The following is a 114955-nucleotide window of genomic DNA, read 5'->3' as shown; positions in this document are numbered from 1 at the left end:
GTACTGCGCACGCTCCGGCGCCTCGATCCCCATCAGGGTCTCGATCGCGCGCACGTAGGCGTGTTCATTGCACATCATCGACACGTAGTCGAGGCGGTCCATGTAACCGATGGACTGGTTGAACGGCTTGGATTCGGCCAGCTTCTCGGTACCACGGTGCAGCAGGCCCACGTGCGGATCGGCACGCATGATGGTTTCGCCGTCCATTTCCAGGATCAGGCGCAGCACACCGTGCGCGGCCGGATGCTGCGGGCCGAAATTCATCGTGTAATTGCGGATTTCCTGCCGGCTTTCGGCAGCATTGCTCGCGAAGGCTTCGCGCGCTTGATGGAACTGGCTCACTTCACTGCCTCCTGCGAACGCTCACCGGCTGCGGTCTGCAGGCGGGCGTCGTCACGGATCACGCGCGGCACGCCGACACGCGGCTCCACCGAGGTGACCGGCTCATACACCACGCGCTTCTTCTCTTCGTCGTAGCGCACTTCGACGTTGCCGATCAGCGGGAAATCCTTGCGGAACGGATGGCCGACGAATCCATAGTCGGTCAGGATGCGACGCAGGTCCGGATGGCCCTCGAAGATCACGCCGTACAGGTCGAATGCTTCGCGCTCGAACCAGTTCAGGCCCGGCCAGACGTCGGTAAGCGATGCGACCACCGGCAACCCTTCATTGGGCGCGAAGCAGCGCAGGTGCAGCATCAGGTTGTGCTGGTAGGAGCGCAGCTGCGCGACCACGGCAAAACGCTGGGCCGGCACGTGCTGGGGCTGGGCGCCCGCGGCACTTTCCTCGCTGGGGAACTCACCCCAGGCGAAGCGGCCCTGGGCCTTGCCTTCCACGCCACGGCTGAAGCCCTGCGAGGAGACATCAGCGGTGTCCCATTCGTCGGAGCCATAACCGAGGTAATCGACGCCGCACAGGTCGACGGACTGCTCGAAACCAAACTCGTCACGCAGTGCGAGCGCGGTGGCGTGCCAATCGGCGGCAGGCACTTCCAGCGTCACTTCGCCGCGGGGTTCGACCACGATGACCTTCGCGCCAGCGAAACGCGTGGAAAGTCGGTCGATGAAGGATGCTTGCTCTGCCATGGGGGCTTGGCGCGCTCTTGTAAGGTGGAAGGGTCAGCGGGCGATGGTCTGCGTACGCCAGATCTTCTTCTGCAACTGCAGGATCCCGTACACCAGCGCTTCGGCGGTCGGCGGGCAACCCGGGACATAGATGTCCACCGGCACCACGCGGTCGCACCCGCGGACCACTGAATAGGAATAATGGTAATAGCCGCCGCCATTGGCGCAGCTACCCATCGAGATGACCCACTTGGGGTCCGGCATCTGGTCGTAGACCTTGCGCAGCGCCGGGGCCATCTTGTTGACCAGCGTTCCGGCCACGATCATCACGTCGGACTGGCGCGGCGACGGACGGAACACCACGCCGTAGCGGTCCAGGTCCAGGCGCGCCGCACCGGCATGCATCATTTCAACGGCGCAGCAGGCCAGGCCGAAGGTCATCGGCCACATCGAACCGGTACGTGCCCAGTTGAGCAGCGCGTCGACGCTGGTGGTGACATAGCCTTTTTCCAGCAGCGGATTATCGCCGGCCGGTCGCAGGATGTCGTCAACCCGCCCTTCCGGGCTGGGGTTGTTCATCAGGCCGTCGAGAGTCTGAATCACTCCCATTCCAGCGCTCCCTTCTTCCAGACATAAATGAAACCGAGGAACAACATGCCGACGAACAGGCCCATGGTGACCAGCGAACGCGCGCCGAGCTCCATGAAGACCTGGGTCCAGGGCACGATGAAGATGATTTCCAGATCGAAGACGATGAACTGGATCGCGATCAGGTAGTAGCGCACGTCGAACTTCATGCGTGCGTCTTCGAAAGCCTCGAAGCCGCACTCGTACGGCGAGAGTTTTTCCAGATCGGGTCGGCGTGGGCCGAGGAATCGTCCGACGAGCATCAGCGTGATGCCGATACCGGTGGCTACGATCAGAAACAGAAGAGACGGCAAATATTCGGCCAGCACAGCGATTCTCTCTTGCCTCTGCCGCCGCGCCTGCAGGCGCTTTGGCATGGGGGAGTGGACGGATCCCGCTACCTGGCGCCGAGCGCGCCAGACGTACCCGCTTTACTTACTAAATGGTGCCCAAGAGGGGACTCGAACCCCTACGACCTAAGTCGCTACCACCTCAAGGTAGTGCGTCTACCAATTCCGCCACCTGGGCTTACGAACGCGCCGACCGATCATGGATCACCCGGCGCGCTGCGTATTGTAACCGTCTTCAGTCTTTCTGGGAGCCTTCCGGCTGCTTTTCTTCACCAGCAACCGGAGATTCCGCCTGAGCCGGCACAGTCGCGGCCGGGACCGGCTGCGAGGGAACCGGATCGGCGGCCGGCACGGTGGCCGGACGCTCGCCTGCGGGTGCCGCCGGAACGGTCACGGCCGGCGCGGCCATCAGGCCGAGGTCCTGCTGCGCGGCAGGGCGGCTGCCGTGGCCGGCGTACCAGGCCATGAACAGACTGATGCCGAAGAACAGCACCGCCAGCCACTTGGTCGACTTGGACAGGAAATTGGACGCGCCGCGCGCACCGAACACCGTGCCCGAGGCGCCGGCACCAAAGCCCGAACCGGCCGCTGCGCCCGAGCCACGCTGCATCAGGATCAGCGCGACCATGGCCACCGCGACCAGCACGTAAACGATATTGAGGATCAACATCAGCATCTGGAATCCGTCCTCGGACTACTTTCTATCAGGTTGCAGCCGCCGCCCGGGCGATGGCCAGAAAATCGGCGGCGACCAGCGAGGCACCACCTACCAGCCCACCGTCGACGTCGGGCTGTGCGAACAGCTCGGCCGCATTGTCGGGCTTCACACTGCCACCGTAAAGGATGGACAGCGAATCAGCGATTCTAGCATCCACCTTGGCCACTTCGCCACGGATGAAGGCATGTACCTGCTGGGCCTGCTCCTTGCTGGCGGTGCGGCCGGTGCCGATGGCCCAGACCGGCTCATAGGCCACCACGGCGTTGGCGAAGCCCTGCCCGCCCACCTTCTGCAGCACCGGGGCCAGCTGGCTGGCGATCACCGCTTCGGTCTGGCCGGCTTCACGCTGCTCCAGGGTCTCCCCCACGCACAGCACCGGAACCAGGCCCGCATGCAGGGCGGCGGCGAACTTGCGCGCGACCAGTTCGCTGCTCTCGTGATGGTACTGGCGACGCTCGGAGTGACCGACCAGGCCATAGCGCGCACCGACTTCGTGCAGCATCACGGCGGAAACCTCGCCGGTGTAGGCGCCCTTCTCGTTGCAGCTGACGTCCTGGGCGCCGAACTGCAGCCCGGTGTCGGAAAAGTCATCAACCAGCTCGCCCAGGTAGGGCAGTGGCGGCAGGATCACCAGTTCAACCCCCTGCTCCGGCGCCCCGTTGGCGATGTCCGTGACCAGCGAAGTGGCGAATTCGCGGCTGCCGTGCAGCTTCCAGTTTCCGGCGACGATCTTGCGGCGCATGGGCGATGGCTCCGTTTCGTATCAGCCGCCCATGATAACGAATGAAATTATTCCTCGTTGGACCGTAACCGGTTACAGCAGCGAGATGATCGAACGGGTGGAACCCCCTCGCGGCGGGTGGGCCTTCGAGCTGCATCGGGGGGGGCAGACTGGTAGAGCGGGGCCATGCCCCGCTGCCGTTGGCACGATGCCGGAAACAAGGGCAGCGGGGCATGGCCCCGCTCTACCCATCCCCATCACCCCGTTCCGCCGGGCATGGCCCGGCGCTACGCGACGCCGCACGGCCTGTCGAAGCAGCCCGGCGCCCCTTACTTCAGCTTGATCTCGCGCAGGCGCTCTTCAAGGAAACCGTGCGCGGTGATCGCTTCCGGATAGCGGCTCGGATTCTCTTCGGAAATGCACGAAGGCAGCACGTCGATCAGGAAATCCGGGTTCGGGTGCAGGAAGAACGGCACCGAATAGCGCGGCTGGCGCGCCAGGTCACCCGGAGGATTGACCACGCGGTGGATGGTCGACGGATATACGTGGTTGGTCAGGCGCTGCAGCATGTCACCGATATTCACCACGATGGTGTCCGCATCGGATGTGAACGGAACCCAGTCACCCTCATGCGACTGCACTTCCAGGCCGGCCGCGCTTGCACCGACCAGCAGCGTGATGAAGTTGATGTCACCGTGGGCGCCGGCACGCACGTTCGGCACGGCCTCGGTTGTGATCGGCGGGTAATGGATGGGACGCAGGATCGAGTTGCCGTTGTTGGTCTTGTCGGCGAAGAAATCCTGCGCCAGCCCGATGTGCAGCGCCAACGCCGACAGCACCCGCGAACCCAGGTCGTCCAATGCCCGGTACAACGCATAACCACGTTCGCGGAATCCCGGCACTTCGCTCGGCCACAGGTTCGGCGGCATCACCTCGCGGTACTTCGAATCATCCGGAATCTCCCGGCCGATATGCCAGAACTCCTTCAGGTCGAAATGCTTCGAGCCTTTCGCGGTTTCGACGCCGAACGGGGTATAGCCACGCGCACCGCCGCCGCCAGCGACGTGGTACGTGCGCTTGACCTCGTCAGGAAGGGCAAAGAAGGCCTTGAACACATCGTAGGCCGCGTCGATGTCCGCCTGCGGAATGCCATGGTTGCGGATGCCGGCGAACCCCCACTGGCGGTACGCGGCGCCCAGCTCCGCCACGAAGGCGTCGCGGTCGCTGTCAAAGCGGGTGATGTCGAGGGTGGGAATCTGGCTCACAACATGTCCTGGCTGGTCAAATGAACGGTCCGGAGCGCTCGGCGGTCCGGCTGGACATTGTGACAGATCAGGCAGGGTGCGCCAGCAGCCCGCCGGGCATCGCCCGGCACCACCCCGCTCCGCTACCGCCTACGCGGCGGCGGCGGCTTTTACTGCAGTCGACAGCCGGTCCAGCGTGTCCTGCATCAGTCCGGCCTCGTCGGCCTCTACCGTCACCCGCACCACAGGCTCGGTACCCGATGGACGCAGGAACGCGCGTCCGCGCCCGGCCACGGCCTGCTGCGCCTGGCGCAACGCATCCTGCACGCTGCCCGCCTGCACGGTGGCTTTCGCCGACGCCGTGCCCAGGCGCACGTTGACCGTCTTCTGCGGCACCTTGGCCAGCGGCTGCAGTGCCTGGCGCAGGCTGTGGCCGGCATTGCGCAGCGCCACCAGTACCTGCAGGGCGCTGACGATGGCATCACCGGTGGTCGCACGGTCCAGGCACAGCAGGTGGCCGGAGGTTTCCCCACCGAGCACGCCACCGCCTTCGATCAACGCCTGGTGTACATAGCGGTCACCGACGTTGCTGCGCACGAACGGAATCTGCAGGCCAGCCAGGGCCTGTTCCAGGCCGAAATTGGTCATCAGGGTACCCACCACCGGACCGTGCAGCCGCCCTTCCGCCTGCCAGGACCTGGCCAGGATGTAGAGCAGGTCGTCGCCGTCGACCGGGTTCCCCTGGTCATCGGCCATCAGCACGCGGTCGCCGTCGCCATCGAAGGCGATGCCCAGGTCAGCGCCGGTTTCACGCACCTTGGCCGCCAGGTTGTCGATGTGGGTCGAACCGACGCCATCGTTGATGTTGAGCCCGTTCGGGCTGGTGCCGATGTCGATCACCTCCGCGCCCAGCTCGCGGAACAGCAGGGGCGCGATGTGGTAGGTGGCACCGTGCGCGCAGTCCAGCACCAGGCGCATGCCTCGCAGGTCGAAGCTGCGTGGCACGCTGGCCTTGCAGAATTCGATATAGCGGCCGATCGCCTCGCGCGCGCGCATGGCCTTGCCAAGCTTCTCCGATTCAGCGGTGGCGAACGGCGCATCGATCTCCGCTTCCAGCGCCAGTTCGGTGCGGTCATCGAGCTTCTCACCCTGCGCGGAGAAGAACTTGATGCCGTTGTCGTGGTGCGGGTTGTGCGAGGCACTGATGACGATGCCGGCATCCGCGCCCAGCGTGCGGCTCAGGAAAGCGACTGCTGGCGTGGGCATCGGCCCCAGCAACTGCACGTCCACGCCTGCCGCGACCAGGCCGGCCTCCAGCGCCGCCTCGAACATGTAGCCGGAAATACGGGTGTCCTTGCCGATCACCACCACCGGACGCCGGGCATCGCTGCGGCGCTGGGCCACCAGCACGCGGCCGAAGGCATTGCCCAGGCGCAGCACGAAATCGGCCGAGATCACGCCTTCGCCGACGCGGCCACGGATGCCATCGGTACCAAAGTACTTGCGCGTCCCCATCAGGACGCCGCGGACGCAGGTTCGCGACGCAGCATGGCCAGCAGTTCGGACAGGCGGTCGCGCAGTTCGCGGCGGTCACAGATCTGGTCGATGGCGCCGTGTTCGAGCAGGAATTCGGAGCGCTGGAAGCCTTCGGGCAGCTTCTCGCGCACGGTCTGCTCGATCACGCGTGGGCCGGCAAAGCCGATCAGCGCCTGCGGCTCGGCAATGTTGATGTCGCCCAGCATCGCAAAGGACGCCGATACGCCACCGGTAGTCGGATGGGTCAGCACGGAGATGTACGGCAGGCCGGCTTCACGCAGCTTGCCCAGCGCCGCCGAGGTCTTGGCCATCTGCATCAACGAGAACAGGCCTTCCTGCATGCGCGCGCCGCCGCTGGCTGAGAAGCACACATAAGGTGCACCGATCTCCAGCGCGGTTTCTGCCGCCAGCGCGAAACGCTCGCCGACCACCGACCCCATCGAACCGCCCATGAAGGCGAAATCAAACGAGGAGGCGACCAATGGACGGCCCTTGAGCAGGCCGCGCATGGCAATCAGCGCGTCATATTCGCCAGTGTTCTTCTGCGCGATCTTGATCCGCTCGGCGTACTTCTTCTGGTCCTTGAACTTGAGCAGGTCGTTCGGTCCCAGGCGCGCGGCGATCTCCGTGGTGCTGCCGTCATCGAACAGGGCCGCCAGGCGCGCACGTGCGCGGATCGCCATGTGGTGGCCGCACTTGGGGCAGACTTCCAGGTTCGCTTCCAGCTCCGGGCGGTAAAGCGCGCTGCCACAGCTGCTGCACTTCTCCCACAGGCCCTCGGGGACGCTGCGCTTCTTGCTGGGGACATTGTCGGTGCGGATGCCAGACGGCATCAACTTGCTGAGCCAACTCATGCGGGTTGCTACTTCCGTTCAGGGCGGCCCGACGGCCGCAAAGGCGGACAGTCTAGCTCAGGCTTTCCCCGCCCGTGCACCCCCCGCTGCAGCGTACAGGCACGGTGAAAAACCATGCTGGTACGTACGTTCGGGACATCGGGTAGAGCGGGTCCATGAGCCGCTGCCTTCCGTGTGACGGGCATGGCCGGCCGCTACCATCGGTCACCGGACCCAGGGCAACGGGGCCCGGCAACGCGATGTCGTCCAGCCGGCTCAGCGGTCCAGGGCCTGCCGCAGCGGCGCCAGGAATGCCGTTGCAGCCCGTGTGGCCGCTTCCACCGACTCCGCCTCGGCCAGCACCGATACCAGCGCGCTGCCAACCACCACGCCGTCGGCCTGGCGCGCCATCGCCGCCGCGCTGGCGGCATCCTTGATCCCGAACCCCGCCACCACCGGAACCTTGGCGCGTGCACGCAACGCCTGCAGCCGCGCGCTTGCCGCATCACTGTCCAGGCGTTCGGAGGCACCGGTCACGCCAGCAAAGCTGACGTAGTACAGGTAACCGCGGGCCAGCCCGAGCAACGCATCGGCACGCGTGTCACTGGTGGTCGGCGACGCCAGCAGCACCAGCGCCAACCCGGCGGCGTCGAATGCCAGCTTGGCCTCATCGGCTTCTTCCGGCGGCAGGTCCACCAGCAGGATGCCGTCCACGCCGGCGGCCACCGCCTCGCTGGCGAAACGTTCGTAACCGTGGATCTCCACCGGGTTCAGGTATCCCATCAGCACCACCGGCGTGGTGGCATCACGCTCGCGGAACGTCGCTACCGCCTGCAGTACGTAACGCAGGCCTGCGCCACGCGCCAGCGCGCGCTCGGAACTGCGCTGGATGGTGGGCCCATCGGCCATCGGATCAGAGAACGGCACGCCCAGCTCGATCACGTCGGCACCCGCCTCCACCAGTGCCTGCATCACTGGCACGGTAGCTTCCAGCGACGGGTCACCAGCGGTGATGAACGGAATGAGCGCCTTGCGCCCCTGTTCGCGCAGGGCATGGAAACAGGCATCAAGTCGGGACACAGGCATCTCAGGCACTTCCTTCGATCATTTTTACAGGGACAAGCCGGACACGCTGGGCATGGCTCACAGGATCAGGCCTTCGCGTGCGGCAATCGTATGCACGTCCTTGTCACCGCGGCCGGACAGGTTGCACAGCACCAGTTGGTCGCGCGGCCGCTCGCGGGCCAGCTTGATGGCCTGCGCGAGCGCATGGCTGGATTCCAGCGCGGCCAGGATGCCCTCGGTGCGGGCCAGCAGGTGGAATGCCTGCAGTGCTTCATCGTCGGTGATGCCCAGGTAGGTCGCACGACCGCTGTCGGCGAGAAACGCATGTTCCGGACCGACCCCCGGATAATCCAGCCCGGCCGACACCGAATGGGTTTCGATGATCTGGCCATCGTCGTCGCACAGCACATAGGTGCGATTGCCATGCAGCACGCCGGGACGGCCAGCCGCGATGGAGGCGGCATGACGTCCGCTGTCGATGCCGTCGCCCGCCGCTTCGGCGCCGAAAATCTGCACCTGGCGGTCGTTGAGGAATGCATGGAACAGGCCGATGGCGTTGCTGCCGCCACCGACGCATGCGGTCAGCGCGTCAGGCAGGCGCCCGTATTCCTGCAGCATCTGTTCGCGTGCTTCGCGGCCGACGATGGCATTGAAGTCACGCACCATGCGCGGATACGGATCCGGACCGGCGACCGTGCCGATGATGTAGAACGTGTCCTGCACGTTGGTCACCCAGTCACGCATCGCCTCGTTGAGCGCATCCTTCAGCGTGGCCGATCCAGAGGTCACCGGCACCACGGTCGCACCCAGCAGCTTCATCCGGTAGACATTGATCTTCTGCCGTTCGATATCGGTGGCGCCCATGTACACCACGCATTCCAGGCCCAGCCGCGCGGCCACCGTGGCACTGGCCACGCCATGCTGCCCGGCGCCGGTCTCGGCGATAATGCGCTTCTTGCCCATCCGCGCGGCCAGAAGGGCCTGGCCGATGGTGTTGTTGATCTTGTGCGCGCCGGTGTGGTTCAGGTCCTCGCGCTTGAGCAGGATCTGCGCGCCGCCGACATGGTCGCTGAGCCGCCGGGCGTGGTAGATCGGGCTCGGCCGGCCGACATAATGCGCAAGATCGTGGTCGTACTCGGCGATGAAGGCGGGATCCTGGCGGGCCTGGTCGTAGGCGGCGGCCAGTTCCTGCAGCGGCCCGACCAGGGTTTCAGCAACGAAGCTGCCGCCATAGCGGCCGAAATGACCGCGGGCATCGGGATAGGCGTGGAAATCGGCGATGGGGGGCAACGACATGGCAGCAACCGGATCAAGCAGGTGGATGGATACTCTAGCGCACGCTTCCGGTGGCGAATATCGATATTTCCGGCATGACATGTCAGTATTTCTCACATGAAAACGCCTTTTCTTCCGCCCTTGAATGCGCTCCGGGCCTTCGAAGCCACCGCCCGGCTCGGTGGCGTCGGACGCGCTGCACGGGAACTGCATGTCACCCATGGCGCCGTCAGCCGCCAGGTCAAGCAGCTGGAAGCCAGCCTGGAGGTGGTGCTGTTCGAACGCGAGGGGCGCGGGTTGCGACTGAGCACGGCCGGCCAGACCCTGCATGCCGCCTGCAGCGAAGCATTCAGGCGACTCCGCGAAGCGGTGGCGGAGCTGCAACGGCCGCTGCGCCACGACGCGCTGGTGCTTGGCTGCAGCAGCAGCGTGCTGGCGCGCTGGATGATCCCCCGGCTGCCCTTGCTGCAACAGGCGCTGCCGGCACTGACCGTGCACTGGTCCGCATTGGACGGCAGCTTCAGCGCCGAACAGGCACAACTGGACGCGGTGTTGCTGCTGGCCGAGCCGCCGTGGCCGGCTGGCTGGCAGGTGATCGAACTGGCCCCGGAGCGGGTCGGCGCCGTGGTGGCACCACGCCATCCCGGCGCCGCGCTGCTGCAGGACCAGCCGCCACGCGCCCTGCAGCAACAGCCCTTGCTGCACACCACCTCACGGCCACAGGCCTGGCCAGCATGGGCCGCCGCGCATCACCTGGAACCGGATTCACTGCACCCCGGACAGGGCTTCGAGCACCTGTACTACCTGCTCGAGGCAGCGGTGGCCGGGCTGGGCGTGGCGATCGCGCCAGAGCCACTGGTCGCCGAAGACCTGGCCGACGGGCGCCTGCTGGCGCCGTGGGGCTTCGCCGCCACCGGCGGCCAATGGGTGCTGGCGCGGCCCGCAGGGCGTACCGATCCGCGCGTGGACGCTTTGGCCGACTGGTTGACGGCACAGTTGAGGTAACGCCGGGCCATTGGGGCAACGCCGGGCCATGCCCAGCCATTGAGGTACCGCCGGGCCATGCGCCCGGCCATTCGGGTACCGCCGGGCCATACCCGACCATTGGGGTAGCGCCGGGCCATGCCCGGCGAGCGCAGCGGCCGCCCGGATCCAACCGGGCACCCCACCAGCGCCGCCTGGACGTCAGTCCAGCACGGCGCAGTCGGCGCGACGCACTTCCTCGACGAACGTGCGCATCAGGTATCCGTCCTTGATGCCCGGCTCGCTCTCTATGCCACTGGACACATCCACGCCCCACGGCAACGTCGCCAACGCGGCGTCATACACGTTTTCCGGCGTCAGCCCGCCGGCCAGCAGGAAAGGGCGATGCAGCCCCGTAGGTATGCGCGTCCAGTCGAATGCCACGCCGGTGCCGCCGCCACCGCCGGGGGCGTGGCTGTCGAACAGGAAACCTGCGGCACTGGGATAGCGCAGTTGCAGCGTGCGCGCCGTGGCCTCTTCGCGCCCGCCCATGGCAATGGCCTTCAGGTAGGGCATGTTGAAGCTGCGGCAGAACCCTTCGTCTTCATCACCATGGAACTGCAGCAGCGTCGGTCGCACCGTGCGCAGCACCTCACGTACTTCCTCACGGGTGTTGTCACGGAACAGGGCGACCACATCCACCATCGGCGCAATGGCCTGGCGCATCGCGCGCGCTTCAGCCGGTGCCACGCGACGCTTGCTTTCGCGGGCGAAGATGAAACCCACCGCGTCCACGCCCAGTTCGCCGGCCAGGCGCACATCGCCGGCACGGGTCATGCCACAGAACTTGATCCGGGTGCGGTAGTACGAGCGGCTCATAGGGTGACCTCAGCAGGCAGTTGCCAGTTGTCGGGATACAGCGGTCCCAGGAACACCAGGCCCTGCGGCGGTGCGGTAGGGCCGGCGACGGTGCGATCGCGGCCTGCCAGCAGCTCGCCCATCCAGTCGACCGGGCGCTCTCCACTGCCAACCAGGATCAGCGAGCCCACGATATTGCGAACCATGTGATGAAGGAATGCATTGGCCTGCACCGACACCTCGACCACCTCGCCACTGCGGCTGACCTGCAGCGACTGCAGCTCGCGCCGCGCGTGCAACGCCTGGCACTGGATGCTGCGAAAGGCACTGAAGTCGTTCTCTCCCAACAGGGCCTGCCCGGCTGAGTGCATGCGTACCGCATCCAGCTCGCGACGCTCCCAGCTCAATGTCTGCCGGTACAGCGCCGGACGCACCTGGCGGTTGAGCAACCGATAGCGATAGCGCCGGGCCCGCGCCGAAAACCGCGCATGGAAATCATCTGCCACCGGCGTGCACCAGCGCACGGCCACCGATCGTGGCAGGCGTGCAGTGACGCCCAGCGTCCAGCCGCGCGGATCGCGCTCGGCCTCGCTGTCGAAATGCACGACCTGGCATTCGCCATGCACACCGGCATCGGTACGTCCGGCACAGACCACCTTCACCGGCGAATCGGCCACCGATGAAAGCGCTTTTTCCAGGGCGGCCTGCACGCTCGGCCCACCCTCTCCCAGGTGCTGCCAGCCCCTGAAATCGCTACCGTCGTACTCGACGCCCAGCGCATAACGCATGTACTACCTCGATATCTGCAATGAAGGAGGCGCAGCGCACCGCCCAGGGGGGCGGTCGCCATGCCGCCCCGGCTTCAGCCGGCCAGGTCGCGCTCGGACCAGACAGCCAGCTCGTTGCCGCCGGGCTCACGAAACTGGAAGCGACTGCCGCCGGGGAACGGAAATACCGGCTTGAGGATCGCCCCGCCGGCGGCGAGTACGGCCTCCAGCACCGGCTGCAGCCTGTCGGCATACAGCACCAGCAGGGGCGCGCCATCGTCGGCACCGCGTGGTTTGCCACGGAAGAAGCCACCCTGCAGGCGCCCGTCGTCGAACGCGGTGTAGTCCGGGCCATAGTCCTGGAACGTCCAAGCAAACACCGTCTCGAAAAAGGCACGGCTGGCGGCTGGATCCTGCGAAGCGAACTCAACGTAATCGATGCGGTTGTCGTGGTGCATGTGCGCTCCGTGTCAGTCGGCTCGAATCGAGCAGGTCAGCCCAGCCTGGCCAGTAGTTCACGCGCCTGTGCCTGCAGGTGCGGATCGTCGGCACTAACCACTTCCTGCAGCAGGGCACGTGCAGTCTGCGCATCGCCCAGGTCGAGATAGGCGATCGCCAGCTCCAGGCGGTCATGCCCGGCCGGGTTGGACGTGCGTTCGGATACGTCGTCGGCCGACGTCGAGGTCGCCCGGTCCGGGATGCCTCCATCCTCTTCGGCAGGCAGCTCGAACACGCCGCGATAGGCATCCTGCTGTTCGGCCTCACGCGCATAGGACGGCACCGGATCCAGTCCGTGCAGGCCCTCGTCGGCGGCAACCCACGGCGTTTCGATCACCGGCTCCGCCGGAGCCGAGGCCTGCATGGACTCGCCCGCGCGCGAAGTGGGTGGCAACGCCTGCGGCGACGACACGTCCGCGCCTGTGCCTGGACTTCCAATCTCCTGCGGAGCCTCTTCCGGCAGGGCATCGGGGACGACATCATCATTCCAGGGGGCTCGTTCGGCCAGTACGTCCAGCCCCGCGCCCGCAGGCAGGCTGGTCGACAGTGCGCTGTCATCATGGTCGTCGCGTCGCAGCGGGGGCAGCGGCGACGGCCGGCGACGGCGCGACAGCCACCAGCCCAGCGCGGCCAGCAGGATCAGTGGCAGGCCAAGCCAGTACCAGGGCCCGGATGCATCGCGTTCCGCAGGCACCTGGCCCAGCCGCGACTGCACCGCAGCCAGTTCCGTATCTTTCAGCTCCACCAGGGCCTGCTGGCGGGTCTGCAGCGTTTCCAGTTCCGCCACCCGTTGCTTCAATTCGTCGATTTCAGCATCGCGCGTGGCGACGTCTTCCCTTGCCTGACGCAGTTGTTCATTGCCCAGCATGTCACCCTCGCTTCCCTCACCGGTACCGGTGGTTGTGCCGGCCGTTGTGGCCATTGCCGCCACCGCCGGAGCGATCTCCAGGCGTGCGCCATCGGCCGCCTGTGCCTTCGCCGTGGCGGTCGCCGCCATCGGTGCCGCTGGTGCCTGCGCGTTCGCCGGCTGCGGGATGGTGCGTGATTGACGCCATTGCGCCGTGTGTTCGCGCACCATGGCCGCCGCTTCACTGGCCTCCACTGCAGCCAGTTCGGACGCATCCGGCATGCGCAGCACGGCGCCCTCCTTGAGCAGGTTGATGTTGCCGCGGATGAACGCTTCCGGGTTGGCACGCAGCAGCGCGATCATCGCGCGGTCGCGGCCGACCTGCTGGCTGCGCGCCAGGGTCTGTGCAATCTCCGACAAGGTCTGGCCCCTGCGCACGACGGCAGCGCCATCGCCGGCAGGTACCACGGGCGACGCCGCTGCGGCAGGTTGCGCGGCTGCGGCGTCGGTGCGCCCGGCCGGCGGTGCCGTGGCGGTGTCCTGCACAGGCGCTGCATCCGTTGCCTGCGCTTCGCGCACGATGGCGTTGGACATTGCCCCGGCCGGTGCAACTATCTCCGGCTCGTTCACCGCCAGCGCCCGGTTCGGCGCATCGACCAGCGCCGAATACTCGCGCACCAGCCGCCCCTTGCCCCAATCGGCTTCGATCAGGAAGGCCAGTGACGGTGTATCCACCGGCGTCTGCGAGGTCACCCGCACCACGGCCCTGCCCTGCGCATTGCGGGTCAGTTCGAACTGCAGTTCGCTGACCAGGCCGACCGGACGCTGCAGGCCCACGCGTTCGAAGGTAACCGGAGAAGCCAAACCGACACGCAGGTTCTGCAGTTCCGAAGGATCAGCGGAAATGACCGGGATCTCGGCCAGCAACGGCTGCCCAGGCTTGGAAAACACGCGGATGTCGCCCAGGCCCAGTGCCATGGCCGAACTGCTGGCCAGGGCCAGCAGTGCGGTGGACAGATACCTGAGCGGACGCATCACGCCACGGAGCCCTTTATTCATGGCAGCCAATATAACGGTTGGCCGCCACTTGCAGGTAGAGCGGGTCCATGACCCGCTGCTTTTCCCTGGCAACCGTGCGAACGGCAGCGGCCCATGGCCATGGGTCCGCTCCGCCAGTGAATGACACCCGCTGCGTCCAGACAGGTCAGCGCGTTTCAGCAGCGACCAGTTCGGCCAGCTGCACCGCGTTCAGCGCTGCGCCCTTGCGGATGTTGTCCGATACGATCCACAGGTTCAGTCCACGTGGATGCGACAGGTCCTCGCGGATGCGGCCGACGTACACCGCATCGGTGCCCGAGGCATGGGTCACCGGCGTCGGGTACCCGCCCGCTTCGCGCCTGTCCACCACTTCCACGCCCGGCGACTGCGCCAGCAGCTCACGCGCCGCCTCCACCGTGACCTTTTCGCGGGTTTCGATGGTGACCGCTTCGGAATGCCCATAGAACACCGGCACGCGCACGGCGGTGGGATTCACCAGGATGCTGTCGTCGCCAAGGATCTTCTGCGTTTCCCAGACCAGCTTCATTTCTTCCTTGGTGAAACCGTTGTCGAGGAAGTCATCGATATGCGGGATCAGGTTGAAGGCGATCTGCACCGGGAAGCGCTGCGGCTCGATCTCCTGGAAACCGAGCAGCTGGCCGGTCTGCCTGCCCAGTTCCTCCAGTGCCGAACGACCGCCGCCGGATACCGATTGATAGGTCGCAACGTTGATGCGCTCGATGCCATACCGGCGATGCAGCGGGGCCAGCGCCACCAGCATCTGCATGGTCGAGCAGTTCGGGTTGGCGATGATGCCTCGCGGGCGCTTGGCAACCTGTTCCGGGTTGACCTCCGACACCACCAGCGGCACGTCGTCGTCGTAACGGAATGCCGAAGAGTTGTCGATCACCACCGCGCCGGCAGCGGCGAACTTCGGGGCGTATTCCCTGGACACGCCGCCACCGGCCGAAAACAGGGCGATGTCCACCCCGGCCGGGTCGAAGCTGGCCAGGTCCTGCACGATGACCTTCTGGCCGTTGAATTCGATCTCGCCACCCGCGGAACGCTCCGACGCCAGCAGGGTCAGCGTGCCGACCGGGAAATCGCGTTCGGCCAGGATGGCCAGCATGGTCTCGCCGACCGCGCCGGTGGCGCCGACGACGGCGACATGGAAGGAACGTTGTTCGTTACTCATGGGGAAACTCTCGAAAAAGATGGGGGATTCACGCAATGCGGCCGGGTTCGGGGAACCTCCTCGTGCAGGCGCGGAGGTTCCCTATCGTTTTTTATCTTTATCGCCCGCGGTTGCACGCGCAGCGAGCGCGGCATCGGCGTTGACGGCACTGGGCATGCGCGAGGCTTCGCCGACCACGCCCAGCGCGGCCAGCAGATTGTCCGCCGCCAGCTGCACCATCGCCTTGCGGGTGGCCAGCGACGCGCTGCCGATGTGCGGGGTCAGCACCACGTTGCCCAGCGCCAGCAGTTCCTGGCGCACGCGCGGCTCGCCTTCGAATACATCCAGGCCCGCCGCAGCGAGACCGCCGCTGGACAATGCATCAGCCAGCGCCAGCTCGTCGACGATACCGCCACGGGCGATGTTCACCAGCGTGGCGGACGGCCGCATCTTCGCCAGCGCGGCGGCATCGATGATGTGGTGCGAGTCCGGGGTATAGGGGAGCACCAGTACCAGGTGGTCGCTCTGCGCCAGCAGCGCATCGAAATCCACGTAGCTTGCACCGACCTCGGACTCGGTCGCCGCAGGTAGCCGCGACCGGTTGTGGTACAGCACGCGCATGCCGAAACCGTGGGCACCGCGGCGGGCGATGCCCTGGCCGATCCGGCCCATGCCGAGGATGCCCAGGGTACTGCCATGGATGTCTGCGCCGAGCATGGTCTGGAACGACCACTGCCCCCACTGCCCGTCGCGCAGCCAGCGCTCGGATTCGGTGATGCGCCGGGCGGTGGCCATCAACAGCGCAAAACCCAGGTCCGCGGTTGTTTCGGTCAGTACGTCCGGCGTGTTGCTGGCCAGGATGCCGGCGGCGCTGAGCGCCTCGACATCCAGGTTGTTGTAGCCGACGCCAACGTTGGCGATGGCCTGCAGGCGTCCGGCACCTGCCACCTGGGCCGCACCGATGCGCTCGTTGAGGGTGATGATCGCGCCATCCACGTCGGCCAGGCGCTCGGCCAGCTGCTCCGGCGTCCACGCGGTCACCTCATCGGTGGTGACCAGGTCGACCTGCGCGCGCAATGGCTCGATCACCGCATCGATGAGCGGTTGGCTTACCCAGACGACCGGACGCGACTCAACCATCGATCTTCCCCGGGATGCGTGGGGTGACGTGGCCGACGTCGCCGCACTGCGCACGATGGCGCAGCGCCTGGTCCATCAGCACCAGCGCCATCATCGCCTCGGCGATGGGGGTGGCCCGGATGCCGACACAGGGATCATGGCGACCGGTGGTGACCACCTCGATGACCTGGCCTTCGGTATCCAGCGAGGCTCCCGGCAGGCGCAGGCTGGAGGTCGGCTTGAGCACGATGGAAGCCGTGACCGGCTGGCCGGTGGAAATACCGCCGAGGATGCCGCCGGCGTGGTTGCTGGCGAAGCCTCCCGGGGTGAGCAGGTCACGGTGTTCGGTGCCCTTCTGCGCGGCGCTGGCAAAGCCATCGCCGATTTCCACGCCCTTGACCGCATTGATGCTCATCAGCGCCGACGCCAGCTCGCCGTCCAGCTTGCCGTAGATCGGTTCGCCCCAGCCCGGCGGCACGTTGTCGGCCACCACGTGCACGCGCGCGCCGACCGAATCGCCGGACTTGCGCAACGCGTCCATGTAGCTTTCCAGCTCCGGCACCTGGGCCGCATCGGGCCAGAAGAAGGGATTGTCTTCCACCACCGACCAGTCGAAACCGTTCGGGGTGATCCCGCCCAGCTGCGACAGGCAGCCACGCACCGTCACGCCAAAGCGTTCGCGCAACCACTTCTTGGCGACCACGCCAGCAGCCACGCGCATGGTGGTTTCGCGTGCGGACGAACGACCACCACCACGCGGATCACGGATACCGTACTTGTGCCAGTAGCTGTAGTCGGCATGGCCGGGCCGGAACTGCTGGCCGATGCTGGCGTAGTCCTTGCTGCGCTGGTCGGTGTTGCGGATCAGCAGGGCGATCGGCGTGCCGGTGCTGAGTCCTTCGTACACGCCGGACAGGATCTCGACCTCGTCGGCTTCCCGCCGTGCGGAGGTGTGGCGGCTCTTGCCGGTGGCGCGGCGCTGCAGGTCGTGCGCGAATTCGGCTGCGTCCAGGGCCAGCCCCGGCGGGCAGCCATCGATCACGCAGCCGATCGCCGGCCCGTGCGACTCGCCGAAGGTGGTGACGGTGAACAGCTTGCCGAATGCATTGGAACTCACGGCCGCTGGGCCGCCAGTTCGGTGATGCGCGCGCTGTGCGCGATCAGTTCACGGCACTCCACCGCGAAGATGCCCATCTGGCCGACCTTGAACTCGATCCAGGCGAAGTCCACTTCCGGCAGCAGCTTGACCAGGTGCTGTTCGGATTCGCCGACTTCGCAGATCAGCAGGCCGTCTTCGCTGAGGTGCAGCGGCGCGTCGCGCAGGATCTTCAACACCAGGTCCAGGCCGTCGTCGCCAGCACGCAGGCCCATCTCGGGCTCGTACGAATATTCCTGCGGCAGCGCGTCGGTCTCGTCATTGGTGACATAGGGCGGATTGGTGACGATCAGGTCGTAGTGCCGCCCGGTCAGGCCATTGAACAGGTCCGACTTCAGCAGGGCCACGTTGTGTGCCTGCAACCGCTCCTTGTTCTCCCCGGCCAGCGACAGCGCCTCGTCGCTCAGGTCCACGCCATCCACTTCCCAGTTCGGGTAGTAGTGGCCCATCGCGATGGCGATGCAGCCGGAACCGGTGCACAGGTCCAGCGCGCGCTGCACATGGCGGCCAGCCAGCCAGGGCTCGAATCCGGTTTCGATCAGTTCGGCGATCGGCGAGCGGGGCACCAGCGCCCGGTTGTCGCTCTTGAAGCTCAGCCCGGCGAACCAGGCCTCGCCGGTCAGGTAGGCGGCCGGGATGCGCTCGTCGATGCGACGCTGGAACAGGTCCAGCACCTGCAGCTTTTCCGCCTGCAGCAGGCGCGCCTGGCCATAGGCCGGGCCGAGGTCGTGCGGCAGGTGCAGGCTGTGCAGCACCAGTTGGGTCGCCTCGTCCAGCGCATTGTCGTAGCTGTGCCCGAAGGTCAGCCCTGCAGCATTGAAACGGCTGGTGCCGTAGCGGATCAGGTCGATGATCGTGTGGAGTTCGGCGGCCGTTTCGGCGGTCATGGCGGTACGACGGGTAGATTGGTCCCCGATTATAGGCGCTGCAGGCTGCCTCGGCATCCGTTGCAGGGGAAACGACCACCGCGCAGCCGTTATGATGGTGTCCGACCCATCGGCACCGCAGGCTCTCATGTTCAATCGCAATGTCGGCATCATCCTGCTCATCGCCCTGGCAGCCGGCCTGGGCCTGCTGGCCGCGCAGAAGGTATTCACGCCCAAGCCCCCGGCCGGCATGCCCGCCACCGAAACCATCACGTTCTATCCGCAGCCACGGCCGCTGCCGGAGTTCAACCTGGCCCAGGCCGACGGTACCCGGCTGATCCCCGGCGAGCTCAATGGGCATTGGACCCTGGTGTTCCTGGGCTTCACCTTCTGCCCGGACGTCTGCCCGACCACCCTGGCCGAGCTGGCCGGCGCGCAGAAGCAGTGGGAGACGCTGCCCGACAGCCTGCGCCCGCGCGTGCTGTTCGTTTCGGTCGACCCCGAGCGCGACAGTGCGACGCGGCTCGGCGAATACGTCCATGCGTTCCACAAGGACACCCTGGCCGCCACCGGCGATGTGCCGTCGCTGGAGAAGTTCGCCACCTCGCTGGGCTTCGTGTTCCAGAAGGTGCCGGGCGCGCATTTCGACGAAAACCCTGAAGATTATTCGGTGGAGCATTCGGCCAACCTGGCCGTGCTCGACGCCGAAGGCCGCCTGGCCGGCCTGGTCCGCCCCCCTTTCAACGCGCCGGCGATCGCCCGCGACCTGCAGCTGCTGACCGAGAAGTCCACCCCATGAGCCTGATGACCACCCTCAGCTACGCCCTGCCGCATCGCCTGCTTTCTTCGATGGCGCGTGCGCTGGCGTACTCGGACAATCCGCGCGTGTCGCAGTGGCTGATCGATACCGTCACGACGAAATTCGGCGTGGACCTGGATGAGGCAGCGAACCCGGATCGGCGCAGCTACCCGACCTTCAACCAGTTTTTCACCCGTGCGCTGAAGCCCGGTGCACGGGTGGCCGACGCCGATCCCCGCAGCCTGGTGATGCCCGCCGATGGTCGCATCAGCCAGCTCGGCCGGATCGAAAGCGGTCGCATCTTCCAGGCCAAGGGCCAATCGTTCACCGCTGCCGAACTGCTGGGCGGAGTCGAGGATGCCAAGCCGTTCAACGAGGGGCTGTTCGCCACCGTCTACCTGTCACCGAAGGATTATCACCGCGTGCACATGCCGTGGACCGGCACGCTGCGCGAGACGGTGCACGTGCCGGGCCGCTTGTTCAGTGTCGGCCCCGCAGCGGTGAACAAGGTGCCCGGCCTGTTCGCCCGCAACGAACGGCTGGTCTGCCACTTCGACACCAGCTTCGGCCCGATGGTCAGCGTGATGGTCGGTGCGCTGCTGGTGTCCGGCGTGGAAACGGTGTGGAGCGGCGAAGAGATTCCCCATTACGGCGACCGCATCACCCGCAAGGATTACCGTGGCAAGGGCATCGTGCTGGAGCGCTTCGCTGAAATGGCGCGCTTCAACTATGGTTCGACGGTGATCGTGCTGTTGCCGCCGGGTGTTGCCGAGTTTGCACCGCACCTGGATGCAGAGCACCCGGTACAGCTGGGCCAGGCGCTGGCGACCCTGCGCTGACGATGGTGACGGCCGCTTGCCGTCGCGGTGGCGGTAGCGGTAGCGCCGAGCCATGCTCGGCGAGCATGTCCGCCGGGCATGGCCCGGCGCTACGTCGACGTGTGCATGGCCTGTCGACGGCATCTGCCGACGCTAGAATGTCGGCATGACCGAATTCATTCCACCTGGCAGCCGCTTCCACGCCCTCTCTTCGCCTTTCGCGTTCAAGCGCGGCGGCACGTTGCTGGGTGCCCACGTTGCCTATGAAACCTGGGGAACGCTGGATGCCACCGCCAGCAACGCCATCCTGATCGTCACCGGGCTGTCGCCGGATGCGCACGCCGCCAGCAACGCCACCAATCCCGCTGCCGGCTGGTGGGAAGCCATGCTGGGCCCCGGCAAGCCGATCGACAGCGATCGCTGGTACGTCATCTGCGTCAATTCGCTGGGCAGCTGCAAGGGCTCTACCGGTCCGGCAAGCATCAACGCGGCGACCGGCGAGCCCTATCGCCTTACCTTCCCCGAGCTTTCAGTGGAAGACGGCGCGCGCGCGTCTGTCGAGGTCGTGCGTGCGCTTGGCATCACCCAACTCGCCTGCGTGATCGGCAATTCGATGGGGGGCATGACCGCGCTGGCCCTGTTGCTGCTGCATCCCGGCATCGCGCGCAGCCACATCAACATCTCCGGCAGTGCGCAGGCCCTGCCCTTCTCCATTGCCATCCGCTCGCTGCAGCGCGAAGCCATCCGGCTCGACCCGCAGTGGAACGGTGGTCGCTACGATGATGCGCAGTATCCGGAATCGGGCATGCGCATGGCACGCAAGCTGGGCGTGATCACCTACCGTTCGGCACTGGAATGGGACGGCCGTTTCGGACGCGTGCGGCTGGATTCGGACCAGGCCGACGATGATCCGTTCGGACTGGAGTTCCAGGTGGAAAGTTACCTGGAGGGGCATGCACGGCGCTTCGTGCGGTACTTCGACCCCAACTGCTATCTGTACCTCAGCCGATCGATGGACTGGTTCGACTTGGCCGAATATGGCGGCGGTGATGTCATGGCCGGACTGCGCAGGATCCAGGTGGAGAAGGCATTGGCCGTCGGCGCCAACACCGACATCCTGTTCCCGGTGCAGCAACAGCAGCAGATAGCCGATGGCCTGCGCGCCGGCGGTGCGCAGGCCGGATTCATCGGCCTGGATTCACCACAGGGCCACGACGCCTTCCTGGTCGATTTCGAGCGCTTCGGTCCAGCCATACGCGGCTTCCTCGACGCGCTGTGAGCAGACGACCTGCGCCTCGCAGGCGGCATGCACCGCGGCCCCGCGAGCCGCGGCTGCCACCCCGCGCCATGCTGGCGCTGGCCGCTTCGGGCATGCTGCTTGCCTGCGCTGTGGTGGGCTGGATTCCTGCCTGGCTGGCCTGCTGGATACTCGTGGCCAGCGCATGCAGCTTCGCCCTGTACTGGCGTGACAAACGCGCCGCCCAGCACGCAGGCCGGCGCACACCGGAACGTACGCTGCAGTTGCTGTCCTTTGCCGGCGGCTGGCCGGGCGCGCTGCTTGCCCAGGCCCTGCTGCGGCACAAGAACCGGAAGGCCAGCTTCCAGCAGGCCTTCTGGTTATGCGTGGTGGCCAACATCGGCGCGCTGCTGGTGTTGCTGCGGGCTCCGTAACGCCCGGGCCAGCAGGGGGCGCCGAACCCGGCACTCACGGCATCGCATCCAGCTTGGCGATCGCCGCGCGCAGGTTCGGCAGTGGACCGATGTGGCCATTGTTGCCGACCTGTGGCGTACCCGTGCTGGTAAGCAGGTCTCGCAGCTGCAGTGGGCTCAGCGTGAGGCCGCGCGCCTTGGCCACGCCGGATACCGCCGCCACCGCCGAAGCGACGATCGGTCCTGCACTGGACGTTCCCGAGAACGTCTGCGTATACAGCGCATTGCGCCCGCCGTTGTACAACTGCCCGTAACCCGTACTGGCAACACAGTTTCCCCAGCCCTGCAGATTCACCCGACGACCATAGGTGGAGAAGCCTTGCCGGGAGCGTGCCGGTACCCGGTCCCGGCACCACTGTTGCACCGAGGATCCGCCCGCGCCGGCGAGGATGGCTCCGGAGTCGGGACGACCGTACGGAAACCCGCGTCCAAAGCATGGGGCGTCCAGGTTGACGTTGCCATTGCCGGCGGTCTCCACCACATGGATGCCGCGCCTGACCACCGACACGACCGCATCGTAAATCGACGGGATCCATTCAGGTGCGACGAAACCCGTGCAGGGGGATGGACCAGGGAACTGCTGCTCGATGAGGATCACGTCACCAGCGCTCAGTTTCGCACCCGCCAGCAGCACCGCATTGCCGACGTTGTAGCCCGTCTGCGGGCTGGTGACATTGACATAGTGCGGCGTAGCGCCGTTGACCAGACCTCTTACCCCATGTCCATTGTCATCGGCGACCATCTCGCCCAGCACTGCTGTCCCATGCGCGTTGTCATTGAACGGATCTGAAATCACGCCACCCTGTTTGATCCAGGTTCCCGGAACGCGCAGTTTGGTCAGGTCTTCATGCTGCCAGTTCCAGCTGTACTCGATATCCACCACGCGTATGCCCGTGCCATCCCCGCCGGGGACCGTCCGTGCATATACGGCATCGATTCCGTTTGTGGCAGCAGCCGATGCGTAGCCCTGGCGCGCCACGAACAACGGCGACGCAGCAGGCCCGGGCAGCGCCGATGATGACGGCGGCGGCGACGGCAACGGCGCGGGATAGGCGATATCCACCGCGTCCATCGCATTGAGACGTTCGACCACCTGCACGATGTCCTCCCCACTGCGCAGATGCATGCGATACCACTGATGCAGGGCAGGCAGCCCTGCCCGTGCGCGTGCTGCCACCTTGGCGTCAGCTGGCAGCACGTCCGCGCTGAACAAGGGCTCGACGCGGTCGACCGGACCTGCCGTGGCAGTCAGCGCATCCAGCCCGGCCAGTGCACCCCGTTGCCGTGATACCCACCGGCCATCGCGAAGCCGGGTATCGTCATCGTTCCGGAACTTGACTTCGATGATGGTTCGCGAGTCGTTCCACCCAAGCACGGTCATCGCCGGCTTGTCGAACCCTCCCTCCGCAGCGGATGCCGGGGCGGCGTCAAGTAGTGCCAGGGCCAGGCCGACAAGCAGGGGGGTGCATCTACAGGATTTCATCGTGGCAGCTCCTTTACAGAAGGAAGCGCAGCCGGGCGGCCGTGCACGCCAACGCATTGGCGCCACACCAGTCTGTCGAGGACGGCAGACACGCCCCATCAGCGCAGGTCACGACAAAAGGAAGGAAATATCTGCCCGCTGCTGTCAGAACCACACAACGGTGGCCGTCGCCATCGCACGCCGGCCGACCCATCTGCGTCCCCCGGTCAGTCGACGAACAGCTTGCCGTCCTGCAACCGGTACACCACATCCACCACGCCTTCGGGCAGCGCGTCATGGGTGATCATCAACAGGCTGCGGCCCTCCAGCAGCACGGGCAGGTCGCGCAGCAGCGCGTGTGCGGTGTCCACGTCCAGCCCTTCGGTGGGCTCGTCCAGCACCAGGATCGGCGAGCCGCGCAACAATGCGCGCGCCAGCGCCAGGCGACGCGCCTGCCCGGCCGAAAGGGTTGCTCCGTTCTCGCCAACCCAGCCCTGCAAGCCGCCCACGGCTCGCGCCCAATCGCCCAACCGCACGCGTTCAAGCATTGCCCACAGGACCTCGTCGCTTGCACCGGGATCGCCCAGGCGCAGGTTCCCGGCAACGCTGCCGGCAAACACCGGTGCATGCTGCGGCAGCCACGCAATCTGCCGGTGCCAGTCTTCCTGCGCATACGCCCGCAGGTCGACGCCACCATGGGTGATCCGCCCGGAACCCGGGTCATGCAACCGCAACAGCAGGCTCGACAACGTGGTCTTGCCGCTGCCGCTGTCACCACGGATGGCGATGCGCTGGCCCGGCGCCAGGGTCAGGTCGATGCCATCGAGGACGTTGCGGGCATCCGCTGGCCAGGCGAACCGGACCTGCTCCCACTGCAGCGTCGCCGCGACCGTGGGCACGGGTTGCGGCTGCACGGGCTCATCCACCATCGGCGGCTGGTCGACGATCCCATGCAGGCGCGCCACCGCGACGCGCCCGGACTGCAGTGACTGCCACGCCAGGCCAAGGCCCGCCCATAGTTCGATCAGCGCCACGGTGAGGAACACCAACCCCGCAGCCAGCGGCGCATCGATGCGCCCCTGGCCATGCGCCGACAGCGCCAGCAGCAGCATGGACAACAAGGTAGCGCCGGTCAGCAGGCCATGCAGCGCGGTACTGGAAACCAGCCGCCAGCGCCGACGCCGGTCACGGGCACGCAACTGGCGTGCGGCCACGTCGACCCGCCCCTGCCAATGATCCAACGCATCCAGCGCGGCCAGGTCAGCGGCCCCTTCGATGCCTTCAAACGACAGGTTGCGCAGGCGGGTGCGATGCTCGGCACGGTCCCGCTCTTCGGCACCGCGTCCGTGCACACCCAGCCACGGTACCCCCACCCCGACCAGCAGGGCGGCGGCCGCAAGCAGTGCCGCCGCTTCGGGCAGGATCAACCACGCCGACGCGATCGCGACCACGCCCATCGCCCCCAGTGCCATCAAGGGTGCCAGCGCGCGCACCCACAGCCCGTCCACTTCGGCGATATCGCCCAGCAGGCGCGCCAGCAGTTCACCGGTGCGCGTCCCCCCCAGACGGCCAGGCGCCAGCGGCAGCGCGCGGCGGAAGAACCACACGCGCGCATCGCGCGCGATGCGCAACGTCACGTCATGGCCGACCAGCTTCTCGAAATAGCGCGATGCGATGCGGGCCATGGTCAGGCCACGGATGCCGGCCGACGGGGTGAAGAAATTGAAGCCGCTGCCCAGGCCTGCCGCACCCGCCAGCGCGGAGGCAGTGAGGAAGCCGCCGGACAAGCCCAGCAACGCCGTGCCGGCCAGCATGGTGGTCCACAGCAGCAGCACGGTGAGCAGCAGCCCTGCGCGGTGGCGCAGGAATACGGTGCGCAGCCGGTCGGAATGGGGCGCGCTCATGCACGGCCCTCCTGCAGTCCGTGGTGCAGGCGTCCTTCGGGCAACACCAGGGTGCTGTCGGCCCACGCCATCGCTGCCGCGGCATGGGTGGCGATGACCACGCTGCGGCCGCGCGCGAACACCGCCAGCGCATGCAGCAGCGCCGCTTCGGTACCCGGATCGAGGAACGCGGTGGGTTCGTCCAGCAGCATGATGCCCGGGTTGCGCAACAGCAACCGGGCCAGCCCGATACGGCGCGCCTCGCCCCCGGACAGGCCGAAGCCGCGCTCGCCGATGACCGTGTCCAGCCCTGCCGGCAAGCGGTCGGCGAACTGCAGCACCTGGGCAGCCTGCGCCGCCGCACGCAGCGTGGCCAGGCTGGCGGTGGGATCGGCCAGGCGCAGGTTCTCCGCGATCGAGCCATGGAACAGATAGGGCCGCTGTCCCGCATAACCGATCTCCAGCCCGGGACGCACCAGCACGCTGCCCTCGCGGGGCGGCAACCAGCCCGCCAACGCCTCCAGCAACGTGCTCTTGCCGCTGCCGCTGGGACCGACCAGGGCCAGGCGCTGGTTGGGTTCCAGCTCGAAGGTGATGTCGCGCAGCACATCGTGCGCCGCACCCAGCGGGCGCAGCGCCAGGGCGTGCGCCTGCAACGGCGGGGCATGTCGACGCATCGGTTCGGCAGGCGATGCCGGGACATGCGCGGCAACGGGCGGCACCGGGCCGGGCAGCACGCCCAGCAGGCGCTCGATTTCCGCAGCCGCAGCCAGTGCATTGGCACGGTCGTGATAGTGCGCAGCCAGCCGTCGCAGCGGCGCGTAGAACTCCGGCGCCAACAGCAGGCAGAACAATCCTGCTCCCAAGCTCGGCACCTGCGCATGCAGCGACATCATGCCGAGGTAGCTGAGGCCCAGGTACAACGCCACCATGGCCACGCTGACCGAGGCGAAGAATTCCAGCACGGTCGATGACAGGAAGGCGATCCGCAGTACTTTCATCGTACGTTCGCGCACCCCTTCTGCTGCCGTCGCCACGCCTTCCAGCTCGGCCGGCCCGCGTCCATACAGGCGCAGCAGCCCCAGGCCCTTGATGCGGTCGGCGAAGTGCCCGCTCATGCGCGCCAGTTCGCCAAGCTGCGCGCGCCCGGCCGCCTCCGCGCCCCAGCCCACCAGCATCATGAAGAAGGGCACCAGTGGTGCGGTGGCGATGAAGATGATCGCCACCACCCAGTCCACCCATGCCACCGCAACGGCGATGACCAGCGGCACCACCACCACCTCGATGCGTACCGGCTGGAAGCCGCTGTAATAGTTCTCGATGGCATCGGCATGCGCCAGCATCATCTCGCCCAGTTCGCCACTGCGCTGCTGGCGCAGCCACAACGGTCCCTTGCGCAGCAGGCAGGCATAGGCGCGCTCGCGCAGGGCCAACCGCGCCGCGTCGGCCACCTCGCCCGCCGCCAGCTGGGTAACGCTGCCCAGCACGGTTCGCAGCAGCAACGCCGCCCCCAGCGCCACCAGCACGGCGATGCCGTCGGCCAGCGGTGCGCGTTCCACCAGCACGTGCTGCACCAGCCAGGCGATGGCTGCCGCCTGGCCGACCAGCAGGATGCCGGACACGCTGATGGACAGCGCAGCCAGGCGCCGGCGGCCCGTTGCCACCACGGCCAGCCCATCAAGCCAGCGCTGGCGGACTTTCCGCTGCTGCGCTTCGAGACTGTGTCGGTCGATGTCCTGGCTCACGATATCTCGGCTGGGAAGGGAGTGGGGCCCCGGCATTGTAGAGGTTGCCCATCGGCCTCCTGCGGCAGGCGGTCGCACCCGCGCAACAGTTGGCATAGGATTGCCCCGGGGATCCCTTCATACATTGATCTGAATCAAGGCTGTTAGAAGTAGTCGGTCGCATCATCACGCCACGTAGACCTACCCTTCCCGCAACCCAGACGGCACTATCCCACGAGGTAGCCAAGCCATGATCGATTCGACAGTCGTAGAACTGTCGCGGCTGCAGTTCGCCCTGACCGCGATGTATCACTTCCTCTTCGTACCCCTGACCCTTGGCCTGTCCTTCCTGGTGGCCATCATGGAAAGCGTGTACGTGATGACCCGCAAGCAGGTCTGGCGTCAGATGACCCTGTTCTGGGGTGCCCTGTTCGGCATCAACTTCGCCATCGGCGTGGCCACCGGCCTGGTGATGGAATTCCAGTTCGGCATGAACTGGTCCTACTACAGCCATTACGTGGGCGACATCTTCGGCGCGCCACTGGCCATCGAAGGGTTGATGGCCTTCTTCCTGGAGGCGACCTTCATCGGCCTGTTCTTCTTTGGCTGGAAGCGCCTGACCCCGGTCAAGCACCTCACCGTGACCTGGCTGATGGCGCTGGGCACCAACCTGTCGGCGGTATGGATCCTGATCGCCAATGGCTGGATGCAGTATCCGGTGGGTGCCGTCTTCAATCCTGACACCATGCGCATGGAGGTGGTCGACTTCGCCGCGGTGCTGCTCAATCCGGTGGCGCAGGCCAAGTTCGTGCATACCGTCAGTGCCGGCTACGTGACCGGTGCGGTCTTCGTCATGTCGATCAGCGCACTGTACCTGCTGCGCGACAAGCACAAGGACATGGCGCGCCGCTCGTTCGCGGTGGCCGCGGCATTCGGGCTGCTGTCCTCGCTGTCGGTGGTGGTGCTGGGCGATGAGAGCGGCTATGCCGCCAGCGAACACCAGAAGATGAAGCTGGCCGCGATCGAAGCGATGTGGGAAACCGAGCGTGCCCCGGCTGACTTCACCGCCTTCGGCATCCCCAACCAGCAGACCCACCAGAACGACTATGCCATCAAGATCCCGTACCTGATGGGCCTGATCGCCACCCGTTCGCTGGACCAGCCGGTCCCGGGCATCCTGGAACTGGTGGAGCGCGCCGAACATCGCATCCGCGGCGGACAGATCGCCTATGGCGCGCTGCAGCGCGTGCGCGCCGACAAGGACGACATGCAGGCGCGCGAAATGTTCGACCGGCACTGGCAGGACCTGGGCCATGGCCTGCTGTTGAAGCGCTATCGCGAAGACATCGGCAACGCCACGCCGGAAGAGATTTCCAAGGCGGCCATGGATACCGTGCCGCGGGTCGCACCGCTGTTCTGGACCTTCCGCATCATGGCCGGGCTGGGCTTCTACCTGATCGCCTTCTTCCTGCTCGCCTTCTATTTTTCCTGTCGCAACAACTTCCAGCACAAGCGCTGGTTCCTCAAGCTGGCGGTGTGGTCGCTGCCTGCACCGTGGATCGCCATCGAATGCGGCTGGTTCGTCGCCGAGTATGGTCGCCAACCCTGGGCCGTGGATGGGGTGCTGCCCACGTTCTACGCGGCCTCCGGCCTGGCACTGCACCAGATACTGACCACGTTGGCCGTGTTCACCGTGCTGTACACGGTGCTGCTGGTCATCGAAGTCAAGTTGATGCTCAAGGCGATCAGGAAGGGCCCGGAAGAGATCCTGCCCACGCTGCAGCCTTCGACGCCGCTTGTTTCCCACAAAGCCGCCCCGGCCCCCGGCCAGGCATAAGGCAGGAGAACCCAGATGGAATTCATTGGACTCGATTACACGACACTGCGCGTGATCTGGTGGCTGCTGCTCGGCATCCTGCTGATCGGCTGGGCGGTGATGGATGGTTTCGACCTTGGAGTAGGCACCCTGCTGCCCTTCGTGGCCCGCACCGATGACGAGCGACGGCTGGTGATCAACACCGTCGGCCCGGTATGGGAAGGCAACCAGGTCTGGCTGGTGCTGGGGGGCGGCGCGATCTTCGCCGCCTGGCCGCCGCTTTACGCGGTGAGCTTCTCCGGCTTCTACCTGGCCATCTTCGCCATGCTGTTCGCCCTCATCCTGCGCCCGGTGGGCTTCAAGTACCGCAGCAAGATGCCCAGCAAGCGCTGGCGCGACAGCTGGGACTGGGCCCTGTTCGTCGGCGGCCTGGTCCCCGGCCTGATCGCCGGCGTGGCAGTGGGCAACGTACTGCTGGGGGTGCCGTTCCACTTCGACGACAGCATGCGCATCTTCTACACCGGCTCCTTCTTCGGCCTGCTCACCCCGTTCGCACTGCTGGCCGGCCTGGTCAGCGTGGCGATGCTGGTGGCGCATGGCGCGGCCATGCTGGTGATCAAGACCGACGGCCCGGTGGCAGAACGTTCGGCCCGCTATGGCAGCATCGCGGCGCTGGCCAGCTTCGTGCTGTTCGCCGTTGGCGGCGCATGGGTGGCGTTCGGCCTGCCCGGTTACCAGATCACCTCGCAGGTGGTCACCGACGGTCCGACCAATCCGCTGTTGAAGAGCGCTGAAATCGGCAGCATCGCCGGTGGCTGGTTGCGCAACTACAGCAGCATGCCGGCCACCGCACTGGCGCCGGTCGTCGGCCTGCTCGGTGCACTGGCCAGTGCGGTGTTGCTGCGGGCCCGCCGCGGTGGCCTGGCCTTCCTTGCCTCGGGCGCGTCCATCGCGGCCATCATCCTCACGGTCGGCTTCGCGATCTTCCCGTTCCTGCTGCCCTCGTCCAGCCAGCCGGTTTCCAGCCTGACGGTATGGGACAGCTCGTCCAGCCACCTGACCCTGTGGATCATGCTGCTGGCCACGGTGATCTTCCTGCCGATCATCCTCGCCTACACCACGTGGGTCTACCGCGTACTGAAGGGCAAGACCACCGCTGAAGAAATGGGCGACAACCCCAACGCATATTGACCAACAGGCGCATCGGCAGCACGCCGATGCCCTCCTTCCAGCGTGCTGGCCAAGGGCCAGCACCTCCCGATCAGCCCCAACAAGGAGCACACCATGTGGTATTTCGCCTGGATCCTCGGCACCGGCCTGGCCTCGGTCGTGGCCATTCTCAACGGGATGTGGTTCGAAGCCCGCGAGTCGGGCCGGATCGACGGCCGCGAGGGCGGTTGATGCAACAAAAGTGTTGCCGCCTCGGCCTTCACGGGGTATCTTAGGCGGCTCCTTCGGGGTGTAGCTCAGTCTGGTAGAGCGCTACGTTCGGGACGTAGAGGTCGCAGGTTCGAATCCTGTCTCCCCGACCACTCAAGTGGCCGGAATTACCGAAGGTGAAAGGCGATTCCCCTTGCCGCCATATGCGGGAATCGATATGATAGGCGGCTACCCTTCGGGGTGTAGCTCAGTCTGGTAGAGCGCTACGTTCGGGACGTAGAGGTCGCAGGTTCGAATCCTGTCTCCCCGACCACCCAGGTGGTCACAAGCAAGCCTGGAAGACGAGAAGTCCTCCGGGCTTTTTTGTGCCTGCGCGCTTGCAGCGCAAGGCTACGCGGCCCGATGCAACAAGGTCGGGCGCGATGCGCGAGGCGGCGTACAATGGCGCCCTTCCCCCACCTGCCGCACCGGCCCATGCCCGGTGCCGCTGCTGCATCCAGGCGCCGCCACCCAGCGCCTGCAAGGATCCATCATCATGACGCCCGCTGCCTCCCCCGCCACGCCCTCGCTGCTGCACGGCCGCGCACTGGTGTTTGCCGCCATCCTGCTGGCGGCGGTCAACCTGCGCACCGCAGTCACCTCGGTCACCCCACTGCTGGACGTGCTCGGGCAGGACTTTGGCTTCGGCACCACCATGACCGGTGTGCTGGGCATGCTGCCTACTGCTTCGTTCGCCCTGTTTGGCGTATGCACCCCGATGCTGGCGCGCCGGCTGGGACTGGAGCGCACCACCCTGCTGGCCATGGCGCTGGCAACGATCGGGCTGCTGCTGCGTTCCAGCGCCGTCGGCGTGGGCAGCCTGCTGGCGGGCTCGATCATCGCCCTGGCCGGCATGGGCATCGGCAACGTAGTCGTGCCGCCGCTGGTGAAACGCTACTTCGCCAACAAGGTCGGCACCATGAGCACGCTGTACATCAGCGTGCTGCAACTGGGCACCATGCTGCCCGCCCTGCTGGCCGTGCCGGTCGCCAACGCGGCAGGCTGGCGGGTCTCCCTGGGCATGTGGGCGCTGCTGGCGCTGGCCGCCACGCTGCCATGGCTGATGCTGGTGCGCCGTGCGCCGCACCCCGACACCCTGGCCGCCACCCCGGATCCGGCCGCACAGCCGCACGGCAAGGTGTCGCGCACTTCGCTGGGCTGGGGCATGACGCTGATGTTCGGCATGACATCGCTGATGACCTACTCGATGTTCACCTGGCTGCCGCGGATCGTGGTCGAAGCCGGCGCATCGCCCGCGTTCGGCGGCATCATGGTGGCGGTTTTCTCCGCGCTGGGGCTGCTGCCCTCGCTGCTGATCCCGTCGCTGGCCGTGCGCATGCCCAACCCATTCCCGCTGGCACTGGTCGGCTTCGGCTGCTTCACCGTCGCCTTCGCCGGGTTGCTGCTGGCACCGATGAAGGCGCCGCTGCTATGGGCCTGCCTGCTTGGCCTGGGGCCCTCCACGTTCCCGCTGGCACTGACCCTGATCAACCTGCGCACGCGCACCGCCACCGGTTCGGCTGCCTTGTCCGGCTTCATGCAGGGCCTGGGCTACAGCTTCAGCTGCCTGGGACCGTTCCTGGTCGGCTGGCTGCACGCACTCAGCGGCAACTGGGTGCTGCCATTCGGCTTCCTGTTCGTCTGTGCGCTGGTGATGCTGTCCGCGGCGTGGTTCGCCTGCAAGCCGCGCAAGCTGGAAGACCTGTGGTGATGGTTCGCCACGCCTGAATGCAAGCCGCCGCCCCAGGGGGCGGCGGACAAGGTCATTTGACCACGCGCAGCTGTGGGCGCCCGCTGGGCCTGGGCGGAGTGTCATCGGGAGGATTGCCGTCCGGTGGCGTGTCCTCCGGCGGCGTACCGTCGGCAGGTGCATCATCCACGGCCGCAAGGGTGGGACCACTCGGGGCCTCATCCTCGGCCGGCTCCGAGCCGATCACGTCATCCGGTAGCGCCATGCCCTGCCCGGTCTCACGTGCATAGACGGCCAGCACCGCGCTGATCGGCACCTGCACGGCATAGCTCACGCCGGAAAAGCGGGCGGAGAAGGCCACCGATTCATTGTCGATCAACAGGCGGACCACGGCGCGTTCGGCGATGTTCAGCACGACGCGCCCGTCCTTGATCGACGATGGCGGCACCTGCACGCCGGGTACGCCGGCATCCACCAGGATGTGCGGCGTCAGCTGGTTATCGTTGATCCACTCCACCAATGCGCGCAACAGGTACGGGCGGTGGCTGGTCATCCGGAAGAATTCTTCAGTCATGCGTGAAGTGTACGCGTCCGCCCCCACGCTTGGCACGGGGACGGACGCTACGTTCGGCTGCGAGTAGAAAAACGCGGCCTGCCACTCAGACCGGCAGGTCGCGCAGCTTCCTTTCCTGGTCGGTGAGGCTGCGGATGAAACCGGGGTGGCGGAAGATACGGTTGCCGTAATCTTCGATCGCCTTGCCATCCTTGGGAAGCGGAACATCCAGCGCCTTCAGGCGCCAGATGATCGGAGCCACGGCACAATCGGCCAGGCTCATTTCCGGATTGAGGAAGAACTTGCTGGCCTTGAACAAGGGCACCGACGCCGTCAGCAGCTCCTTCAGGCGCTTGCGTCCGGCTTCGGCCTGGCTCTTGTTGCCCAGCTGGATGGCCTGCACCTGCGGCACCCAGTCGTGTTCGATGCGCAGCATCGCCAGCCGGATCCGTGCCCGCGACAACGGGTCGACCGGCATCAATGGCGGATGCGGATAGCGCTCGTCCAGGTACTCGCTCACCACCGAGGCGGCGTACAGCACCAGCTCGCGCTCCACCAGCGTGGGGACCGAGTGGTAGGGATTGAGATCGATCAGGTCTTCGGGCGGATTCTGCGGATCCACCGCTACAAAGTCATAGGTGACGCCCTTGGCCGCGAGGACCAGGCGCACCCGATGACAGAGCACATCGTCGTTCGAGGAAAACAGCGTCAGGGTATTACGCATGCGTACGCTCGCCGCCATCAAAGGCTCTCCAACGACAGGAGTCCGCCTGCCGCATCGGTGCTGCCGGACCACTTCCGACAGTCGACTCGTTCCTGAGTGTGCAACCGGCGATCACAAAAGCCAATAGGCCATGGGTATCATCCAGCCACCTGTCGACGCAATCAGAGCAGGCAGTGGCCCGAACCGTCAATGCACGTCCTTCCAGTACTCTTTCTTCACCAGGTACAACAGGAAGGTCAGGAAGGCCAGGAACAGCACCACCCATACGCCCAGCTTCTGGCGCTTCAGCGCCGCCGGCTCGCCGGCATAGGCCAGGAAGTTGGTGATGTCCCGTACCGACTGGTCGTACTGGGCCGCGTCCACGTTGCCCGGCGCGCGCAGTTCAAGCGCAAGCACCGGCGGATCCAGGCCGGGCGCCTCGGGCTTGCCGAGCACCGCATGCTGCATGCCCTGCATCTGCCATAGCGGGTTGGGCATGGATGCATTCGGGAACACGGTGTTGTTCCAGCCCAGCGGACGGTTGCTGTCCAGGTAGAACGACTTGAGGTAGGTGTAGACCCAGTCCGGGCCGCGCACGCGCGAAATCAGGCTCAGGTCCGGCGGCATCTTGCCGAACCACTTCTCGGCCTCTTCCTTCGGCATCGCCACCGGTACCGGATCGCCCACGGCCGACCCGGTGAAGTTGAGGTTGTTCATCACCTCCTCTTCGGTCAGCCCCAGGTCGGCGGCCATCCGCGAGTAGCGCAGGTATTTCAGCGCGTGGCAGCTGGAGCAGTAGTTCATGTAGAGCTGCGCACCGCGCTGCAGCGAGGCGCGGTCACCCAGGTCGTTGCCTGCCTGCAGCAGCTTGGCGGTGCCTTCTGCAGCCAGTGCGGCGGCACTGCCCAGCAGCATCGTGGCCACCAGGGCCAACCGGATCATCCAGCGCTCAGTCATGCGTGGTCACCCTTTCCGGTACCGGCTTGGTCTTGTCCAGCTGCGTCCACAGCGGCATGGTGATGAAGAAGGCGAAGTACAGGAAGGTCAATGCACGCCCGACCCAGGTTTCCCACACGGCCGTGCCGGGGCCGGAGCCGATCACCCCCAGCCAGACGAAGCACACCACCAGCACGCCCAGCATCACTTTCGAGATCCAGCCGCGGTAGCGCACCGACTTTACCTTCGCGCGGTCCAGCCAGGGCACCAGGAACAGGATGGCGATGGCCGAGAACATCACGATCACGCCGCCCAGCTTGTTCGGGATGACCCGCAGCATTGCGTAGTACGGCGTGTAGTACCAGACCGGCTTGATGTGTTCCGGGGTAACCAGCCGGTTGGCCTCGGTGAAGTTGTCGTGTTCCAGGAACTGCCCACCGAAGGCCGGCGCGAAGAAGATGATGAAGGCCGCGATGATCAGCAGAAAGCCGGCGCCCACCCCATCCTTGAGCGTGTAGTAAGGATGGAACGGGATGCCATCGGTGGGCGCGTTGGGCGACCAGCGGTTGCCCTTCGGCCCCTTCTTGATCTCCACGCCGTCGGGGTTGTTCGAACCCACCTCGTGCAGCGCGCCCAGGTGCAGCACCACCAGCAGCAGCAGCACCAGCGGCAGGGCGATCACGTGCAGCGCGAAGAAGCGGTTGAGGGTGGCATCGCTGGGCAGGTAATCGCCCATGATCCATTCGGTGAGCCCGTTGCCGATCACCGGTATGGCGCCGAACAGCGAGATGATCACCTTAGCGCCCCAGAACGACATCTGGCCCCATGGCAGCACATACCCCATGAAGGCTTCGGCCATCAGCACCAGGTAGATCAGCATGCCCAGTATCCACACCAGCTCGCGCGGCTTCTGGTAGCTGCCGTACAGCAGCCCGCGGAACATGTGCAGGTAGACCACGATGAAGAACAGCGACGCGCCGGTGGAATGCATGTACCGGATCAACCAGCCCCATTCGACGTCGCGCATGATGTATTCGACCGACGCGAAGGCTTCGGCCGCGCTGGTCTTGTAGTGCATCGTCAGGAAGATGCCGGTGACGATCTGGTTGACCAGGATCAGCAGCGCCAGCGAGCCGAAGTAGTACCAGATGTTGAAATTCTTCGGCGCGTAGTACTCGCTGACATGCTTGCGGTAGACCGGCATCAGGCCGGGGGCCCGTGCATTGATCCAGCCGGCGACGCCGTTGGCGGTACGCACAAGGATGTTGGCCATCAGGCAGTCCCCTCCGGATCCACGCCGATGATGATGGTGTTGTCATCCTGGTAATGGTGCGGCGGCACCAGCAGGTTGATCGGTGCCGGGACGTCGTTGAACACACGGCCGGACATGTCGAAACGCGATTTGTGGCAGGGACAGAAGTATCCCCCCTTCCACTGCGGGTCGTAGGGTTCCGGGCGGATCTCGGCGACCATTTCCGGGGAGCAGCCCAGGTGGGTGCACAGGCCCACCAGCACCGATACATCGGGCTTGATCGATCGCAGTTCCGGATTCTGCTGCAGCACATACTCCGGTTGCTGGTCCTTGACCTCCGACTCGGGGTCCTTCAGCCGCCCATCCAGCCCCGGCAGTGCGTCAAGCATCGCCTTGGAGCGTTTGACGATCCAGATCGGCTGGCCGCGCCATTCCAGGATCAGCCGCTGGCCTTCCTGCAACGCACTGATGTCGGCCGTCACCGGTGCACCGGCGAGCTTGGCCCGCGCACTGGGATTCCAGGACTTGATGAAAGGAACAGCGGTGAAACCGACGCCTACCGCACCGACCACCGCAGTGGTGGCGGAAAGAAAACGGCGACGTCCCTGGTTGACTGGATCGTATACCCCATCGTTGGCCATCCGGCACTCCGATATTGATTAGGTAGCTTTAAGGCTGCCAGCAGTCTGGTGGGGGCCAGACCACTATGAATCTGAAGCGAGTGTAGCCGAACGTTGGCGTTGGTCAATGCGTTGGGTCGCAAGTCCGGGACAGGCAGGCCACTGGCCGGCATGGATCTGCCGGTGCCGGCGACGGTCAATGCGTGGTAGCGGTGGCCAGCGCTCCGCGGTAGCGCTCGGCCAACTGCCCTACCCGTTGCACGTAGTAGCGGGTCTCACTGTAAGGCGGCACGCCGCCATGGCGGTCCACCGCGCCCTCGCCGGCGTTGTAACCGGCAGCGGCAAGGGTCAGGTCGCCGTTGAAGCGCTTCAGCAGCCAGGCCAGGTACTGCACCCCGCCGCTGATGTTCTGCGCTGCATCATAGGAGTCCATGACGCCGAACCGCGCCGCCGTGGGCGGCATCAACTGCATCAGGCCCTGCGCTCCAGCGCGGCTGAGCGCGGTCGGGTTGTACGCCGATTCGGCGTGGATGATCGCCCGCACGACAGCTTCTTCCACACCGTACCGGCGCGCGGCGGCGGCGATCTCGCTCTGGAACGCGGTGGTATTGAGGCGGACCGAACCGAAGTTGACGCCCGGACGGGCGCCACAGGCAAAACAGCGCTCGATGAAGCTGTAGCGGATGGTGCGTACCTGGCCCAGGCTGGCCACCTGCGATGGACGTGCACTGGTGTAATGACGCACGCCGTCCTTCATGAAAGAGTAGACCTGTCCACTGACGACACGCCCGTCCTTGTTTGCCGGCGGCGGCGTGGTCGCGGCAACACGGGCGGGCGCCGGCGTGCTGGGCAGGCTGCTGCGCGGCGCCGCCTCGCGGCCGGGCATGGCGGTGGCCTTGGCTGGTGCTGGTGCTGGTGTCGATGCCGGTTGCGCGGGCGCGGTGCGCGCCACCGGACGCGGACGCGCCTGTTCACGCGCATAGCTGATGACGCTGCATGAAGCCCCCGCCACGCGCTTGCTGACATAGCTGGTCGCGCCGTCACCGCCAACGCACTTGTACAGGGTGCCCGCACTGGCCGGCACAGCCGACAGCGCAGCGATGATGACCGCCGTGGTCCCCAGAATCCCCTTCATGGGCGCGAGTTTCCCAGCTTCCCGCTGCCTTGCCAAGCGGGCGAGGCATGCCATGCCCTACCCCGCCGCCAGCAGCGCGCCAAGGCCGGCCACCTCGGCGGAAAGATCGGCATGCAGCCCGGGGGGATCGGTACGTATGGCCAACGCGCGCTGGCCGACGCTCAGTATCTGCGCGGCCAGCATGGCCGGCGTCTCCGCCCCCATCCGCAGCCAGCAGTGCGCGCCCCCGTCTTCCTCCAGCACGCCGCACCATGCTGGAATGGCATGCTCCAGCGTCGCCAGGCTTCCGGCCAGGTACAGCTCGGCACGCAGGGGAAATGGCGAGCGGCTCACCGCCTGGCGGACCATCGCGTCGGCCGGCGCCGGCAACCGCCGCGGCAGGCCCGGGCCCGGCATCCTCTGCACCGTGCCGATGCGGTCCACGCGCAGGGTACGCCAGTCGTTGCGGCCAAGATCCCACGCCAGCAGGTACCACCGCCGGCCATGGTTGACCAGATGCAGGGCCTGCACTTCCCGCTGCGATGCCTGCCCGTGGTGGCTGCAGTAGTCGAAAGCAAGCAGGGCGTTTTCGCGGCAGGCCAGCGCGAGTTGGCCAAGCACGCGCGCATCGGTGGCAGGCGGGTCGGAAAGCGTGGTGGTGATGGCGTGCACCTGCCCTGCCTGGCGTTGCCGCCGCGCCGGCACCAGCGGATCCAGCTTGCCGAGCACGGTGCGTGCGGCGTCCTCCATCCCGGCGATGCTGCTGGCGGCAGCACGCAGGGCGATGGCCACCAGGATGGCTTCATCTTCGTCCAGCAGCAGGGGCAGCACCTGCGCCCCCGCCCCCAGGCGATAGCCACCGCCGACGCCGGACGAGGCCTGCACGGGGTAGCCAAGCGCGCGCAGACGTTCGATATCACGGCGCACGCTACGCCGGTCCACGCCCAGCCGCTCGGCCAGCTCGGCACCGGACCAATGGCGACGGGCCTGCAGCAGGCCGATCAGGGTCAGCAGGCGGTGGGCAGTCGGGTGCATGGTTGATCGAGGACAGAATCTGTCCGCAATACTGCGCCACCATGGCCGCACTTGCCAGACAGGAACCACGCCATGAACACCCGCCACATCACGCTGTACCACGCCTCCCCGTCCCGCTCCAGCGGCGTGCTCACCCTGCTTGAAGCGCTGGGTGCCGATTACGAGCTGAAGCGGATCGACCTCAAGGCAGGCGACAACCTGCGCGCGGACTTCCTTGCCCTGAACCCCATGGGCAAGGTACCGACCATTGTCCACGACGGCGTGCTGGTGACCGAGCAGGTGGCCGTTTACCAGTACCTGGCCGAGCTGTATCCCGAAGCCGGCCTGGCGCCCGCGCCCGGTGACGCGTTGCGCGGGCCGTTCCTGCGCTGGCTGGCCTTCTATGGATCGTGCTTCGAGCCGGCGATGGTCGACAAGGCGATGAAGCGCGACGCCGTGCCGCGTGGCATGTCGCCGTATGTGGATGCCGATACCGTGCTGGACGTGCTGGAGCAGCAGTTGGCACCGGGCCCGTGGCTGCTGGGCGAGCGCCAGAGTGCCGCCGACTTCCTGTGGGGAAGTGCGTTGGGTTGGATGAACCAGTTCGGCCTGTTGCAGCCCGGCCCGGCGACCGCCGCCTACATTGCACGGATGGCGGCGCACCCGGCCGTCCTGCGCGGCCAGCAGGTCGATGCCGGGCTGGCGACCGCCTGACAGCCTGGCGATCCGTGGTAACGCCGGGCCATGGCGAACGATGCGATGCCCCCCCACGGGTAGCGCCGGGCCATGCCCGGCGAACGACGCGATGCCCCCCCACAGGTAGCGCCGGGCCATGCCCGGCGAACGATGCTGGCGCGAACGGGTAGACTAATACGCTTTCCCGCCACCCGCCTGGACTAACCACCATGACCGGGACGCCAGACGTCTTCCCCCCCGTCGCCTTGGGCGACACGCCACTGATTGCCCTGCCCACCACCAGCCCGCGCAAGCCGGACCAGGTTCGCGGCAAGCTGTACATCAAGACCCACGGTTGCCAGATGAACGAGTACGACTCGGCCAAGATGGCCGACGTGCTCGCCGCCAGTGATGGGCTGGAGCTGACCGACAATCCCGAAGATGCCGACGTGGTGCTGGTCAATACCTGTTCCATCCGCGAAAAAGCGCAGGACAAGGTGTTCAGCCAGCTCGGCCGCTGGAAGGCGCTGAAGAACAATGGCCGCGACGTGATCATCGGCGTCGGCGGCTGCGTCGCTTCCCAGGAAGGCGAAGCGATCGTCAAGCGCGCCCCTTACGTGGACCTGGTCTTCGGCCCGCAGACGCTGCATCGGCTGCCGGAACTGATCCGCGCGCGCCGCGAACAGAACCGTCCGCAGGTGGACATCAGCTTCCCGGAGATCGAGAAGTTCGACCGCATGCCGGAACCGCGCGCGGAAGGTGCATCGGCCTTCGTATCGATCATGGAAGGCTGCTCCAAGTACTGTTCTTTCTGCGTGGTGCCGTATACGCGCGGCACCGAAGTCAGCCGTCCGTTCGAGGACGTGCTGGTGGAAGTGGCGCAGCTCGCCGCACAGGGCGTGCGTGAGATCAACCTGCTCGGGCAGAACGTCAACGCCTACCGCGGGCCGTATGGCGACGGTGAAGTCGCCGACCTCGGCCTGCTGATCCGCACCATCGCCGAGATCGAAGGCATCGGCCGGATCCGCTTCACCACCTCGCACCCGCTGGAGTTCAGCGACTCGCTGGTGGATGCCTACCGTGACGTCCCGCAGTTGGCCGACTTCCTGCACCTTCCGGTGCAGGCCGGCAGCGACCGCGTGCTGTCGGCGATGAAGCGCGGCTATACCGCGCTGGAGTTCAAGTCCAAGATCCGCAAGCTGCGCGCGGTGCGCCCAGGCATCTCGATCAGCTCGGATTTCATCGTCGGCTTCCCCGGCGAAACCGACGCCGATTTCGAGAAGACCATGAAGCTGATCGAGGACGTGGGCTTCGACCAGAGTTTCTCCTTCATCTATTCGCGCCGGCCCGGCACGCCCGCTGCAGACCTGGAAGACACGATCAGCGATGCGGAAAAGCACGCACGGCTTTCGCGCCTGCAGGCACGGATCAACCAGCATGCCGCAGGGATTTCGGCGGCGATGGTAGGAACGGTGCAGACCGTGCTGGTCGAAGGACCTTCGCGCAAGGATCCGAACGAGCTGACCGGCAAGACCGAGAACATGCGCTCGGTGAACTTCGCCGCGCACCCACGCCTGGTCGGCCAGTTCGTCGACGTGCTGATCACCGAGGCATTGGCCAACTCGCTGCGCGGACGGGTGCTGACCGACGCCTGACGGCGACACGGCGCGCCCCGGGCCAACCGGGCCTGGGGCCTTTCGCCACCTGGCTGGCCTTTCACCACGCCGTCATCGCCCTTGTGGCACAAGCGCCATGCGGGACCCACCACCGCTTTTTCCTGCTGCGGTCCATGCCCGTGGTGGGAAAGCGCATATCGGCGCGCATGCTGGCTGCCAGCCGGGCACGCGCGCTACCCTTGCCATCCCTGAGTCCATCGCGGTGGCCGGCGTCCCCGCCCCACCCTACGCAATGAAAAGCATCGAGCACCGAGATTTCACCCTGTCGCCGGAAGACAACCGGCGGCTGGCCAACCTGAGTGGGCCGTTCGACGGCCACCTGCGCCAGATCGAGCTCAAGCTCGGTGTGGAGATCGCCAATCGCGGCCACGTGTTCCGCATCAGCGGACCCGCCGAGGCCGCACTGGAAGCCCAGAAACTGGTTGAAGCGCTATATGCCGAAGCCGCCGAGACCACCTTCGACAACCACGCCATCCACCTGCGCCTGACCCAGGCCAACGTGGAGCAGATCGCAGACCGTTCCTACGAAGCGCAGGAAGTGGCGATCCGGGTGAAGCGTGGCACGGTACGCGGCCGTGGTGCCAACCAGGCCCGCTACCTGCACCAGATCGCCCGCCACGACATCAATTTCGGCATCGGTCCTGCCGGCACCGGCAAGACCTTCCTGGCGGTGGCCAGCGCGGTGGAAGCCTTGAATGAATCACGCGTGCAGCGGCTGGTCCTGGTGCGCCCGGCGGTGGAAGCTGGCGAAAAACTCGGCTTCCTGCCGGGTGACCTGAGCCAGAAGGTAGACCCCTACCTGCGCCCGCTGTATGACGCGCTGTATGAAATGCTCGGCGTTGAAAAAGTGGTCAAGCTGCTGGAAAAGAATGTCATCGAGATCGCGCCGCTGGCCTACATGCGCGGGCGAACGCTGAACGATGCGTTCGTGATCCTGGACGAGGCACAGAACACCACCATCGAGCAGATGAAGATGTTCCTGACCCGCCTGGGTTATGGCTCCACCGCAGTGGTGACCGGCGACCTGACCCAGACCGACCTGCCCAAGCACCTGAAGTCCGGCCTGCGCGATGCCATCGACGTGCTGCGCGACGTGGACGGCGTCAGTTTCACCTTCCTCGAGGCACGCGACGTGGTCCGCCATCCGCTGGTGGCGCGTATCGTCACCGCTTACGATCGCCGCGACCTGCATGAGATCCAACCCGGAGCCACGCCATGACCCGCGGTCCTGTACGACTGGACGTTGCTGTCAGCTATGCCCTGCCCCGCACCGGCCTGCCCTCGGCGGTCAGCTTCCGCAAATGGGTGGCCGCCGCATTGAAGAGCCGCATCCGCGAAGCCGACCTGGCCATCCGCGTGGTGGACGCCAAGGAAGGCCAGTCGTTGAACCGGCACTATCGCGGCAAGGACTACGCCACCAACGTGCTGAGCTTCCCGGCCGACATGCCCGAGGGCCTGCCAAAGGGGGTCAAATTCCCGCTGCTCGGCGATCTGGTCATCTGTGCCCCGGTGGTCGCCCGCGAGGCCGACGAACAGGGCAAGGCACTCAATGCCCATTATGCGCACCTGACCGTGCATGGCGTGCTGCACCTGCTGGGCTGGGACCACGAAGACGACAAGGAAGCCGACGCCATGGAGCAGTTGGAACGCGACATCCTGGCCGAACTGGGAATCGCCGATCCATATGCCGGCGAGCGCTGAGCCACGCGTGACGGCTGTCCACGCGTCGTGATTCAATGCACGGATGACTCTCTGGCCAGGATGCCGGTAATGATCGAACAACGCCCCACATGGGTAGCTCCGCTGCTCTTCGCGCTCTGCCTGGGTTTCGCGCTGTGCGCGCATTGGCTGCCCTGGCGTGCCGATTACCGGCTCAGCCTCGCAGGCGTGGGCATGGTCGGCATGCTGTTGGCCGCAGGCCCTGCATGGCGCTGGTTGTCGGCGTGGAGCCAGCGCTCGCCTGCCCGCGTCCGGTTGCTCTATCTCACCGCGCGTTGGATCACCGGCCTTGGCGTCGCGAGCCTGCTGGTATCGGGGGCAGTGGGCTGGCTGTGGCCAGTGATGGCCGCAAATGGCGGACAGCCGCACCTCACCACAACGCAGTTCATGGTCAGCGTGGCCAGCGGCTTGTTGGCTGCCCTGTGCGCGCCGGTCGCGTGGCGGGTGATGGCTACCGAACGTTGGCGCATCACCGGCGCAATGCGCAATCCGGGCTGGCTGTACGCACGCCCATGGCAATTGCTGGTGTTGCTGGCCTGCTCGATGACATACCTGGGCCTGCTGCGTGGCCTGGACGAGGCAACGCGACAACAACTGCTGTTGCACGTGACCGGAACATTGCTGCTGCTGGTTTCCAGTCTGCTGGCCGGCACCTGCGTGTTCGGCTGTGTGTTCCTGCTGCTGCGCTGGCGGCTGCAGGGCTTGTCCAGGCGCGTCGCCATGCGCCCTGCGCCATGATCGCCCCTTCCGTCCGCCGCCGGGTCCCTTGTCCGTGAATCCAAATCTTCTGCTGTCACTCATCCTGCTGGGCAGTGGTGCCTCCGCCGCAACACTGGACGTGGCGGCGTTGGTCGAATGCCGCCAGGACGTGGCCGCCCATGCCGCGCTGACTGCCGCCGTGGCCGATCCGCTCAAGGCCGTCGCCAATGGGCTGCAACCCTTGCCACGGCAGAACCAGTTCATGGACGAATTCCGCCTGGCCACGCCCATCACCGTGTTCGGCCACCGCACCGAACGGGTCGCGCTGGCCGGCGCAAGCATCATGGCGGTGCTGGACGAGCCCGATCCGCGACCGCTGGCGAGTACGCTGGAGCTGGAAACCGGCTACGACGCAGACGGCAAGTTCATGGCCGGGCGGGAACTGGTCAGCCGCGACATGCGCGATCCGGGAACCGGGGAGGCACAGATCGAATCGATCATCCTCAGCATTTCCACCGTCCAGAGCCACCCGGGCAAGACCCTGGCCGGCTGTACCTACAGCCTCGACCTGCCGGCCGAAGACGACGCGCCAGCGTCCCCCGCCACTGCCGCGGACGGCTGAAACCGGCCGCCGGATGGGCGCCGCCAGCACCTTCAGGGGCCCCCTGGCAGGATGCACGACATGCCCTGACATCCTGCTAGACTGCAGCCAACGCCCGGCACGCCGGGTGCCTTTTTTCCCGAGATGTCAGAAGACGACAGTACAAGCTCCGCACAGGAGCACAGTGAAAAGAAACGCAGCTGGCTTGAACGCCTGAGCGCTGCGTTTTCCGGTGAACCCCATACCCGCGACGAGTTGGTCGCCTTGCTGCGTACCGCGCAGGAAGACGGACTGATCGCCGCCGATACCCTGAAGATGATGGAAGGTGCCATTTCGGTCGCCGAACTGACCGTGGGCGACGTGATGATTTCGCGTTCACAGATGGTGTCGCTGCCGGTCGAGGCGCCCTTCCTGGACCTGATGAAGCAGGTGGTCGAATCAGGCCATTCCCGTTTCCCGGTGCACGGCGACAACAAGGACGACATCCTTGGCGTGCTGCTGGCCAAGGACCTGCTGCGTGGCGTGGTGGCCGACCAGGGACCGGGCACCATCCGCGAACTGCTGCGGCCGGCCGTGCTGATTCCCGAAGCAAAGAAGCTCAATGTACTGCTGAAGGAATTCCGCCTGTCGCGCAACCACATGGCCATCGTGGTGGACGAGTACGGCGGTGTCGCCGGCCTGGTCACCATCGAGGATGTGCTGGAGCAGATCGTCGGCGAGATCGATGACGAACACGACGAGGCCGAGGATCCCGCCGCCGGCATCGCCATCCAGGCCGATGGTCGCTACGTGGTGGATGCGCTGACCGCCATCGGTGACTTCAACGAACGTTTCGGTGCTGGTTTCCCCGATGACGATTACGACACCATCGGCGGCCTGGTCACCGAAGCCATCGGTCATCTGCCGGAAATCGGCGACGAACTGGCGCTGGACCGTTTCATGTTCCGTGTCGCCCGGGCTGATGCCCGCCGTGTGCAGGCGTTCCACGTGACCGTGCTGCCACCGGACGACCAGGACGCGGCTTGAACCGTTTCATCTGCACGCTGCTGACCGGCTGGCTGGCCGTGGCCCTGCTGGCCGGGCTGTTGTCCTGCCTGCCGATGCCCGTGCGGGCCCAGCAGGCCGTGCCGACGTCAGCAGGTGCCCAGGCTGCGTCCAGCGTGGCCAATCCGGATGCCGATGTCCCGCGTATCGGCGTGGTCACGATGCAGCCTGGCACGATCTTCTTCGAACGCTTCGGCCACGATGCCATCGTGGTGGTCGATCCGCTGTCCGGCGCGGCCACCTCCTATAACTTCGGCTTCTTCGACCCGGGCGAACCGGACTTCATCAGCCGCTTCGTACGCGGCGAGATGATGTATTACCTGGTGGCGCTGCCGCTGCAGCAGGATCTGTCCTATTACGATGAAACCGGCCGCGGCGCCAGCGTGCAGTGGCTGGACCTTGCCCCGCAGCAGGCGCGTGCGCTGGCCGCCGACCTGGCCGAACGGGCGCAGCCGGAGAACGCGCGCTACCGCTACGACTATTACACCGCCAATTGCGCCACGATGGTCCGCGACACGCTGGACAAGGCGATGGACGGTGGCCTGCACGCCCAGCTCTCCGGCCGTTCGCGCGGCAACACCTACCGCAGCGAATCGGTGCGGCTGGCCTCGCCGGCACCGTGGATGTGGCTGGGTTTCGACCTTGGCCTCGGTCCCTTCGCCGACCAGCCGCTGTCGCGCTGGCAGGAAGCCTTCGTGCCGATGCGGCTGGCCGATGCACTGCGCGAAGCGCGCAACAGCGAGGGGCGCCCGCTGGTGCAGGCCGAACAACAGCTGCTGGCGCACCGGATCGCCGCCGAACCGGCCGAACGGGCACGCGTGTGGTGGCCCTGGTTGCTGGTGGGGCTGGTGCTGGGCGGCGGGGTGATCGCGCTGCGCCAGCGTCCGCGCCTGCTGGCTGCGTTGGCCCTGCCGTTCTGGCTGCTGTCCGCGGTGGCCGGTGGCCTGCTGGTGTTCCTGTGGGGCTTCAGCGACCACCATGCAGCGTGGGCCAACCGCAACCTGCTGCAGCTATCGCCGCTGTGCCTGCTGTTGCTGCCCGGTGCGGTGGCGCTGCTGCGCCGGCGCCGCCCCGGCACGCTGTTCCGCATCGTGCTGTGGGCCGTTGCCGGCCTGTCGCTGGCTGGGCTGGTACTGCACTGGCTGAGCCTGCAGGCACAGTACAACGTGCAGTGGATCGTGCTGCTGCTGCCCCTGCACATGGCCCTGGCGTGGGTGCTGGGGCGCAGGCGGGGCTTGTCCCACCGCCTGCGCTGACGCACGATGGCAGGCATGTCACTGCCTGCTTCAGACCCTTCATCCCCGACACAGCCTGCCTCCACGGAAGCCGTGCCCGGCAATCCCGGCTGCGTGATCAACTGCGTCCATTACGATGACCAGGGCAAGCGCCATGACATCAGCCTGGATGCGATCAGCGAGGTCATCGCCAGCGACGACGGTTTTGTCTGGGTCGGCCTGTACGACCCCGACGAAGCGGTATTGCTGAAGCTGCAGGAGGAATTCTGCCTGCATGACCTGGCCGTCGAGGATGCGCGCAATGCGCACCAGCGGCCGAAGGCGGAAACCTACGGCAACTCGCTGTTCGTGGTGGTGAACACGGCCCAGATGGTCGACCAGCGCATCCAGTACGGCGAGACCCATGCCTTCGTCGGCCCGCGCTTCCTGGTCACCGTGCGGCATGGCGCATCGCTGTCCTATGCGCCGGTGCGCGCTCGTGTCGAACGCGAGCCGGACCTGCTGAAGATGGGCCCGTCGTACTGCCTGTATGCCGTGCTGGATTTCGTGGTCGACAACTACCTGCCCATCACCCTCAGCTTCCGCGACACGCTGGACCTGCTGGAAAAGGACATCTTCGCCGACAGTTACAAGCGGTCCACGGTGGTACACCTGTACGAGCTGAAGCGCGAACTCAACAAGATGCGGATGGCGGTGGCGCCACTGCAGGACGTGCTGTCACAGCTGCGGCGTTATCCGCCGGAAAGTGGACTGGTACCCGACGAAGTGAAGCTGTACATCCGCGACGTGCACGACCACGCGGTGCGCATCAGCGACGTGATCGATACCCTGCGCGAGATGCTGGGCACCGCGCTCAGCGTCAACCTTTCGCTGGTGACGCTGGCTCAGGGCGAAACCGTCAAACGACTGGGTGCATGGGCTGCGCTGCTGGCTGCCCCTACCCTGATCACCAGCTGGTATGGAATGAACTTCACCCACATGCCGGAGCTGGACAAGCCCTGGGCGTATCCGCTGGTGATCATCGGCGTGGGCGCGGTATGCGTGGGGCTGTATCGGCTGTTCAAGCGCGCGAAATGGCTGTGACCCTGCGCACGGGAGCGCCGGGCACGGCGCGGCGCTCCCCGTGCAGCAGGTCAGGCCACGTAGACCGTCTTGATGTTCATGAACTCATGGATGCCATGCTCGGCCAGTTCACGGCCAAAGCCTGACTGCTTGCTGCCACCGAACGGCAGCCGCGCATCGCTCTTGACCACGGAATTGACGAACGCGGCACCGCACTCCATGTGCTGCGCGAAAGATTCCCCACGTGCGGCATCAGCCGTCCAGACACTGCCGCCCAGCCCAAAGCGGGTGTCGTTGGCAACGCGCAGCGCGTCGGCCTCGTCCCTTACCCGGATCACCGCCGCTACCGGCCCGAACAGTTCCTCGTCATAGGCCGGCATGCCCGGCCCGACCCGGTCCAGCACGGTGGCCGGGTAGCCGGCGTAGGTGCCTGCAATGGGCTCTCCGCCCAACAGCACCCGTGCGCCCTTCGCCACGCTGGCCTGCACCTGCCTGTGCAGCTCATCGCGCAGGTCCGCACGGGCCATCGGTGCCAGCGTGGTGCTGGCGTCGGCCGGATCACCATGGCGCCGCTGGCCGGCAGCCTCGACGAAGCGCCGGGTGAATTCCTCGGCGACCGCTTCGACCACGATGAAGCGCTTGGCCGCGATGCAGGTCTGGCCACTGTTGTCGAAGCGCGACTTCACTGCCGCTTCCACGGTCTTGTCCATGTCGGCGTCATCCAGGACCACGAAGGCATCGCTGCCCCCCAGCTCCATCACGCACTTCTTCAGCTGCTCGCCCGCGTTGGCCGCGATGGAACGGCCAGCGCGCTCGCTGCCGGTCAACGTCACCGCCTTCACCCGGCGGTCGCGCAACACCTCGGCCGCCTGGTCGTTGTCGATATGCAGCACATCGAATACGCCGGCCGGCGCGCCGCCGGCACGCACCACCTCCAGGATCAGGTCGGCACACCGGGGCACGTTGCTGGCGTGCTTGAGCAGGGCCACGTTGCCCGCCATGAATGCCGGCGCCAGGAAGCGGAATACCTGCCAGATCGGGAAGTTCCACGGCATCACCGCGAACACGCAACCAATCGGTTCATAGCGGACATAGCTGCGGTGTGCCTCGGTGTCGACCTGCTGCGGCTGCAGGTAATCGGCGGCATGCCCGGCGTAGTACTCGCAGGCCTGTGCGCACTTTTCAATCTCGGCCAGCGCCTCGGCCTTCAGCTTGCCCATTTCCGCAGTCATCGCCTGCTGGATGTCCTGGCGTCGACCGCGCAGTTGCATGGCAATCGCCTCCAGCACGCCGGCGCGGCCCTGCAGGGAGCGGGCCGACCATGCCGGGAATGCATCGGCCGCAGCCTGCAGCCGCACTTCGATGCCACTGCCGTCCAGCAGTTCGTGGCGGTATTCCACCTTGCCGGTGGCCGGATTGACGATTTCAACGGTCATGAGGGGGCTCCTGAAGACAGGCCTCCATTCTGCGCCGCCCCCCGTGAGCCGCATGTTGCCGGGGCGGTCCACACCGGCCGCCCGCATGCGACACAGCACTGCGCCCTCAGCCGTTGTCCTGGCGCGCCAGCTGCAGGTCGGCCTGCCGGCGTTTTTCAGCGCGCGCATTGAAAAACCAGCCGATTACCGCCGCGACCGCCACGGCCGACACCATCAGCGTGGCGAGTGCGTTGATCTTCGGGCTGATGCCCATCCGCACCGAGGCGAACACCTTCATCGGCAACGTGGTCGAGCTGGGGCCGGCCACGAAGCTGGCGATCACCACATCGTCCAGCGACAGGGTGAATGCCAGCAGCCAGCCGGCCAGCAGCGCCGGCGCGATGATCGGCAGGGTGATCTTCAGGAACACGGTAAGGCGGCTTGCCCCCAGGTCCATCGCCGCCTCTTCCAGCGATATGTCCAGCTCCTGCAGCCGCGAAGACACCACCACCGCCACGAAGGACAGGGTGAAGGTAACGTGGGCGATCCAGATGGTCATCGCCCCGCGCGCCGGGAAGCCGGGGATGCTGCCCATCGACACCAGCAGGGTCATCAGCGAGAAACCCAGGATGACATCCGGCATCACCAACGGCGCGGTGATCAGCGCGCTGAACGCGGATTTTCCGCGGAAGTTGCGGAACCGGGTCATCACCATCGCCGCCATGGTGCCCAGTACCGTGGCGGCACAGGCCGTCCAGAAGGCCACCTTCAGGCTCATCCACAGCGCATCCATCAACGCGCGATCATTGAACAGTTCGCCATACCAGCGGGTGGAAAACCCGGCCCAGACCGAGGCCAGTCGCGAGCTGTTGAAGGAAAACAGCATCAGCAACAGGATAGGCAGGTACAGGAAGGCGAAACCCAGCGCCAGCGCACCCCAGCCCAGCCAGCGGTAACCGCGCAGGGTGCTCATGCCTGCTTCCCTTCCAGCAGGCGCTGCTGGGAGCGGTTGAACAGGAAGATCGGCACCAGCAGCAGCAACAGCATCACCACCGCCACCGCCGAGGCCACCGGCCAGTTGCGGTTGTTGAAGAACTCTCCCCACAGCACGCGCCCGATCATCAGCGTATCCGGCCCGCCCAGCATTTCCGGGATCACGAATTCGCCCACGGCCGGGATCATCACCAGCATGCAGCCAGCGATGATGCCCGCCTTCGACAGCGGCAGGGTGATGCGCAGGAACGCTTGCCACGGCCTGGCACCGAGGTCGTAGGCAGCTTCCAGCAGGCGCTGGTCGTGCTTGACCAGGTTGGCGTACAGCGGCAATACCATGAACGGCAGGTAGCAGTACACGATGCCGATGTAGGCGGCGGTGGGCGTGTACAGGATATGCAGCGGCTGGTCGACCAGGCCGATCTTCAGCAGCAACTGGTTCAACAGGCCATTGCGGTCGAGGATGCCGATCCACGCATACACGCGGATCAGGAACGATGTCCACGACGGCAGCACCACCAGCATCATCATGACGTTGCGCGAAGAGGGAGTCATGCGCGCGATGGCATAAGCCATCGGATACCCGATCAGCAGCGTCAGCAGGGTAGAGACCGCGGCAATCTTGAACGAGCTCAGGTAGGCCAGCACATATTGCTGGTCACGCACCAGTTGCAGGTAGTTTTCCAGGTTGAGCTTCAGCGACAGCGCACCATCCATGTACTGCAGCAGCCACGTATACGGCGGCGAGCCGACCCGGGTATGGGTGAACGAGATCATCAGGATGATCGCAAACGGCACCGCGAAGAACAGCAGCAGCCACAGGTACGGCACGCCGATCACCGCATCGCGCAATCCCGGCAGCCGGCGCTTGGGCGCGGCCGCGGTCATGAGGTAAGCACCACGCCGTCGTTGTCGCGCCAATGCATCCAGACCGGGTCGCCCCAGGTCAGCCCATCACTGGCCCAGCGCTGCGAATTGGCGAAATTGGCCAGCACCTTGGCACCACTGGGCAGGCGCACGTGGTAGACCGAATGGCTGCCGAAATAGGCGATGTCCTCGATTACCCCCTGGGCTTTGTTGGTGTCACCTTCCGGCTCGTCCTTGCCGATCATCACCTTCTCCGGGCGCAGCGCGAACGCAACCGGCTGCCCCTCGTAGCAGGTGATGCCGTGGGCGATGTAGATGGGGGCCGGGAACATGGGGGTACGCACCGTGACGTATTCCGGCAGGTCCTCGTCGATCACGCCTTCAAACGTGTTCACCGAGCCGATGAAGCCGGCCACGAAACGGTTGGCTGGCTGTTCGTATACCTCGTCCGGCTTGCCTACCTGCTGGATCCAGCCGGCATCCATCACCGCGATGCGCGTGGCCATGGTCATGGCCTCCTCCTGGTCGTGGGTCACCATCACGCAGGTCACCCCGGAGGTTTCGATGATGTTGACCAGCTCCAGCTGCATCTGTGAGCGCAGTTTCTTGTCCAGCGCGCCCATCGGTTCGTCCAGCAGCAACAGCTTCGGGCCCTTGGCCAGCGAACGTGCCAGTGCCACGCGCTGCTGTTGGCCGCCGGAAAGCTGGTGCGGCCGGCGCTTGGCCAGCTGGCCCATCTGCACCAGTTCCAGCATCTCACCCACGCGGCGCCGGATCGCATCGCCGGCCATGCCGTCCTGCTTCAGGCCAAAGGCGATGTTCTGCTCCACGCTCATATGCGGGAACAGCGCGTAGGACTGGAACATCATGTTGACCGGGCGCTGGTAAGGCGGCAGCGCATCCAGCCGCTGGCCATCGAGCACGATCCGGCCCGTGGTGGGCGTTTCAAAGCCGCCCAGGCAACGCAGCAGGGTCGACTTGCCACTTCCCGAACCGCCCAGCAGCGCGAAGATCTCGCCCTTGCGCACATCCAGGTTGACGTCGTCGACGGCGACGAAACCATCGAACTCCTTGCGCAGGTCGCGGATGGACAGATAGCCGGGCTCACCGTTCGCATCGACGAGGGTGGCTTCCGGCAGGGCTTCAACGGGCATGGGGGGCTCCGGGAGCAGGCGGTGGACAGCGGGCGCCATTCTACCGGCCAGGGGCCGACGGGGATATGACGGCAGGTGGCGATCGCGAATCCGGGCCAGCCGCCGCAGTAGCGCCGAGCCATGCTCGGCGGAACCCGCCCCGCCCAATCGACACAAGCCGCCGAGCATGGCTCGGCGCTACCAGCGTCCCGCACAGGACCACCCGCCGCCGTGCAATCAACGACCGGTTTTGATCTCGGTCCACAGCCGGGTGTAGAGCTTGTCGGTCTCCGGGCTGTTGATCGCATAGGTGAACATCTTCTCGGCCACGTCGGCCGGCGGATAGATGGTCGGGTCGTTGCGGATCGCTTCGTCCACCAGCGGGGTCGCTTCACTTACCGGGTTGGCGTAGTGGATGAAATCGGTATTGGCCGCCGCCACCTTCGGTTCCAGCAGGTAGTTGATGAACTGGTAGGCCGCTTCCGGATGCTGGGCATCCTTCGGAATGGCCAGCATGTCGAACCACTGCGGCGCGCCCTCGCGCGGGATCGAGTACGCCACGTGTACGCCGTTGCCGGCTTCTTCGGCGCGGTCACGGGCCTGGATGATGTCGCCCGACCAGCCGACCACCAGGCAGGTACCGCCGTTGGCCAGCGACCCGACGTACTGCGACGAGTGGAAATTCTGCACATACGGGCGGATCGACTTCAGCAGCTCGGCCGCCTTCTGGATGTCGGCCGGATTGCTGCTGTGCGGATCCAGGCCGAGGTAATGCATCGCCGTGGGGATCATGTCCGATGGCGTGTCCAGGATGGTCACGCCGCAATCCTTCATCCTGGCGATGTTCTCCGGCTTGAACACCAGGTCCCAGCTGTTGGCGATGTCGGCGCTGCCACCGAAACGCTCCTTCAACATGTCCACGTTGTAGCCGATGCCGGTCGTGCCGATCATGTACGGCACGCCGTACTTGTTGTCCGGGTCCTGGGTGGCGATGCGCTGCATCACCTTGGGGTCCAGCTTGGCCAGGTTCGGGATCTTCGACTTGTCCAGCGGCAGGAACACGCCGGCCTGGATCTGCCTGCCGAAGAAATTCAGCGTGGGCACCACCACGTCGTAGCCGCTGTTGCCGGCCAGCAGCTTGGTCTCGACCATCTCATCGCTGTCGAACACATCGTAGGTGACCTTGATCCCGCTCTCCTTCTCGAAGTCCGGGATGGTGGCCTCGGCGATGTAATCGCTGTAGTTGTAGACGTTCAGGACCTTGCTGTCCTGTGCCTGTCCAGCACCATCACCGCCGCCACAGGCAGCAAGCAAGGCAGTGGCAAGGCCGAGCGAAAGGGTGCGCAGCTTCATCGGGGGGCTCCAGTTCCAGGTGGGGCCGGCCTGCAGGGGCCGGCGACGGCTGCCAGCCTAACGCCGGGGCGCCGGATCATCCAGTCACGCTGCGTGTGACGGGTCGGCGATGGGGGCGTGGCCGGAAGAATCGGTAGCGCCGAGCCATGCTCGGCGGCGCGTATCCGAGGCGCAGGACAACGAGCCGCCGGGCATGGCTCGGCGCTACAGAACAATGTCTAGACATTGAGCAGCAGGAACTCGCGTTCCCACGAGCTGATCACCCGGAAGAAGGTCTCGTACTCCTTGCGCTTCACTGAAATATAGGCGCGGCAGAAACGCTCGCCCAGCAGCGCCTGCAGTTCCCTGCACTGCTCCAGCCCGTCCAGCGCCTCACCCAGCGAACGCGGCAGGTTGTAACCCAGTTCCTTGGCACTGCCACTGACCGGCGCGTCGGGGGCCAGCTGGCCGCGCATGCCCAGCAGGCCGCAGGCCAGCGTCGCGGCCATCGCCAGGTACGGGTTGGCATCGGAACCGGCGAAGCGGCTTTCCACCCGCATGTTGTCCGGGGTATCCATCGGTACCCGCAGCCCACAGGTGCGGTTGTCGAACCCCCAATGCACGTTGCTCGGCGACACCTCGCCAAACACCAGCCGGCGGTAGGAATTGACGTTCGGCGCGAAGAAGGCCATCGCCTGCGGCGCGTACTTCTGCAGCCCGCCCAGGTAATGGGCGAACACCGGGCTGAGTTCCCCTTCGCCCTGCCCTTCGCCAGCGAACACGTTGCTGCCGTCGCTGTGCCTCACCAGGCTCTGGTGGATATGCATGGCGCTGCCGGGCTCGTTCTCCATCGGCTTGGCCAGGAAGGTGGCATACACCCCATGGCGCATCGCCGCCTCGCGCATGGTGCGCTTGAACAGGAACACCTGGTCGGCCAGGTCCATCGCACTGGAATGGGAAAAGTTGACCTCCAGCTGCGCCGCACCGGATTCGTGGATCAGCGTGTCCACGTCCAGCTTCATCGCATCGGCGTAGTCATACATCAGGTCCAGGATCGGATCGAACTCGTTCACCGCATCGATGGAGTAGGACTGCCGTGCCGTCTCCGGGCGTCCGGAACGACCGGCCGGCGGCAGCAGGGGAAAGTCCGGGTCGGTGTTCTTCTGCACCAGGAAGAACTCCAGCTCCGGTGCCACCACCGGGCGCAGGCCCAGCTCTTCGTAGGCATCCAGCACGCGGCGCAGCACGTTGCGCGGTGCCAGCTCGTGCGGCTTCCCATCCTTGGTATAGCAGTCGTGGATGATCTGCGCGGTGGGATCGGTGGCCCATGGCACCATGCGCACCGTTTCCGGGTCCGGCCGCAGCACCATGTCCGAATCCGACGGCGACGTCAGTTCGTAATAGTCGTCCGGGTAATCACCGGTGACGGTGGTGGCGAAGATACCCTCGGGTAGCCGGGTGCCATAGTCGTGGGAGAACTTGTCGGCCGGAATGATCTTGCCGCGCGCGATGCCGGTGATGTCCGGTACCAGGCACTCCACTTCGGTGATGCGCCGCTCCTTCAGCCAGTGCAACAGGCTGCTTTCCTGCGCCTCTTCCACCGTTGGTGACTTTCGCGGGCGGGCTTGCGAACTCATGAGCGTTCCTGTCCAGGTGTTGTAGCTGCCGGCAAGCATGACCGAAAGCGCGGAACACAGCGTGACAACAGGGTTCATGACCGAGGCGCCACGCCATGCGCCGGACCATAACGCACATCGAAGGCGGCAACCACCGGGAAGTCACACCCTTGCCGCCCTGTCTGGTCCAGACTATGCCGATGGACCCATCGCATCGCCTGCGCGAAGACCCTGCCCTGCCGCCCAGCTGGTATGCCGCCAGCACGGCACCGCGTGCACCGCTGCCGCCGCTGGACGGCGACACGCAGGTGGACGTGGCCATACTCGGGGCCGGCTATACCGGTCTGTCGGCGGCACTGGAACTGGCTGCGCGCGGCCTGCGCGTGGTGGTGCTGGAGGCATGCCGCATCGGCTGGGGCGCATCCGGCCGCAATGGCGGACAGGTGCTGTCCGGCTATGGCTGCGAAGTGGAGACACTGGAGGCGCTGGTCGGCACGGACGACGCCCGCACCTTGTTCGACTTCTCCCGCCAGGGCGTGCAGCTGGTGCGCGAGCGCATCGACCGCCACCGGATCGACTGCCATTGGGTGCCCGGACACGCCAGCGTTCCGATCCGTCCGCGCCAGGCCCGCACGTTGCGCCAAAGCATGGACGCGCTGGTCGACCGCTATGACTACCCGGTGCAATGGTGGGACCAGCCGACCCTGCGCGCGCAACTGGACAGCCCGCGCTACCTCGGCGCGATGTTCGACCCGCTCGGCGGCCACCTGCATCCACTGGCCTATGCCCACGGGCTGGCCGATGCCGCCCTGCAGGCCGGCGTCGTCATCCATGAGCAGACACCGGTGCTGGAACTGCTGCGGCACCCCCGTCCGTCGCTGCGCACCGCCACTGGCACGGTGCACGCCGCGCACGTCCTGCTGGCCGGCAACGCATGGCTGGACGATATCGCGCCGGAGCTGGAACGCCATGTCATGCCGGTAGGCACCTACATCGGTGCCACCCCGGTGCTGGGTGCCGAGCGCGCGCGGGCATTGATCCGCAACGACATGGCGGTGTCCGATACCGGCCTGGTGCTGGACTACTTCCGCCTCAGCCACGACCATCGCGTGCTGTTCGGCGGCGGCGCCAGCTATTCCTCGTTGCCGCCGCCGGGCCTGGCCAGGGTGATGCAGCGCCGGCTGTGGACGGTGTTTCCGCAGCTGCAGGGCGTGCCGCTGGACTACCTGTGGGGCGGCTACGTGGACATCACCACCCACCGCGCCCCGCACTGGGGCCGGCTCACCCCGGACATCTACTTCGCGCAGGGTTTCTCCGGCCATGGCGTGGCTGCGGCCAACCTGGCCGGCCAGGTCATCGCTGAGGCCATCGCCGGCCAGGCCGGGCGGCTGGATGTGTTCGAGCGCATCCCGCGGCGGCCCTTCCCCGGCGGCCGCCTGATGCGCATGCCGTTGCTGGTGGCCACCATGGCGCTGGTGAGGCTGCGCGATCTGGTTGCATGATGGGGGGCGGCTTGACGGGCATGGCCCGTCACTACCCGGTGCTACCTGTTTGACGGGCGTGGCCCGTCACTACCCGGGTGCTATCTGTTTGACGGGCATGGCCCGTCACTACCGGCGCGCTATCTGCTTGACGGGCATGGCCCGTCACTACCCGGTGCTACCTGTTTGACGGGCATGGCCCGTCACTACCGGGTAGAGCGGGGCCATGCCCCGCTGCTTTTCGTTCCGACGCCCATACCCCGTCCACCGGCATCATTGCGCCCGCCGCTGCAGTGCCAGCAGCGCGCAGATGGTCACCAGCGCGGCCGCGCACAGGTAATACCCCACCGCCACCAGGCCAAAGCGTTCGGCCAGCCACGTGGCCAGGTACGGCGCCGGTGCAGCGCCCAGGATGCCGGCCAGGTTGAACGATAACGACGCGCCGGTATAGCGCACCTGCACCGGGTAGATCTCGGCCAGGAAGGTCCCGCACGGGCCGTACGTAAGCCCCATCAGGAACAGCCCCAGCGACAGGAACGCCAGCACCATCCACGGACTGCCCGCCTGGAACATCGGTGCCAGCAGCACGCCGAACACCACGATCAACCCACTGGCGATGATCATCGTGCGCCGCGTACCCCAACGATCGCCGTAGCGCGCGGAGATGGGAATGCCGGCAGCGAAGAACAGGATGCCGACCATCTGCAGCAGCAGGAACTGTTCGCGGCTGTAACCCAGCGCGGCCGTGCCATGGCCCAGCGCGAACACCGTCATCAGGTAGAACAGCACGAAGGTGGCGAACGCGCCCAGCGTACCCAGCAGCATCGGCGCGGCATGGTCGCGCAGCACGCTCAGCATCGGCAGCTTGACCCGCGCATGCGCGTCCAGTGCCTTCTGGAAATCCGGGGTCTCGTGGATGTTCAGGCGCACCCACAGCCCCAGCCCGACCAGCAGCGCGCTGGCCACGAATGGAATGCGCCAGCCCCACTGCAGGAAGTCGTCGGCCGACAGCAGCCGCCCAAGCAGCAGGAAGATGCCCGCCGACAGCAGGAACCCCAGCGGCGCCCCCAACTGCGGGAACATGCCGTACCACGCACGCTTGCCCGGCGGTGCGTTCTCCGTTGCCAGCAACACCGCCCCGCCCCATTCGCCGCCCAGCCCCAGGCCCTGGCCGAAACGACACAGCGCCAGCAGCGCCGGCGCCCACAGGCCGATCTGCGCATGCGTGGGCAACAGCCCGATCATCACCGTGGACAGGCCCATGGTGAGCAGCGCGGCCACCAGCGTGGCCTTGCGGCCGATGCGGTCACCGAAGTGGCCGAACACCGCCGACCCCACCGGGCGCGCGATGAACGCGACGGCGAAGGTGGCAAGCGACTGCAACAGCGCCGCCTTGTCGCTGCTTTCCGGGAAGAACAGGTGCGGAAACACCAGCACCGCCGCGGTAGCGTAAATGTAGAAATCGAAGAATTCGATGGTGGTGCCGACCAAACTGGCCAGCAGCACGCGCTGTGGTGAATTGGCCGGCGTGGACGAGGTGGAGACAGGTGCAGCGGTGGACGACATGGGCAGATGGGTGGCCAAAGAGCGTTCCGGATTCTGCCATGCGGCTCCCTGCCCCGGGCGCATTGGTTTCATCGGACACCGCCAGCCGACAGCAGGAGGCCGGCAACGAAACTTTTCCAGCACATCGGTAGTCTCAGCGCCCAGGTACCTGCACGGATGCACCGCCGATGCCGACACTGGCCCTGTCCCGCCCCCCATTTTCTCCGCCTGCTGTCCAGCGCCTGCTGGCCTGGCTGGTAGTTATTGCCGTGCATGCGTTGATCGGCTGGTGGCTGATGTCGACCACGCGCGCCGGCAGCCAGCGCACCGACGAATACCGCACCAGCCTGCGCTGGCTGGCGCCTGCGCCTGTACCGGTTTCCATGGCCGCGGCCACATCCCGGCAGCAGCGTGCAATGCCGCCCCCTGCCCGGCAGGGTGCTCCGGTGACGCAGATGCCCGCCGCCACCGGTCCCACCGCTGATGCCATCGTGGAGACGCCGCCAGCACCGCTGGACCTGGGACTGCGCGCCGGTGCGGTGCGCGGCGGCGACGGTATCGATGCGACCACCCTGGCCCCGAAGCTGATCGGCCGCCGCGACCTACATCCCGCGTTCCAGGCCAAACCGCGCTACTTCCGCATGCGGCCGCAGATGAGCCCACAGCAGGTGTTGCAGGGCGTGGCGCAGTTCCTTGGCCTGTGGCCGCCCGGTTATGCGGTGGACCCGTGCGCGCTGGGCCGGCAGGACATGCAGTATTTCCAGGGTGCCGTGGACGACATGGACCGGCAGGCGCTGCACGACGCCATCCACCAGGCCAGCGCGCATTGTCGCTGACGCCGGCGCTGCGCTACCGAACGCGCATGACGACGCATTGATCGCGCAAACCACACATTTCCTCATGGACAGGGGCGGTACTTCCTACGCACGATGATGACGCTGGAGCCACAGGGCGCCAGCCGGGATTGGCATCCTGATTCGCAGTGTTCCTTGCACTCTGTTGCTGCCCTCACGGGCCCGGCGGAGAATGCATCGCCTTGCCGGTCATACGGCGGGCGATGTGTGGGGATTTCCTGATATCCGCCGGTTTTTGGGAACACTGCGACCGGTATGCCAACCCGCATCGTCCGCCACCTCGCGCCCTGCCGCAGGTGGCCTTCCTGCCATGTGAGGTTGACCGATGTCCCAGCATCCCCTGAGCGGCGCGCGCCTGTATTCCCTGATCGGCGACGCCATGCACGATTTACCGGCTGCTTTCATCGACGAACTGGAGCGGGTGCTGATTTCCAGCGGCATGCCGCATCCAGATTCACCGACCGCACGCCATCTGCGGCTGGTCCACCCGGCGGGCGGCGGCACTGACGCGGCCCTGGCGGACCTGGCGGACCAGCAGGGGTCCGGCGGGCCAGACCGGGACGCCCGCGAATTGGCGTGCGGCAGGCAACAGGCACTGGGTGCGATCCTGGAGATCCTGCACGCCGTCCATCAAAACCAGCATGGCGGATCTGGCGAAGTGCTGCTGGATGAGCGGCTGCTTGAGGGATTGATCGTGGCGGGACGGGAGTTGGCGAAAGACTCTGCAGGTACGCCTCGAGGTAACCCACGGGCGGGTTGACGTCGCTTCTACATAGAGCTGGGTCTGATTCTGGCTTTGAGGGTAATCACCTCGCTCACCGCAGTCCAAGTGAAAAAATTGCCAACCTCCGGCCGCAGGCTCAGATGCTAGACCTTGTACAGGAAAAACTAGCAACTCCATTGAGTTCTGCACACGTCTAGGACAGAAATTTGACGCCTCCATCATTTGGTACGCACATAACAGAATTAACTTCCGACACAAGGTGGCCGGCAGGCGCCTCCATCTCCACCTTCCAAACGTAATCTTCCTGCTCTTTGTCCTCTTTTTCTAGTTGCATAGCAATAACTGAGTCCCCGACGGAGATCGATAAAGAACCGTCAAAACTTAAATTTACTTTTGTCACCTCCTTGCCGATGCATGAATATACGCCGGACAAAAATTTTGCCCTTTTTGTGAAGAACCCTCCTACTGAATTCTCCATCACCAAATTATCCCCGCCCCGCATCACAGCGCCGCATGAGAAGTCATTGTCGACATATAAAGAAATTCCAGGAAATGCCCCATCATTAATAAACCTTAAGGAGACCGTGATACTGCTTACGCTAAAGCAATCAAGATGCGCGCCAACCAACATTCTATTTAAAGACTCACCAGCCATTGTCAGGCTTAGTTCGGTTTTTTCTCCAATCGCGATACCCACTATTTCCTCCCTCTATAGTAAATATGACTGCCTGTTCGCTGCTCGCCCTTTGGTATATTTCCAAAATTTTTACCATTCTGGGGATTCACGGGCTGATTCGGATTGCCCTGTCGCGTAGCCACCACCCTCGAAGCATGCTTTGGCCCTCCATCCATCACCCTGACGTCCATCTTCATTTCTGAAACACTGTGAAGTGTTCCAGATTATGTACCAGAATCATTAGATATTCTTACCCCCTTTGTAACCGGCGCCCTCCAGAGCTGCTCTCGTGTCGGACGGTCTATTCCCAACTTTTACTCCTGCCAAGGTAGGACCTTGCGCTTCCCCCACCGCCGTTCTTAGGAAAGGCGCCGCGATTGCTCGCAATAGTCTAGGCACCGTAGCGCCACCATAGGCCGTAAACGCAGTCTTTGCTTCTGCCTTTGCCAAATTCCAAGCAACTTCCTGCTCACAAGAATTGCTGCCACCACATGCCTGTTGTACAGCAGGCCAAGAATTGGCAGTACCCGTATTCGACCAGCTTTGCCTACCATCAGGGTCAGTAAAGCGATACGGATTGCTCTTGGCATACCGATACCGGTTGAGCTGTCCCACCGGGTTCCCATACGCGGTCACCTGATCCACAGACAAGAACAGTCCCACGCCCGGATCGTAGTACCGCTGCTGCATGTAGCTCAGCCTAGTCGTCGCATCGCTCACGTGTCCCGTATACCCCGGGCCATCCCCTACCTCATCGCCCACCACTGCCCCATACGGCTCGAACGTCGTGCGCTCCACCACGTTGCCATTGGCGTCGGTCTTGGCCACCACCGACCCCAGCGCATCAGTGTGCAGGTAGCGCACCGTCGTCTGTGCCTGGGCTGGCAGTGTGTAATGACCCACCGGTTTCTGCTCAGGTCATGCGGTTAATGTAGCGGCATAGGCCGCATCTGGGGTCATCATCTTCAGCGCCTGATGAGGGCGCTGTTGGTTGTAGAAGGTGATCCAGTCAGCAATCACCCGCAATGCATGTGTTTGGCTCTCGAAGCGATGCCGGTGCACGCACCGCTCTTTCAGCGTCCGAATCAGCCGTTCCACCACCGTAGAGCCACAACACAGCGTTGCCATGACACCAGACGAGAAAGCCTTCTTCCGCAAGCTAGGGGCGCGCATGGCCGACCTGCGCCGCGACCAGGGACTGACACAGGTGCAGTTGGGCGAACTGATCGGCGTGAGCCAGCAGCAGATCGCCTCGTTCGAGATCGGGCGCAGGCGCGTTCCAGTGTCGCTGCTGGCGGCGCTGGCGACCGGGCTGGCGGTGACGGTGGAGGAACTGATTGGCGTGCCGGAGCGACGGCCTGCCGGCAAGCGCGGGCCGGCACCGAAACTGCAACAGCAGTTAGAACGGATCAGCCAGCTACCGAAGGCCAAGCAAAAGATGGTGAGCGAGCTGTTGGATTCGCTACTGGCGCAGCCGGGACGATAAGCCTCAACCCCATGAAGCACAAGGCCCGCGATGCGGGCCTTGTGCTTCATGGGCGATCGGGAAGTGAACCTGACACCGTTACTCCGGCATGCCGGCCACGCGGAGCGCCACCAAGCGCGGGCCGCAGCCGAAGATCGCGCAACAGCTCCAACAGATTGAAGCGCTACCCAAGGCCAAGCAGCGCGCCATCGCACAGGTGCTCGACTCAGTGCTCGCCGCGCATTAGTAGAAGCAGCGATCACAAGAGCCAACAACGACAAGGCCCGCGATGCGGGCCTTGTACGTCATGGGCGAGGATTAATTCCCTCCGTCCCGTTTAGCTCGCGGCGGTCGAGAGTGAACCTGGAACCGTTCCTCGCTAAAAGTCAGTCCGCTGAACTACCTCTTCTAGCTTGTTCTGCTCATCTGCCAGCAGCTCAAGTGCGTACTTGATCCCGGTTGGAGATTGGATACTGAAGTCAGAACTGTAAACAATCCTGCCATCAACCTCTCCGCGATCAAATCTGACCCGAAAGTGACTCGATGCCTTCTCCTTGGACGCTTCAATGTCCTCACCAAACAGCATTCCTGCCGGCAATGTCGCTCCGAGCTTGGCATCATGCTTATTCACCGAGATACATGACAACGCACCATCGAAGAACACGTATTGCCTGCCCTGAGAGTCCTTAGCCGTGCAATCCACAAGCTCAGATTTCTCGCAGTCAGAGCTTGCGAACACAGACATGTTCTTCGGGGTATCACCAATAGAAGCAACCGCTCCTTGACCTTGCGCTCCCGCGGAAGCTTGAGTATCGCCATTCTCAGCTGCGTGGCATGAAGTGGTGGCAATAACAGCTGCTAGTAGCACCGTTCTCATGGAAGACCTCATGGCTCTGGCAAGTATGGGAGAGGATCAACAACAGTCCCGCCTGCTGCTCTTGGCGCCGGGCCATTCAATCGGATTTCAAAGTGCAAGTGCGAGTCACCAAGAGAAGGAGTATTGCCTGTCCTCCCCACCTTACCGATATCTTGACCGCCGTTCACGAGCGCACCAGGCTTGACAGCCACCGTGTCCAAATGAGCGGACTGTGAAAAGACACCATTGTCATGATCAAGTACCACTTGATTGCCGTAGGTGCCGCTAGGATTTTGTCTGATATCAACAACAGCCCCGTCTTGCGGAGCAACTACCCGCGCACCCTTCGGTGCTTCGATATCAATTCCCGTATGGGTAGACCTGCCCCGTGATGTGTTCCTCGGCGAACCGAACTCGCCTCTGCCCTCTCTAGGCTTGTCAGCTGCATTGAGCTTTGTATGCCCAGGTACCGGCCAAGATCTTTGTGTTTTGGCCATATCCGTCTTTCCTTGAGCCGGCAGCATAAAACGGGTCACCGTTCCTGTGAGGCTACGCTGGCAGATATTTGACCCGGTAATCTTCTCGCATCGTCCATCGGGGTCGGTGAACTTGTAGGGATTGTTCGCGGCGTACGCGTAGCGATTGAAACCTGCGCCCGTGCTCGCGTTTGCCGCAATCGGATCGACGCTGAGGAACCTTCCGATGAGGGGGTCGTAGTAGCGCTGCTGCATGTAACTCAATCCAGTAGCCGCATCGCTCACATGTCCGGCATAACCAGGGCCATCGGTGACTTCCTCGCCCACGACCGCGCCATACGGTTCGTAGGTGTAACGCTTGATGACATTGCCGGCCTCGTCGGTCTCGGCCACTACCGAGCCCAAGGCATCGGTATGGATATAGGTGACCGTCTGCGCGCTTGCCGATGGCAACAAGGCGAGACCGACCCACAGCACACAGCAGAGCCAGGCGCCCACGGCGCGCAGCTTTCGAAAACCACCCTCGAATCCACTTAAGCGGGTCGACACACCGCCCGCAGTTCCCCCGAATCCGCTCATCCTTCCAATCCCTGAAAGAGCCTTGAAGCAAGGCTCGATATTGATAGCACAGGAATGGACTCCCCGGAATCGGACTTCAGGATTGCGCGTAAAGGTGCGATCCCGGGTTGAAACGAGCGCAACGTCCGTGGTTGCCGGCCGGCGGCGGACTCCCTTCGACCATCCCGCCAATCCGCCAATCCGCCGGCCATGGCCGGCGCTACCAAGCCGCAAACAAAAAGCCCCGACCAAGGCTGGGGCTTTCTGCTGTATCTGGTGCCGGAAATAGGAATCGAACCTACGACCTACGCATTACGAACCCAGCCTAGTGAACCTTGCTAGCGACACAAGCGACTAACAACTGACCGAACGGCCCAACTCCGGCCGAGCGGACCGGCATGGACCGTTACCACCGGCACGCTGTCTGTCGCTTGTCGGGTGAGCGTCCTAGCGCGAACACCCGGAGCCTGGTCCGAGCTGACACGACCGAAGGTAAGTGCCATCTAAGCCTACGGTTGCGGACGGTTGCACCCAACCACTCCTAGGTGCGAACGAGGATCAGGACACACCTCATCTACACAGACAGCGATGGTCGTGCGGCCCCAGCCGATCCAGGTGTCACCGCCGGGCAGCTGATAGTTGGCTGCGACCTTGCCGACCGCCTCACGCTTCTTGGCCTTGGCAGCCTTACGGGGTGCAGCAGGTTGGTCCACGCTGCCACCTATGATGCGGGCCACCTGTCGGCGCTGGGCCGGGGTCAACATCTGGGCGTAAATGTGAAAAATGGTCGGAGCTTTGCGCTCGTCGGTTTACAAATGGCAACCTCTTACTCGTCCCGCCGGTAGCGATTAAAACATGCTTCGCGTTCGTCGTCCGCCCTCTTCTGCTCCACACGCTCGGCGGTATCCATACCGACTCCAACCATGAACGCACCAGCCGAGCCTGCGCCGAACAACATGGGTATGCCGATAGCGAGGTATCGGGCCGCTTTACCACTGCCACATGGGCCGGGTGTCTTTCAGCAGTGTTCCGAAGCCCACCATGAATGCGATGGCAAATATGAGGAATACGATAACGCAAACCGCTTTACGCACGAATGGTCGCTTCTTGGACAGCAAGTCTGCAATAACCTTCGGTTCCTTGAAGATTGCCATCATGTAGAGGAAGGCACAACTTGACTGCTGGGATGTAGTTGAACGCCAAGCGGACGTAGTAGGCCGTCATGGGATGGCCAACCCGTACTTCACTAGCATGACGTCAATGCACTTCTTCACCAAAGCACTGCACTCGCTCGCATCTTCCCGCGACCAAGAAATCCAAGCACCCTCAACCGTGGCGGGAAAATTCCGACAAAGGCAAATCCTTCGAACGCTGCCCCACTCTTGCTGGCTCTATCCGGCCCGAATCAGTACATCGCAGTTCCCACATCTAGGCGCTCCGGTGCGGGAAAAATACACTCCGCGGCCGGAACAGCCTAAGCAGCACGCGCCGGAACGCAAGATACATGCACTCAACCTTGCCTATCCTGAAAAAAGTAAAGCCCAGGTCACGCCCTTCGAATTCAAACATCCTCTCTTCAGCAACTTCCCAAACGTCACGTATGGAGAAATATGTCCTGAAGACCCCCGTCTCAACAGTCGCTACGAAATGTGCGCTCATACGATCCGAAAGCACCCTCCGCATGCGATCAACCGCAGTCGCAACATTCGATGACTTGATGAAGAACGTCGCTTGAAATCCGCCGACATCAGCCCCGAGCCCAGACGCTCGAATAAAGACCCCTTCAACCATGAATTCATAGAATCTCACGAGCCTATCTCCCCTTGCTCAACTCTTGATCCAGCCTTTTTGAATCAAGCCTTCCGTCAACTCGAAAATAGCCCTGAAATCCTCCATCCTGTCCCATCTTTACACCAGGCATAGGCAGGCCAGTCTTCTCGCTGATCGCCCCCATCGTGCCATTCCATCTTGCGATATCAGACTGCTCAGCGGGTCTAGGAACCGGATCAGGGATGTACTCTGCCGCATCAGCAACTTGCTCAAGCGTACCGGCCACAGCTAGTGCGCCGACGCTGTCCTTACCCCAGAAGGAGTGCCCCCTTACGCTATCTGTCTGGTAATGCGGAAGCCCTTTGCCGCCCCCCTCCAGTTCATGGCCCACATGTTTGAGCTGCCCCTCAGCCCCGTGTGCGGATGTCTCAATCTGCCTCGCTACTTGTCTTCTGTCCGCTATCACGTTCTGCTGGGCCCGGCGCGCACTGACGGCCTGCTCCTGAGTCAGTCGTGCAACCTTATGGGCCTGGTTTGCGGTGAGTCTGACGAGCCATGCAACTTTACCGGCTTCTCCATCAGGATCTACGTAGGTGTACGGATTTCCGTTCGCATACCGATACCGATTGAACTGCCCAACCGGCTGGTCATACGCAGTCACCGGATCCACAGACAGAAACATGCCCAACTGCGGATCCATATACCGCTGCTGCATATACGTCAGCCCGGTCCCGGCATCCATCATATGCCCGGTGTACCCCACCCCATCCGTCGCAGCCCCCACCGAAGCACCATACGGCTCGAACTGCTTGCGCTCCACCACCGCACCGCTGCCGTTGGTGCTTGCCACCGGACTCCCCAGCGCATCGGTGTGCTGCCACGTCACCACGCCGTTGTTGCGCGTGGCCAGCAGGCGCGTGCCCAAGTGGACGTAGTCGGTGTTGCCCCGGTCACGGCGCTGCTCGTACAGCAGTGCGCCGTCGTTTCCATATAGCGAGAACAGCCGCTGGCCGCTGCCATCGACGGCACTGACACGCCGCCCATGGGCGTCATAGCGGTACCGCTCGATACCCACCACCTCGCGCAGTCGGTTGCCATAGTCGAACGCGTGCTGTTGGCCGTTGCGGTTGGCCAGGTTGCCCTGCACCTCGTAGGTCAGGCCCATCGTGGTGGCGCCACTTTTGTGTATCCCGTGGTGCTCCCTGCGCCATCAACGGGTGACGGTGGAGGAGTTGATCGGAGCGCCGGGACGGCGACCTGCCAGCAAGCGCGGACCGGCACCGAAGCTGCAACAACAGTTGGAGCGGATCAACCAGCTGCCTAAGGCCAAGCAGAAGATGGTGAGCGAGGTGCTGGACTCGCTGTTGGCACAGGCCGGACGCTGACCGCAGGGAACCCCAACCACAAGGCCCGCAATGCGGGCCTTGTGGTTGGGGTTGGTCATCGGTAATTGAACCCGACCCCTTTATAGTTAGTGCCTTCCGATGACATCGACGCGCTTCGCACCCACACCCGACAGCAGAAAGCCTAGGGCAGCGACCATTTCCGGAAACAGATCGAGGCGCTCACCCAACGCGCCGCAGGACTCAGGCCTCGTGGCCACCCTCGATCTTCAACGGATAAATGAACCTGCCCCCTTTTCGCCCCCCCTTAGTCGTTCTCTCAAATTCGCTATGCCGTCAATTCACCCAAGTATGAAGAAGCTCTTTAATCTGCAGAATTTGCGCTTCTGCATAACGCTGATCTTTTATACGAATATCCGCATCATCCAAGTAATGCCAAAGAGCATGCGGCACTTGAAGGTCTCCCTTGTCAAGCTCCATCAAGGATCTAACTTTCTTTGCTCTGTCATACCAATCCATCATCTCGCCTTTCTACGTTGACTCCATCTCGATTAGATCGGAAATAGACGCAAATATTTTTCTCTTTGTATCTTCGGTATTCATCCCCCCCCTCCTGATCCAACGCGGGTCGAACAAGATCAAATGCGCCGCCTCTCCACGTGCTGCAGGGCCGTAATTGATATGCAGAATTGGTGTCGATCCACTATTGATTGGATGAAGATCAAGTCGAACACCCCATTTCCCACCTTTCCAGCGAACGCCAAGTAACATGGCGTGGACTCTACCGTGCAGTGGGTCGTGGAAGCAGCGCAGGCCCTGCAACGCATGACTTGGGATAAGGATTACCGGCGCGAGGTCGGGCGGAGGATTTCGTAGCCTTCAACAACAAGCTCCGCTTTAGCGGGGCTTGTATGTCATGCGGTCGGATTAATTTCCTCCGTCCCCTATAGGTCACAAGGCCCGCAGTTGCGGGCCTTGTCTTATACGTTCAACTCTCTTCACACGGCGAGAGGCGGCAAGCTTCCTTGCTCGATCTTCGACCATCTGGCTCGCAAATCGATTCCGACCTTGCCTCGCTCTTCATGCGCATCTTTCAGCATTACCAGACTTTCTCGTTGGGTTCGCAACTCGGATTGCATGAGAGGGTGTTCAATGATCCTGCGCTCCAGGTCCGGAGCATTTGGATCAAGCTCTTCTACCTCTTGAACGAATAGATCAATCGTATCCCTAGCGTAAGTAGCCACTTCGATCAGGTTCTTTGCCGCCGCACCTACAAGAGCTTCAAGTGTCGCCGCTGTTGCTGTAGCCGCATCTAATGCAGCTGATGTGTAGATAGACGAGAACTCCGCAGTATCTGGTGCCTGTTGCTCGCATGCGGACGCTAACGCGACCAACTCCAACGGCAAATTATTTGATGCGATCCACTCCCACACAGCATCAAGAGCATTTCTCATCGGAGCCAGATCGCCATAGCCACTATCGATTTGGAAGCTTCGGTAATTTGGCAACATGCGTTCACAGCAATACGCCATGAATGCCACTCTCTTCCAGTCCGGCATCCCTTCCGTCGCCAGCAATAGTCTTGTCTCGTCGAAGCTTTCCATTGATTTCTATCTGTCCTTGATCGGTATATCAACTTTCTTCATAGCTTCCTGGCAATTTGTACACGCAGGACGGCTCGGAGAAACACTCGTAGGCGTAAGCCCTTGTGCCTTTGCTCCGTTCACTGCATTGACTTCGGCATGCGTGCCTCGAACACCCTTAGCCGCAACTTCGCCCTCTTGCAGTACTGCACGCTGCGCAGGCCGCAATGCACCCTCGCTTGAACCAACCACACGAACTCCTTCTTTCGTTTCTGCAACAGCGGTCGTCACTCTGCCCTGAGTAGCTGGTTTGAGCGCACCTTGAATTTCTTTCGCTCGCGTAAGGGCGCTTGCCGTTTGCTTAGTCGCGGCTCCAGCCACGGCAGCTTTCCCGCCGCCACCAGGCCCGCCAGAATTAAGCTGAAGGAACGCAGCAGCGGCTCCCTTTAACCCGCCAACCAGACCAGAGGTTAATCCCTGTCTCTCCCCTTGATTCATTGACGCATACGAATCACCGAAGTTATCGCAGGACGGACAACGGCCATCCGGATCAGTGAAGCTGTACGGATTGTTGAAGGCATAGGCATACACGTTGAAGTGCCGCATGTCGCCGCTGCCGTAGGCGGTGACCGGATCGACGCTGAGCATCTTTCCCAGCAACGGATCGTAATACCGCTGCTGCATATACGCCAGCCCGGTCCCGGCATCCATCATATGCCCGGTGTACCCCACCCCATCCGTCGCAGCTCCCACCGAAGCACCATACGGCTCGAACTGCTTGCGCTCCACCACCGCACCGCTGCCGTTGGTGCTTGCCACCGGACTCCCCAGCGCATCGGTGTGCTGCCACGTCACCACGCCGTTGTTGCGCGTGGCCAGCAGGCGCGCGCCCAAGTGGACGTAGTCGGTGTTGCCCCGGTCACGGCGCTGCTCGTACAGCAGTGCGCCGTCGTTTCCATATAGCGAGAACAGCCGCTGGCCGCTGCCATCGACGGCACTGACACGCCGCCCATGGGCGTCATAGCGGTACCGCTCGATACCCACCACCTCGCGCAGCCGGTTGCCATAGTCGAACGCGTGCTGCTGGCCGTTGCGGTTGGCCAGGTTGCCCTGCACGTCGTAGGTCAGGCCCATCGTGGTGGCGCCACTGTCGTCACGCACGTTGGTCAGCCGGTTCTTCGCGTCATACCAGTAGTTGTGCGCCTTGACTCCACCCAGGTGGCTGCTGGTGAGGTTGTCCAGTACGTCATAGCGGTAGCGGAACTGCCCGTTGCCACCGAAGGCCGTCGATGTCGCCTGGCCCAGCCGGTTGTGCGCGTCGTACTGCATGCGCACGTCCTTGCTGGCGCCCTGCTGCTGGTCCAGGATCGCGGTGACATTGCCGTTGGCGTCGTATTCGTAGTTGAGCGCCAACGCACCGCTGTCGCGCAGCTGGGCCGGCAGTTGCCGTGCGTTGAGCACCGTCTGGTGCTGCACGCCGTTGCCGTACTGCAGGTGCGCCAGCGCGCCATTTGGATGCCAGGTGACGCCCTGCGCATAGACCTGGCCGGCCGCATCGCGCACCTGCGTGGGCTGGCCCAGGGCATTGGGCAGGTACTGCAGGGCCAGCCCGCCGGGCCGCGTCTGTCCGGACAGGTGGCCATTGGCATCGTAGGTATAGCCCACCGCCACCGGCGCGGCGCCGTTGACGCTCACCGTCTCGCCAGTCAGCAAGCGTCGCTTGTTGTAGGCGTACGTATTGACCACCGTACTGGCGCCACCGTCGTTCCAGGTGGTCACCTTGGCCGGCAAGCCATCCGGGGTGTACTCCCAACGCTGGTTGCCGTTGCCATCGGGGAAGGTCAGTTCGAGCAGACGGTTTCGTGCATCGTAGCTGCGGTCGACCCGACGCCCGGACGTCCGTGCGCTCTCGCGGTCGCAGGTGCTGCCGCTGGGCAGGTCCAAGCCCGCTGCCGACCACGCCAGGTTGCCGGCCGCATCGTAATCCATCACCGTCGATCCGGTTTCCGGTTCGATGACCTTGCACAACTGCTGTTGTGCGTCGTACACGTACTGCCGCGTTACCGAGCTCGGCGTCTGGGCTTGCTCTACCTTGATGGTGATTTCGTGGCTGCCGGTGGCCCCCCGCGAATCCTTGGCCACCGCGCGCAGCTTGTGCGTACCGATGGGGAGATCACTCAGCTGGGTCTGGTAGGGCGCCGTGGTGGGCGTAGCCACCACCGCGCCATTGAGCAGCAGCTGCACCTGGGTGACCACGCCATCGGCATCGCTGGCCGTTGCGGTGAAGCGCGCGGCGCCGGGGTGGCCCAGGACGGCGCCATTGGCCGGGGAGGTGATGGTGACCTTGGGCGCTACGTTCGCCGTCAAGACGAAACTTCCCGAGCCCGCCAACAGTTTATTTGCCACCCCAAAGTTGGATATGCCATGGACGTGGACGGACTTGCCAACGTGTGCTGTCAGCACTGCCGCTGACGGCGTGATGCTGAAGTTGTGTGCCGTACCGGCCCCGCAGTTCGCGTTGACGTCGGCGGGGCTGGTGGCATTTGCAGTAAATGCCCCGGCATAGGTGCCTACGCCGGATTGCCCGCCCAGGTACAAATGCACGCCGATGGCACCGGCCACCTTGGTATTGCAGGCCCAGCCCTGGATCATGCCGTCGCGCATGCCAGTGACGGCGCCAATGACACGTGATACATGGACCGTACGCGTATCGCTGAAAGCCTCTGCGCCACGGGTATCAAGGACGTAGGCACGCACGCGGTGGTCGCCTGGCGTGGTGGACCAGCTGTAAGTGTGGTTCGGCGGCGAAGTGGATCCCAGCGGATACCCATCCCCGAGGAAAATCACCGAGGCCACTCCGTCATCCGGATCGGACGCCGAAGCGGTCAGCACGATCGGCTGGCCCTCCCCCACCACGCCACCATTGGCAGGTGAAGTCAGGCTCACCGTAGGGAACTTGTTGTACGGAATACGGTGGACACCGGACCCGGCAAGCAGCTCGTTCGCGCCACCGGTAGCCGAGATCCCATGCATGTAGACCAGGCTGTTCGAATACCCGTTCACAACGTGGGGCGGCACCGCGATCCGGAACCGGCGTGCACTGCTTTGGGTGGCGCATTGGGCACCGAGTCCTGCTTCGCCGGCCTGGTCGGCGCGCCCGGTAATGACATGGGTACCGGCACCTGCGGCGCCGCCGACATACACATGCACATCGATGGGCGATTCAATATAGGTCGAGCAGGCCCAGCCGGTGATATGCGTGCCTGATACGCCATCGATGTTGCCCTTGATGGTGGAGCGCACCACGTTGATGCGCTTCAAGGTCGATGGCTGCCCCAGCCATTGCACCCCATCGAGCACCATCTTCCACTGGAAGTCATGGGTGCCGGCCTGGTCCGGCGCGCGGACAATGAAGTTGAACGTGACGTCCTGTCCGGTACCGGTATTATGTGGAAGACCCACCCGGGTCAGGCCCCAGCGTGCGTTGCCAGCAGGTTGCGACCCCAGGTTGAACGAGCGATGGGTTTCCCAGGTCATCGCCCCGGCGTTGCGGAAGGTCATGCTGACGTTGTAGCTCTGACCAGCCACCATCTGGTCCGGGACAGATTGACCTTGGAAGACGGAATACAGTTGCGTCGGCGTTCCAGCATCGCCAGGATCAGGGCAAGGTTCCGGCGCGACCATCGGAACGAATACCCCATCGGCCACACGCCGTGGATCTTCCTTCTCGCAGGCTGATGCAGTCCACGCCATCGGCAGCAGCATGGCCAACATGCACAACAGCCGCGTCACGCGCGGCATATCAAAGATCTTTCGCTTCATGGACGTCCCTGCCCTCAAAAGGATTCGCGCACGATGCGCGTCGGCTTGCCCAGTACGTCGCGCACCACGCGTGTTCGGATCCCGGGCTCGCCGGTAGCCGGCTGTTCGATGGAAACCGGGCTCTGGTAGCTGGGCGTGTCGAAGACCTGGTGATGGGTGATCGACCGGTCGCCGCGTGGACTGGTGACGCGTACGTCCATGCCCGGCAGATACTCGGTTACCGTGGTCAGCAGGCCCAGTTCGCTGTCGCCCGATGTAGACGTCAGCCGGCCCAGCGCGTCGTATTCGCTCCATTGCCCCGTCGTCAGCGTGGCGCTTGATCCGGGATGGGACTGGAACGTGGTACGACCGGCGTGGTCGTAGCTGAAACGCTGGTACCGGTCGGTGCCTGTGGCATTGGCCGTGTCGTGCTCACGGGTGATGACGGGCCGCCACATGGCGTCGAAGTACACATACTTGCGCCGATTTCCGGAGCTCGTGGTCAGTCTCCAGTGCCCGGCTGCAATTCCATGTTCAACCGCGTTCACGCGCTCGAACTTCTGTGTCGTTGCATTCCAGCCCACCGCATCGCCGCTGGCATAGGTGGTGGAACTCATCCGCCCCATGGCGTCGTAGCCATGGCTGGTTGTGTAACCAATCTCGTTGGTCACCGCAGTGATCCAGCCGTTGTCGTCCACCGTGGCGCTGATCGCATTGCCATCCGGGTAGCCGATCGACTGTGGCGTGCCGCGCTTCCAGTTGTTCAACGTGGTGGTATTGCCACGACCATCAGCAAAGCTGGCCACGCTGCCATCGGGGTGGTAGCTGAGCGTCTGCACCAACTTGCCGAACTGGCGCTGCTGCAGCGGCATGGCCAGGGCGTTGAATGTCGTCTGCGATTCAACCAGACCGGTGTCGGCATTGGTGGTGCTGGCAGTCTGCCCCAGCAGCCAGCGCGTGGTGTCATCGAAGTAGACGGTCGCGTCGGTGCGGCTGTCGCCGAGCGAGCTGCTGCGTTCGATCCGCAATGGACGGCCCTTGGCATCGAATGCGGCGACATTCCAGGTCATCGTGGTGCCGTCGCGGGTGATCACCTTCCTTGCCAGTGGCCGCACCAGCACCGAGGACTCGTCATTGCCGCCCCAGCGCGAACCATAACGGTCCGGGAACGGCATGGACGCCGCCTGCGCGGTGGTCACGTAGAACAGGTCTTCGTCCTCCAGCACCGTTCCGTCGGCCGCCACCACGTTGCGGCCCAGCAACTTGCCTTCATCGCGGGAATACACCGTGCCGTAGGATTCGTGCAGGGTGCTGCCATCGGGTTGCACCACCGTCACCACTTTGGTGCCGTTGCAGGCCACGCACGGCGGGACGTTGCCTGACCATAGCGACGATTGGCCGTTGACCCCCTCGTAGGTCCAGACCAGTGCATTGGGCAGACCGGGGCCTTCAATGGTCTTGCGGGTCAGCCCCAGCACGTCGAAGTGGATCGGCACGGCCAGGTGGTGGACGATGGACGATTCATTTTCCGCCGACCCGCTCACCGCCTCGCCCTGGCACAGCACGCTGGGCACACCTACCCGGTAATGCCGCTGATGGTCGAAACGGAACGTGCCCACCGCGCCAGAAGGATGCTTCATCTGCAGGCTGTAGGTCTTGGGACTGATCGGTGCCACGTTGCCGCACCCCTTGCCCGGGTCCTCGTTCCAGATCATGTAGGACACGCGCGTGTCCGCGAGGTGGTTGATCTCCCACGCGGCCTGGTCCGGCTGGGTGACCCGTTGCAGGGTGCTGCCGGTGTACGCATAGGCCCAGCTGCGGCCATGGGCGCTGGCGCTCACCAACCGGTCGTTGGCGTACTGCAGCGAGATGTTGCGCCCGTCGCTGCCGGTGATGGCGGTGGGATGGCCCTTGCCGTTATAGCTGATGCTGACCGCATTGCCGAAGCGGTCTTCGATGCGGCTGGCCAGCAGGAACACTTCCACGCGCGGACGCGAGCGGCCACTGGCTGAATCCTGCCCCATTGTGCCGGCGGTACGCGTGGTGCCGATGTTGAAGGTGTACGTGATTCCATCGGTGGTCTGCAGCACGAACCCTTCACCCTCGTACCCGGCCACCATCGGCGTGCAGGTGATGGCATCCAGCGCACTGGTGGTCCACTTGCTGGCCTGGCGATTGTCCGGCTTGAACTGCGCCGGTGGCAACGCGATCAGCGAGCGCGCGCCTTGCCCGGGCAGGTTCACCGAATAGCCGGACCAGATATCGTCCACACGATGTGGTGGAAGGGTATGCGGGTAGAAAATGTCGCTGCAGCGTGCCGTGCGCAGCCCGGCGCTGCCGACGTTCCATCCATACGCCCCGTCGAACACCCCCGAGATATACGGCACATCGATGTTCCAGTCGCCGGCACCACCGAATATCTGCGGCGCCATGCCTGCGAAGGGAACCGGCCGCACCACCAGCTTGCGGGTCAACTTCACCGGCAAGGCGTTGGTGCCAGGAATGTCGATGTCGGTCTGTTCGAAGGCAACGCTCTGGTCGAACATGTTGACCGCATCACCAAACAGGTCTGACGTCAGCGCACCCACCTGTTCGGCCGTGCGCAGGCGCTTGTCATATTCCTGGTAAGGCTGCATCGCCTGGCCGCTGGCCACCCCGATGCCGCTGCCAGCCAGCAACGTGACTAATGCCACGCGCCCAAACCCCCTGGCCGCGACATGGCGGCCCGACATCCTGTCCAGCATCCTTGCTATCCCCTGTTGATGGCTGGCTGAATATTCACCATATGTTCATCCCAGTCAAGTGGCGCTTCCCGCTGTTGGTCGCGGACCCCAGCAGGTCGGGAGAACCCGCCATCGCCCGTACAATGGTCGGTTCCGTTCCACTGCCGCCCGTTGCCCATGAACATCGTCGTCAAAGAAGAACTCAAGGCCTACATCGACCCGCTCACCGCGGACGAACATGAGGCGCTGGAGCGCAGCATCCTGGCTGAAGGTTGCCGTGATGCGCTGGTGCTGTGGGGCGATGTACTGGTGGATGGGCACAACCGTTACGGCATCTGCCAGAAGCACGACCTGCCGTTCAACACCGTGCAGCACACGCGCTTCCAGAGCATGGACGACGTGCACCTGTGGATGATCGAACAGCACCTGGGCCGCCGCAGCGTGTCCGACTTCCAGCGTGGCGTGCTGGCCCTGCGCAAGCGCGAGATCCTGGCCGAGCGCAAGCGCATCGAGCAGGACCAGCTGCAGCGCGAAAGCGACGGTACCGCCGAAAGCCCGCAGGACGAGCAGGACAGCCCGCCGTGGGACCCGGCACCGAAACTCAGCCGCGCCGAACTGGCACGCGAAGCAAAGCTGAGCAGCAACCAGATCGGCATGATCGAGCGCATCCGTGCCCAGGCAGCTCCCGAAGTGGTGGAAGCGGTGAAGAACGGGCAACTGTCGATCAGTGCCGCCGCCGCCGTGGCCTCGCTGCCGGAGGAAGAACAGCGCGCCGCAGCCAGCGGCGGCAAGGACGAGCTGAAGCAGGCCGCCAAGCGGGCGCGCGAGGCCAACCGCAAGCCGCGTCCGGCCAAGCCCGAGCCCGAGCCGATGCTGGACGCCGCGCAGGAAGCCGATGAGGACGAACTGGCCGCACGCGATACCGAGGTGCTGGCGGCGCTGGAGCAACTGGGCGAAGGCGCGCCGGCCCTGCGCGCACGGGTGGTTGCCCTGACCCGCGAGAACGATGCCCTGCGCCAGCAGCTTGCCGCGCTGCGCAGGCAACTGGAAGCGCTGTAGCGCCGGACCACGCCCGGCGAGCGAAGCGGCATATGGAAATCCGCCGGGCATGGCCCGGCGCTACCATCGCGTCACCGGCCTGCGGGTAGACTGCCGGCATGGATTCCCCCATCGACCCGCGCCGCGCCCAGCTGCGGCGCATGAAAGTCATCGCACTGGGCCTGTTGCTGCTGATGCTGGCCGGTTTCGCGGTCAGTCATTGGCAGGGGGAACGGGGTGCCTGGGCCTGGGTATCGGCGTTCTGCGAGGCCGCCGCCGTCGGCGCGCTGGCCGACTGGTTCGCGGTGGTGGCACTGTTCCGGCGCCCGCTGGGCCTGCCGATCCCGCACACGGCCATCATCCCGCGCAGCAAGGAGCGCATCGCCGACAGCCTGGCGCTGTTCGTGCGCGACCAGTTCCTGGAACCGCAGGTGCTGCTGGCCAAGTTGAAGGTATTCGATCCCGCCGCGCGCCTGGGCAGCTGGCTGTCCGATCCGGAACGGGTGCGCATGCTGTCGGACATGGCGCGTGCCTGGGCGCTGCAGGCACTGGACTTCTTCGACGAAAGCGCCGTGCGCCGGCAACTGCACGCCTTCGTGGTGCAGCAGCTGCGGAAGTGGAATGCCGCCTCCACGGCCGGCGAACTGCTTACCCTGCTCACCGCGGACGGGCGCCACCAACGTGTGCTGGACGAGGGCCTGCAGCGGCTGGCGCGCTGGCTGGAACAACCGGAGGTGAAGGGACGTGCTTCCGAACTGATCGTGCGCTACATACAGCGCGAATGGCCCACGCTGTCCAGCACCGTGAACTGGATCAAGCCGATCGATGAGATCGGCGACAGCCTGGCCGAGCGCCTGGCCGGCGCGGTGCTGGATGAAATGCAACAGGTACTGGCCGATCCCGCCCATCCACTGCGGCAGGATTACGAACAGTGGCTGGGCAACTACGTGCAGCGCCTGCGCGAAGACCCTGCACTGGCGGAGCGCATCGAACAGCTGAAGCAGGAGATGATCGACCATCCGGCACTGCAGGATTATGTGCAGGGGCTGTGGTCGCGCATCCACGCCAGCCTGCGCGCCGACCTGCAGCGCGAAGACTCCGCGCTGGCCGGCCACCTGCAACGCAGCATGGCCGGGCTGGGCCGCAGCCTGTCGTCCGACCCGGCGCTGCGCGATGCCTTGAACCAGCACCTGCTGGAAGGCGCGCAGCGCTTGACTGCGCGCCTGCGCGAAGGCGTCACCTCGCACATCGCACAGACGGTGAAGGGCTGGGACGAGCGCCATCTGGTGGAGCAGCTGGAACTGAGCGTGGGCCGCGACCTGCAGTTCATCCGTTTCAACGGCACCCTGGTGGGCGGCTTGATCGGGCTGCTGCTGCACGCGGCCACCGCGTGGCTGCACTTCTGAATTGACAGCGCGACTGGCAATGCCACTTGCGATGACTTGTGCCAACACAACGCGCAGTGTGATTTGCGACTCAGCCCCGGCGACTGACCGCACCTAGCATCGCATCATTCGTCCGCCACCAGCGGCAGCGACGATGCGGCCACACATACTTCCCAACGGTCCTCCATGGCCGACGGACAGCTGCGGCCGGAAGTAAATGATGCCGCGCATCCTCGGAGTCCAAGCCATGACCATCGCGAAGAATCTGTTCCTGACACCCACCCTGATCGCCATGCTGTGCGCCACCGGCGTCGCTACCGACGCACATGCCGACCAGCCCCCTCTCCGCTCCCAGGACCTGGTGTACGGCTACGATGAAATGTTTGATTTCGACATCGCCGGGTGGCTTGCCACGCACGCCCCACACCTGTCCGCACAGGCGGAGACGATTTCGCACTGGGCCGGCTTCAGTGGCATCAGCCCAAAGGCACTGATTGCCTTGATGGAACTGCACTCCGGCGTGGTCGGCAATGTGCAGGCCACTGCCGGGGTGATGCAGCGTCCCTTCGGCACGCTGGTGGCCAGGACCGGCTTTGGCCCGCAGCTGCGCGAAGTCGCTGAAACACTGCGCGACGCGATGTATGACCATGACGACACACGCACGTCCGGACCTGTCGCGCTATCGAAGGGCAATCCCCTGCGCACGCTGTATGCCGTGTCCGGCCTCGCCGCCGCCCGTGGCGACACGTTGGCCGATACCGGTTTCACCGATGTCTATCGCCGACTGTTCAACACCTCGCCGCAGGCGCGGCCAGCCTCGCGCTTCATCGCCGCCCAGCCCATGGCTGACACGCCGCCGACGAACCTGCTGCAGTTCCCCTATCCACTGGGCGAAAAATGGCATGTCGGCGGCGCGCACACGAATTCCGGCTGGGGGCGCTTTCCGATGTCCTCGCTGGACATGTTCAAGGGAGGCGGCTGGGGCAGCAACCTCAGCAATCACTGGGTCTCGGCCTCTGCAGCAGGCACCTTCAAGCGCCATTCCTCGTGCATGGCCGAGATCGTGCATGCCGGAGGATGGTCCACCACCTACTACCACCTGATGAACATCAGGCATGCCACCGGTGCAGAGGTAGGCGCCAACGCGCCCATCGCCAACCCGGCCAATACCCGCTCGCAGGCGTTGTGCAACGGCGGCAGGTCCACCGGACCGCATGAACACTGGTCGCTGAAGTCCAACGGCAGGCAGCACCACCTGAACGGCGTCACCCTTTCCAGCTACCTGATCAAGGCAACCGGCAGCAGTTATGACACCAACTGCACCCGCTTCAACCTGAGCCGCAACGGCAGGACCTACTGCGCGGACTGGTACACCAACATCGGCGTGGACGCCCCCTGAGCGGCACATCGTTCCGCGCATCACCTGCAAGCAGGGTGGTGCGCGGAGGGGCCGAACGCATCCGTGCGATCGCATCGGTGAGCGTACTGGAAACGCTTGCTTAACCAAATGCGAATACTTATCATTACCTGATCGACGTACGCCCAGCCAGCCTGTCGCGGATTCCCTTCCGCCGCCGCCGCCCCGTGTACCGCCACGAATGTCCGCGCCCGCAGCGACCTCCTGCGGCACGGCGACGATGGGAGCGGATGCGCCGTAACGGCGCCCCGCAGGCATACGCACGCGCTTGAGGGTGCCGCTTCCATCGCCGGCCTTTATTACCTGCATGGAACCGCATCCCCCTATGTCCCGCCTTCAACATGTCCCCGCTCCATCGCTGCTGGCAGCCGTCGTCACCCTGCTCCTGGCAAGCGCCAATGCGCATGCCGACGTCCCGGCTGATTCCTCGGCCCGCACCCTCGACGCCGTCCAGGTCACCGCAGATGGAGAGATCAAGAACGGGTACACGGTGAAGCAGGCCAACACGGCGACCAGGTTGAATCTGTCGCTGCGCGAAACACCGCAGTCGGTAACCGTGGTGACCCGCCAGCGACTGGATGACATGGGCCTGTTCGCGCTGTCCGATGTGATGGGCCAGGTGACCGGCGTGCATGTGTCGGTCACCGACAGCGAGCGCATCAACTATGTGTCGCGCGGTTACAACATCACCAACTTCCAGGTCGATGGCATGCTCAACACGTTCGGCGGGTCGATCAAGACCAACACCGACAGCGTGATCTATGAGCGCATCGAAGTGATCCGCGGCGCCACCGGGCTGACCACCGGCGCCGGCGATCCATCGGGCACCATCAGCTTCGTGCGCAAGCGCCCCACCGATACCTTCCAGATGGGCGCCAACCTGACCGTGGGGCGTTGGGGCAACCAGCGCCTGGAAGCCGACCTCGGCGGCCCGGTCGCATTGGATGGCCGCGTGCGTGCACGCGTGGTGGCGGCCAAGCAACAGAGCGACTCGTTCCGCGATGTCTACCAGCTGGACAAGGACGTGTTCTACGGCATCGTGCAGGCCGATGTCACCGACAGCACGCTGTTGGAAGTGGGCCATGAATATCAGTCCCCGCACACCTCCGGCGTCACCTGGGGCGTGGTGCCGTACTGGGGTGCCGATGGCAGACCGGCCAACCTGCCGCGTTCGACCAACCTGTCGGCATCGTGGAGCGCATGGCCGATCGTGGAAAAGACCAGCTTCGTGCGCCTGGAGCAGCAGCTCGGCAATGGCTGGTCGGCCAAGGCGAACTTCACCCATGCCGACCGCGATACCGATGGCAGTGTCTGGTACGGCGCATCCGGTTACCCGCGCGCCGATGGCACCGGCGTGAACGCCTACATCTCGCACTTCAACGAGAAGAGCACGATGGATGTGTTCGACCTCAATGTCAGCGGACCGTTCACGTTGTTCGGGAGCGACCATGAGCTGGTGTTCGGGCTGGGGCAATCAGTGCGCGAAGGTGAGTCCGAAGCCATCGATTTCGATGACAGCGCGCCCGGGTACGCGCAGGTACCGGACTGGCGTCACTGGACCGGCGATGTACCACGGCTTCCGGTCACCCGCATGGGCTACCTGGCTTCGGAGAACGAACTGCGCCAGCGCGCCGCCTACGTCGCCGCACGCCTGCAGCTGGCCGATCCACTGCTGGCCGTGGTCGGCGCACGCTACGGCAGCTGGGAGACCAGGAGCTGGCGCTACACGCATGACGATGCCGGCAACCTGACCGGCACCACGCGCACCGGCTACAAACCCGACGATTCACTGACTCCGTACCTGGGCCTGGTCTACGACTTCAACAGCACCTTCAGCGGCTATGCCAGCTACACCGATATCTTCCAGCCGCAGGATTACCGCGACCGCAACGGCGACTACCTGGAGCCGGTGGTCGGCAACATGTGGGAGGCGGGCCTGAAGGCAGAGTTCTTCGATGGCCTGTTGAATGCCTCCGCCGCCGTGTTCGAAGGCGAGCAGGACAACGTGGCGGAGATCGACGATTCGGTGCCACCGTCGTCGCTGCCCGATGGCAGCCAGGCCTATCGTTCCACCGGCAAGGGCAACAAGGTGAAGGGCTGGGAAGTGGAAACCCAGGGCAGCATCGGCGAACACTGGAACGTGTCGGCCGGCTTCGCCCACACCACCATCCGCAACCGCGCCGGGGTTCTGCAGAAGACCACGACCCCGCAGGATACCTTCCGCCTCAACGCCAGCTGGCGCCCCAGTGGCATCGATGGCCGTTTCTGGTTGGGCGGCGGCGCGACGTGGCAGAGCGGCATCTGGAACAACAGCACCCGGCCAGGTGCGGATTACCTGGCCACCGGCGCGACCGAAAGTGCAAGGATCGAGCAGGATGCGTTCTTCCTGCTGAACCTGTCGGCGGGGTACCGCTTCAACCCGAACTTCAGTGCCCAGCTCAACATCAACAACCTGCTGGACAAGGAGTACTACAACAACGTGGGCTTCTACCAGGGCGTGTACTGGGGCGAGCCCCGCAACGTCACCATGACGCTGCGCTGGAAGCTTTGACGCCATGGACCGCTCGCCGCCTACTGCCAGCCCGTCCACCAACGCACGCCTGCTTGCGTTCTTCGCCCGTCCCGGCTGGGGCGTGCTCTCACGCAGCCTGGCTGCCATCCTTGGTGGCTACACGCTGGCGGCGGTCACCAGTGTGTTCTGCGCGGTGGTATTGCCCGGCGCGCGTGGGCAGACCGTGCTGACCGGCATGCTGGTGGCCATCGTCGTGGCCGCCTGCGCGGCCCTGTGGGCCTTCGCCACCCGCACCGCATTGCGCGCCTGGGTGGGCATCGCGCTGCCGACGCTGCTGCTGGCCGCCGTGGCGCGCCTGATGGGAGCCTGGGCATGAAGAACGGATTCCGCCAATCGATGGCCTGGCTGCACACCTGGACCGGCCTGCTGGTCGGCTGGTTGCTGCTGCTGATCTTCATGGCCGGCACGGCCAGCTACTATCGCGAAGAGATCAGCCGCTGGATGCGGCCGGAGCTGCCGTCCAGCATGGTCAGCACCGACGTCGCCGCACAGCGCGCGGTGCACTACCTGCAGGAGCATGCGGGCCAGGCTGAAACCTGGTTCGTCACCCTGCCCGACCCCCGCAATCCGGCCATGCGCATGTTCTGGCGCAATCCCGAATCGATGGTCAAGCCCCCCGTGGAGGGTGAACGCCGTCGTCGTGGTGGTGGCCGTTTCGGCGACGCCACCGTGGACCCCAATACCGGCGACACGCTGCAGGCACGCGAGACCCGCGGCGGCGATTTCTTCTATCGCCTGCACTTCGACCTGCACTACATCCCGGTGTTGTGGGCACGCTACCTGGTCGGGTTCTGCGCGATGTTCATGCTGGTGGCGATCATCACCGGCGTCATCACCCACAAGAAGATCTTCAAGGATTTCTTCACCTTCCGGAAGGACAAGGGCCTGCGTTCGTGGCTTGATTTCCACAACGTCAGCGCCGTGATGGCACTGCCCTACCACGCGATGATCACCTACACCGGCATCGTCACGCTGATGGTGATGTACCTGCCATGGGGGATCAAGGCGGCATACCCGCAGGACGAAGCCGCTTTCTTCAGCGAGGCCTTCGGCGGCATGCCGGAAGTAACCGCGCCGGCCGAAGGACGCGCTGCCCCCCTGCCCATCCAGCAACTGCTGGACAGTGCACGTGCGCACTGGAAAGGCGTTGACGTATCCGGCTTCAGCGTGGCCAACCCGGGCGCGGCCAATGCGGTGATCGACATCCGACAGCGCGATGGCAAGCGGTTGTCCATCGATACCCCGGCACTGCGCTATGACATGGTCAGCGGCACGCTGCTGCAGGAAAGCCCGGCATCCGGTGCGGCCACGGCCACGCGCGGGGTGATGTATGGCCTGCACCTGGCGCGCTTCGCCGACTGGGGCCTGCGTGCCCTGTTCTTCCTGTCCGGGCTGACCGGCTGCCTGATGGTCGCCAGCGGCGTGGTGCTGTGGGCCGTGAAGGAACGCCCCAAGCATGCGAAAAGCGGGAAGACCGGCTTCGGCCTGCGCCTGGTGGATGCGTTGAACATCGGTGCGGTGGCCGGCCTGCCGATCGCCTTCGCCGCGTACTTCCTCGGCAACCGGCTGCTGCCGCTGCAGCTGGCCGGACGCGCCGACGCGGAAGTCACGGTGTTCTTCTACGCCTGGGGCGCGGCGCTGCTGGCCGCCTTCATCTGGCCCAAGCGGGTGATGTGGACGTGGCAGCTCTACCTGGGTGCGCTGTTGTTCGCACTCATTCCGCTGGTCAATGCACTGACCACGCATGCCCACCTGGGCGTGACGATAGCGGCCGGTGACTGGGTGCTGGCAGGTTTCGACCTGGTGATGCTGGCCTTCGGCGCGATGCTGGCGATGTGCGGCTGGCGCATGCAACGCTGGACGCCACCGTTGAGCGCTGCGGAGAAGAAGAAACGGGCAGCTGCCGTGGCAGCGGTGGAGGCATCGGCATGATGCTGCTGGCGATCGGGCTATCGTTCACCGCGTTCACCGCGCTGTCGCTGGCAATGGAAAAACACCAGTTGGAGCTGCATGCGAAGCAGGCAGCGCCGGCATCGCGCCGGCGACAGTGGTCGGTGCTGGGCTGGGTGCTGCTGGCGCTGGCCTTCGGCCTGAGCGTTGCCGACCATGGCTGGGCGATGGGCCCGGTATTGTGGCTGGGCGCCATGACGATCACCGGCCTGCTGCTGGCGTTCGGGCTATACCCGTGGAAGCCACGCTGGATCGTGCCGCTGGCATGGGCGCTGCCGGTGCTGGGGCTGGTGGCCGCGCTGGTTTGATGCGGGGCGGTGACGTCGCTGCGCTCGCCGAGCATGGCTCGGCGCTACCCCACATGACCTCGGTGCGGTTACAGCGCGCGCAGTTCCCATGCCCGGTGGATGCGCGCATTGCGCTCGAAGTCCGGGCCGATGGTACGCGGGCTGATCTCGCGGCAGGTGGCGAACGCGGCGATTGCGTTCTCTTCCAGCTTGAAGCGACGGAAGTTGTTGGAGAAGTACACCACTCCACCAGGGGCCAACCGGGCTACCGCCGCCCGTAGCAGCCGTACCTGCTCACGTTGCACGTCGAAGTCCTCGGCGCGGGCGGAGTTGGAGAACGTCGGTGGATCGCAGAAGATCACCTCGTACTGGCCGCCGTCGGCTTCCAGCCAGGACACCGCATCGGCCTGCACCAGCAGATGCTGGTTGCCGCCCTGCCCGTTCAGCGCCAGGTTGTCATAGCACCACTGCAGGTAGGTCGCCGACAGGTCCACGCTGGTGGTGCTGGATGCGCCAGCCACTGCGGCCTGCACGCTGGCCACGCCGGTGTAGCAGAACAGGTTGAGGAAGCGCTTGCCGCGCACTTGTTCGGCCATGGTCCGGCGCAACGGCCGGTGGTCCAGGAACAGGCCGGTATCCAGGTAATCAAACAGGTTCACCCGCAGCAGCGCATCGTTCTCGCGCACCACCAGGAACTCATCGCGACGTTCGAAGCGACCGTACTTGCTGCCGCCCTTGCCGCGCTCGCGCGATTTCAGCGCTACCTGCTCCGGCGGCACCTGGAACACCTCGCGGGCGGCGGAAAGCAGTTCGTTGCGGCGGCGACGCACGTCGTTTTCCGGAATGGTCGCCGGCGCCGCGTATTCCTGCACATGCAGGAAGGTACGACGCTGGCCACCATCTTCCTCGTACACATCGATGGCGGCGGCGTACTCGGGAAGATCGGCATCGTAGGCACGGAAGCAGGTGACCTGTTCGCGCGCGCGCCAGCTCTTGAACTTCTTCAGGTTCTTGCGGATGCGGTTGGCCACCATCTGCGCGCCTTCGCTGAGTTCGCGCGGGACAGCCGGATCGCGCTGCGGCACGGCCACCGGATCGCAGGTGATCAATACGCATTCCAGGGCGCCATTGAACATCTGGTATTTCTTGCCGGCGCGCAGGCCGGTGGCGAAGGCCAGTTCGGCGTCGCCACACAACAGGCTGGCGCGCCACTGCGGCACGGCCTTCTGCAGCGCATCGCCCAACCGCCGATACAGCGCCGGGTCGGCTGCCAGGCGCTCATCGTAAGGCGGATTGCTGACCACGCAGCCGATCTCCAGCGGCGGCGCCGGCAGGTCCACGATATCGGCACGAGTGAAGGTGATGGCATGGGACACCCCAGCCACTTCGGCATTCTCGCGTGCAGCCTGGATCGCCAGCGGATCGATGTCGCTGCCGAACACCACCGGCTTCAGTGCCGCCAGGCCCACCTTTTCGCGCTCGCGCGCCTCGGCCAGCAGGGCTTTCCAGCTGGCATTGTCGAAGCCCAGCCAGCGGCTGGGCAGCAGGCTGCCGTGGCGCATCAGGCCAGGCGCTACATCGGCCGCCATCAACGCCCCTTCGATCAGCAGCGTGCCGCTGCCGCACATGGGGTCCAGCAGGCCCCCACCGGCTGCATGCAGGCGTGGCCACTGGCCGCGCATCAGTACCGCAGCGGCCAGGTTTTCCCTCAGCGGCGCTTCGTGTGCGGCACCCCGCCAACCACGGCGGTGCAGTGGGCCACCGCCCAGGTCGATGGAAATGGTGGCCCGACCCTTGCGCAGCGACAGGTTGATGCGTACGTCCGGCAGGTCGGTGTTGACCGAAGGACGTTCCAGCCCCTCTGCACGCATGCGATCCACGACGGCGTCCTTGATCCGCTGCGCAGCGAAGCGGGCGTGGGTGATCTTGTCACCGGACACATGCGCATCCACGGCCAGGGTCATCTCCGGCTTCAGGTGGTCCTGCCACGGCAAGGCATGCACACCGTCATACAGGGCCTGCTCATCGGCGCACTCGAACTCGGCCAGCGGCCACAGCACGCGGCTGGCCAGCCGTGACCACAGCACGATCCGTTGCGCCTGGGCCAGTTCGCCTTCGGCGTTGACGCCGGCGATGGTGGCAGTGGCCTTGGGCAAGCCGAGGGCCGACAGCTCGTCGGCAAGCAGGTATTCCAGGCCTTTGGCGCAGGAGACGAAAAAATTCACGGGATCGGTTTCGCAGGTGGGGCAACCGTTTGCACGGCGGGGCGCCCATTGTAGTCGTTGACGGCCGGCTGGGCTCCGGTAGAGCGGGTCCATGACCCGCTGACGCGCCGGTGGCGTCGGACCGAAGGGCAGCGGGTCATGGACCCGCTCTACCGGGGGCGTGGAAGGGCAGCAGGTCAGGCGCCTGGCCAGTGGCCGTCAGAGCCGACGCAGCAGTGCGTCGAACGCAGCGGCAGACTCGGCCACGTGGTCGTTCAGGCGGTGGCCGTCATTCACCAGCAGCAGCGATGCCGAGCGCGCGCTGGCCCAGGCGATGACCTCGCTGGCCGGGATCAGCTCATCATGCCAGGCATGCACCACGCTGGTCGGCACGGCCGCCGCATCCAGCGCCGGCATCGGCCCCATGGTGGTGGGTGGCACCATCAGGAACAGGCCGCGGACATCCACCCTCAACGAAGCGATCGCCGAGATATAGGCACCCAGGCTGGACCCGGCAAGCACCACCGGACCGCGCGCGGCAGCGTCGCTGGCCAGCGCGACCAGCCGCTGCAGCCGCGCCGGTACATCGCCGACCCGGCTGACCGCATGCAGGGCATCCAGGTCGGTGTAATCAGGACGCTCGTGGCTCCAGCCCAGGCGCTCGGCGACGTCGGCCAGCGCGGTCACCTTGGTGGCTTCGGGGCCACTTTCGAAGCCGTGCGAAAGGATGCAGTGGCCACGGCTCATGCCGGCACCTGCGCGATGGAAACAGGAATGCGGTTCATCGCGCAATGCTAGCATCGGCCGATGCCGATCCCACTCCTTCCCGACCTGCTGGTGCAACCGCTGCCCTACCATGACCTGCTGGCCGAACGCCGGCCCGGCATGCTGGAACAGGTGGTGATCCACTGCACCGAGCTGCCGGACATCACCCTTGCACGCGCCTATGGCGAGCGCGTGCTGTATGCCGCCGGCACCGGCAACAGCGGCCATTTCTACATCGACCGCGATGGCAGCGTGCTGCAGTACGTGGCGCCGGAACGGGTCGCCCACCACGTGCGGGGGCTCAACGAACACTCCATCGGCATCGAACTGGTCAACACCGGGCGTTACCCCGACTGGTTCGACAGCCGCCGGCAGGCAATGCAGGAACCCTACCCTGCCGTGCAGGTGGACGCGCTGGTAAGGCTGCTGGTCGCGCTGTGCGCGCGCTATCCGACATTGCACAGCATCGCCGGCCATGACCAGCTCGACCTGGAACAGGTACCGGCCAGCGACGATCCATCGCGCATGGTGGCGCGCAAGCGCGATCCCGGCCCGCTGTTCCCGTGGGACAAGGTGCTGCCGGCAGTACCCCTGGCCCGGAACCTGTAATGCGTGGCCCTGCCGGGCAGATGCAGGCACGGCTCACCGGGCCCATCAGTCCCCGGCAGCTACCGGGCGGCTGCGGTCGCTGACCCAGCCGCTCCAGGAACCGGCATAGACGCGGGCACCGCCCAGCCCCGCCACTTCCATCGCCAACAGCAGGTGGCAGGCCGTGACGCCTGAACCACACATCAGCACCACCTGCGCAGGATCATGCGCTCCGATCACCTGCTGCAGCTCCGCGCGCAGCACCTCGGCCGGGCGCAGGCGACCATCGGCAACGTTCAAGGCGAACGGCCGGTTGACCGCTCCAGGCACATGCCCGGCCACCGGATCCAGCGGCTCCACCTCGCCACGGAAACGCTCCGCGGCACGCGCATCGACCAACCAGCCGGGTGCATGTTTCAGGCGTGCGGCGATCTCTTCGGCGCCAGCCACCCTGCCGTGGTCGAAATGACCGGGATAGGGCGGCAACGGCGGCACCGGATCCCCGGCCGTGGCCAAGGGCAGGCCAGCCTGCTGCCATGCCGCGATGCCGCCATCGAGCACCGCCACGCGCGCGTGCCCGATCAGGCGCAGCAGCCACCACAGGCGCGCAGCGGCCATGCTGCCATCGCCTGCGTCGTACACCACCACCTGGGTGTGCACGCCGATACCCCACCGTCCCAGCGTGGCGGCGAAGGTATCGCTGTCGGGCAACGGGTGGCGACCTTGACCGGTCCTGGACAGATCGGACAGGTCATCGTTGAGGTCCGCATACACCGCACCGGGTACATGGCCGGCTGCATGCTGGGCCCTGCCTGCCTGCGCATCGGCCAGCGAAAAGCGGGCATCGATGACGCGCAGCGGGGAACTGGCGGTGGCGCGCGCATCGACCACGCGCAGCGTGTCCGCGCCAAGCGCGGCAGCCAATGCAGGGACATCGACCAGGACGGTCCATGCAGGATCGGAGGTATTCATTGCACCAGCTCCAGGCGGCGGCGCAGGTTGTACAGGATGGCCGCCGTCGCCCCCCAGATGCGCTGGCCCGGCCAGCCATACTCCAGCACGTGGCGAACCCGGCCGCGATGGGTGATCTCCACGTGATGCAGGTTGTCCGGTGCCAGCAGGTAATCCAGCGGCACCTCGAACACATCGGCAACTTCGTCAGGCGACGGCACCGGCTTGAACGCAGGATCGACCACGGCCACCACGGGCGTCACCCTGTAACCGGTGATGGTGACGAACGGATCGAGGTAACCAAGCACCTGCACCTGCCCAGCAGCCAGCGCAATCTCTTCGCGACTTTCGCGCAGCGCGGCCGCCACCGCATCCTGGTCGTCCGCTTCGGTGCGGCCGCCCGGGAAACCCACCTGCCCACCGTGTTGGCGCAGGGTTTCGGTACGGCGGGTAAGAATGACCTGCGCACCGGTGGCACGCGGCACGATGCCTGCCAGTACCGCCGCTTCCACCAATGGCCCCGGTGGCAGCAGATCCTCCAGTTCGCTGCGGTTCCAACCGTCCCCTGCCAGCGGCAGGTCCACGGGGTGCAGCGCGCGCATCAGGTGCTCATGGTCGGCAAGCGAGCCTTTCAACGATTGGCGCAATTGCTCGCGCAGGGGCAGGCGGTGAAGCAGGATGTGTTCGCGCTCGTGTTCGCTCATCGACGACCACCGCGCGATCTCATCGATATGGCGCAGGCAACCGATACAGGACCGGTGGCGATCCAGCTGGCAGGTTCCGACGCAGGGACTGGGCACGGCACGCGCTGTTTCTTCCATCTTTTGCACATGGCTACATTAACGTGAATGCCGGGCCGCTGCGCAGGCAAAAAAAAACGCGCCGGTGGAGGCCACCGGCGCGTTGGTCGGAACGATTCTGCTTTACTTGACGCTGACCAGCTTGATTTCGAACTGCACGGCCACGTTCGGCGGGAACGGGGTGCGCGGATCGGCACCATAGGCCTGTTCCGGCGGCAGGGTGACTTCCCACTTCGAACCACCCGGCATCTGCAGCAGGGTCTCGCGCATGGCCTTCATCTCGACTTCGCTGACCTTGATCGACGGAATCTGCTGGGCCGGACGGGCCTCGGTCGGACGCTCGCCATACGGGAACGGACCGGCCACTTCCAGCTGCACGGTGCTGGCCTGGGTCGGCTTGGCACCATTGCCGGCTTCGATGACGCGGTACTGCACGCCGCTGGCCAGGGTCTGCACGCCCGACTTGGCCTTGTTCGCCGTGATGAACTGGGTGCTCTTGGTCTTGTTCTCGGCAGCGGCCTTGTCGTACTCGGCCTTGGCAGCCTGCGCACGGCCCTGCTCGCGCTTCTGGAACGCTTCAACGGCCGGCTTCAGCTGGTCGGCGGTGATCGCCGGCTGCTTCTTGGCGTAGGCGTCCTGCAGGCCCTTCACCACCGAGTTGATGTCCAGCTGCTCGCCACGACCGGTCAGCTCGGCCAGGTTGTTGCCGTAGTCGTAACCGAAGTAATAGCTCAGCTTGCCCTTCTCGGACGTGACGTCCTGGGCGATGACATTGCCCGTCAGGGCCAGGGCCGCGACGGCGACCGCGATAGAACGCAACTTCATCAAACAATTCTCCAGGGGTGGTGACTCAGGGAGCATATTCGCCGCCCTGAGGCGACGGGTTAGGATAGCCGTCGCAAGGTGGATTCGCTACTGACGACGCAGGCTTGGACCTGACTGCGTTTCAAGAGTTCAACATCACTTTTTTTTAACGTTCCTGGAAGTCCGCGTGACCGATGCCCTGATCTCCGCCCCCCTCCGCGAAACCGTCCGATGGCCCACGATACGCCGCCATGGCGGGCTTGGCACGCATGGGCCGGCCTGCTCGGTGGATGCCCGGAAGGCCAGCGGCAACAGATGGGGAGGGCCGGCTGCCGCGAAATCCCGGCTCCCGGCGCTCCGGGCCGGCAACGGATCCTGCGCGATCGCCGGGAAAAATGGCCGCCACGGCTACGTTTCCAGCCCGCCAGGCCAGGGCCTCATGCGTCAGATCCAAGGCACTGCCGGGCCTTCCCCCGGTTTGCCGCCCGCTTCCGTGTACAGGCAGGGCTGACCAATGGCACGTTCCCCCGACCCCGCCGTGCTGTGGGCACGGTTGCAGGCAGGAGATGTCGACGGCGCGTTGCAGGCTGGACTGATGGATTACACGCCAACGCCCGCTGACGGCCTGGCCGGACCCGACCAGCACGCCATGCTGCAGGCGCAGGCCCGGTTGCGGCGCGCATGGGAGGCACGTGAGCGGTATCGCGCACGGGCGGTACGGTTGGCGCGCCGCGATGCCGAACGCGATGCCCGCCGCGCGCCCGCGCCCGCCCCGGACCAGAAGCCCGCCCTGCCCTCGGCCGCCGCGGCCATCCTGGCCCGCGCCAAGGCCCGCGCCGCCGCAACGAAAGGATCATGATGGCTGCCGCCCACAAGACCGCCCGCGCGCCCACCCGACGCGCCTCGAAGATACCGCGCGCCGACGTGGTGGAAATGTTTACCCGCCTGCGCGAACTCAATCCGCACCCGAAGACCGAGCTGGAATACAGCAGCCCCTTCGAACTGCTGGTGGCGGTCACCCTTTCGGCGCAGGCCACCGATGTGGGCGTCAACAAGGCAACCCGGCGACTGTTCCCGGTAGCCAACACGCCGCAGGCGATCCTCGATCTCGGCGAGGAAGGGCTGAAGCCGTATATCTCCACCATCGGCCTGTTCAATGCCAAGGCGAAGAACGTGGTTGCCGCCTGCCGGATCCTGGTGGAACAGCATGGCAGCGTGGTCCCGCAGGATCGCGCCGCGCTGGAAGCGCTGCCCGGCGTCGGCCGCAAGACTGCCAATGTGGTGCTCAACACGGCCTTCGGCGAACCCACCATGGCGGTGGACACGCACATCTTCCGCGTCGCCAACCGGACCGGCCTTGCCCCGGGCAAGGACGTGCGCGCGGTCGAGGATGCACTGCTCAAGGCGATCCCGGACGAATTCCTGCAGGACGCACACCACTGGCTGATCCTGCACGGTCGGTATGTCTGCAAAGCGCGCAAACCGGATTGCCCGCAATGCGTCATCCACGATCTGTGCCGCTTCAAGGACAAGACACTGGCCGCCTGAACGCTGTCGGCGGCTGCCATCGTCAAGCAATCTGAGCGTCATATCCGGCTGCCATGAATAGCCGCCATCCACTGCGGCATTGACCCCGTAGCGTCGAACGCTGCCGGAATTGTCACAATTACGCAATCTTCACGAACTAGCCTGCGCGCATCTTCCCACCTGCCTGCAAGGCCAACTTCCGATGAAACTGCATCGCCAACTCCTTACTGCGGCCGTTGCGGCCGCGCTGTTCGCACCGGCTGCCCACGCAGAGGTCGCCATCGATGTGATCGGCGGATCGGAGATCACCTTCGAAGGCCTGGTCCAGGCCGACGGCAACTGGTTCGACAATGACCTGACCGACCTCAATGGCGGTGACGCCGGCAACGGCAAGAACAGCGAATTCGAACTGCGCCGCGCCGAGCTGGTGCTGAAGGGCAAGGGCCCGGGCAACGTGGAATGGGTGCTGGGCTATGACGCCAAGGCCGACAAGTTCCTGGACACCAACCTGAAGTACAAGTTGGGCGGCAACAGCAACCACTTCCTGCAGCTGGGCCAGTTCAAGCAGCCCAACAGCCTGGAAGAGCTGTCCAGCACCAAGAACAACGACTTCATTTCCAAGGCCGCGGTGACCAACACCTACGCCGTGGCCCGCCGTCTCGGCGGTGCATGGGGTTACGGCCAGGACAACTGGTCGGTCACCGCCAGCGCGTTCGGCCGCGAGCTGACCCGCAACCTGGCCCATGGCAGCGGCTACGGCGCACGCGGCACCTTCGCCCCGATCAACGCGGGCGGCCAGGTGCTGCATTTCGGCCTGAGCTACGTGGACTACGACGCCGACGCCGATACCCTGCGCGTGCGTGCGCGGCCGAACGCCGACCTGGCCACCGCGCGCCTGGTCGACAGCGGCGACCTGAAAGACACCGACCGGGTCAGCACCCTGGGCGCCGAAGCGATGTACATCACCGGGCCGTTCAAGGCGCAGGGCGAGTACTACAGCAGCAAGGCCAAGCGCTACGACCACGACAACTACACCAGCGACGGCTACTACATCAGCGGCCTGTGGAACGTCACCGGCGAGACCTGGGGCTACAAGGGCGGCGTGCCGTCGACCGGCCTGCCGGACAACCCCGGCAGCGGCATGTGGCAGCTCGGCGTGCGCTTCGACCACATGGACCTCAACGACGGCAACCTGGCCAATGTCGCCGGTGGCGCACCGGTGGTGGACGGCGTGCTGGGCGGCAAGATGGACATCTGGACCGTCGGCGCCAACTGGTACTGGCGTTCGAACGTGAAGTTCGCGCTGAACTACGTGATGGTGGACAGCCAGAAGTACAGCTCCAGCGCACGCGGCTTCGTCAACGACGACCCGAACATCCTGGAAGCGCGCGCGCAGTTCTTCTGGTAAGCGCCGCGTCATCGCAATGAAACAGCGGGGGCACGACGCCAGCGTCGTGCCCTTCCACCGCACACGGCACGCCAGCTGGGCGTATGCCAGCACCACCTGCGCCATGCCCCGCCGTCACCAATGCGTCATGTAACGGACGCAGCCATGTCACCCGGCCGTTATGCAATGTGCGCCAGCACGGCAGGCAATCGCCTGCCGCTCTTACCCAGGAGTCTCCCCGTGATCCACGTCATCAAGTCGCGCGCTGCCGTCGCCATCCTGGCCGCGTCGTCCGTCTTCGCCGCCAACGCCGCCGATGTAACCGGCGCCGGCGCGTCCTTCATCTTCCCGGTGATGTCCAAGTGGTCGGCCGACTACACCGCCGCCACCGGCAAGAAAGTCAATTACCAGTCCATCGGTTCCGGTGGTGGCATCGCGCAGATCAAGGCCGCCACGGTCGATTTCGGCTCCTCCGATGCCCCGCTGAAGCCGGAAGAGCTGGCCTCCGCGGGCCTGGCCCAGTTCCCGTCGGTGATCGGCGGCGTGGTGCCGGTGGTCAACGTCGCCGGCGTCGCGCCGGGCGCCCTGAAGCTGGACGGCCCCACCCTGGCCAACATCTTCCTCGGCAAGATCAAGACCTGGAATGACCCGGCCATCGCGGCACTGAATCCCGGCCTGACCCTGCCCTCGGCCAAGGTCACCATCGTGCACCGCTCGGACGGTTCGGGCACCACCTTCAACTTCGTCAATTACCTGTCCAAAGTCAGCCCGGAGTGGAAGACCAAGGTCGGCGAAGGCACCTCGGTGCAGTGGCCGGCGGGCATCGGCGGCAAGGGCAATGAAGGCGTGGCTGCCTACGTGAAGCAGATCAAGGGCGGCATCGGCTATGTCGAGCTGTCCTACGCGCTGCAGAACAAGATGTCGCATGCTTCGATGAAGAATGCATCCGGCCAGTTCGTGCAGCCTTCGGATGAATCGTTCGCCGCGGCCGCCGCCAGCGCCGACTGGGCCAGCGCCAAGGATTTCTACCTGGTGATGACCAATGCGCCGGGCGCGCAATCCTGGCCGATCACCGCCACCAACTTCATCCTGGTGCGCAAGCAGCCCAAGGACGTGGCCAACGCCAAGGCAACCCAGGAGTTCTTCCGCTGGATCTACAAGAACGGCGATGCACAGGCCAAGCAGCTGGACTACGTGCCGCTGCCGGACGCGCTGGTCCAGCAGATCGAGACCTACTGGTCGCAGAACCTGAAGTACTGAACCCCGCAGGCACGGAGCCGGCGGGGACTCTCTCCCCCTGCCGGCTCCACCGGGCGCGTGACCCCCAGGGGTTCCGCGCCTTTTTTTGTTTCGTCCCCCAGTTGGGCGAAGCCGCGCAGTTCGGGCCGGCAGGATGCCCACCCGGCCTGGCCGGGAACCGCGAAAGCCCCGCCTGGCGGGGCACGACGCGCCGCTGTCACCTGCGTCATCAGGCTGTAACAAAAACATCATTTCATAGCTGCAACCGCCGGACGTGCCGGCACCAACCCGCTATGGAGTGACGCATGAAACTGCAGAAGGCCGGCCTGGCCACCCTTTCCCTGGCCATCGTCCTCGGCCTGGCCGCCTGCGGCGGCAGCGAAGCGCCGACCGCCCAGCAGCCGGCGGCCGATGCATCCGCCCCCGCCGCTGGCGACAAGGTCAGCGCTGAAGTCTCCGGCGCCGGCGCCTCCTTCATCTTCCCGCTGGTTTCCAAGTGGTCGGCCGATTACAACGCCGCTACCGGCGCGAAGATCAATTATCAGTCCATCGGTTCCGGCGGCGGCATCGCCCAGATCAAGGCCGGCACCGTCGATTTCGGTTCATCGGACAAGCCACTGAGCAGTGAAGAACTGGCGCAGGCCGGCCTGGCCCAGTTTCCCTCGGCCATCGGCGGCGTGGTGCCGGTAGTCAACATCGAAGGCCTGGAGCCGGGCAAGCTGCGCCTCACCGGCACCCTGTTGGCGGACATCTTCCTGGGCAAGATCAAGACCTGGAACGATCCGGCCATCGTCGCCGCCAACCCCGGTGTCACCCTGCCCGACGGCAAGATCACCCTGGTGCACCGTTCGGATGGTTCGGGCACCACCTTCAATTTCACCAACTACCTGTCCAAGGTCAGCGCTGACTGGAAGGGCAAGGTCGGCGAAGGCACCTCGGTGCAGTGGCCCGACGGCGTGGGCGGCAAGGGCAACGAAGGCGTGGCGTCGTACGTCAAGCAGATCAAGGGCGCCGTAGGCTACGTCGAACTGGCCTACGCGCTGCAGAACAACATGCCGTACAGCTCGCTGCAGAACGCCGCCGGCAGCTGGGTGCAGCCGAACGCCGAAACCTTCGCCGCAGCCGCGGCCAGCGCCGACTGGGCCAGCGCCAAGGATTTCGACCTGGTCATCACCAATGCACCGGGCGAGCAGGCATGGCCGATCACCGCCACCAACTTCATGCTGATGCAGAAGCAGCCCAAGGATGCCAAGCGCAACCAGGACGCCCTGGCGTTCTTCAAGTGGGCCCTGGAAAGCGGCCAGGAACAGGCCAACGAGCTGCACTACGTGCCGCTGCCGGCCGAGCTGGTCACGCAGATCGAAGCCTACTGGGGCACCGAGCTGAAGTAATGCAGATGCGGTGCCCGCCCCGTGCGGGCACCGTGCTTGTCCAGCGCTGCACGCACGACACCGCACCACCCTGCCCCCCAATGGCCGCCCTGCGTACCCATGAATGCCATCGCCCAGCCTGTAGCCGCACCCTCCACGCGCGATACGCGTGACGCACGCAACGACCGCATCTTCCGATGGGTGCTGGTCGGCACGGTCATCTTCGTTCTTGTCGCGCTGGCCAGCGCCGCGCTGTCGATGCTGTGGGGTGGTCGCCATGCCCTGGAATCGCAGGGCCTGAGCTTCTTCTATTCCTCCGAATGGAATCCGGTGGAAAACAAGTTCGGCGCATTGGCGCCGATCTACGGCACCCTGGTCACCGCACTGATCGCGATGCTCATCGCGGTGCCGGTGAGTTTCGGCATCGCCTTCTTCCTCACCGAAGTGGCCCCGCGCTGGCTGCGTGGCCCGATCGGCACCGCCATCGAGCTGCTTGCCGGCATTCCCTCGATCATCTATGGCATGTGGGGCCTGTTCGTGCTGGTGCCGGTGATGACCGAATACGTCACCCCGTTCCTCAACGAAACCCTGGGCGAATGGCCGATCATCGGCCCGATGTTCCAGGGCCCACCATTGGGCATCGGCATGCTGACCGCCGGCTTCGTGCTGGCCATCATGGTCATCCCCTTCATCTCCTCGGTGATGCGCGAAGTATTCCTCACCGTGCCCACCCGCCTGAAGGAATCGGCCTATGCGCTGGGTTCGACCAAGTGGGAAGTGAGCTGGGACATCGTGTTGCCCTACACCCGTTCCGCGGTGATCGGCGGCATCTTCCTCGGCCTGGGCCGCGCGCTGGGCGAGACCATGGCGGTGGCCTTCGTGATCGGCAACAGCGTGCGCCTGTCGCCATCGCTGCTGGAGCCGGGCACCACCATCGCCGCACTGATCGCCAATGACTTCGGCGAAGCCACCGAGACCTACCGTTCGGCGCTGCTGCTGCTCGGCTTCGTGCTGTTCATCGTCACCTTCGTGGTGCTCGCCATTGCCCGCCTGATGCTGATGCGCCTGTCCCGCAAGGAGGGCAACTGATGTCCACCGCCACTGAATCGCTGTACCTGCGCCGTCGCATCGGCAACGTCATTGCGATCCTGCTTTCCGTCGTCACCGCCGGGTTCGGCCTGTTCTTCCTCGGCTGGATCCTGTGGACGCTGTTCTCCAAGGGCATCCCGGGCATCAACTGGGCACTGTTCACCCAGATGACCCCACCGCCGATGCAGGAAGGCGGCCTGGCCAATGCGTTCTACGGCAGCGCGGTGATGTGCGCGATGGCGATCGGCATCGGTACGCCGCTGGGCGTGCTGGCCGGCACCTGGCTGGCCGAGTACGGCAACGCCCGCAAGGCCGGCACCGTGGTCCGCTTCGTCAATGACATCCTGCTGTCCGCACCGTCCATCGTGCTTGGCCTGTTCATCTATACCCTGTACGTGATGCAGACCGGTGGCAGCTTCTCTGCCTTCGCCGGTGCGTTGGCGCTGGCCTTCATCGTGCTGCCGGTGGTGGTACGCACCACCGACGAGATGCTGCGCCTGGTGCCTTCGCAGATGCGCGAAGCCGCGCTTTCGCTGGGCATCCCGCAATGGAAGGTAACCGTGCAGGTGCTGTACCGCAGTGCATCGGCGGGCATCGTCACCGGCATCCTGCTGGCGCTGGCACGCATCTCCGGCGAAACCGCACCGCTGCTGTTCACCGCGTTCGGCAACCAGTACTGGAGCAACAACGTGTTCCAGCCGATGGCCTCGGTGCCGGTAGTGATGAACCAGTTCGCCGGCAGCCCGTACGAATCCTGGCAGGTGCTGGCCTGGGCCGGCGCGCTGGTGCTGACCGTGTTCGTGCTGCTGGTCAGCCTCTCCGCCCGTGGCATCCTGCTGCGCAACCGCATCTCCCATGACTGACCTTTCCACGGACATCGCCATGAACGATCTTTCCAACGCCGTGCCGATGCAGCGCATCGTGGTGCCGGCCTCGCATGAATCGCTGGCCACCCCGGCGCCGGTCAAGCTGGCCGCGCGCGGGCTGGACTTCTACTACGACAAGTTCCATGCCCTGAAGAGCATCGACATTGAAATACCGGAAAAGCGCGTGACTGCGCTGATCGGTCCCTCCGGTTGCGGCAAGTCCACCCTGCTGCGCATCTTCAACCGCATCTATGCGCTGTATCCGAAGCTGGAGGCACGTGGCGAAGTGCTGCTGGACGGCGAGAATATCCTGTCGCCGAAGTATCCGATGAACCGCCTGCGCAGCAAGGTGGGCATGGTGTTCCAGAAGCCGGTACCGTTCCCGATGACCATCTTCGAGAACGTGGCCTACGGCATCCGCCACCATGAGAGCCTGTCCAAGGCGGACATGGCTGACCGCGTCGAGCACGCACTGCGCCAGGGCGCGCTGTGGGACGAGGTGAAGGACAAGCTGGGCCAGAGCGCACTGGGCCTGTCCGGTGGCCAGCAGCAGCGCCTGTGCATCGCACGCGCCGTTGCCCTGCGCCCGGACGTACTGCTGCTGGATGAGCCCACCTCGGCGCTGGATCCGATCTCCACCAGCCGCATCGAACAACTGGTGGAAGAGCTCAAGCACGATTACACCATCGTCATCGTGACCCACAACATGCAGCAGGCCGCCCGCGTTTCCGACTACACCGCCTTCATGTACCTGGGCGACCTGATCGAACATGATCGTACCGAAGTGATCTTCTCGCAGCCGTCCAAGCAGCAGACTGAAGACTACATCACCGGTCGGTTCGGCTGATCGGTCCACGGCTTCTTCACAGACAACGCCAGCCGGGCATGGCTCGGCTCTACATGATGGAACAACCATGAATCTTCCCAACGACCACATCGTCAAGAGCTACGATGAAGAGCAGCAGCGGCTGGTAGCCGAGATCGTGCGCATGGGCGACATGGCCGTCGCCCAGTTGGAGGCGTCACTGGACGTCATCGAGAAGCGGGACGAGAACGCAGCCCAGCGCATCATCGCCAACGACGAGGCCATCGATGCACTGGAGCAGCAGATCAGCCACGATGTCATGCGCCTGTCGCTGCGCGGGCCAATGGCACGCGACCTGCGTGAGATCCTCGCCGGGCTGCGCATTCCGGCCGACATCGAGCGCATCGGCGACTATGCCGCCAACGTGGCCAAGCGCTCCATCGCACTGAGCCAGGTGCCGCCGCTGCCGCAGATCCAGGGCTTGCGCGCGCTTGGGCGGCTGGCCGCGCAGCAGGTGCGTCGTGCCATCGAAGCCTACCGTGACAACAACGTCGAAGCAGCACTTGCCCTGCGCGCGGACGACGCACGCCTGGACGCGCAGTACACCGCGCTGTTCCGCGAGCTGCTCACCTACATGATGGAAGACCCGCGCAACATCACCCCCTGCACGCACCTGCTGTTCATGGCCAAGAACCTGGAACGGGTCGGTGACCACGCCACCAACATCGCCGAGAACGTGTGGTTCCTGGTACATGGCGAAGAGCCGTTGCCGCCGCGCGAGAAGCGCGACGAGACCTCGAGCACCAGCAACGTCTGAGGCGCAGGCCCGGCGTCATGCCGGCATCTGCGTTGCCGTCGGAACGGGGCGAGCGGGTGCTGCTCTGCTAGAATTCCCGCATGAATGATGCCCCCATGCCCCCGCAAGCCCTTCCAGACGCTCCCCCCGCTGCGGCGTTCAGGGTCATGTCGCAGCGATTCCGGGGCTTCCTGCCGGTGGTGGTGGACGTGGAAACCGGGGGCTTCGACAGCCGCCGCAATGCCCTGCTGGAAATCGCGGCGGTGCCCATCGAAATGGACGAGGACGGCCTGCTGTTCCCGGGCCAGACCGCCAGTGCACACGTCATACCGGCCGAAGGGCTGGAGATCGACCCCAAGTCGCTGGAAGTGACCGGCATCGTCCTGGACCACCCGTTCCGGCTGGCGAAGGAAGAAAGGCAGGCGCTCGACCACGTCTTTGCGCCTATTCGCGCGGCAATGAAGAAATATGGCTGCCAGCGCGCGATCCTGGTCGGCCATAACGCGCATTTCGATCTCGGCTTCGTCAACGCGGCGGTCGAGCGCGTGGGGCACAAGCGCAATCCGTTCCACCCGTTCAGCGTCTTCGACACCGTCACCCTGGCTGGCGTTGCTTACGGACAGACCGTGCTGGCGCGCGCGGCCAATGCCGCGGGCCTGGGCTGGGATGCCAGCGAAGCGCATAGCGCGGTATATGACACCGAACAGACAGCACGCCTGTTCTGCACCATTGCCAATGCCTGGCCACGCTGAGCCGGGCCATTCCTATCCGATGCTGGTGCGGTCGCGGCCGTCGCTCTTGGCACGGTACAGCGCGCGATCGGCGCGCTGGTAAAGCAACTTCGGGGTACGGTCGGCCGCTTCCAGTTCGACCAGCCCCGCACTGAACGTCACCCGCAATCCCGGCACTCCCGCCCAATCGGGATGATCGTGGAACAGCCCGTGCAGGCGCGCGCATACCTGCGCCGCCTCCTCCAGCCGTGTGTCGTTGAGCAGCAACGCGAACTCTTCCCCCCCGGTACGGGCCGGCATGTCCGAATCGCGGCAGGCCGATGCCAGCAACTGCGCCACCTCGCCCAGCACCATGTCTCCCACGCTGTGCGAATGGCGGTCATTGACCGACTTGAAGTGGTCCACGTCCAGCACCACCAGGCACAGTGGATGCCTGCTGCGCTGCGAACGCGCGAAATCGCGCGCAAGCGCCTCGTCGAATGCACGCCGGTTCGCCAGTCCTGTCAGTGCGTCCTCGCGTGCCTGCCGTTCGAATGCTTCCGACTGCAGTGCCAGGCGCTCCACCAGGTCGGTCTTCTCCGAGTTCAGCGCCTGCAGGTGTACCGTCTGCGCCTGCAGGTCGCGCGTGGCCTCTCCTACCCTCTGTTCCAGGCGCACGTTGGATGCCTTGTACCGGTTGATCAGGAAGCGGTACAGCGCCACCAGCACCGCCAGCAGCAGCAGCGCTGCCACCGCACGCACGCTGTGCCGCTGCCACCAGAACGGTTGCACGCTGAATGTCCATATCGCCTCGCTGTCGCTCCACGCACCACCCGGGTGCGCCGCCGACACATGCAACGTGTAGTCGCCCGGCGGCAGCCCGATGAACTCCACGCTGCGCTGCTGTCCGCGTTCCACCCAGGTGTTGTCCAACCCCTCCAGGCGGGTGCGGTAACGGATGCGCTCGGACATCAGGTAACTCAGCCCGACAAAGCTCACCGCCAGTCGACGTCCACCCTCGATACGGCTGGGCCGGGGACCTTCCCAGTGGATGGGGGTGCCATCGACCTGCACGTCCTCGATCGCGGCCGGCGGCGCCAGGCGCTCGCGGAAGCGTTGCAGGCGCAATGGATCGACGGTGCTGAGGCCACCGGCGGTGGCGACCCATATGCTGCCATCCTGGCGCAGCAGCGCTGCCGGGCCGGAGCTGCCGTTGGCCTGTGAATTGGCCATGCCATCGATCTCGTTGTAACGCTCCACCTCCACCCGTGGCGCACGCCCATCAGCCACTTCGTTGAGCATGCCCATGTCGGTGCGCAACACGCCACGGTTGCTGCTGATCCATACATTGCCGACCCGGTCGGGTACGAGCTGGAACACGGTATCCACCGGCATGCCCTGCTCCAGCCCGACCCGGGACAGCGTGTCATCCTGGTACCGGTACAGGCCACGGTCGCTGCTGATCCACATCGCCTGGCCGACCTGCTGGAACCCGAACACGCTTCGCCCACCGCCCAGCGCCGCCAGGTCGATGGATTGCACCCGGTCGCCGCGCAGCACCCTGACGCCCTCGACGGTGCCGATCCACAGGTTGCCCTGCGCATCATGCGCCATGGCAGTGACCAGGCCCTGCGGCATGCCGTCGACGCGCGGCACGCTCATGCCCTTCGCATCGATGCGTACCACCCCTTTCTGCGTACCTGCCCATACCACGCCCTGCGCATCGACGCTGATCGCACGCACGTTGCCACCCGGCATGCCATCGCCGGTGCCGTAGGTCCGCTTCGGATGGCCTTGCGGATCAAGCCGGAACACGCCATCGCCGAACGTTCCAACCCACAGGTCGCCGTCCAGCCCCTGCGCCAGGCTCAGCACCGAAGGCGCCTTGCCACCGCGGTCGTTCAGCTGCACCCGGATGAACCGACCATCGGCGCCGCGACGATCCAGGCCACTGGCGCTGCCGACCCACAGCCCGCGTGTACGGTCCTCCAGCACGGTGCGCACATAGTCACCGCTCAAGCCGTCCTGTTCGGTATAGCTGGTGAACAGGGTTTCGCGCAGCCGGTACAGGCCACCATTGGCCCCGACCCAGATACTGCCCTCGGCATCTTCGCGCAGGCTGACCACGCGCCCGCCCGGAAGTGCCAGGCCCGCCGGCAGGCGCTCCAGCCCATGGCGGGAAATACGCAGCAATCCCTGGCTTTCGGTACCCAGCCACAGATCGCCGTGGCGGTCCTGCAGCATCGCCGTCAGGTAGATCTGTCCCGGCAGGCGCTGCACCAGTTCCGGCCCGTCATCCTGCAGCCGGTAGATGCGTTCACCGGCAATGATCCACATCACCCCATCCGGTGACCGGTGGGGCCAGACGAAGCCACTGCCGAACCCCCAGCCAGCCGGCGCGCGCTTGAGCACGCCATCGGTGTCACGCAGCACCAGTCCATCCAGCGTGCCGATCCAGACCCGGTCCTGTGCGTCCACCACCATCCTGTTGAAGCTCAGCGCGAACGGCAGCTCCGGCGGCGGGGCCTGGTAGACCACGTTTCCGTCAGGCCCGAGGTAACCGATTCCTTTGCCCTCATACAGCAGCCACAGGCGCCCATGGCTGTCCATCTGCATGGCCTGGATGAGCACCTGGGGCGTGTGTGGCTGGCGCTCCCACACCTGCCATTGGCCATCAGGGGATCTGCGGATGATGTTGCCGCGCGAGTCGCTGATCCACAGCCCGCCCTGGCGATCGACCAGCAAGGCGCCAACGCCGTTGTCGAGCAGGCCGGGCCGGGTACTGCGGTCGAACACGGTGAAATCCAGTCCGTTGTAACGCACCAGCCCTTCCCAGGTGGCGAACCACAGGTGGCCTTCGGGCGTCTGCGCGATGTCGCGCAGCGAGTTGTGTGGGAGGCCGTTGCGGGAGGTCCAGACATCGATGGCATAGTCGCGCAGCGGCGGCGAACCCGCCTCCTGCGCGCCGGCGCATGCGGGCAAGGCCAGCAGGGCAAGCATCCAGCACAGGGCAACGCGCAGGAAACCGGCTGCACGTCCATCGTGCCACCGGGCGATGGCTGGAGCGATCAGGAACATCATCGCGCCGGGCCATCTCCTGGCCGGCGCTTGATTTTCCTTGCACACGCGTTCGACGTCATACCGGGCTCCATGCAGGTAGGGACGGAAACAGACAGGATCATGGGGCCGGCGCGGGAAGGACATGCGCATGATAGGCAAATCCGCGCGCAGGTGTGTTCAGCCGCTGCCGCGCAGCCCCGCCAGCACGGGCGACGGCCAATGCACCACCGCCTCCAGCCCGCCGCCCTCCCGATTGTGCAGCGTCACCCGCGCGCCATCCTTTTCCGCCAGTGCACGGGCGATGGTCAGCCCCAGCCCGGCACCGCCGGTCTGCCGCGAACGTGAGGTCTCCAGGCGCACGAACGGATCGAACACGCTGAGCAGTTCATGCTCGGCCAGTCCCGGGCCATCGTCGCTGATCCGCACCCGGACACCGCTTCCATCCCGTTCGGCACGCACCCGCGCACGCTGGCCATACATCAGCGCGTTGTCCAGCAGGTTCGCGAACAGTCGACGCATGGCCAGCGGACGCAGCATCAACACCGCGCCGCAGCCGCCCTCGAACGCCGCGTCGGCGCCGGCTTCAGCGGCATCTTCGACCAGGCTTTCCAGCAGCGAATCCAGGTCCAGCGGTGCGCGCTGTTCAGCGCTTTCGGCGCTGCGCGCCAGCTCCAGCCCTTCGCGTATCAACGCCTGCATCGCCGCCAGGTCAGCCACCAGGCGCTCGCGCAGGGTCTCGTCGGCCACGTTCTCCAGCCGCAGGCGCAGCCGGGTCACCGGCGTCTGCAGGTCGTGGGTGATCGCCGCCAGCATGTGGGTACGTTCGGACAGGTGCCGCTGCAGTTGTTGCTGCATGGCATTGAAGGCTTCGGCAGCGCGCTGTACCTCCAGCGGTCCAGTCACCGGCATGGGCTCCCGGTGCAGGTCCACGCCCAGTTGCTGCGCCGCCGAGGCCAGGCGCTGCAGCGGTGCGCTGGCCATGCGCGCGACCACATAGGCGAGCACGGCGATGGCCAGCACCAGCAGGGTCAGGAACAACGGATCCACCGCCAGCACCCCGTTATGTGCGACGGCGGGCGATTCCAGCGCCAGCGCCAACGGCGAACCATCGGACAGGGTCAGGTGCACGGCACGGCAGCGCGGCGGGATGAATGCCGGATCGCGCTCACGCCGCGTCTTGCCGCGGTGGCCATCGGCTGGTGGCGGCAGCAGGTCTTCCATCCGAGGCAGGCAGGCGCGGAACGACGTGAAGTGCACCTGCGCGCTGGCCATTGCGCCAGGCCGGGCCGCCAGCAGGCCCATCAGCGCAGCGTCGGCACGTCCCTGGCGTGCATCGGCCACCAGCGGGCGTACGCTGGGTCCACCAGCGGCCAACAGCCGTTCGCGCAGCTCCGGATTGCTGTCCAGCAGGTTCACGTAGCCCTGCAGGCGATCGGCGATGCGGGTGAGGTTCTGCCTTTCGAACTCCTGCTGGCGCTTGGCACTGGCCAGCAGTGTCGCGCCTATCGCCGCAACGCCCATGCCCAGCAGCAGGATCACGAACAGGCGCCCCACCATCGACGACAGGAAGCGGCGCAACCGGTTCATTCCAGCGCTACCGACGACGCCAGCACGTAGCCTTCGTTGCGCACGGTCTTGATCAGGCCATCCGGGCCGCCATCATCGGCCAGCTTGTTGCGCAGCCGGCTGACCTGCAGGTCGATGGCGCGGTCCTGCGATTCGTAGTTGCGACCGCTGCTCAACGCCACCAGCTGCTCGCGCGAGAGCACCTTGTTGGCGTGGCCGACGAACACCCGCAGCAGGCGGAACTCGGCACCGGACAGCACCACCACCCGGCCATCGGGATCGACCAGGTGGCGATGCTCCAGGTCGAAGATCCAGCGCTTGAAACGCGCGCGACGGATCGCCAGCGGCTCCAGGTTGGCCGGCAACGCCTCGGTGCGGCGCAGCACGTTGCGGATGCGGGCCAGCAGTTCGCGGGGTTCGAATGGCTTGGCCAGGTAATCGTCGGCGCCCATTTCCAGGCCCAGCACGCGGTCGATCGGCTCGGCGCGTGCGGTCAACATGATCACCGGCGTGGTGGAGCGTGCACGCAGGTCGCGGCACAGCGTCAGGCCGTCTTCGCGCGGCAGGTTCAGGTCGAGCACGATCAGGTCCACATGCTCGCGTTCGAGCACCTGGCGCATGGCGGTGCCGTCAGCAGCGGTACTGACCTGGTAGCCGGCGCGGCCGAGCTGTTCGGCCAACAGGCTGCGGATGTCGTTGTCGTCATCGACGATGAGCAGGCGATGCATCGGGTTCACGGTCTCCATGACGGCATCATCCCCTGTCGGCAGCTGAACCGCACGCACGCCAATGCGTAGCAATGTATCCAGGGCCATCGGGGATACAGATTGAAACACGCCGGGCGCCACAATGTTACATACGGACACGTGCCGAGGATTGAGCAAGCCGGCAGAGCCTTCGCACAATGGCCATGACGCCGCTGGTGCGGCCTGCCGAGTTGCCCTGACCGTGAACTTCCGCCTGCTGCCCAAGACCCGCCGTGGTCGCCTGCTGTTCTCCGTTGCCGTGATCGTGCTGCTGGCGCTGGTGCTGTGGTTCGCCCTGCGCAAGCCGTCCACGCCTGCCCTGGCCACCTCGCCGGTCACCCGCGGCGACGTGGAACAGACCGTGGACGCCACCGGTGTGATCGACGCCTTCAAGCTGGTCAGCGTGGGTGCGCAGGCATCCGGCCAGGTCAAGTCGCTGAAGGTGCAACTGGGCGATACGGTGAAGGAAGGCGACCTGATCGCCGAGATCGACGCCACTACCCAGCAGAACACGGTGCTCAATGCGCAGGCGTCGCTGGACCAGGTCAAGGCACAACGCGCGGTGCAGCAGGCCAGCCTGCGCGAGGCCGAGCTGAACTTCGCACGCCAGCGGCAGATGCTGGATGCCGAAGCGACTTCGCGGCAGGAATACGATTCAGCCGAAGCAGCGCTGAAGACCGCGCGGGCGCAGATCCAATCGTCCGATGCACAGATCAAGGGCCGCCAGACCGAGCTGGATACCGCCCGCGCCAACCTGGCGTATACGCGCATCACCGCGCCGATGGACGGCACGGTGGTCGCGGTGGTCACCGAAGAGGGCCGCACGGTCAACGCCAACCAGACCGCACCGACCATCGTCATGCTGGCGCGGCTGGACGTGGTGACGGTCAACGCCGAGGTTTCCGAAGCGGACGTGGTCAAGATCAAGGCCGGCATGCCGGTCTACTTCACCACCCTGGGTGACCCGGACCGCAAGTACCACGCCACGCTCCGGCAGATCAATCCGGCACCTGCGTCGATCGCCAGCGACAGCTCGTCGAGTTCCAGCAGTTCGTCCAGCTCCAGCTCCAGCACGGCGGTGTACTACAACGCCCTGTTCGACGTGGAGAACCCCGATGGTACGTTGCGCATCGACATGACCGCCCAGGTGTCGGTGCTGCTGAAGCAGGCCAAGGGCGTGTTGATGGTGCCCACCGTTGCGCTGGGTCCGAAGACCCGCGATGGCCAGCAGGTGGTGCGCGTGGTCGGTGCCGATGGGCAGCCGCAACCGCGCCGGGTCAAGGTCGGCATCAACAACGGCGCCAATGCGGAGATCCTCTCCGGCCTGGCCGAAGGCGAGCGCGTGATAGTCGGTGAAGGCAGCACCGTCGCGCCATCGTCCGCATCGGGTCGCAATGCCGGCATGCGCATGGGCCCGGGCATGGGCGGGCCGCGTCGATGACAGCGACAGCCTCCTCCCACGTGCTGCTGCGGCTGCGCGACCTGCGCCGCGAATTCCCTGCAGGCGACGAGACCATCGCGGTGCTGCGCGATGTCAACCTGGACATCCAGGCCGGCGAAATGGTCGCCATCGTCGGCCAGTCCGGGTCGGGCAAGTCCACCCTGATGAACATCCTGGGCTGCCTGGACCGGCCCACGCGCGGCAGCTACCAGGTGGCGGGGCGTGAAACAGGCAGCATGGACCCGGATGAGCTGGCCGAGCTGCGCCGTGAACATTTCGGCTTCATCTTCCAGCGCTACCACCTGCTGGGCGACCTGGACGCACGCGGCAACGTGGAAGTACCGGCCATCTATGCCGGAAACCCCGGCCAGCAGCGCAGCGCACGCGCCATCCAGTTGCTGCAGCGGCTCGGACTGGGCGACCGGATGCAGCACAAGCCGGGGCAGCTTTCCGGCGGCCAGCAGCAGCGCGTGTCGATCGCGCGTGCACTGATGAACGGTGGCGAGGTGATCCTTGCCGACGAGCCCACCGGTGCACTGGATACCCATTCCGGCGAAGAGGTGATGGGCATCCTCGGCGAGCTGCATGCCGAAGGCCACACCATCATCATCGTCACCCACGACATGAGCGTGGCCGAGCACGCCCAGCGCATCATCGAGATCCGCGACGGCGAGATCATCGCCGACCGGGTCAACGACAAGGCACCCAGCTATCGCGCGCAGCGTGCGCCCAGCATCGACGCCGGCAAGGGCAGCAGCTGGCGTGCCAGCCGCGACCGCTTCATTGAAGCCTTCCGGATGGCGCTGCTGGCAATGAACGCCCATCGCCTGCGCACCTTCCTGACCATGCTCGGCATCATCATCGGTATCGCCTCGGTGGTATCGGTGGTGGCACTGGGCAATGGTTCGCAGCAGCAGATCCTGCAGAACATCAGTTCGCTGGGCACCAACACCATCGATGTCTATCCCGGCCGCGGCTTCGGCGACATGCGCTCGGCGCGCGTGCAGACGCTGAAGGCCAGCGATGCCGATGCGCTGGCACGGCAGAGTTACGTTGACAGCGCCACGCCCAATGTCTCCACCTCGGTGACCGCCCGCTACCGCAACCTGTCGGCCACCGCATCGGTCAGCGGCGTCGGCGAGCAGTTCTTCCGGGTCAAGGGGGTCACCCTGGTATCCGGCAGCTTCTTCGACGCCGACGCAGTGAAGACCCTGGCACAGGTGGCGGTGATCGACGAGAACACCCGGACCCAGTTCTTCCCGGACAGCGAGCCGGTCGGCCAGGTGATCCTGCTCGGCAACGTGCCGGTGCGGGTGGTCGGCGTGGCCAAGCGGCAGAGCTTCGGCTTCGGAGGCAGCACCAGCCTGAGTGTATGGGTACCGCATACCACGGCGATGTCGCGCATGCTGGGGCAGAACTACGTCTCCGGCATCACCGTGCGGGTCAAGGACGACACCCCGATGGACGCCGCCCAGGCAGCGATCACCAACCTGCTGACGCTGCGCCACGGCACCGAGGACTTCTTCCTGAGCAACAGCGCCGAGATCCGCGAGACCATCGAACAGACCACGCGCACCATGACGCTGCTGATCGGTGCGATCGCCGCCATCGCGCTGCTGGTGGGCGGCATCGGCGTGATGAACATCATGCTGGTGTCGGTGACCGAGCGTACCCGCGAGATCGGCGTGCGGATGGCCGTTGGCGCACGCCAGAGCGACATCCGCCAGCAGTTCCTGATCGAGGCGGTACTGGTCTGCCTGCTGGGCGGATTGATCGGCGTCAGCCTGGCACTTGGCCTGGGCTGGGCGTTCGCCCGCCTGTCCAGCGAATTCCAGATGGTGTTCTCCACCGCTTCGATCGTTGCCGCGTTCGCTTGTTCCACCTTGATCGGCGTGGCGTTCGGCTTCCTGCCGGCACGCAGCGCCGCGCAACTGGATCCGGTGGAAGCCCTGGCCCGCGAATGAGAATGAACATGACCCCTGCACGCATGATTCCCACCCGGCTGCTGCTGGCCAGCGCCCTGCTCACCTCGCTTGCCGGCTGCGCCAGCGTCGGCCGTTACCCGGTGCAGGCCGCCTCGGTGCCGGCCAGCTATGGCACCGGCAGCTCCAGTCTCGGCAGCGCCGATACCGCACCTGCAAGCGGGCTGGACCAGCCACGTGCCGACGTACGCGCCGATGCCTGGTGGACCGGGTTCGGCGATGCCGGCCTGAACCGCCTGGTAAGCCGCGTGCTGGAAGCCAACAACGATCTTGCCGTGGCCGGCCTGAACGTGCAGCAGGCGCGCCTGCAGGCCGGGCTGGCAGGCAATGCCCTGTGGCCGGATCCGTCCCTGTCCACCCTCGGCAACAGCACCTCGAGGCCGATCGATCGCAGCGCCGACTGGCAGCGCACGGGCGACTATTCCACCGGCATTTCCCTGCAGTGGGAAGTGGACCTGTGGGGCAAGCTGCGCACCCAGCGTGACATCGCCGTGTGGTCGGCGCAGGCAACCGAGGAGGACCGCCAGAACACCGCGCTGATCGCCATCGGCGATGCGGTCAACTACTACTGGAACCTCGCCTACCTCAACCAGTCCATCGCTGCCGGCGCGGCGGACCTGGCGCGCCAGCAGCGTACGCTGGAGCTGGTGCAGGCCCGCCTGGATGCCGGCGCTGCCTCGGGCATGGAGGTGCGCCAGGCGCGGCAGAACCTGGAAGCACAGCGTGCTGCGCAGTCCGCGCTGGAGCAGCAGCGGGTGGAAGCCCGCAATGCGTTGACGGTGCTGCTGGACGGGCAGCCATGGCCACAGACGGAGGAACCGCAGAGCCTGGTCGGTGCCCGCAGCCCGACGCTGCAGCCCGGGCTGCCTGCCGAACTGCTGGCGCGGCGTCCCGACCTGCGCGCCGCCGAATTGCGCCTGCGCAACAGCCTCAGGCAGATCCACGTCACTGCCACCAGCTACTACCCCACCCTCAGCTTGAACGGTGGCATCGGCACCAGCGGACCCAGCCTGGGCGAGGTGCTGCGCAATCCCGTTGCCACCCTGGGGGCAGGCCTGGCCCTGCCCTTCCTCAACCTGCAGCGTGCGCAGTTGAACACCGACCTGGCGGGCACCGATTACCAGATCGCCGCCATCCAGTTCCGCAAAACGCTTTACACCGCGTTGTCGGAAGTGGACAACGCGCTGTCGGCGCGCGACCAGCTGGCGATCCAGGTGGCCGCGTCGCAGGCCTCATTTGACGAGGCAGTGGCCGTGGAGCACGCCGAAGAGGTGCGTTATCGGGTCGGCGCCACCGATCTGCGTGACTGGCTGCTGGCGCAGCAGACCCGGCGCCAGGCCGAGCTGTCGCTGGCACGCGTGCGGCAGAGCCAGCTGGCCAATGACGTAACCCTGTTCAAGGCGCTGGGGGGCAGTGCGGGCTGACAGGCATGCTTCGCCGCTGCGCTCGCCGGACATGGTCCGGCGCTACCGTCGAGCGGCGGCGGATCAACCGCGCTGCCGGACCACTTCGAACAGGCTGACGCCGGCGGCGACGGAAACGTTCAGGCTCTCGATCTCACCCGGCATCGGAATCTTGACCAGGCCATCGCAGTTCTCACGGGTGAGCCGGCGCAGGCCATCAGCCTCGCCGCCCAGTACCAGCGCGATGTTGCCCTTCAGGTCCAGCTGGTACAGCGACGCGGTGGCCTCGCCAGCCAGGCCGTAGATCCATACACCCTGCTTCTGCAGGTCCTTCAGGCAACGCGACAGGTTGGTCACCGCCACCACCGGAATGCGGTCGGCCGCGCCTGCCGAGGTCTTGCGTACGGTGGCGTTCACCGTGGCGGACTTGTCCTTGGGGATGATCACCGCCGTGGCGCCGGCCGCAGCAGCGCTGCGCAGGCAGGCGCCGAGGTTATGTGGATCCTGCACCTCGTCCAGCACCAGCAGCAGCGCCTTGCCGTCGGCAGCTTCGACCAGCGCCTCCAGCTCGTTCTCGCCATAGGTGCGTGCCGCCGCATAACGCGCGGCCACGCCCTGGTGGCGTACCGAACCGCCCACGCCGTCCAGCGCCTGGCTGTTCACCTTGCGCACGTCGATACCCTTGCGGCGGGCATTCTCCTCGATCTCGACCAGGCGCGGATTCTTCGCCCCGGCTTCCACCAGGACTTCGCGCACGTTCTCGGCGTCATTCTCGATGGAGGACGCGACGGCGTTGACGCCGACGATCCACTGGCTGTTCTTGCTCATGCGCGGCGTGACCGGAAAGGGGGTGGCTATGGTAGAGCATCGGCGCACCCGGTGCTGCCAGCGCCGGGCCATGCCCGGCAGCCGTTGATCCCGCGAGCCCGCCCCGGGCACGGCCCGGCGCTACCCGCGCGTGCGCGGGGGCCAGTGCGGCGTGTCATGGTCCGGGTGCTGGTGGGACACGATGCGGGCGAGGAATTCCAGCGACTCCACGTCCTCGTCGGTCCGGGTGGAAGGCAGCGAATCCAGCCCTCCCATGAACGACAACCGGGCTTCCATGCCGTACTGGCGGCTCGGGGGCAGCCGGCCAGGCTGGTCGAATGCACCGGCGGCAACCGCCACGCCATCCGGTGCCTCGTAGGTCAGCGGGGTACCGCACTGCGCGCAGAAGCCGCGGCGAACCAGGTTGGACGACTGGAAGTGGCTGGGCTGGCCGCGGGTCCAGGCAAACTGCACGCCGCGCACCGAAACCAGCGGCGCGTAGTACGCACCGAACGCCTTCTGGCACATCCGGCAATGGCAGATGGAGCTGTCCCGCAGCTCACCGCGGACCTGGAAGCGGACGGCGCCGCACTGGCAACCACCGCTGTACTCGGATTGGGCTTGCATCGGGGCCTCCGGTGTCTGGTGTCGCCGGGCATGGCCCGGCGCTGCAGGTCGGTTGGCGCGCTGGCGCGCCGTCAATATTTCTTCTTGGTGCGCTTGGCCGGCTTGCCGCGTTCGGGCAACGGTGCCGCGCCAGCGCCCTCTTCTTCCTCGCCCTTGTGCTCGACCAGGCGGAAATCGATCTTTCGCTCTTCCATGCTCGCCTTCAGCACCAGGATGCGCACGCTGTCGCCCAGCCGGTAGCTGGTGCCACGGCGTTCGCCACCGAGCGTCTTGCGGACCGCATCGAACTTGTAATAGTCATGCGGAAGCTGGGTCACGTGCACCAGCCCCTGCACCTTCGAATCGGTCAGCTCGACGAACAGTCCGAAGCTGGTGACGCCACTTATGACGCCATCGAACTGGCCGCCAACGTGCTTTTCCATCCATGCCGCACGATAGCGCTCGTCGACCTCGCGTTCGGCTTCATCGGCACGCCGCTCCCGTTCGGAGCACTGCAGCGACAACGCGGCCATTTCACGTGGGGTATAGGTGAATTTGTCCGCCTTTGCACCGGTCAGTGCGTGCTTTATCGCACGATGCACCAGCAGATCCGGATAACGCCGGATCGGCGAGGTGAAATGCGCGTAGGCATCCAGCGCCAGGCCGAAGTGTCCTGCGTTGTCGGGGCTGTACACGGCCATGCTCTGGCTGCGCAGCAGCACCGATTCCAGCAACGCTGCATCGGGACGGTCGCGGATCTTCTTCAACAGCTTGGTGTAATCACCCGGCTGCACCTTGGACCACGGCGGCAGGCTCAGCTTGAATTCCTTGAGGAACTCCAGCAGGTCGGCGTACTTGGATTCCGGTGGCTTCTCGTGGACGCGATAGGGCGCCGGCACATGGTTGGCCAGCAGGTAGCGTGCCGCCTCCACGTTGGCGGCGATCATGCACTCCTCGATCAACTTGTGTGCATCGTTGCGCACCAGCATGCCGGCCTGGGTGACCTCCCCGGTGTTGTCCAGCACGAAGCGCACTTCACTGGATTCGAACTCGATCGCACCACGCTTCGCCCGGGCCTTGCCCAGCACCTGGTACAGCTGGTGCAGGCGTTGCACCTGCGGCAGCAATGGCCCGATGGCGGCCTTCGCCGCGGCATCGTCCTCGCCCACCGCCTGCCACACCTGGGTATAGGTGAGCCGCGCATGCGAGTTCATCACCGCTTCGTAGAAGCGCGAGGCAGTGACCAGGCCTTCGCGGTCCACCTGCATATCGCAGACGAAGCACATGCGGTCGACCTTCGGCATCAGCGAACAGATGCCGTTGGACAGCGTCTCCGGCAGCATCGGCACCACGAAGCCGGGGAAGTACACCGACGTTGCGCGTTTCTGCGCTTCGTCGTCCAGCGGTGCGCCGGGACGGACGTAGTTGGAGACATCGGCGATGGCCACCACCAGGCGGAATCCGCCGGCATTCGGCTCGCAGTACACCGCATCGTCGAAGTCCTTCGCATCTTCGCCATCGATGGTAACCAGCGGCGTGCTGCGCAGGTCCACGCGATTGCCGATCATCTGCGGCTCCACCACCAGGGGGACCGCGGCAGCTTCGTCCAGCACTTCCTGCGGGAACTCGAACGGCAGCTCGTGGCCATGGATGGCCGTTTCCACCACCAGCGACGCCGTCAGTTTGTCGCCCAGCACCGCGATGATGCGGCCGATCGGCGGACGCCGGCTATCCGGCGCCTGGGTCAGCTCGCATACCACCAGCTGGCCGTCACGCGCGCCACCGGTATGGTCCGGCGGCACCTGCACGTTGCGCTGGATGCGCTTGTCATCCGGCACTACGTAGTTGATGCCCATCTCGACGCTGAAGCGGCCGATCAAACGGGTCATCCCACGTTCGAGCACGCGGGCGATGCTGCCCTCGCGACGGCCACGATGGTCGATGCCGGTCACGTTGGCCAGCACCTTGTCGCCATGCATGACCTTGCGCATTTCGTACGGCGGCAGGAACAGGTCGTCGCCGCCCTCGACCGGCCGCAGGAAACCGAAGCCTTCCGGATTGGCGATGACCACGCCGGTGACCAGGTTCAGGGCCTGGATCGGCGCGAAGCCACCGCGGCGGTTCTGCACCAGTTGGCCATCACGGACCATGGCGCCGAGCCGGCGCGACAGCGCTTCGGCGCGATCCGGTGCGGTCAGGCCCAGGCGCGCGCCCACCTCTTCGGCAGTCTGCGGGCCCTCGCAACGTTCCAGCAGGGCCAGGATGGCCTCGCGACTGGCGATGGGCTGTTCGTACTTTTCAGCCTCGCGGGCCGCAAACGGGTCATCCACCGGGCCGCCGGGCGGCGGCAGCGGGCGGCGCCCGCGCGGTGCGGAAGGAGCGGACGGTGCGGGGCCACGGCGGCTACCGCCACGCGGCGCCTTGCCTGCATCGGTTGCCAGGCTTTCCGGCATCCAGGGCGGCAGGCTCTTCTTCTTCGGCCCCTTCGACGGACCGGAAGCGGCGCTCTTGGGCGGCGACGTGCGGGAGGTGCTCCCGCGCTTGCTGGGTTTTTTTGTATTCATCGGCGTCCATGGTAGCTGCTGCGGGCGTGCAGAACGGGTCAGCGGGCTGCGGAAGCGGCCACGGCGACCATCCGCATGAAAATCGTTGACAAGCCCACCCCGGATGCCCAGAATTGCCGGCTCTGGAAGCCCAGGTGGCGGAATTGGTAGACGCACTAGTTTCAGGTACTAGCGGGTAAAACCGTGGAGGTTCGAGTCCTCTCCTGGGCACCAAGACAGAAACCCTCGCGAAAGCGGGGGTTTTTTGTTGGGCGGAATACGGGTACGCGCTCTACCGGCTGATCGAAGCTGCTGTTGACAGCCCCTTCACGCCACCGCATAATTCCGCCCCTCGATGCCCAGGTGGCGGAATTGGTAGACGCACTAGCTTCAGGTGCTAGCGGGGGCAACTTCGTGGAGGTTCGAGTCCTCTCCTGGGCACCATCGATAAAAAAAAACCCGCTGATGCGGGTTTTTTTTTGCCCGCTTCATGCGGCCAACGGGCGCACCACCAGTTCGATTCCCAACAGCAGCAGGAATCCCAGGAAACACAACCGGAACGTGCGCGCGCTGATGCGGCCACGGATCTTCTGCCCCAGCCACATGCCGGCCAACGCAGGCACGATGGCCAGGGCGCTGAGCCCCAACTGCTGCACGCCGAAGGCACCATGCAGCAGCAGGCCGGTGGTCAATGAGATCGTGGAGACGGTGAAGGACAGCCCCAGCGCCTGCACCAGCTCATCCCGGTCCAGCCCCAGCGATTGCAGGTAAGGCACGGCCGGCATCACGAATACACCGGTCGCACCGGTGACCACTCCCGATATCGCCCCGACCAGCGGCGACAGCCAGCGCTCCTTGTCGACGGGCACGCGAAAAGCCGGCGCGACGAACGAATACACGGCATACACGATCAACGCCATGCCAAGCGCCAGGCCGGACCAGCGTGCATCGGCGCGCACCAGCAGCGCTGCGCCGGCCATCGTTGCGACCACCACGCCCAGCATCATCGGCCACAACCGGCGGATGATGCGCCCTACCGATGGCCCGGCGAAGATCTGCCACACATTGGTGACCAGGGTCGGCACGAACAACATGGAGGCGGCGGCTACCGGGGACAGCGCACTGCCCAGCAGGCCCATCGCCACGGTAGGCAGCCCCATGCCGGTCACGCCCTTGACCACGCCCGCCAGCATGAACACCGCCACCAGCAGAAAATAGAAATACAGGGATTCATTCATCCCACCATTGGATGCCGCGCGCCGCTGCAGCACAATGCGGCATTCCCCCTCTCCCCTTCGGCTGGGCCGAAGGCAGCCAGGAGAACGCCCGCATGCGGATGGACCTTGCAGACCTGCGCCTGTTCCTCGCGGTGGTCGAAGCCGGCAGCATCACCGCCGGTGCCGTGCGCGCCAACCTGGCGCTGGCCTCGACCAGCGAGCGCCTGCGCACGATGGAAACCGACGCCGGGGTAGCCCTGCTGGCACGACACCCGCGCGGCGTCACCACCACCGAGGCTGGTGAAGCGCTGGCCCACCATGCACGACTCATGCTCCGGCAGCAGTCGCTGCTGCGCGAGGAACTGCAGGAGTTCGCCAGCGGCGCACGCGGCACCCTGCACCTGTATGCCAACACCGGCGCACTGACCACCTTCCTGCCCGGCCGGCTGGCACCCTGGATGGCCGCACGCCCGCGCCTGCACGTGGACCTGAAGGAACGCACCAGCGTGGAGATCGTACGTGCGGTGCGCGGCGGACAGGCCGAAGCCGGCATCGTGTCCAACGCGGTGGATGCCGGCGCGCTGCACCTGCAACCGGTCGCCGATGATCCACTGCTGTTGATCGTGCCACCCGCGCACCACCTGACAGGACGCGGATCGGCTTCCTTTACCGATGTACTGGGCGATACCTTCGTCGCCCTCGCCGATGGCAATGCGCTGCAGGAACATATAGAAGACAACGCGCGTGCACTGGGGCGCGTACTCACCCCGCGCATCCGCATGAAGACGTTCGAAGGCGTCTGCGAGATGGTCGGACATGGCATCGGCGTCGGCATCGTGCCGCGCTCGATCACCCGCCAGCAGCGTCGTCGCCATGGCTT

At 65.4% G+C, this 114955-nt stretch carries 102 protein-coding genes, 5 tRNA genes and 2 pseudogenes (2 of these 109 only partly in view); 49 read left to right on the top strand and 60 right to left on the bottom strand.

The annotated features are described in order from the left end of the window. The 12 genes from H4O11_RS11765 to trpB form a co-directional block, all read right to left on the bottom strand. A protein-coding gene (locus tag H4O11_RS11765) for an NADH-quinone oxidoreductase subunit D (RefSeq protein WP_182339619.1) crosses the window boundary here: on the bottom strand, positions 1-342 show its 5' portion. Its footprint begins 966 nt before the window's first position; only the first 342 of its 1308 coding nucleotides appear in the window; it begins with the start codon at positions 340-342; its stop codon lies off the left edge, out of view. After that, on the bottom strand, positions 339-1085 hold the full coding sequence (locus H4O11_RS11760; RefSeq protein WP_182339618.1) for an NADH-quinone oxidoreductase subunit C: 747 nt from the start codon (positions 1083-1085) through the stop codon (positions 339-341). Before H4O11_RS11760 ends, H4O11_RS11765 begins: the two co-directional genes overlap by 4 nt. A 33-nt stretch (positions 1086-1118) precedes the next feature. After that, positions 1119-1673 carry a NuoB/complex I 20 kDa subunit family protein gene (locus tag H4O11_RS11755; protein ID WP_182339617.1) on the bottom strand — a complete coding sequence of 185 codons (555 nt, stop codon included), beginning with the start codon at positions 1671-1673 and terminating at the stop codon, positions 1119-1121. Then, a complete protein-coding gene (locus H4O11_RS11750) occupies positions 1664-2020 on the bottom strand; it encodes an NADH-quinone oxidoreductase subunit A (RefSeq protein ID WP_005414075.1) in 357 nt (118 codons plus the stop codon). Before H4O11_RS11750 ends, H4O11_RS11755 begins: the two co-directional genes overlap by 10 nt. Before the next feature lie 114 nt (positions 2021-2134). After that, positions 2135-2219: transfer RNA gene (locus H4O11_RS11745), tRNA-Leu, on the bottom strand. A 57-nt stretch (positions 2220-2276) separates the two neighbouring features. Continuing rightward, positions 2277-2717, bottom strand: a complete 441-nt coding sequence (secG, locus tag H4O11_RS11740; RefSeq protein WP_182339616.1) for a preprotein translocase subunit SecG — start codon at positions 2715-2717, stop codon at positions 2277-2279. Between the two features lie 28 nt (positions 2718-2745). Continuing rightward, positions 2746-3501, bottom strand: a complete 756-nt coding sequence (tpiA, locus tag H4O11_RS11735) for a triose-phosphate isomerase (RefSeq protein WP_182339615.1) — start codon at positions 3499-3501, stop codon at positions 2746-2748. Positions 3502-3809: 308 nt separating this feature from the next. Continuing rightward, positions 3810-4745 carry an isopenicillin N synthase family oxygenase gene (locus tag H4O11_RS11730; RefSeq protein ID WP_182339614.1) on the bottom strand — a complete coding sequence of 312 codons (936 nt, stop codon included), beginning with the start codon at positions 4743-4745 and terminating at the stop codon, positions 3810-3812. 129 nt (positions 4746-4874) lie between these two features. Next, the gene (gene glmM / locus H4O11_RS11725) at positions 4875-6239 is read right to left on the bottom strand and encodes a phosphoglucosamine mutase (protein ID WP_182339613.1); all 1365 of its coding nucleotides are present in this window, start codon (positions 6237-6239) and stop codon (positions 4875-4877) included. Then, complete coding sequence (gene accD, locus H4O11_RS11720) at positions 6239-7114, bottom strand: acetyl-CoA carboxylase, carboxyltransferase subunit beta (RefSeq protein WP_182339612.1); 876 nt, start codon at positions 7112-7114, stop codon at positions 6239-6241. The genes glmM and accD overlap by 1 nt, the downstream gene beginning before the upstream one ends. 255 nt (positions 7115-7369) lie before the next feature. Then, positions 7370-8179 carry a tryptophan synthase subunit alpha gene (gene trpA, locus H4O11_RS11715; RefSeq protein ID WP_182339611.1) on the bottom strand — a complete coding sequence of 270 codons (810 nt, stop codon included), beginning with the start codon at positions 8177-8179 and terminating at the stop codon, positions 7370-7372. A 57-nt stretch (positions 8180-8236) separates the two neighbouring features. Continuing rightward, positions 8237-9454, bottom strand: a complete 1218-nt coding sequence (gene trpB / locus H4O11_RS11710; protein WP_182339610.1) for a tryptophan synthase subunit beta — start codon at positions 9452-9454, stop codon at positions 8237-8239. 96 nt (positions 9455-9550) lie between these two features. On the opposite strand from trpB, the gene H4O11_RS11705 reads away from it, so the two are divergent. Next, positions 9551-10438: a LysR family transcriptional regulator gene (locus tag H4O11_RS11705; protein ID WP_182339609.1), complete on the top strand. Its 888-nt coding sequence runs from the start codon at positions 9551-9553 to the stop codon at positions 10436-10438. 180 nt (positions 10439-10618) lie between these two features. Here the strand turns inward: H4O11_RS11705 and H4O11_RS11700 are convergent, their stop codons facing one another. The 8 genes from H4O11_RS11700 to prmB all read right to left on the bottom strand — a co-directional run bounded on the left by H4O11_RS11700 (position 10619) and on the right by prmB (position 18740). After that, on the bottom strand, positions 10619-11275 hold the full coding sequence (locus H4O11_RS11700) for a phosphoribosylanthranilate isomerase (RefSeq protein WP_182339608.1): 657 nt from the start codon (positions 11273-11275) through the stop codon (positions 10619-10621). Then, the gene (gene truA / locus H4O11_RS11695) at positions 11272-12042 is read right to left on the bottom strand and encodes a tRNA pseudouridine(38-40) synthase TruA (protein WP_182339607.1); all 771 of its coding nucleotides are present in this window, start codon (positions 12040-12042) and stop codon (positions 11272-11274) included. Before truA ends, H4O11_RS11700 begins: the two co-directional genes overlap by 4 nt. A gap of 74 nt (positions 12043-12116) precedes the next feature. After that, a complete protein-coding gene (locus tag H4O11_RS11690) occupies positions 12117-12479 on the bottom strand; it encodes a VOC family protein (protein ID WP_182339606.1) in 363 nt (120 codons plus the stop codon). 35 nt (positions 12480-12514) lie between these two features. Further along, the gene (locus H4O11_RS11685) at positions 12515-14425 is read right to left on the bottom strand and encodes a motility hub landmark protein FimV (RefSeq protein ID WP_182339605.1); all 1911 of its coding nucleotides are present in this window, start codon (positions 14423-14425) and stop codon (positions 12515-12517) included. A gap of 145 nt (positions 14426-14570) precedes the next feature. Next, the gene (locus tag H4O11_RS11680; protein ID WP_182339604.1) at positions 14571-15599 is read right to left on the bottom strand and encodes an aspartate-semialdehyde dehydrogenase; all 1029 of its coding nucleotides are present in this window, start codon (positions 15597-15599) and stop codon (positions 14571-14573) included. 81 nt (positions 15600-15680) lie between these two features. Beyond that, on the bottom strand, positions 15681-16718 hold the full coding sequence (locus H4O11_RS11675) for a 2-hydroxyacid dehydrogenase (protein WP_182339603.1): 1038 nt from the start codon (positions 16716-16718) through the stop codon (positions 15681-15683). Then, positions 16711-17814 (bottom strand): chorismate synthase, encoded by a 1104-nt coding sequence (gene aroC, locus H4O11_RS11670; protein ID WP_182339602.1) that lies wholly within the window; start codon positions 17812-17814, stop codon positions 16711-16713. Before aroC ends, H4O11_RS11675 begins: the two co-directional genes overlap by 8 nt. Continuing rightward, complete coding sequence (prmB, locus tag H4O11_RS11665; RefSeq protein WP_182339601.1) at positions 17811-18740, bottom strand: 50S ribosomal protein L3 N(5)-glutamine methyltransferase; 930 nt, start codon at positions 18738-18740, stop codon at positions 17811-17813. The genes aroC and prmB overlap by 4 nt, the downstream gene beginning before the upstream one ends. Before the next feature lie 127 nt (positions 18741-18867). On the opposite strand from prmB, the gene H4O11_RS11660 reads away from it, so the two are divergent. The 4 genes from H4O11_RS11660 to H4O11_RS11645 all read left to right on the top strand — a co-directional run bounded on the left by H4O11_RS11660 (position 18868) and on the right by H4O11_RS11645 (position 22007). Further along, positions 18868-19518 (top strand): SCO family protein, encoded by a 651-nt coding sequence (locus H4O11_RS11660; RefSeq protein ID WP_182339600.1) that lies wholly within the window; start codon positions 18868-18870, stop codon positions 19516-19518. Further along, positions 19515-20357: an archaetidylserine decarboxylase gene (gene asd / locus H4O11_RS11655; protein ID WP_182339599.1), complete on the top strand. Its 843-nt coding sequence runs from the start codon at positions 19515-19517 to the stop codon at positions 20355-20357. The genes H4O11_RS11660 and asd overlap by 4 nt, the downstream gene beginning before the upstream one ends. A 145-nt stretch (positions 20358-20502) precedes the next feature. After that, positions 20503-21615, top strand: coding sequence for a homoserine O-acetyltransferase MetX (gene metX / locus H4O11_RS11650; protein ID WP_182339598.1), 1113 nt, complete (start codon positions 20503-20505; stop codon positions 21613-21615). A 68-nt stretch (positions 21616-21683) separates the two neighbouring features. Further along, a complete protein-coding gene (locus tag H4O11_RS11645; RefSeq protein ID WP_182339597.1) occupies positions 21684-22007 on the top strand; it encodes a DUF1294 domain-containing protein in 324 nt (107 codons plus the stop codon). Between the two features lie 34 nt (positions 22008-22041). Here the strand turns inward: H4O11_RS11645 and H4O11_RS11640 are convergent, their stop codons facing one another. The 3 genes from H4O11_RS11640 to cydD form a co-directional block, all read right to left on the bottom strand. After that, a complete protein-coding gene (locus H4O11_RS11640) occupies positions 22042-23529 on the bottom strand; it encodes a S8 family serine peptidase (RefSeq protein ID WP_182339596.1) in 1488 nt (495 codons plus the stop codon). A 206-nt stretch (positions 23530-23735) separates the two neighbouring features. Then, on the bottom strand, positions 23736-25412 hold the full coding sequence (cydC, locus tag H4O11_RS11635) for a thiol reductant ABC exporter subunit CydC (RefSeq protein ID WP_182339595.1): 1677 nt from the start codon (positions 25410-25412) through the stop codon (positions 23736-23738). Continuing rightward, positions 25409-27172, bottom strand: a complete 1764-nt coding sequence (gene cydD / locus H4O11_RS11630; protein ID WP_182339594.1) for a thiol reductant ABC exporter subunit CydD — start codon at positions 27170-27172, stop codon at positions 25409-25411. Before cydD ends, cydC begins: the two co-directional genes overlap by 4 nt. 193 nt (positions 27173-27365) lie before the next feature. On the opposite strand from cydD, the gene H4O11_RS11625 reads away from it, so the two are divergent. From H4O11_RS11625 to H4O11_RS11600, 6 genes are all read left to right on the top strand, one after another. Further along, positions 27366-28952 (top strand): cytochrome ubiquinol oxidase subunit I, encoded by a 1587-nt coding sequence (locus tag H4O11_RS11625; protein WP_182339593.1) that lies wholly within the window; start codon positions 27366-27368, stop codon positions 28950-28952. Positions 28953-28967: 15 nt separating this feature from the next. Further along, complete coding sequence (gene cydB / locus H4O11_RS11620; RefSeq protein ID WP_182339592.1) at positions 28968-30122, top strand: cytochrome d ubiquinol oxidase subunit II; 1155 nt, start codon at positions 28968-28970, stop codon at positions 30120-30122. Positions 30123-30215: 93 nt separating this feature from the next. Next, positions 30216-30332, top strand: a complete 117-nt coding sequence (gene cydX, locus H4O11_RS11615) for a cytochrome bd-I oxidase subunit CydX (RefSeq protein ID WP_182339591.1) — start codon at positions 30216-30218, stop codon at positions 30330-30332. 54 nt (positions 30333-30386) lie between these two features. Continuing rightward, positions 30387-30463 (top strand) — tRNA-Pro (locus H4O11_RS11610). 84 nt (positions 30464-30547) lie between these two features. Continuing rightward, positions 30548-30624 (top strand) — tRNA-Pro (locus H4O11_RS11605). 222 nt (positions 30625-30846) lie between these two features. Then, positions 30847-32061, top strand: coding sequence for a CynX/NimT family MFS transporter (locus H4O11_RS11600; protein WP_182339590.1), 1215 nt, complete (start codon positions 30847-30849; stop codon positions 32059-32061). Positions 32062-32113: 52 nt separating this feature from the next. Here the strand turns inward: H4O11_RS11600 and H4O11_RS11595 are convergent, their stop codons facing one another. From H4O11_RS11595 to H4O11_RS11565, 8 genes and pseudogenes are all read right to left on the bottom strand, one after another. After that, positions 32114-32614: a ClpXP protease specificity-enhancing factor gene (locus H4O11_RS11595; RefSeq protein WP_182339589.1), complete on the bottom strand. Its 501-nt coding sequence runs from the start codon at positions 32612-32614 to the stop codon at positions 32114-32116. Between the two features lie 85 nt (positions 32615-32699). Next, the gene (locus H4O11_RS11590) at positions 32700-33335 is read right to left on the bottom strand and encodes a glutathione S-transferase N-terminal domain-containing protein (RefSeq protein ID WP_182339588.1); all 636 of its coding nucleotides are present in this window, start codon (positions 33333-33335) and stop codon (positions 32700-32702) included. A 168-nt stretch (positions 33336-33503) separates the two neighbouring features. Then, complete coding sequence (locus tag H4O11_RS11585) at positions 33504-34253, bottom strand: cytochrome c1 (RefSeq protein ID WP_182339587.1); 750 nt, start codon at positions 34251-34253, stop codon at positions 33504-33506. Then, positions 34246-35505, bottom strand: a complete 1260-nt coding sequence (locus H4O11_RS11580; protein WP_182339586.1) for a cytochrome b — start codon at positions 35503-35505, stop codon at positions 34246-34248. The genes H4O11_RS11585 and H4O11_RS11580 overlap by 8 nt, the downstream gene beginning before the upstream one ends. Continuing rightward, a complete protein-coding gene (gene petA, locus H4O11_RS11575; RefSeq protein WP_182339585.1) occupies positions 35505-36125 on the bottom strand; it encodes a ubiquinol-cytochrome c reductase iron-sulfur subunit in 621 nt (206 codons plus the stop codon). Before petA ends, H4O11_RS11580 begins: the two co-directional genes overlap by 1 nt. Before the next feature lie 175 nt (positions 36126-36300). After that, positions 36301-36897, bottom strand: a pseudogene (locus H4O11_RS19580) (lytic transglycosylase domain-containing protein); the annotation flags it as partial. Positions 36898-37082: 185 nt separating this feature from the next. Continuing rightward, positions 37083-37239: pseudogene (locus H4O11_RS19575) on the bottom strand (lytic transglycosylase domain-containing protein); the annotation flags it as partial. Between the two features lie 57 nt (positions 37240-37296). Further along, on the bottom strand, positions 37297-38253 hold the full coding sequence (locus H4O11_RS11565; protein WP_182339583.1) for a helix-turn-helix transcriptional regulator: 957 nt from the start codon (positions 38251-38253) through the stop codon (positions 37297-37299). Positions 38254-38325: 72 nt separating this feature from the next. Here H4O11_RS11565 and H4O11_RS11560 point away from each other — a divergent pair, with 72 nt between their 5' ends. The 9 genes from H4O11_RS11560 (at position 38326) to H4O11_RS11520 (ending at position 46964) form a co-directional block, all read left to right on the top strand. Next, the gene (locus H4O11_RS11560; RefSeq protein ID WP_182339582.1) at positions 38326-38946 is read left to right on the top strand and encodes a glutathione S-transferase family protein; all 621 of its coding nucleotides are present in this window, start codon (positions 38326-38328) and stop codon (positions 38944-38946) included. A 191-nt stretch (positions 38947-39137) separates the two neighbouring features. Beyond that, positions 39138-40562 carry a tRNA (N6-isopentenyl adenosine(37)-C2)-methylthiotransferase MiaB gene (gene miaB, locus H4O11_RS11555; RefSeq protein ID WP_182339581.1) on the top strand — a complete coding sequence of 475 codons (1425 nt, stop codon included), beginning with the start codon at positions 39138-39140 and terminating at the stop codon, positions 40560-40562. A gap of 253 nt (positions 40563-40815) precedes the next feature. Further along, positions 40816-41802 carry a PhoH family protein gene (locus H4O11_RS11550; protein ID WP_182339580.1) on the top strand — a complete coding sequence of 329 codons (987 nt, stop codon included), beginning with the start codon at positions 40816-40818 and terminating at the stop codon, positions 41800-41802. Beyond that, complete coding sequence (gene ybeY / locus H4O11_RS11545) at positions 41799-42284, top strand: rRNA maturation RNase YbeY (protein ID WP_182339579.1); 486 nt, start codon at positions 41799-41801, stop codon at positions 42282-42284. The genes H4O11_RS11550 and ybeY overlap by 4 nt, the downstream gene beginning before the upstream one ends. Before the next feature lie 69 nt (positions 42285-42353). Next, entirely contained in the window at positions 42354-43040 is a 687-nt protein-coding gene (locus tag H4O11_RS11540; protein ID WP_182339578.1) for a hypothetical protein, read from the top strand. A gap of 34 nt (positions 43041-43074) precedes the next feature. Next, a complete protein-coding gene (locus H4O11_RS11535; protein ID WP_182339577.1) occupies positions 43075-43623 on the top strand; it encodes a hypothetical protein in 549 nt (182 codons plus the stop codon). Between the two features lie 123 nt (positions 43624-43746). Beyond that, the gene (locus tag H4O11_RS11530; RefSeq protein ID WP_182339576.1) at positions 43747-44628 is read left to right on the top strand and encodes a CorC family transporter; all 882 of its coding nucleotides are present in this window, start codon (positions 43747-43749) and stop codon (positions 44626-44628) included. After that, a complete protein-coding gene (locus H4O11_RS11525; protein WP_425506043.1) occupies positions 44625-45902 on the top strand; it encodes a lipoprotein N-acyltransferase Lnb domain-containing protein in 1278 nt (425 codons plus the stop codon). The genes H4O11_RS11530 and H4O11_RS11525 overlap by 4 nt, the downstream gene beginning before the upstream one ends. Positions 45903-45917: 15 nt before the next feature. Further along, positions 45918-46964 (top strand): magnesium and cobalt transport protein CorA, encoded by a 1047-nt coding sequence (locus tag H4O11_RS11520; protein ID WP_246333442.1) that lies wholly within the window; start codon positions 45918-45920, stop codon positions 46962-46964. A gap of 50 nt (positions 46965-47014) precedes the next feature. Here the strand turns inward: H4O11_RS11520 and H4O11_RS11515 are convergent, their stop codons facing one another. From H4O11_RS11515 to H4O11_RS11490, 6 genes are all read right to left on the bottom strand, one after another. Further along, the gene (locus H4O11_RS11515; protein WP_182339574.1) at positions 47015-48379 is read right to left on the bottom strand and encodes an NAD-dependent succinate-semialdehyde dehydrogenase; all 1365 of its coding nucleotides are present in this window, start codon (positions 48377-48379) and stop codon (positions 47015-47017) included. Between the two features lie 106 nt (positions 48380-48485). Continuing rightward, the gene (locus tag H4O11_RS11510) at positions 48486-49331 is read right to left on the bottom strand and encodes an ABC transporter permease subunit (RefSeq protein WP_182339573.1); all 846 of its coding nucleotides are present in this window, start codon (positions 49329-49331) and stop codon (positions 48486-48488) included. Continuing rightward, complete coding sequence (locus tag H4O11_RS11505; protein WP_182339572.1) at positions 49328-50239, bottom strand: ABC transporter permease subunit; 912 nt, start codon at positions 50237-50239, stop codon at positions 49328-49330. The genes H4O11_RS11510 and H4O11_RS11505 overlap by 4 nt, the downstream gene beginning before the upstream one ends. Next, positions 50236-51372: an ABC transporter ATP-binding protein gene (locus tag H4O11_RS11500; protein WP_182339571.1), complete on the bottom strand. Its 1137-nt coding sequence runs from the start codon at positions 51370-51372 to the stop codon at positions 50236-50238. Before H4O11_RS11500 ends, H4O11_RS11505 begins: the two co-directional genes overlap by 4 nt. 216 nt (positions 51373-51588) lie before the next feature. Beyond that, entirely contained in the window at positions 51589-52704 is a 1116-nt protein-coding gene (locus H4O11_RS11495) for a polyamine ABC transporter substrate-binding protein (RefSeq protein ID WP_182339570.1), read from the bottom strand. Between the two features lie 218 nt (positions 52705-52922). Further along, positions 52923-54320, bottom strand: a complete 1398-nt coding sequence (locus H4O11_RS11490) for a glutamine synthetase family protein (protein WP_182339569.1) — start codon at positions 54318-54320, stop codon at positions 52923-52925. Positions 54321-54493: 173 nt separating this feature from the next. Here H4O11_RS11490 and H4O11_RS11485 point away from each other — a divergent pair, with 173 nt between their 5' ends. Further along, complete coding sequence (locus H4O11_RS11485; RefSeq protein ID WP_182339568.1) at positions 54494-55801, top strand: NAD(P)/FAD-dependent oxidoreductase; 1308 nt, start codon at positions 54494-54496, stop codon at positions 55799-55801. Positions 55802-56053: 252 nt separating this feature from the next. Here H4O11_RS11485 and H4O11_RS11480 read toward each other — a convergent pair whose 3' ends face one another. After that, entirely contained in the window at positions 56054-57346 is a 1293-nt protein-coding gene (locus H4O11_RS11480) for an MFS transporter (protein ID WP_182339567.1), read from the bottom strand. Between the two features lie 167 nt (positions 57347-57513). Between H4O11_RS11480 and H4O11_RS11475 the strand changes: the two genes are divergently transcribed. Further along, the gene (locus H4O11_RS11475; protein ID WP_182339566.1) at positions 57514-58161 is read left to right on the top strand and encodes a hypothetical protein; all 648 of its coding nucleotides are present in this window, start codon (positions 57514-57516) and stop codon (positions 58159-58161) included. Between the two features lie 343 nt (positions 58162-58504). Beyond that, on the top strand, positions 58505-58939 hold the full coding sequence (locus tag H4O11_RS11470) for a hypothetical protein (protein WP_182339565.1): 435 nt from the start codon (positions 58505-58507) through the stop codon (positions 58937-58939). A gap of 157 nt (positions 58940-59096) precedes the next feature. On the opposite strand, the gene H4O11_RS11465 is transcribed toward H4O11_RS11470, so the two are convergent. From H4O11_RS11465 to H4O11_RS11455, 3 genes are all read right to left on the bottom strand, one after another. Beyond that, the gene (locus H4O11_RS11465; RefSeq protein ID WP_182339564.1) at positions 59097-59600 is read right to left on the bottom strand and encodes a hypothetical protein; all 504 of its coding nucleotides are present in this window, start codon (positions 59598-59600) and stop codon (positions 59097-59099) included. Positions 59601-59819: 219 nt separating this feature from the next. Then, entirely contained in the window at positions 59820-60443 is a 624-nt protein-coding gene (locus tag H4O11_RS11460) for an RHS repeat-associated core domain-containing protein (RefSeq protein WP_484600398.1), read from the bottom strand. Positions 60444-60497: 54 nt separating this feature from the next. Then, the gene (locus H4O11_RS11455) at positions 60498-60752 is read right to left on the bottom strand and encodes an integrase core domain-containing protein (protein ID WP_246333438.1); all 255 of its coding nucleotides are present in this window, start codon (positions 60750-60752) and stop codon (positions 60498-60500) included. On the opposite strand from H4O11_RS11455, the gene H4O11_RS11450 reads away from it, so the two are divergent. After that, positions 60751-61065 (top strand): helix-turn-helix domain-containing protein, encoded by a 315-nt coding sequence (locus H4O11_RS11450; RefSeq protein ID WP_220466698.1) that lies wholly within the window; start codon positions 60751-60753, stop codon positions 61063-61065. The genes H4O11_RS11455 and H4O11_RS11450 overlap by 2 nt on opposite strands. A gap of 358 nt (positions 61066-61423) precedes the next feature. Here the strand turns inward: H4O11_RS11450 and H4O11_RS11445 are convergent, their stop codons facing one another. The 3 genes from H4O11_RS11445 to H4O11_RS11435 all read right to left on the bottom strand — a co-directional run bounded on the left by H4O11_RS11445 (position 61424) and on the right by H4O11_RS11435 (position 65869). After that, positions 61424-61921, bottom strand: a complete 498-nt coding sequence (locus H4O11_RS11445) for a hypothetical protein (protein ID WP_182339560.1) — start codon at positions 61919-61921, stop codon at positions 61424-61426. An 8-nt stretch (positions 61922-61929) separates the two neighbouring features. Beyond that, positions 61930-62955 (bottom strand): peptidoglycan DD-metalloendopeptidase family protein, encoded by a 1026-nt coding sequence (locus tag H4O11_RS11440; RefSeq protein WP_182339559.1) that lies wholly within the window; start codon positions 62953-62955, stop codon positions 61930-61932. A gap of 1792 nt (positions 62956-64747) precedes the next feature. Continuing rightward, positions 64748-65869, bottom strand: a complete 1122-nt coding sequence (locus tag H4O11_RS11435; protein WP_182339558.1) for an RHS repeat-associated core domain-containing protein — start codon at positions 65867-65869, stop codon at positions 64748-64750. Positions 65870-65936: 67 nt separating this feature from the next. Here H4O11_RS11435 and H4O11_RS11430 point away from each other — a divergent pair, with 67 nt between their 5' ends. Further along, a complete protein-coding gene (locus H4O11_RS11430; RefSeq protein ID WP_182339557.1) occupies positions 65937-66089 on the top strand; it encodes a hypothetical protein in 153 nt (50 codons plus the stop codon). Positions 66090-66383: 294 nt separating this feature from the next. Here the strand turns inward: H4O11_RS11430 and H4O11_RS11425 are convergent, their stop codons facing one another. From H4O11_RS11425 to H4O11_RS19500, 4 genes are all read right to left on the bottom strand, one after another. Further along, positions 66384-66566: a hypothetical protein gene (locus tag H4O11_RS11425; protein WP_182339556.1), complete on the bottom strand. Its 183-nt coding sequence runs from the start codon at positions 66564-66566 to the stop codon at positions 66384-66386. A 479-nt stretch (positions 66567-67045) separates the two neighbouring features. After that, positions 67046-67651: a DUF416 family protein gene (locus tag H4O11_RS11420; RefSeq protein ID WP_182339555.1), complete on the bottom strand. Its 606-nt coding sequence runs from the start codon at positions 67649-67651 to the stop codon at positions 67046-67048. A 6-nt stretch (positions 67652-67657) separates the two neighbouring features. Next, positions 67658-71452 (bottom strand): RHS repeat domain-containing protein, encoded by a 3795-nt coding sequence (locus H4O11_RS11415; RefSeq protein WP_182339554.1) that lies wholly within the window; start codon positions 71450-71452, stop codon positions 67658-67660. Positions 71453-71466: 14 nt separating this feature from the next. After that, positions 71467-74124 carry an RHS repeat domain-containing protein gene (locus tag H4O11_RS19500; protein WP_182339553.1) on the bottom strand — a complete coding sequence of 886 codons (2658 nt, stop codon included), beginning with the start codon at positions 74122-74124 and terminating at the stop codon, positions 71467-71469. A gap of 207 nt (positions 74125-74331) precedes the next feature. On the opposite strand from H4O11_RS19500, the gene H4O11_RS11405 reads away from it, so the two are divergent. The 7 genes from H4O11_RS11405 (at position 74332) to H4O11_RS11375 (ending at position 82824) form a co-directional block, all read left to right on the top strand. Then, positions 74332-75213 (top strand): ParB N-terminal domain-containing protein, encoded by an 882-nt coding sequence (locus tag H4O11_RS11405; RefSeq protein ID WP_182339552.1) that lies wholly within the window; start codon positions 74332-74334, stop codon positions 75211-75213. A gap of 98 nt (positions 75214-75311) precedes the next feature. Further along, positions 75312-76598: a DUF445 domain-containing protein gene (locus H4O11_RS11400; protein ID WP_182339551.1), complete on the top strand. Its 1287-nt coding sequence runs from the start codon at positions 75312-75314 to the stop codon at positions 76596-76598. A 226-nt stretch (positions 76599-76824) separates the two neighbouring features. Next, positions 76825-77976, top strand: a complete 1152-nt coding sequence (locus tag H4O11_RS11395) for a M23 family metallopeptidase (protein WP_182339550.1) — start codon at positions 76825-76827, stop codon at positions 77974-77976. A 343-nt stretch (positions 77977-78319) separates the two neighbouring features. Then, positions 78320-80545, top strand: coding sequence for a TonB-dependent siderophore receptor (locus H4O11_RS11390; RefSeq protein ID WP_182339549.1), 2226 nt, complete (start codon positions 78320-78322; stop codon positions 80543-80545). Between the two features lie 4 nt (positions 80546-80549). Beyond that, on the top strand, positions 80550-80882 hold the full coding sequence (locus tag H4O11_RS11385) for a DUF3649 domain-containing protein (RefSeq protein ID WP_182339548.1): 333 nt from the start codon (positions 80550-80552) through the stop codon (positions 80880-80882). Continuing rightward, entirely contained in the window at positions 80879-82498 is a 1620-nt protein-coding gene (locus H4O11_RS11380) for a PepSY-associated TM helix domain-containing protein (protein ID WP_182339547.1), read from the top strand. The genes H4O11_RS11385 and H4O11_RS11380 overlap by 4 nt, the downstream gene beginning before the upstream one ends. Further along, entirely contained in the window at positions 82495-82824 is a 330-nt protein-coding gene (locus tag H4O11_RS11375) for a DUF3325 domain-containing protein (RefSeq protein WP_182339546.1), read from the top strand. Before H4O11_RS11380 ends, H4O11_RS11375 begins: the two co-directional genes overlap by 4 nt. Before the next feature lie 68 nt (positions 82825-82892). On the opposite strand, the gene rlmKL is transcribed toward H4O11_RS11375, so the two are convergent. Both rlmKL and H4O11_RS11365 read right to left on the bottom strand, forming a co-directional pair. Beyond that, a complete protein-coding gene (rlmKL, locus tag H4O11_RS11370) occupies positions 82893-85028 on the bottom strand; it encodes a bifunctional 23S rRNA (guanine(2069)-N(7))-methyltransferase RlmK/23S rRNA (guanine(2445)-N(2))-methyltransferase RlmL (RefSeq protein WP_182339545.1) in 2136 nt (711 codons plus the stop codon). A gap of 198 nt (positions 85029-85226) precedes the next feature. Next, positions 85227-85754 (bottom strand): RBBP9/YdeN family alpha/beta hydrolase, encoded by a 528-nt coding sequence (locus tag H4O11_RS11365; RefSeq protein WP_182339544.1) that lies wholly within the window; start codon positions 85752-85754, stop codon positions 85227-85229. Between the two features lie 60 nt (positions 85755-85814). On the opposite strand from H4O11_RS11365, the gene H4O11_RS11360 reads away from it, so the two are divergent. Beyond that, positions 85815-86381: an N-acetylmuramoyl-L-alanine amidase gene (locus H4O11_RS11360; protein WP_182339543.1), complete on the top strand. Its 567-nt coding sequence runs from the start codon at positions 85815-85817 to the stop codon at positions 86379-86381. Between the two features lie 45 nt (positions 86382-86426). Here H4O11_RS11360 and H4O11_RS11355 read toward each other — a convergent pair whose 3' ends face one another. The 3 genes from H4O11_RS11355 to H4O11_RS11345 form a co-directional block, all read right to left on the bottom strand. Next, a complete protein-coding gene (locus H4O11_RS11355; RefSeq protein WP_182339542.1) occupies positions 86427-87332 on the bottom strand; it encodes a sulfurtransferase in 906 nt (301 codons plus the stop codon). After that, a complete protein-coding gene (locus H4O11_RS11350) occupies positions 87329-88132 on the bottom strand; it encodes a CoA pyrophosphatase (RefSeq protein ID WP_182339541.1) in 804 nt (267 codons plus the stop codon). Before H4O11_RS11350 ends, H4O11_RS11355 begins: the two co-directional genes overlap by 4 nt. Positions 88133-88234: 102 nt before the next feature. Then, a complete protein-coding gene (locus H4O11_RS11345) occupies positions 88235-88936 on the bottom strand; it encodes an FKBP-type peptidyl-prolyl cis-trans isomerase N-terminal domain-containing protein (protein ID WP_182339540.1) in 702 nt (233 codons plus the stop codon). A gap of 493 nt (positions 88937-89429) precedes the next feature. On the opposite strand from H4O11_RS11345, the gene H4O11_RS11340 reads away from it, so the two are divergent. From H4O11_RS11340 to rnt, 10 genes are all read left to right on the top strand, one after another. Continuing rightward, positions 89430-89774 carry a hypothetical protein gene (locus tag H4O11_RS11340; RefSeq protein WP_182339539.1) on the top strand — a complete coding sequence of 115 codons (345 nt, stop codon included), beginning with the start codon at positions 89430-89432 and terminating at the stop codon, positions 89772-89774. Beyond that, positions 89774-90463 carry an endonuclease III gene (nth, locus tag H4O11_RS11335; RefSeq protein ID WP_182339729.1) on the top strand — a complete coding sequence of 230 codons (690 nt, stop codon included), beginning with the start codon at positions 89774-89776 and terminating at the stop codon, positions 90461-90463. Before H4O11_RS11340 ends, nth begins: the two co-directional genes overlap by 1 nt. Before the next feature lie 181 nt (positions 90464-90644). Then, positions 90645-91850 carry an OprO/OprP family phosphate-selective porin gene (locus H4O11_RS11330; RefSeq protein WP_182339538.1) on the top strand — a complete coding sequence of 402 codons (1206 nt, stop codon included), beginning with the start codon at positions 90645-90647 and terminating at the stop codon, positions 91848-91850. Between the two features lie 219 nt (positions 91851-92069). After that, entirely contained in the window at positions 92070-93089 is a 1020-nt protein-coding gene (pstS, locus tag H4O11_RS11325) for a phosphate ABC transporter substrate-binding protein PstS (RefSeq protein ID WP_182339537.1), read from the top strand. A 284-nt stretch (positions 93090-93373) separates the two neighbouring features. Further along, a complete protein-coding gene (pstS, locus tag H4O11_RS11320) occupies positions 93374-94459 on the top strand; it encodes a phosphate ABC transporter substrate-binding protein PstS (RefSeq protein WP_182339536.1) in 1086 nt (361 codons plus the stop codon). 99 nt (positions 94460-94558) lie between these two features. Next, positions 94559-95527 (top strand): phosphate ABC transporter permease subunit PstC, encoded by a 969-nt coding sequence (pstC, locus tag H4O11_RS11315; RefSeq protein WP_182339535.1) that lies wholly within the window; start codon positions 94559-94561, stop codon positions 95525-95527. Further along, positions 95527-96390 (top strand): phosphate ABC transporter permease PstA, encoded by an 864-nt coding sequence (gene pstA, locus H4O11_RS11310; RefSeq protein ID WP_182339534.1) that lies wholly within the window; start codon positions 95527-95529, stop codon positions 96388-96390. The genes pstC and pstA overlap by 1 nt, the downstream gene beginning before the upstream one ends. A gap of 19 nt (positions 96391-96409) precedes the next feature. Continuing rightward, on the top strand, positions 96410-97240 hold the full coding sequence (gene pstB, locus H4O11_RS11305; protein WP_182339728.1) for a phosphate ABC transporter ATP-binding protein PstB: 831 nt from the start codon (positions 96410-96412) through the stop codon (positions 97238-97240). A gap of 67 nt (positions 97241-97307) precedes the next feature. After that, a complete protein-coding gene (gene phoU / locus H4O11_RS11300) occupies positions 97308-98015 on the top strand; it encodes a phosphate signaling complex protein PhoU (protein ID WP_182339533.1) in 708 nt (235 codons plus the stop codon). Between the two features lie 95 nt (positions 98016-98110). Continuing rightward, on the top strand, positions 98111-98746 hold the full coding sequence (gene rnt, locus H4O11_RS11295) for a ribonuclease T (protein ID WP_425506042.1): 636 nt from the start codon (positions 98111-98113) through the stop codon (positions 98744-98746). Positions 98747-98758: 12 nt separating this feature from the next. Here the strand turns inward: rnt and H4O11_RS11290 are convergent, their stop codons facing one another. From H4O11_RS11290 to H4O11_RS11280, 3 genes are all read right to left on the bottom strand, one after another. Continuing rightward, the gene (locus H4O11_RS11290) at positions 98759-101704 is read right to left on the bottom strand and encodes a two-component regulator propeller domain-containing protein (protein WP_425506050.1); all 2946 of its coding nucleotides are present in this window, start codon (positions 101702-101704) and stop codon (positions 98759-98761) included. Between the two features lie 237 nt (positions 101705-101941). After that, on the bottom strand, positions 101942-103351 hold the full coding sequence (locus tag H4O11_RS11285; protein WP_182339531.1) for an ATP-binding protein: 1410 nt from the start codon (positions 103349-103351) through the stop codon (positions 101942-101944). Beyond that, positions 103348-104076, bottom strand: coding sequence for a response regulator (locus tag H4O11_RS11280; protein ID WP_182339530.1), 729 nt, complete (start codon positions 104074-104076; stop codon positions 103348-103350). Before H4O11_RS11280 ends, H4O11_RS11285 begins: the two co-directional genes overlap by 4 nt. A 202-nt stretch (positions 104077-104278) precedes the next feature. Between H4O11_RS11280 and H4O11_RS11275 the strand changes: the two genes are divergently transcribed. From H4O11_RS11275 to H4O11_RS11265, 3 genes are read left to right on the top strand one after another with little or no spacing between them, the layout of a single operon-like run. After that, complete coding sequence (locus H4O11_RS11275; RefSeq protein WP_182339726.1) at positions 104279-105517, top strand: efflux RND transporter periplasmic adaptor subunit; 1239 nt, start codon at positions 104279-104281, stop codon at positions 105515-105517. After that, positions 105514-107481: a MacB family efflux pump subunit gene (locus tag H4O11_RS11270; protein WP_182339529.1), complete on the top strand. Its 1968-nt coding sequence runs from the start codon at positions 105514-105516 to the stop codon at positions 107479-107481. Before H4O11_RS11275 ends, H4O11_RS11270 begins: the two co-directional genes overlap by 4 nt. 2 nt (positions 107482-107483) lie before the next feature. After that, positions 107484-108923: an efflux transporter outer membrane subunit gene (locus tag H4O11_RS11265; protein WP_425506040.1), complete on the top strand. Its 1440-nt coding sequence runs from the start codon at positions 107484-107486 to the stop codon at positions 108921-108923. 63 nt (positions 108924-108986) lie between these two features. On the opposite strand, the gene rlmB is transcribed toward H4O11_RS11265, so the two are convergent. The 3 genes from rlmB to rnr form a co-directional block, all read right to left on the bottom strand. Continuing rightward, positions 108987-109730, bottom strand: coding sequence for a 23S rRNA (guanosine(2251)-2'-O)-methyltransferase RlmB (gene rlmB, locus H4O11_RS11260; protein ID WP_182339527.1), 744 nt, complete (start codon positions 109728-109730; stop codon positions 108987-108989). 120 nt (positions 109731-109850) lie between these two features. Further along, a complete protein-coding gene (locus H4O11_RS11255) occupies positions 109851-110336 on the bottom strand; it encodes a GFA family protein (RefSeq protein ID WP_182339526.1) in 486 nt (161 codons plus the stop codon). Positions 110337-110407: 71 nt separating this feature from the next. After that, on the bottom strand, positions 110408-112879 hold the full coding sequence (gene rnr / locus H4O11_RS11250; RefSeq protein ID WP_182339525.1) for a ribonuclease R: 2472 nt from the start codon (positions 112877-112879) through the stop codon (positions 110408-110410). A gap of 128 nt (positions 112880-113007) precedes the next feature. On the opposite strand from rnr, the gene H4O11_RS11245 reads away from it, so the two are divergent. After that, a tRNA-Leu gene (locus H4O11_RS11245) sits at positions 113008-113092 on the top strand. 123 nt (positions 113093-113215) lie between these two features. After that, positions 113216-113302, top strand: a tRNA-Leu gene (locus H4O11_RS11240). Positions 113303-113346: 44 nt separating this feature from the next. On the opposite strand, the gene H4O11_RS11235 is transcribed toward H4O11_RS11240, so the two are convergent. Continuing rightward, on the bottom strand, positions 113347-114096 hold the full coding sequence (locus H4O11_RS11235) for a sulfite exporter TauE/SafE family protein (RefSeq protein ID WP_182339524.1): 750 nt from the start codon (positions 114094-114096) through the stop codon (positions 113347-113349). Between the two features lie 92 nt (positions 114097-114188). Here H4O11_RS11235 and H4O11_RS11230 point away from each other — a divergent pair, with 92 nt between their 5' ends. Further along, positions 114189-114955, top strand: partial view of a LysR family transcriptional regulator gene (locus H4O11_RS11230; RefSeq protein ID WP_182339523.1) — the 5' portion only. It continues 130 nt past the right edge of the window; only the first 767 of its 897 coding nucleotides appear in the window; its start codon is at positions 114189-114191; its stop codon lies off the right edge, out of view.

Source organism: Stenotrophomonas tumulicola, from assembly GCF_014117215.1.
Taxonomy (GTDB): Bacteria; Pseudomonadota; Gammaproteobacteria; order Xanthomonadales; family Xanthomonadaceae; genus Stenotrophomonas; species Stenotrophomonas tumulicola.
Note: the sequence above shows the minus strand (reverse complement) of the source record. Positions and strands in the feature narration are given on the sequence as shown.

What these genes read in the sequence shown, in the direction of transcription:
- H4O11_RS11700 (WP_182339608.1), bottom strand. Translation starts at nt 11,275, where the DNA reads ATGAGCCGCTCGTACTACCGCACCCGGATCAAGTTCTGTGGCATGACC.
- H4O11_RS11595 (WP_182339589.1), bottom strand. Translation starts at nt 32,614, where the DNA reads ATGACTGAAGAATTCTTCCGGATGACCAGCCACCGCCCGTACCTGTTG.
- H4O11_RS11590 (WP_182339588.1), bottom strand. Translation starts at nt 33,335, where the DNA reads ATGGCGGCGAGCGTACGCATGCGTAATACCCTGACGCTGTTTTCCTCG.
- H4O11_RS11235 (WP_182339524.1), bottom strand. Translation starts at nt 114,096, where the DNA reads ATGAATGAATCCCTGTATTTCTATTTTCTGCTGGTGGCGGTGTTCATG.
- H4O11_RS11390 (WP_182339549.1), top strand. Translation starts at nt 78,320, where the DNA reads ATGTCCCGCCTTCAACATGTCCCCGCTCCATCGCTGCTGGCAGCCGTC.
- H4O11_RS11675 (WP_182339603.1), bottom strand. Translation starts at nt 16,718, where the DNA reads ATGGTTGAGTCGCGTCCGGTCGTCTGGGTAAGCCAACCGCTCATCGAT.
- H4O11_RS11585 (WP_182339587.1), bottom strand. Translation starts at nt 34,253, where the DNA reads ATGACTGAGCGCTGGATGATCCGGTTGGCCCTGGTGGCCACGATGCTG.
- H4O11_RS11375 (WP_182339546.1), top strand. Translation starts at nt 82,495, where the DNA reads ATGATGCTGCTGGCGATCGGGCTATCGTTCACCGCGTTCACCGCGCTG.
- H4O11_RS11405 (WP_182339552.1), top strand. Translation starts at nt 74,332, where the DNA reads ATGAACATCGTCGTCAAAGAAGAACTCAAGGCCTACATCGACCCGCTC.
- H4O11_RS11660 (WP_182339600.1), top strand. Translation starts at nt 18,868, where the DNA reads ATGTTCAATCGCAATGTCGGCATCATCCTGCTCATCGCCCTGGCAGCC.
- H4O11_RS11280 (WP_182339530.1), bottom strand. Translation starts at nt 104,076, where the DNA reads ATGGAGACCGTGAACCCGATGCATCGCCTGCTCATCGTCGATGACGAC.
- trpA (WP_182339611.1), bottom strand. Translation starts at nt 8,179, where the DNA reads ATGCCTGTGTCCCGACTTGATGCCTGTTTCCATGCCCTGCGCGAACAG.
- miaB (WP_182339581.1), top strand. Translation starts at nt 39,138, where the DNA reads ATGACCGGGACGCCAGACGTCTTCCCCCCCGTCGCCTTGGGCGACACG.
- H4O11_RS11285 (WP_182339531.1), bottom strand. Translation starts at nt 103,351, where the DNA reads ATGAACCGGTTGCGCCGCTTCCTGTCGTCGATGGTGGGGCGCCTGTTC.
- H4O11_RS11530 (WP_182339576.1), top strand. Translation starts at nt 43,747, where the DNA reads ATGTCAGAAGACGACAGTACAAGCTCCGCACAGGAGCACAGTGAAAAG.
- H4O11_RS11400 (WP_182339551.1), top strand. Translation starts at nt 75,312, where the DNA reads ATGGATTCCCCCATCGACCCGCGCCGCGCCCAGCTGCGGCGCATGAAA.
- H4O11_RS11420 (WP_182339555.1), bottom strand. Translation starts at nt 67,651, where the DNA reads ATGGAAAGCTTCGACGAGACAAGACTATTGCTGGCGACGGAAGGGATG.
- H4O11_RS11500 (WP_182339571.1), bottom strand. Translation starts at nt 51,372, where the DNA reads ATGCCCGTTGAAGCCCTGCCGGAAGCCACCCTCGTCGATGCGAACGGT.
- H4O11_RS11385 (WP_182339548.1), top strand. Translation starts at nt 80,550, where the DNA reads ATGGACCGCTCGCCGCCTACTGCCAGCCCGTCCACCAACGCACGCCTG.
- H4O11_RS11290 (WP_425506050.1), bottom strand. Translation starts at nt 101,704, where the DNA reads ATGCTTGCCCTGCTGGCCTTGCCCGCATGCGCCGGCGCGCAGGAGGCG.
- prmB (WP_182339601.1), bottom strand. Translation starts at nt 18,740, where the DNA reads ATGACCGCCGAAACGGCCGCCGAACTCCACACGATCATCGACCTGATC.
- truA (WP_182339607.1), bottom strand. Translation starts at nt 12,042, where the DNA reads ATGCGTTATGCGCTGGGCGTCGAGTACGACGGTAGCGATTTCAGGGGC.
- pstS (WP_182339536.1), top strand. Translation starts at nt 93,374, where the DNA reads ATGAAACTGCAGAAGGCCGGCCTGGCCACCCTTTCCCTGGCCATCGTC.
- H4O11_RS11425 (WP_182339556.1), bottom strand. Translation starts at nt 66,566, where the DNA reads ATGGATTGGTATGACAGAGCAAAGAAAGTTAGATCCTTGATGGAGCTT.
- phoU (WP_182339533.1), top strand. Translation starts at nt 97,308, where the DNA reads ATGAATCTTCCCAACGACCACATCGTCAAGAGCTACGATGAAGAGCAG.
- H4O11_RS11355 (WP_182339542.1), bottom strand. Translation starts at nt 87,332, where the DNA reads ATGAATACCTCCGATCCTGCATGGACCGTCCTGGTCGATGTCCCTGCA.
- asd (WP_182339599.1), top strand. Translation starts at nt 19,515, where the DNA reads ATGAGCCTGATGACCACCCTCAGCTACGCCCTGCCGCATCGCCTGCTT.
- H4O11_RS11360 (WP_182339543.1), top strand. Translation starts at nt 85,815, where the DNA reads ATGCCGATCCCACTCCTTCCCGACCTGCTGGTGCAACCGCTGCCCTAC.
- cydX (WP_182339591.1), top strand. Translation starts at nt 30,216, where the DNA reads ATGTGGTATTTCGCCTGGATCCTCGGCACCGGCCTGGCCTCGGTCGTG.
- pstC (WP_182339535.1), top strand. Translation starts at nt 94,559, where the DNA reads ATGAATGCCATCGCCCAGCCTGTAGCCGCACCCTCCACGCGCGATACG.
- metX (WP_182339598.1), top strand. Translation starts at nt 20,503, where the DNA reads ATGACCGAATTCATTCCACCTGGCAGCCGCTTCCACGCCCTCTCTTCG.
- H4O11_RS11520 (WP_246333442.1), top strand. Translation starts at nt 45,918, where the DNA reads ATGTCACTGCCTGCTTCAGACCCTTCATCCCCGACACAGCCTGCCTCC.
- H4O11_RS11415 (WP_182339554.1), bottom strand. Translation starts at nt 71,452, where the DNA reads ATGAAGCGAAAGATCTTTGATATGCCGCGCGTGACGCGGCTGTTGTGC.
- H4O11_RS11255 (WP_182339526.1), bottom strand. Translation starts at nt 110,336, where the DNA reads ATGCAAGCCCAATCCGAGTACAGCGGTGGTTGCCAGTGCGGCGCCGTC.
- H4O11_RS11540 (WP_182339578.1), top strand. Translation starts at nt 42,354, where the DNA reads ATGATCGAACAACGCCCCACATGGGTAGCTCCGCTGCTCTTCGCGCTC.
- H4O11_RS11645 (WP_182339597.1), top strand. Translation starts at nt 21,684, where the DNA reads ATGCTGGCGCTGGCCGCTTCGGGCATGCTGCTTGCCTGCGCTGTGGTG.
- H4O11_RS11505 (WP_182339572.1), bottom strand. Translation starts at nt 50,239, where the DNA reads ATGACCGCGGCCGCGCCCAAGCGCCGGCTGCCGGGATTGCGCGATGCG.
- H4O11_RS11565 (WP_182339583.1), bottom strand. Translation starts at nt 38,253, where the DNA reads ATGCACCCGACTGCCCACCGCCTGCTGACCCTGATCGGCCTGCTGCAG.
- accD (WP_182339612.1), bottom strand. Translation starts at nt 7,114, where the DNA reads ATGAGTTGGCTCAGCAAGTTGATGCCGTCTGGCATCCGCACCGACAAT.
- H4O11_RS11755 (WP_182339617.1), bottom strand. Translation starts at nt 1,673, where the DNA reads ATGGGAGTGATTCAGACTCTCGACGGCCTGATGAACAACCCCAGCCCG.
- secG (WP_182339616.1), bottom strand. Translation starts at nt 2,717, where the DNA reads ATGCTGATGTTGATCCTCAATATCGTTTACGTGCTGGTCGCGGTGGCC.
- petA (WP_182339585.1), bottom strand. Translation starts at nt 36,125, where the DNA reads ATGGCCAACGATGGGGTATACGATCCAGTCAACCAGGGACGTCGCCGT.
- glmM (WP_182339613.1), bottom strand. Translation starts at nt 6,239, where the DNA reads ATGGGGACGCGCAAGTACTTTGGTACCGATGGCATCCGTGGCCGCGTC.
- ybeY (WP_182339579.1), top strand. Translation starts at nt 41,799, where the DNA reads ATGACCCGCGGTCCTGTACGACTGGACGTTGCTGTCAGCTATGCCCTG.
- H4O11_RS11625 (WP_182339593.1), top strand. Translation starts at nt 27,366, where the DNA reads ATGATCGATTCGACAGTCGTAGAACTGTCGCGGCTGCAGTTCGCCCTG.
- H4O11_RS11440 (WP_182339559.1), bottom strand. Translation starts at nt 62,955, where the DNA reads ATGAGCGGATTCGGGGGAACTGCGGGCGGTGTGTCGACCCGCTTAAGT.
- H4O11_RS11450 (WP_220466698.1), top strand. Translation starts at nt 60,751, where the DNA reads ATGGCCGACCTGCGCCGCGACCAGGGACTGACACAGGTGCAGTTGGGC.
- H4O11_RS11760 (WP_182339618.1), bottom strand. Translation starts at nt 1,085, where the DNA reads ATGGCAGAGCAAGCATCCTTCATCGACCGACTTTCCACGCGTTTCGCT.
- H4O11_RS11365 (WP_182339544.1), bottom strand. Translation starts at nt 85,754, where the DNA reads ATGAGCCGTGGCCACTGCATCCTTTCGCACGGCTTCGAAAGTGGCCCC.
- rnt (WP_425506042.1), top strand. Translation starts at nt 98,111, where the DNA reads ATGCCCCCGCAAGCCCTTCCAGACGCTCCCCCCGCTGCGGCGTTCAGG.
- H4O11_RS11690 (WP_182339606.1), bottom strand. Translation starts at nt 12,479, where the DNA reads ATGCACCACGACAACCGCATCGATTACGTTGAGTTCGCTTCGCAGGAT.
- H4O11_RS11435 (WP_182339558.1), bottom strand. Translation starts at nt 65,869, where the DNA reads ATGGGCCTGACCTACGAGGTGCAGGGCAACCTGGCCAACCGCAACGGC.
- H4O11_RS11330 (WP_182339538.1), top strand. Translation starts at nt 90,645, where the DNA reads ATGAAACTGCATCGCCAACTCCTTACTGCGGCCGTTGCGGCCGCGCTG.
- nth (WP_182339729.1), top strand. Translation starts at nt 89,774, where the DNA reads ATGGCTGCCGCCCACAAGACCGCCCGCGCGCCCACCCGACGCGCCTCG.
- H4O11_RS11395 (WP_182339550.1), top strand. Translation starts at nt 76,825, where the DNA reads ATGACCATCGCGAAGAATCTGTTCCTGACACCCACCCTGATCGCCATG.
- H4O11_RS11640 (WP_182339596.1), bottom strand. Translation starts at nt 23,529, where the DNA reads ATGAAATCCTGTAGATGCACCCCCCTGCTTGTCGGCCTGGCCCTGGCA.
- H4O11_RS11560 (WP_182339582.1), top strand. Translation starts at nt 38,326, where the DNA reads ATGAACACCCGCCACATCACGCTGTACCACGCCTCCCCGTCCCGCTCC.
- H4O11_RS11350 (WP_182339541.1), bottom strand. Translation starts at nt 88,132, where the DNA reads ATGGAAGAAACAGCGCGTGCCGTGCCCAGTCCCTGCGTCGGAACCTGC.
- H4O11_RS11470 (WP_182339565.1), top strand. Translation starts at nt 58,505, where the DNA reads ATGTCCCAGCATCCCCTGAGCGGCGCGCGCCTGTATTCCCTGATCGGC.
- H4O11_RS11345 (WP_182339540.1), bottom strand. Translation starts at nt 88,936, where the DNA reads ATGAAGTTGCGTTCTATCGCGGTCGCCGTCGCGGCCCTGGCCCTGACG.
- H4O11_RS11705 (WP_182339609.1), top strand. Translation starts at nt 9,551, where the DNA reads ATGAAAACGCCTTTTCTTCCGCCCTTGAATGCGCTCCGGGCCTTCGAA.
- H4O11_RS11550 (WP_182339580.1), top strand. Translation starts at nt 40,816, where the DNA reads ATGAAAAGCATCGAGCACCGAGATTTCACCCTGTCGCCGGAAGACAAC.
- H4O11_RS11600 (WP_182339590.1), top strand. Translation starts at nt 30,847, where the DNA reads ATGACGCCCGCTGCCTCCCCCGCCACGCCCTCGCTGCTGCACGGCCGC.
- pstA (WP_182339534.1), top strand. Translation starts at nt 95,527, where the DNA reads ATGTCCACCGCCACTGAATCGCTGTACCTGCGCCGTCGCATCGGCAAC.
- H4O11_RS11490 (WP_182339569.1), bottom strand. Translation starts at nt 54,320, where the DNA reads ATGAGTTCGCAAGCCCGCCCGCGAAAGTCACCAACGGTGGAAGAGGCG.
- H4O11_RS11685 (WP_182339605.1), bottom strand. Translation starts at nt 14,425, where the DNA reads ATGAATAAAGGGCTCCGTGGCGTGATGCGTCCGCTCAGGTATCTGTCC.
- cydC (WP_182339595.1), bottom strand. Translation starts at nt 25,412, where the DNA reads ATGAGCGCGCCCCATTCCGACCGGCTGCGCACCGTATTCCTGCGCCAC.
- H4O11_RS11265 (WP_425506040.1), top strand. Translation starts at nt 107,484, where the DNA reads ATGAACATGACCCCTGCACGCATGATTCCCACCCGGCTGCTGCTGGCC.
- rlmB (WP_182339527.1), bottom strand. Translation starts at nt 109,730, where the DNA reads ATGAGCAAGAACAGCCAGTGGATCGTCGGCGTCAACGCCGTCGCGTCC.
- cydD (WP_182339594.1), bottom strand. Translation starts at nt 27,172, where the DNA reads ATGCCGGGGCCCCACTCCCTTCCCAGCCGAGATATCGTGAGCCAGGAC.
- H4O11_RS11270 (WP_182339529.1), top strand. Translation starts at nt 105,514, where the DNA reads ATGACAGCGACAGCCTCCTCCCACGTGCTGCTGCGGCTGCGCGACCTG.
- H4O11_RS11515 (WP_182339574.1), bottom strand. Translation starts at nt 48,379, where the DNA reads ATGACCGTTGAAATCGTCAATCCGGCCACCGGCAAGGTGGAATACCGC.
- H4O11_RS11480 (WP_182339567.1), bottom strand. Translation starts at nt 57,346, where the DNA reads ATGTCGTCCACCGCTGCACCTGTCTCCACCTCGTCCACGCCGGCCAAT.
- H4O11_RS11580 (WP_182339586.1), bottom strand. Translation starts at nt 35,505, where the DNA reads ATGGCCAACATCCTTGTGCGTACCGCCAACGGCGTCGCCGGCTGGATC.
- tpiA (WP_182339615.1), bottom strand. Translation starts at nt 3,501, where the DNA reads ATGCGCCGCAAGATCGTCGCCGGAAACTGGAAGCTGCACGGCAGCCGC.
- H4O11_RS11455 (WP_246333438.1), bottom strand. Translation starts at nt 60,752, where the DNA reads ATGCGCGCCCCTAGCTTGCGGAAGAAGGCTTTCTCGTCTGGTGTCATG.
- H4O11_RS11485 (WP_182339568.1), top strand. Translation starts at nt 54,494, where the DNA reads ATGCCGATGGACCCATCGCATCGCCTGCGCGAAGACCCTGCCCTGCCG.
- pstB (WP_182339728.1), top strand. Translation starts at nt 96,410, where the DNA reads ATGAACGATCTTTCCAACGCCGTGCCGATGCAGCGCATCGTGGTGCCG.
- H4O11_RS11680 (WP_182339604.1), bottom strand. Translation starts at nt 15,599, where the DNA reads ATGAGTAACGAACAACGTTCCTTCCATGTCGCCGTCGTCGGCGCCACC.
- H4O11_RS11510 (WP_182339573.1), bottom strand. Translation starts at nt 49,331, where the DNA reads ATGAGCACCCTGCGCGGTTACCGCTGGCTGGGCTGGGGTGCGCTGGCG.
- trpB (WP_182339610.1), bottom strand. Translation starts at nt 9,454, where the DNA reads ATGTCGTTGCCCCCCATCGCCGATTTCCACGCCTATCCCGATGCCCGC.
- rnr (WP_182339525.1), bottom strand. Translation starts at nt 112,879, where the DNA reads ATGAATACAAAAAAACCCAGCAAGCGCGGGAGCACCTCCCGCACGTCG.
- H4O11_RS11340 (WP_182339539.1), top strand. Translation starts at nt 89,430, where the DNA reads ATGGCACGTTCCCCCGACCCCGCCGTGCTGTGGGCACGGTTGCAGGCA.
- cydB (WP_182339592.1), top strand. Translation starts at nt 28,968, where the DNA reads ATGGAATTCATTGGACTCGATTACACGACACTGCGCGTGATCTGGTGG.
- H4O11_RS11445 (WP_182339560.1), bottom strand. Translation starts at nt 61,921, where the DNA reads ATGAGAACGGTGCTACTAGCAGCTGTTATTGCCACCACTTCATGCCAC.
- H4O11_RS11495 (WP_182339570.1), bottom strand. Translation starts at nt 52,704, where the DNA reads ATGAAGCTGCGCACCCTTTCGCTCGGCCTTGCCACTGCCTTGCTTGCT.
- H4O11_RS11475 (WP_182339566.1), top strand. Translation starts at nt 57,514, where the DNA reads ATGCCGACACTGGCCCTGTCCCGCCCCCCATTTTCTCCGCCTGCTGTC.
- H4O11_RS11380 (WP_182339547.1), top strand. Translation starts at nt 80,879, where the DNA reads ATGAAGAACGGATTCCGCCAATCGATGGCCTGGCTGCACACCTGGACC.